The 84,328-nt window shown below is 71.7% G+C and carries 80 protein-coding genes; 24 read left to right on the top strand and 56 right to left on the bottom strand.

Annotated features, from left to right (window positions below):
- Positions 1-129: 129 nt before the first annotated feature.
- The 3 genes from AB0B14_RS31210 to recO form a co-directional block, all read right to left on the bottom strand.
- Complete coding sequence (locus tag AB0B14_RS31210; RefSeq protein WP_179780512.1) at positions 130-315, bottom strand: hypothetical protein; 186 nt, start codon at positions 313-315, stop codon at positions 130-132.
- A gap of 71 nt (positions 316-386) precedes the next feature.
- Positions 387-1,199, bottom strand: coding sequence for an isoprenyl transferase (locus AB0B14_RS31215; RefSeq protein WP_357077130.1), 813 nt, complete (start codon positions 1,197-1,199; stop codon positions 387-389).
- Positions 1,200-1,203: 4 nt separating this feature from the next.
- Positions 1,204-2,070 (bottom strand): DNA repair protein RecO, encoded by an 867-nt coding sequence (recO, locus tag AB0B14_RS31220; RefSeq protein ID WP_357077126.1) that lies wholly within the window; start codon positions 2,068-2,070, stop codon positions 1,204-1,206.
- A 102-nt stretch (positions 2,071-2,172) separates the two neighbouring features.
- Between recO and AB0B14_RS31225 the strand changes: the two genes are divergently transcribed.
- The gene (locus AB0B14_RS31225; RefSeq protein ID WP_357077123.1) at positions 2,173-2,979 is read left to right on the top strand and encodes a DUF4097 family beta strand repeat-containing protein; all 807 of its coding nucleotides are present in this window, start codon (positions 2,173-2,175) and stop codon (positions 2,977-2,979) included.
- 152 nt (positions 2,980-3,131) lie between these two features.
- Here the strand turns inward: AB0B14_RS31225 and era are convergent, their stop codons facing one another.
- The 7 genes from era to AB0B14_RS31260 form a co-directional block, all read right to left on the bottom strand.
- Positions 3,132-4,028: a GTPase Era gene (era, locus tag AB0B14_RS31230; protein WP_357077225.1), complete on the bottom strand. Its 897-nt coding sequence runs from the start codon at positions 4,026-4,028 to the stop codon at positions 3,132-3,134.
- Between the two features lie 5 nt (positions 4,029-4,033).
- Entirely contained in the window at positions 4,034-4,420 is a 387-nt protein-coding gene (locus AB0B14_RS31235; RefSeq protein WP_357525683.1) for a cytidine deaminase, read from the bottom strand.
- On the bottom strand, positions 4,413-5,837 hold the full coding sequence (locus tag AB0B14_RS31240; protein ID WP_357077222.1) for a hemolysin family protein: 1,425 nt from the start codon (positions 5,835-5,837) through the stop codon (positions 4,413-4,415). The genes AB0B14_RS31235 and AB0B14_RS31240 overlap by 8 nt, the downstream gene beginning before the upstream one ends.
- Positions 5,813-6,286 (bottom strand): rRNA maturation RNase YbeY, encoded by a 474-nt coding sequence (ybeY, locus tag AB0B14_RS31245; RefSeq protein ID WP_357077118.1) that lies wholly within the window; start codon positions 6,284-6,286, stop codon positions 5,813-5,815. The genes AB0B14_RS31240 and ybeY overlap by 25 nt, the downstream gene beginning before the upstream one ends.
- Positions 6,287-6,301: 15 nt before the next feature.
- Positions 6,302-7,360: a PhoH family protein gene (locus tag AB0B14_RS31250; RefSeq protein ID WP_357077115.1), complete on the bottom strand. Its 1,059-nt coding sequence runs from the start codon at positions 7,358-7,360 to the stop codon at positions 6,302-6,304.
- A 131-nt stretch (positions 7,361-7,491) separates the two neighbouring features.
- Positions 7,492-8,877 (bottom strand): serine hydrolase domain-containing protein, encoded by a 1,386-nt coding sequence (locus tag AB0B14_RS31255; RefSeq protein WP_357525685.1) that lies wholly within the window; start codon positions 8,875-8,877, stop codon positions 7,492-7,494.
- Positions 8,874-9,233, bottom strand: a complete 360-nt coding sequence (locus AB0B14_RS31260; protein ID WP_238678505.1) for a histidine triad nucleotide-binding protein — start codon at positions 9,231-9,233, stop codon at positions 8,874-8,876. Before AB0B14_RS31260 ends, AB0B14_RS31255 begins: the two co-directional genes overlap by 4 nt.
- A gap of 46 nt (positions 9,234-9,279) precedes the next feature.
- On the opposite strand from AB0B14_RS31260, the gene AB0B14_RS31265 reads away from it, so the two are divergent.
- Together AB0B14_RS31265 and ppk2 are read left to right on the top strand one after the other, a co-directional pair.
- Entirely contained in the window at positions 9,280-10,041 is a 762-nt protein-coding gene (locus tag AB0B14_RS31265) for an SDR family oxidoreductase (RefSeq protein ID WP_357525687.1), read from the top strand.
- A gap of 73 nt (positions 10,042-10,114) precedes the next feature.
- Positions 10,115-11,026: a polyphosphate kinase 2 gene (gene ppk2 / locus AB0B14_RS31270; protein ID WP_357525689.1), complete on the top strand. Its 912-nt coding sequence runs from the start codon at positions 10,115-10,117 to the stop codon at positions 11,024-11,026.
- A 16-nt stretch (positions 11,027-11,042) separates the two neighbouring features.
- Here ppk2 and AB0B14_RS31275 read toward each other — a convergent pair whose 3' ends face one another.
- From AB0B14_RS31275 to hrcA, 3 genes are all read right to left on the bottom strand, one after another.
- The gene (locus AB0B14_RS31275; RefSeq protein ID WP_357077102.1) at positions 11,043-11,777 is read right to left on the bottom strand and encodes a 16S rRNA (uracil(1498)-N(3))-methyltransferase; all 735 of its coding nucleotides are present in this window, start codon (positions 11,775-11,777) and stop codon (positions 11,043-11,045) included.
- A 1-nt stretch (position 11,778) separates the two neighbouring features.
- Complete coding sequence (gene dnaJ, locus AB0B14_RS31280; RefSeq protein ID WP_357077219.1) at positions 11,779-12,927, bottom strand: molecular chaperone DnaJ; 1,149 nt, start codon at positions 12,925-12,927, stop codon at positions 11,779-11,781.
- A gap of 75 nt (positions 12,928-13,002) precedes the next feature.
- Positions 13,003-14,025 (bottom strand): heat-inducible transcriptional repressor HrcA, encoded by a 1,023-nt coding sequence (gene hrcA, locus AB0B14_RS31285; RefSeq protein ID WP_357077100.1) that lies wholly within the window; start codon positions 14,023-14,025, stop codon positions 13,003-13,005.
- 110 nt (positions 14,026-14,135) lie between these two features.
- On the opposite strand from hrcA, the gene AB0B14_RS31290 reads away from it, so the two are divergent.
- The gene (locus AB0B14_RS31290) at positions 14,136-14,816 is read left to right on the top strand and encodes a DUF4870 domain-containing protein (RefSeq protein ID WP_357077216.1); all 681 of its coding nucleotides are present in this window, start codon (positions 14,136-14,138) and stop codon (positions 14,814-14,816) included.
- Between the two features lie 87 nt (positions 14,817-14,903).
- On the opposite strand, the gene hemW is transcribed toward AB0B14_RS31290, so the two are convergent.
- Positions 14,904-16,127 (bottom strand): radical SAM family heme chaperone HemW, encoded by a 1,224-nt coding sequence (gene hemW / locus AB0B14_RS31295; RefSeq protein WP_357077213.1) that lies wholly within the window; start codon positions 16,125-16,127, stop codon positions 14,904-14,906.
- A 19-nt stretch (positions 16,128-16,146) separates the two neighbouring features.
- On the opposite strand from hemW, the gene AB0B14_RS31300 reads away from it, so the two are divergent.
- Positions 16,147-16,956 (top strand): enoyl-CoA hydratase-related protein, encoded by an 810-nt coding sequence (locus AB0B14_RS31300; protein WP_357077097.1) that lies wholly within the window; start codon positions 16,147-16,149, stop codon positions 16,954-16,956.
- A 60-nt stretch (positions 16,957-17,016) separates the two neighbouring features.
- On the opposite strand, the gene AB0B14_RS31305 is transcribed toward AB0B14_RS31300, so the two are convergent.
- Positions 17,017-17,781 (bottom strand): SDR family NAD(P)-dependent oxidoreductase, encoded by a 765-nt coding sequence (locus AB0B14_RS31305; RefSeq protein ID WP_357077094.1) that lies wholly within the window; start codon positions 17,779-17,781, stop codon positions 17,017-17,019.
- Positions 17,782-18,159: 378 nt separating this feature from the next.
- Between AB0B14_RS31305 and AB0B14_RS31310 the strand changes: the two genes are divergently transcribed.
- The 3 genes from AB0B14_RS31310 to AB0B14_RS31320 all read left to right on the top strand — a co-directional run bounded on the left by AB0B14_RS31310 (position 18,160) and on the right by AB0B14_RS31320 (position 21,506).
- A complete protein-coding gene (locus AB0B14_RS31310) occupies positions 18,160-19,020 on the top strand; it encodes a hypothetical protein (protein WP_357077091.1) in 861 nt (286 codons plus the stop codon).
- 221 nt (positions 19,021-19,241) lie between these two features.
- Positions 19,242-20,144 carry a phytanoyl-CoA dioxygenase family protein gene (locus tag AB0B14_RS31315; RefSeq protein WP_357077088.1) on the top strand — a complete coding sequence of 301 codons (903 nt, stop codon included), beginning with the start codon at positions 19,242-19,244 and terminating at the stop codon, positions 20,142-20,144.
- Between the two features lie 159 nt (positions 20,145-20,303).
- Positions 20,304-21,506 carry a low temperature requirement protein A gene (locus AB0B14_RS31320; RefSeq protein ID WP_357525691.1) on the top strand — a complete coding sequence of 401 codons (1,203 nt, stop codon included), beginning with the start codon at positions 20,304-20,306 and terminating at the stop codon, positions 21,504-21,506.
- Positions 21,507-21,512: 6 nt separating this feature from the next.
- Here AB0B14_RS31320 and AB0B14_RS31325 read toward each other — a convergent pair whose 3' ends face one another.
- The 9 genes from AB0B14_RS31325 to AB0B14_RS31365 form a co-directional block, all read right to left on the bottom strand.
- Positions 21,513-22,706 (bottom strand): low temperature requirement protein A, encoded by a 1,194-nt coding sequence (locus AB0B14_RS31325; RefSeq protein ID WP_357525693.1) that lies wholly within the window; start codon positions 22,704-22,706, stop codon positions 21,513-21,515.
- A 215-nt stretch (positions 22,707-22,921) separates the two neighbouring features.
- On the bottom strand, positions 22,922-23,563 hold the full coding sequence (locus tag AB0B14_RS31330) for an MOSC domain-containing protein (protein ID WP_357077079.1): 642 nt from the start codon (positions 23,561-23,563) through the stop codon (positions 22,922-22,924).
- A gap of 15 nt (positions 23,564-23,578) precedes the next feature.
- On the bottom strand, positions 23,579-24,409 hold the full coding sequence (locus AB0B14_RS31335) for a carbohydrate ABC transporter permease (protein WP_357077076.1): 831 nt from the start codon (positions 24,407-24,409) through the stop codon (positions 23,579-23,581).
- Entirely contained in the window at positions 24,406-25,392 is a 987-nt protein-coding gene (locus AB0B14_RS31340) for a sugar ABC transporter permease (RefSeq protein WP_357525695.1), read from the bottom strand. The genes AB0B14_RS31335 and AB0B14_RS31340 overlap by 4 nt, the downstream gene beginning before the upstream one ends.
- On the bottom strand, positions 25,389-26,675 hold the full coding sequence (locus tag AB0B14_RS31345) for a sugar ABC transporter substrate-binding protein (protein WP_357077070.1): 1,287 nt from the start codon (positions 26,673-26,675) through the stop codon (positions 25,389-25,391). Before AB0B14_RS31345 ends, AB0B14_RS31340 begins: the two co-directional genes overlap by 4 nt.
- A gap of 248 nt (positions 26,676-26,923) precedes the next feature.
- Entirely contained in the window at positions 26,924-27,208 is a 285-nt protein-coding gene (locus tag AB0B14_RS31350) for a GlsB/YeaQ/YmgE family stress response membrane protein (RefSeq protein ID WP_357077067.1), read from the bottom strand.
- A 407-nt stretch (positions 27,209-27,615) separates the two neighbouring features.
- Positions 27,616-27,900, bottom strand: a complete 285-nt coding sequence (locus AB0B14_RS31355; protein WP_357077064.1) for a GlsB/YeaQ/YmgE family stress response membrane protein — start codon at positions 27,898-27,900, stop codon at positions 27,616-27,618.
- 456 nt (positions 27,901-28,356) lie between these two features.
- Positions 28,357-30,234, bottom strand: a complete 1,878-nt coding sequence (gene lepA / locus AB0B14_RS31360) for a translation elongation factor 4 (RefSeq protein WP_357077061.1) — start codon at positions 30,232-30,234, stop codon at positions 28,357-28,359.
- 116 nt (positions 30,235-30,350) lie between these two features.
- Complete coding sequence (locus tag AB0B14_RS31365; protein ID WP_357525697.1) at positions 30,351-30,887, bottom strand: DUF4240 domain-containing protein; 537 nt, start codon at positions 30,885-30,887, stop codon at positions 30,351-30,353.
- 61 nt (positions 30,888-30,948) lie between these two features.
- Between AB0B14_RS31365 and AB0B14_RS31370 the strand changes: the two genes are divergently transcribed.
- Both AB0B14_RS31370 and rpsT read left to right on the top strand, forming a co-directional pair.
- Entirely contained in the window at positions 30,949-31,935 is a 987-nt protein-coding gene (locus tag AB0B14_RS31370) for a phosphotransferase (RefSeq protein ID WP_357525699.1), read from the top strand.
- 409 nt (positions 31,936-32,344) lie between these two features.
- A complete protein-coding gene (rpsT, locus tag AB0B14_RS31375; protein WP_357077052.1) occupies positions 32,345-32,611 on the top strand; it encodes a 30S ribosomal protein S20 in 267 nt (88 codons plus the stop codon).
- Between the two features lie 149 nt (positions 32,612-32,760).
- On the opposite strand, the gene AB0B14_RS31380 is transcribed toward rpsT, so the two are convergent.
- From AB0B14_RS31380 to AB0B14_RS31395, 4 genes are all read right to left on the bottom strand, one after another.
- Positions 32,761-33,195, bottom strand: coding sequence for a hypothetical protein (locus AB0B14_RS31380; protein ID WP_357077049.1), 435 nt, complete (start codon positions 33,193-33,195; stop codon positions 32,761-32,763).
- Entirely contained in the window at positions 33,192-34,172 is a 981-nt protein-coding gene (gene holA, locus AB0B14_RS31385; protein ID WP_357525741.1) for a DNA polymerase III subunit delta, read from the bottom strand. The genes AB0B14_RS31380 and holA overlap by 4 nt, the downstream gene beginning before the upstream one ends.
- Positions 34,173-34,440: 268 nt before the next feature.
- Positions 34,441-36,846: a ComEC/Rec2 family competence protein gene (locus AB0B14_RS31390; protein ID WP_357525701.1), complete on the bottom strand. Its 2,406-nt coding sequence runs from the start codon at positions 36,844-36,846 to the stop codon at positions 34,441-34,443.
- On the bottom strand, positions 36,843-37,658 hold the full coding sequence (locus AB0B14_RS31395) for a ComEA family DNA-binding protein (RefSeq protein ID WP_357077044.1): 816 nt from the start codon (positions 37,656-37,658) through the stop codon (positions 36,843-36,845). Before AB0B14_RS31395 ends, AB0B14_RS31390 begins: the two co-directional genes overlap by 4 nt.
- Before the next feature lie 273 nt (positions 37,659-37,931).
- Between AB0B14_RS31395 and AB0B14_RS31400 the strand changes: the two genes are divergently transcribed.
- Positions 37,932-38,594 carry an HAD family hydrolase gene (locus tag AB0B14_RS31400; RefSeq protein WP_357525703.1) on the top strand — a complete coding sequence of 221 codons (663 nt, stop codon included), beginning with the start codon at positions 37,932-37,934 and terminating at the stop codon, positions 38,592-38,594.
- A gap of 169 nt (positions 38,595-38,763) precedes the next feature.
- Here AB0B14_RS31400 and AB0B14_RS31405 read toward each other — a convergent pair whose 3' ends face one another.
- The 6 genes from AB0B14_RS31405 to nadD form a co-directional block, all read right to left on the bottom strand.
- Positions 38,764-39,138 (bottom strand): VOC family protein, encoded by a 375-nt coding sequence (locus AB0B14_RS31405; protein WP_357525705.1) that lies wholly within the window; start codon positions 39,136-39,138, stop codon positions 38,764-38,766.
- 221 nt (positions 39,139-39,359) lie between these two features.
- Entirely contained in the window at positions 39,360-40,136 is a 777-nt protein-coding gene (locus tag AB0B14_RS31410; protein ID WP_357077035.1) for an SDR family oxidoreductase, read from the bottom strand.
- A 3-nt stretch (positions 40,137-40,139) separates the two neighbouring features.
- A complete protein-coding gene (locus AB0B14_RS31415) occupies positions 40,140-40,994 on the bottom strand; it encodes a DegV family protein (RefSeq protein WP_357525707.1) in 855 nt (284 codons plus the stop codon).
- Positions 40,995-41,042: 48 nt separating this feature from the next.
- Positions 41,043-41,702, bottom strand: a complete 660-nt coding sequence (locus tag AB0B14_RS31420; protein WP_357077029.1) for a histidine phosphatase family protein — start codon at positions 41,700-41,702, stop codon at positions 41,043-41,045.
- The gene (gene rsfS, locus AB0B14_RS31425) at positions 41,699-42,109 is read right to left on the bottom strand and encodes a ribosome silencing factor (RefSeq protein ID WP_357077026.1); all 411 of its coding nucleotides are present in this window, start codon (positions 42,107-42,109) and stop codon (positions 41,699-41,701) included. The genes AB0B14_RS31420 and rsfS overlap by 4 nt, the downstream gene beginning before the upstream one ends.
- A 110-nt stretch (positions 42,110-42,219) precedes the next feature.
- Positions 42,220-42,816, bottom strand: coding sequence for a nicotinate-nucleotide adenylyltransferase (gene nadD, locus AB0B14_RS31430; protein WP_357077023.1), 597 nt, complete (start codon positions 42,814-42,816; stop codon positions 42,220-42,222).
- Positions 42,817-43,117: 301 nt separating this feature from the next.
- Between nadD and AB0B14_RS31435 the strand changes: the two genes are divergently transcribed.
- Complete coding sequence (locus tag AB0B14_RS31435; RefSeq protein WP_357077020.1) at positions 43,118-43,813, top strand: PadR family transcriptional regulator; 696 nt, start codon at positions 43,118-43,120, stop codon at positions 43,811-43,813.
- A 152-nt stretch (positions 43,814-43,965) separates the two neighbouring features.
- The gene (locus AB0B14_RS31440; RefSeq protein ID WP_357525709.1) at positions 43,966-45,180 is read left to right on the top strand and encodes an FAD-dependent monooxygenase; all 1,215 of its coding nucleotides are present in this window, start codon (positions 43,966-43,968) and stop codon (positions 45,178-45,180) included.
- 99 nt (positions 45,181-45,279) lie between these two features.
- Here AB0B14_RS31440 and pepN read toward each other — a convergent pair whose 3' ends face one another.
- A complete protein-coding gene (gene pepN / locus AB0B14_RS31445) occupies positions 45,280-47,796 on the bottom strand; it encodes an aminopeptidase N (RefSeq protein WP_357077013.1) in 2,517 nt (838 codons plus the stop codon).
- Between the two features lie 69 nt (positions 47,797-47,865).
- On the opposite strand from pepN, the gene AB0B14_RS31450 reads away from it, so the two are divergent.
- Positions 47,866-48,084, top strand: a complete 219-nt coding sequence (locus AB0B14_RS31450) for a DUF397 domain-containing protein (RefSeq protein WP_030491749.1) — start codon at positions 47,866-47,868, stop codon at positions 48,082-48,084.
- Positions 48,085-48,216: 132 nt separating this feature from the next.
- Here the strand turns inward: AB0B14_RS31450 and AB0B14_RS31455 are convergent, their stop codons facing one another.
- On the bottom strand, positions 48,217-48,606 hold the full coding sequence (locus AB0B14_RS31455) for a hypothetical protein (protein WP_357077009.1): 390 nt from the start codon (positions 48,604-48,606) through the stop codon (positions 48,217-48,219).
- A gap of 147 nt (positions 48,607-48,753) precedes the next feature.
- Here AB0B14_RS31455 and AB0B14_RS31460 point away from each other — a divergent pair, with 147 nt between their 5' ends.
- A complete protein-coding gene (locus tag AB0B14_RS31460) occupies positions 48,754-50,001 on the top strand; it encodes a cytochrome P450 (protein ID WP_357525711.1) in 1,248 nt (415 codons plus the stop codon).
- A gap of 99 nt (positions 50,002-50,100) precedes the next feature.
- Complete coding sequence (locus AB0B14_RS31465) at positions 50,101-51,177, top strand: glycosyltransferase family 2 protein (protein ID WP_357077003.1); 1,077 nt, start codon at positions 50,101-50,103, stop codon at positions 51,175-51,177.
- 104 nt (positions 51,178-51,281) lie between these two features.
- Here the strand turns inward: AB0B14_RS31465 and AB0B14_RS31470 are convergent, their stop codons facing one another.
- The 3 genes from AB0B14_RS31470 to AB0B14_RS31480 are packed head-to-tail and all read right to left on the bottom strand — an operon-like array spanning position 51,282 to position 53,249.
- A complete protein-coding gene (locus tag AB0B14_RS31470) occupies positions 51,282-51,932 on the bottom strand; it encodes a DUF3618 domain-containing protein (protein ID WP_357077000.1) in 651 nt (216 codons plus the stop codon).
- On the bottom strand, positions 51,929-52,396 hold the full coding sequence (locus AB0B14_RS31475; protein WP_357076997.1) for a phage holin family protein: 468 nt from the start codon (positions 52,394-52,396) through the stop codon (positions 51,929-51,931). The genes AB0B14_RS31470 and AB0B14_RS31475 overlap by 4 nt, the downstream gene beginning before the upstream one ends.
- A gap of 31 nt (positions 52,397-52,427) precedes the next feature.
- Positions 52,428-53,249: a hypothetical protein gene (locus AB0B14_RS31480; protein ID WP_357076994.1), complete on the bottom strand. Its 822-nt coding sequence runs from the start codon at positions 53,247-53,249 to the stop codon at positions 52,428-52,430.
- 229 nt (positions 53,250-53,478) lie between these two features.
- Here AB0B14_RS31480 and AB0B14_RS31485 point away from each other — a divergent pair, with 229 nt between their 5' ends.
- Together AB0B14_RS31485 and AB0B14_RS31490 are read left to right on the top strand one after the other, a co-directional pair.
- Complete coding sequence (locus tag AB0B14_RS31485; protein ID WP_357076992.1) at positions 53,479-53,970, top strand: DUF4383 domain-containing protein; 492 nt, start codon at positions 53,479-53,481, stop codon at positions 53,968-53,970.
- A 63-nt stretch (positions 53,971-54,033) separates the two neighbouring features.
- Positions 54,034-54,696: a DUF6766 family protein gene (locus AB0B14_RS31490; RefSeq protein WP_357525713.1), complete on the top strand. Its 663-nt coding sequence runs from the start codon at positions 54,034-54,036 to the stop codon at positions 54,694-54,696.
- Positions 54,697-54,700: 4 nt separating this feature from the next.
- Here AB0B14_RS31490 and AB0B14_RS31495 read toward each other — a convergent pair whose 3' ends face one another.
- From AB0B14_RS31495 to AB0B14_RS31545, 11 genes are all read right to left on the bottom strand, one after another.
- A complete protein-coding gene (locus tag AB0B14_RS31495) occupies positions 54,701-55,150 on the bottom strand; it encodes a GNAT family N-acetyltransferase (protein ID WP_357076986.1) in 450 nt (149 codons plus the stop codon).
- Positions 55,151-55,220: 70 nt separating this feature from the next.
- A complete protein-coding gene (gene obgE, locus AB0B14_RS31500; protein ID WP_357525715.1) occupies positions 55,221-56,699 on the bottom strand; it encodes a GTPase ObgE in 1,479 nt (492 codons plus the stop codon).
- A gap of 97 nt (positions 56,700-56,796) precedes the next feature.
- Positions 56,797-57,051 (bottom strand): 50S ribosomal protein L27, encoded by a 255-nt coding sequence (gene rpmA / locus AB0B14_RS31505; protein WP_074313740.1) that lies wholly within the window; start codon positions 57,049-57,051, stop codon positions 56,797-56,799.
- 11 nt (positions 57,052-57,062) lie between these two features.
- On the bottom strand, positions 57,063-57,377 hold the full coding sequence (gene rplU / locus AB0B14_RS31510) for a 50S ribosomal protein L21 (RefSeq protein ID WP_007464063.1): 315 nt from the start codon (positions 57,375-57,377) through the stop codon (positions 57,063-57,065).
- Positions 57,378-57,588: 211 nt separating this feature from the next.
- The gene (locus AB0B14_RS31515; RefSeq protein WP_357076980.1) at positions 57,589-58,071 is read right to left on the bottom strand and encodes a hypothetical protein; all 483 of its coding nucleotides are present in this window, start codon (positions 58,069-58,071) and stop codon (positions 57,589-57,591) included.
- 117 nt (positions 58,072-58,188) lie between these two features.
- Positions 58,189-61,257: an Rne/Rng family ribonuclease gene (locus AB0B14_RS31520; RefSeq protein ID WP_357525717.1), complete on the bottom strand. Its 3,069-nt coding sequence runs from the start codon at positions 61,255-61,257 to the stop codon at positions 58,189-58,191.
- 131 nt (positions 61,258-61,388) lie between these two features.
- Positions 61,389-62,201: a TIGR03936 family radical SAM-associated protein gene (locus AB0B14_RS31525; RefSeq protein WP_357076974.1), complete on the bottom strand. Its 813-nt coding sequence runs from the start codon at positions 62,199-62,201 to the stop codon at positions 61,389-61,391.
- A 148-nt stretch (positions 62,202-62,349) separates the two neighbouring features.
- Complete coding sequence (gene mycP, locus AB0B14_RS31530) at positions 62,350-63,777, bottom strand: type VII secretion-associated serine protease mycosin (protein WP_357525719.1); 1,428 nt, start codon at positions 63,775-63,777, stop codon at positions 62,350-62,352.
- Positions 63,778-63,787: 10 nt separating this feature from the next.
- Entirely contained in the window at positions 63,788-65,239 is a 1,452-nt protein-coding gene (locus AB0B14_RS31535) for a hypothetical protein (RefSeq protein ID WP_357525721.1), read from the bottom strand.
- Between the two features lie 10 nt (positions 65,240-65,249).
- The gene (locus tag AB0B14_RS31540; protein WP_357525723.1) at positions 65,250-65,690 is read right to left on the bottom strand and encodes a hypothetical protein; all 441 of its coding nucleotides are present in this window, start codon (positions 65,688-65,690) and stop codon (positions 65,250-65,252) included.
- Between the two features lie 256 nt (positions 65,691-65,946).
- A complete protein-coding gene (locus tag AB0B14_RS31545) occupies positions 65,947-68,043 on the bottom strand; it encodes a TIGR03960 family B12-binding radical SAM protein (RefSeq protein ID WP_357525725.1) in 2,097 nt (698 codons plus the stop codon).
- A 78-nt stretch (positions 68,044-68,121) separates the two neighbouring features.
- On the opposite strand from AB0B14_RS31545, the gene AB0B14_RS31550 reads away from it, so the two are divergent.
- Positions 68,122-69,504 carry a hypothetical protein gene (locus AB0B14_RS31550; protein WP_357525727.1) on the top strand — a complete coding sequence of 461 codons (1,383 nt, stop codon included), beginning with the start codon at positions 68,122-68,124 and terminating at the stop codon, positions 69,502-69,504.
- Positions 69,505-69,578: 74 nt separating this feature from the next.
- Here the strand turns inward: AB0B14_RS31550 and AB0B14_RS31555 are convergent, their stop codons facing one another.
- Positions 69,579-70,265: a lysophospholipid acyltransferase family protein gene (locus AB0B14_RS31555; protein WP_357076956.1), complete on the bottom strand. Its 687-nt coding sequence runs from the start codon at positions 70,263-70,265 to the stop codon at positions 69,579-69,581.
- A gap of 96 nt (positions 70,266-70,361) precedes the next feature.
- Complete coding sequence (ileS, locus tag AB0B14_RS31560; RefSeq protein ID WP_357525729.1) at positions 70,362-73,508, bottom strand: isoleucine--tRNA ligase; 3,147 nt, start codon at positions 73,506-73,508, stop codon at positions 70,362-70,364.
- Between the two features lie 310 nt (positions 73,509-73,818).
- On the opposite strand from ileS, the gene AB0B14_RS31565 reads away from it, so the two are divergent.
- The 3 genes from AB0B14_RS31565 (at position 73,819) to sigJ (ending at position 76,553) form a co-directional block, all read left to right on the top strand.
- Complete coding sequence (locus AB0B14_RS31565) at positions 73,819-74,841, top strand: ArsR family transcriptional regulator (RefSeq protein ID WP_357525731.1); 1,023 nt, start codon at positions 73,819-73,821, stop codon at positions 74,839-74,841.
- Positions 74,842-75,234: 393 nt separating this feature from the next.
- Positions 75,235-75,678, top strand: coding sequence for a carboxymuconolactone decarboxylase family protein (locus AB0B14_RS31570; RefSeq protein ID WP_357076947.1), 444 nt, complete (start codon positions 75,235-75,237; stop codon positions 75,676-75,678).
- Positions 75,675-76,553: an RNA polymerase sigma factor SigJ gene (sigJ, locus tag AB0B14_RS31575; RefSeq protein ID WP_357525733.1), complete on the top strand. Its 879-nt coding sequence runs from the start codon at positions 75,675-75,677 to the stop codon at positions 76,551-76,553. Before AB0B14_RS31570 ends, sigJ begins: the two co-directional genes overlap by 4 nt.
- Before the next feature lie 31 nt (positions 76,554-76,584).
- On the opposite strand, the gene ndk is transcribed toward sigJ, so the two are convergent.
- A complete protein-coding gene (gene ndk / locus AB0B14_RS31580; protein ID WP_357076941.1) occupies positions 76,585-77,010 on the bottom strand; it encodes a nucleoside-diphosphate kinase in 426 nt (141 codons plus the stop codon).
- 141 nt (positions 77,011-77,151) lie between these two features.
- Between ndk and AB0B14_RS31585 the strand changes: the two genes are divergently transcribed.
- Positions 77,152-78,654 carry a VOC family protein gene (locus AB0B14_RS31585; RefSeq protein WP_357076938.1) on the top strand — a complete coding sequence of 501 codons (1,503 nt, stop codon included), beginning with the start codon at positions 77,152-77,154 and terminating at the stop codon, positions 78,652-78,654.
- Between the two features lie 37 nt (positions 78,655-78,691).
- Here the strand turns inward: AB0B14_RS31585 and AB0B14_RS31590 are convergent, their stop codons facing one another.
- From AB0B14_RS31590 to AB0B14_RS31600, 3 genes are read right to left on the bottom strand one after another with little or no spacing between them, the layout of a single operon-like run.
- On the bottom strand, positions 78,692-79,117 hold the full coding sequence (locus AB0B14_RS31590) for a DUF4233 domain-containing protein (protein ID WP_357076935.1): 426 nt from the start codon (positions 79,115-79,117) through the stop codon (positions 78,692-78,694).
- On the bottom strand, positions 79,114-80,448 hold the full coding sequence (locus AB0B14_RS31595) for a folylpolyglutamate synthase/dihydrofolate synthase family protein (protein ID WP_357525735.1): 1,335 nt from the start codon (positions 80,446-80,448) through the stop codon (positions 79,114-79,116). Before AB0B14_RS31595 ends, AB0B14_RS31590 begins: the two co-directional genes overlap by 4 nt.
- A complete protein-coding gene (locus AB0B14_RS31600; protein WP_357525737.1) occupies positions 80,445-83,063 on the bottom strand; it encodes a valine--tRNA ligase in 2,619 nt (872 codons plus the stop codon). The genes AB0B14_RS31595 and AB0B14_RS31600 overlap by 4 nt, the downstream gene beginning before the upstream one ends.
- A 69-nt stretch (positions 83,064-83,132) precedes the next feature.
- On the opposite strand from AB0B14_RS31600, the gene AB0B14_RS31605 reads away from it, so the two are divergent.
- Positions 83,133-83,819, top strand: a complete 687-nt coding sequence (locus tag AB0B14_RS31605) for a hypothetical protein (protein WP_357525739.1) — start codon at positions 83,133-83,135, stop codon at positions 83,817-83,819.
- The last annotated feature ends 509 nt before the right edge of the window (positions 83,820-84,328 follow it).

An 84,328-nucleotide genomic window follows, 5' to 3' on the forward strand; every position in this document is an offset into this window, starting at 1 on the left:
CCCGCGGGGGGGGGGGGGGGGGGGGGGGGGGGGGGGGGGGGGGGGGGGGGGGGGGGGCGGCAGCCCGAAGCACGCGGCGCCGCCCGCACCGGGTGGGTGCGGGCGGCGCCGGGGACGGGCGGGGGCTGGTTAGAAGAAGCGGCGACGCTTGGCCTTCTGGGGACGCATCAGGTCCGCGCCCTTGGTCAGCAACCGGGTCACTCCGGAGGGACCACGGCGGGCCTCCAGGGTGTGGCTGAGCCGGCGGGCACCGGCAGCCGCCAGGGGCACCGCAACCGCCATCACCGCCCACTGGGCAATGCGCTTCTGGATCATGTGGGTTCACCTCCGTCAGTGGCTTCTGACATGGGTGATACCCAGAGTGACGGGAGAGTAAGCGCGTCGGCTCAGATCACCGGGGCGACCGGGTTGGGCAGTGCCCCGCCGAAGCGTCGGTCCCGTTGCGCGTACAACTCGCACGCATACCAGAGGTGGCGGCGGTCGAAGTCGGGCCAGAGCGTGTCCAGGAAGACCAGTTCGGCGTACGCGGACTGCCAGAGCATGAAGTTGGAGATCCGTTCCTCCCCGGAGGGACGCAGGAACAGGTCCACCTCCGGGATCTCCGGGTGGTAGAGGTATTTCGCCACGGTCTTCTCGGTGACCTTGGCCGGGTCCAGTCGGCCGGCCGCCACGTCGCGGGCGATCGCGGCGGCCGCGTCGCCGATCTCGGCCTGCCCGCCGTAGTTGACGCAGAACTGCAGGGTCAACGTCGAGTTGTCCTGGGACATCTCCTCGGCGGTCTGCAACTCGGAGATGACGCTCTTCCACAACCGGCCGGACCGACCCGACCAGACCACCCGTACGCCGAGGTCGACCAACTGGTCACGGCGCCGACGGATCACGTCCCGGTTGAACCCCATCAGGAACCGGACCTCGTCGGGCGAGCGCCGCCAGTTCTCGGTGGAGAACGCGTACGCCGTCAGGTACGGGATGCCCATCTCGATCGCGCCCTCGATGGTGTCGAAGAGGCTGTGCTCTCCCGCCTCGTGACCCTTGGTGCGCGCCAACCCACGATCCTTGGCCCAGCGACCGTTGCCGTCCATCACCACCGCCACGTGCTTCGGCACCGCCTCGGTGGGCAGTGCCGGCGGCCGGGCGCCGGACGGGTGCGGTGTCGGCGGCGTCGGCTCGCGCCGGCCCGCCTTCTTCGATCGGATCACTCGGTCACTCCCTGTTCGTGCCGTCCGCCCCGGCCTCAACGTCGCCACGTGGCCGGAGCACCACGACCCCGGTGCCGTCCGGCGGCGAGGTCGTGCCGGCCGCCGAGGGACCCCGGTCGACCAGCGGCAGCGAGCGTAGCGCGCGCTCCAGGTGCCACTGCAGGTGAGCCGCGACCAGCCCGCTGCACTCCCGGCGTACGCCGGTGTCGGTGGCGTCGGCCAGCACCCAGTCGCCGGTGGTCAGTGCGGACATCAGGTCGATGGTGGCCGGCGCGGGGTGGGCCGCGCCGGGTGGTCGACAGTCCGGGCAGACCGCGCCACCCGCCGGTACGGAGAACGCCCGGTGTCGCCCGGGGGTGCCGCATACCGCACAGGCGATCAGCGCCGGCGCCCAGCCGGCGAGGGCCATCCCCCGCAGCAGGTACGCGTCGAGCACCAGGGTGGTGGCGTGCTCGCCCCGGGACAGCGCCTTCAGCGCGCCGACGGTGAGCTGGAACAGCCGCAGCGACGGCTCCCGCTCGACCGGGGTCAACCGCTCGGCGGTCTCGGCGATCGCACTGGCCGCCGTGTAGCGGGGATAGTCCCCGAGGAACCGCTTGCCGTACAGGTCGATGCCCTCGACCTGGCTGACGCTGTGCAGCGAGCTGCCGTGGTTGCCCTTCGGGTCGCCGGCGAGCTGGAGGTCGACGTGGCCGAACGGCTCCAGCCGGGCGCCGAACTTGCTGGTGGTGCGGCGAATCCCCCGGGCCACCGCGCGCAGCCGGCCGTGTCGACGGGTGAGCAGGGTGATGATCCGGTCGGACTCGCCGAGCTTTTGCACACGCAGCACCACCGCGTCGTCGCGGTAGAGCTGTCGGCGATACCCGGCCATCGGGCCATTCTCCCTCGGGGTGTGAAATCAGGGTTGGTTCGGGGTGGATGCGCGGACGAACCCCGATGCGCCCGACTCGTCACCGGCCGTAGCGTGCGGGTCATGGCAATGCACCCCACCACCGGCGCCGTCCGTCGGCGCGCCACCGCACCCGTCGCTCTGGGCCTGGCAACGACCCTCATCCTGCTCGCCGGGTGCGACAACCTGGCCATGCGTCGGCTCGACTACGACGACACCGAGTCGGCGAAGATCACCACCATCCGGGTCCTGCCGGGTGCGGGCGACGTGATCGTCCGGGGCAACGGCACGGCGGGCGAGGCGCGGATCAAGCGAGTGGTGCGCTACCAGGGTGGCGAACCCCATGCCCGGTACGAGATCAAGGGCAGCGAGTTGGTGCTGGACACCGACTGCGGGGACCGGTGCAGCATTTCCTACGAGGTGGCCCTGCCGGAGGGTGTGGCTCTCCAGGGCGAGTCCGGCTCCGGCGACGTCGAGCTGAGCCGGGTCGGCACGGTGGATCTGCGGCTGGGCTCCGGCGACGTACGGATCGTCGGCGCGTCCGGCGCGGTCGGGGTCGAGACGGGTTCCGGTGACATCGAGGTGAGCGAGGCCAGCGGGGCGGTCCGGCTGCGCGCCGGCTCCGGGGACATCACCGCGCGCCGGTTGGGTGGCGCGGTCGACGCGGAGGCCGGGTCCGGCAATGTCAACGTCGAGCTGGACAAGCCCGCCGCCGCCCGCGCCCATGCCTCCAGCGGTGATGTCACGCTGCTGGTGCCGGCGGGCAGCTACCGGGTCCGGTCCAACACCGGCTCCGGCGACGCGCGGGTCACCGTCGCCGACGACCCGGCCGCGTCACTGGTGCTCGACGGCTCGGCCGGCAGCGGCAACGTGACCATCAGCCAGCGCTGACGGCGCCGCCCGCCACCGGGCCGACCCGGCCGCAAGGCGGCACGGTGGCGCGCCGCTCGGCCGCAAGACGGCACTGCCGCGCCGCTCGGCCGCAAGGCGGGCGGGCGGCGCCGCTCGGAGGCGGGCCCGGTTGGCCGCCTCGGCGAGAACGCTCAGAAGCCCAGCTTGCGCAGCTGCCTCGGGTCGCGCTGCCAGTCCTTCGCGACCCGCACGTGCAGGTCGAGATAGACCCGGCTGCCGAGCAGCTCCTCGATCTGCCGGCGGGCGTTGGTGCCGACCTCCTTGAGCCGGCTCGCCTTGTGGCCGAGCACGATCGCCTTCTGGCTGGGCCGTTCCACGTACAGGTCGGCGTAGATCTTCATGACCTGACCCTCGGGGATCATCTCCTCCACCACCACGGCGATGGAGTGCGGCAGCTCGTCCCGGACCCCCTCCAGGGCGGCCTCCCGGATCAGCTCCGCGACCAGCACCTGCTCGGGGTCGTCGGTGAGCATGTCGTCCGGGTAGAGCTGCGGCGACGGCGGCAGGTATTTGGTCATCACGTCGACGAGCGTGTCCACCTGGTGCCCGGAGACGGCGCTCACCGGCACGATCTCGGTGAACTCTCCCATCTGGCTCACCGCGAGCAACTGCTCCGCCAGGCGGCGCTTGTCGACCAGGTCGGTCTTGGTGACCACCGCCAACACGGTGGCCTTCAGCTCGGCCAGCTCGCCGGTGATGAACCGGTCGCCGCGCCCCACCGGCTCGTCGGCCGGGATGCAGAGGCCGATCACGTCGACCTCCGTCCAGGTGGACCGGACCAGGTCGTTGAGACGTTCGCCGAGCAGCGTACGGGGGCGGTGCAGGCCCGGCGTGTCGACCAGGACCAGCTGCGACTCCGGACGGTGCAGCACGGCCCGGATGACGTGCCTGGTGGTCTGCGGCTTGTTCGAGGTAATCGCGATCTTGGTGCCGACGATGGCGTTGGTCAGCGTCGACTTGCCGGCGTTGGGCCGGCCGACGAAGCAACCGAACCCGGCCCGGTACGGCTGTGCCTGCGGGTCCGGCACGGAGCTCACTGCGCCACCGTGCCGAGGACCGTGCCGTCCGGCGCGGCCACGTGGATCGGCGCGTCCACCGTGAGGTCACGCACGGCCGCGTGCCCGGCGCCGTCAAGTGTCGACGCCTCGGTCACCACCACCGCGGCCTCCAGCCGGCTCGCCCCGGCGGCCACGGCCGACGCGACCGCCAACTGCAACGCGGTGAGGGTCAGCGACGGCAATGCGACGCTGGCCGCCGCGTACGTCCGGCCGTCCTGATCCCGGACCGCGGCGCCCTCCACGGCGGCGACCCGGCCGCGGGCTCCCCGGGCCAGGACGACCAGCTTGGCGTCCTCGGCACTCAGGGGCGTCGGCGCGCTGGGGGCGGGCCGAGTGGCAGGCACGGGGGGTGTGTCAGGCATCGGCGGATTGCCTCTCGTCGTCTCGGTAGTTGGTCGTGTCGTTCCCGGAGCCGGCCTGCTCGCCACGCCCCGCGGTGTCCTGCTCATGGCCCGACTCCACCCGGCTGACCAGGACGGTGTCGATCCGGTTGCGCCGACCGGTGGTGCCCTCGGCGAGCAGCCGGAGACCGGCGACCTCGACCTCCGCGCCGGGGATCGGCACCCGCCCCAGAGACTGGGCCAGCAGGCCACCGACCGTCTCCACCTCGTCGGTGGGCAGATCGGTGTCGAACATCTCGCCCAGACTCTCCACCGGCAGGCGGGCGGTCACCCGTACCGAGGAGTCCGTCAGACGTTCGACGGGCGGGCGTTCGACATCGTACTCGTCGGTGATCTCACCGACGATCTCCTCCAGGATGTCCTCGATGGTGACCAGACCGCCGGTGCCGCCGTACTCGTCGACCACGATGACCAGGTGGTTGCGGGCCGCCTGCATCTCCGACAGCAGGTCGTCGACCGGCTTGGACTCCGGCACGAAGGTCGCCGGGCGCATCAGCTCGGCCACCGGCAACTGCTCGGCCGCCGGGTCTCCACCACGGGAGCGCCGGATCAGATCCTTGAGGTAGAGCACACCGAGCACGTCGTCGACGCTCTCGCCGATCACCGGGATGCGGGAGAACCCGGAACGCAGGAAGAGCACAAGCGCCTGCGCGAGCGTCTTGCCCTCCTCGATCCACACCATCTCGGTACGCGGCACCATCACCTCACGGGCGATGGTGTCACCGAGCGCGAAGACCGAGTGGATCATCTGACGTTCGCCGTGCTCGACGACGCCGCGCTGCTCGGCCAGGTCGACCAGCTCACGCAACTCGACCTGGCTGGCGAACGGCCCCTCCCGGAAGCCGCGGCCCGGCGTGACCGCGTTGCCGATCAGGATCAGCAGCGAGGCGAGCGGGTTGAGCGCCCGGCCCAGCCAGCGGACCAGCGGCGCCACCGCGCGACCCACGGCGTACGCGTGCTGCCGGCCGATGGTGCGCGGGGCGACGCCGACCACCACGAAGCTGACCACGGTCATCGCGCCGGCGGTGACCAGCGCGGCCCGCCAGCCGGCGCCGAAGCTGTCCACCGCGACAAGCGCCACCAGGGTGGTGGCGGTCAGCTCGGCGAGCAGCCGCAACAGCAGAAGCAGGTTGAGGTGCCGGACGACGTCGCCGGCCACGGCCTGCAGGGTGCGGGCGCCCCGCACACCGTCGCGCGCCAGCTCGCCGGCGCGCGCCGGCGAGATCGCGGCGAGCGCCGCCTCGGTCATCGCGATCAGGCCGGCCAACACCACCAGGCCGGCCGCGAAGACGATCAGCTGCAGGTCGGGAAGGCCGGCGGTGGCGCCGGCCGCCAGTAACGGAGGAGTGGACATCACTGGGTGCGGGTCGACCGCCAGCTCGACAGCAGGCGGGCCTGGAGGGCGAACATCTCCCGCTCCTCCTCCGGCTCGGCGTGGTCATAGCCGAGCAGGTGCAGCACCCCGTGCACGGTGAGCAGGTGCAGCTCGTCGGCCGAGGCGTGCCCAGCGGTCGCCGCCTGCTTGGCCGCGACCTCCGGGCAGAGCACGATGTCGCCGAGCAGGGCGGGCTCGCCGCCGGCGGGGGCGGACTCCCCCGGGCCGTGGTCGACGCTGCCCTCGTCCATGGGGAACGCGAGCACGTCGGTCGGACCGTCGCCACCCATCCAGCGGTGGTTCAGCTCGGTCATGTAGTCGATGTCGACAAGCAGCACGGACAACTCGGCGAGGGGGTTGACCCCCATCTCGTCGAGAGCGTGCCGGGCGACGGCGAGCACGGCATCGGTGTCGACCTCGACACCGGACTCGTTGGCGATCTCGATGGACAACTGCTTTCCTCTGCTTTAGCGGCGGCGGCCGGCCCGGCCGCCCTGGGCGGGCCGCCCGGGCACGGCGTGGACGCCCTGCGCCTGCTGGTTCTCCCGCTCGGCGTCCCAGCGGGCGTACGCGTCGACGATCTCCCCCACCAGCCGGTGGCGGACCACGTCGGAGCTGGACAACTGGGAGAAGTGCACGTCCTCGACGTTTTCCAGGATCTCCCGGACGACCCGCAGACCGCTGCTCGTCCCGCCGGGAAGGTCCACCTGGGTGATGTCACCGGTCACGACGATCTTGGAATTGAAGCCTAGTCGGGTGAGGAACATCTTCATCTGCTCGGGCGTCGTGTTCTGCGCCTCGTCCAGGATGATGAACGCGTCGGAGAGCGTCCGGCCCCGCATGTAGGCCAGCGGGGCGACCTCGATCGTCCCCTGGGCCATCAGCTTGGGGATCGTCTCCGGGTCGAGCATCTCGTGCAGCGCGTCGTAGAGCGGGCGCAGGTAGGGGTCGATCTTCTCGTTGAGCGTGCCGGGCAGGAAACCCAGTCGCTCGCCCGCCTCGACCGCCGGCCGGGTGAGGATGATCCGGTTGACCTGCTTGGCCTGCAACGCCTGGACGGCCTTCGCCATCGCCAGGTAGGTCTTGCCGGTGCCGGCCGGGCCGATACCGAAGACGATGGTGTGGGTGTCGATCGCGTCGACGTACCGCTTCTGCCCGAGCGTCTTGGGACGGATGGTGCGCCCGCGACGGGAGAGGATGTTGAGCGTCAGAACCTCGGCGGGCCGCTCGGCGCTGCCCTGCTCGAGCATGCCGACGGTACGCCGGACGGCGTCAGTGGTCAGGGTCTCGCCTTTCTCGATGAGTTCGAGCAGCTCGCTGAAGACCCGCTCGGCGAGGGCGTTGTCCGCGGGGTCACCGGTGATGGTGATCTCGTTGCCGCGGACGTGCACGTCGCTGCTGACCGAGCGTTCGACGAGCCGGAGGATCTCGTCACCTGCGCCGAGCAGATTGACCATGATCTTCGAGTCGGGCACGGTGATCTTGGTCTGCACCCGGGGCGGGCCGGGAGGTGGGGTGCCGGTCATAGGTTGGGCCGAAGGGCCCTGCGCACCTGCTCTCGATCTCGGCGCCGGCCCTGCTGGCACGGCGTGCGGACGTTACACCCATCGTATCCGTTCAACCCGGGCCGCACCGCGCCCATTTCCGCTGGCCGCGATCAACGCCCGGCCCGGAAGTCGTACCTGTCGAAGGTCTCCTGGTGACGGGTGAACCGGTACGTCGCCCAGTGCATCCGGACCACCGCGCCGGCCTCGTCGCGGGTCAGCCGCAGCAGCTCACCGACCTCCCGGCCGGAGACCGTGCGGAACACGTCCGGCTGGTCCGGCAGCGGGGTGAAGATCGCCGGCGGACGTCCGGCCGGATCGGCGGCCCCGCGCGCCCGCAGGGCGCCGTCGTGCCAGGAGAAGACGTACTCGAAGCCCTCGCCCCACCAGCGGCCGAGCGCTCCCCGCAGGTCCGCCGGAGCTGGCGCGCCGGGCCGCCAGGGCTCAATCTCGGCCGGGTCGTGCTCGACCGCCGCGGCGAGCAGCCGGTGCGGCAGGTCGAACAGCTCGGCCGCCGTGCCGGACGAGCCGAGCACCGCGGCACCCATCGCGCCGGCCGTGCCGTCGCCGCCCCGCCGGCCGTACACCCCGGCGAGGAAACCGGGCATCGCCCCGTCGTGCCCCACGTGCACCACCCGTTCCCCCTGCGGGACAAGGATCAGGCCGAGCCCGAAGCCCGCGCCCCAGAGCGTCTCGTCGGTGGTGGTCAGCGGCCAGCGCATCTCGTCGAGCGTGGTGGCGGCGAGGACGGCGCCGGCCGGGTCCAGTGCGGCCGGGTCGGCGAGGAACGCCGCCCAGCGGGCCATGTCGGTCGCGGTGCTCCAGAGCTGGGCGGCCGGGCCGACCGCGCCGAAGTCGGTGGGCGGTTCCGGGTGCGCCTCGTCGGAGTACGCGTCGACCAGGAACCCGGTGGCCGCCGTCGGCCGCGGGGTCACGGTGGTGTCGGTCAGCCCCAGCGGGGTCAGGATCCGGTCGGTGAGCGACCGCGCCCAGCTCGCGCCGCGCAGCCGGGCGACAAGTTGACCGAGCACGGCCAGCCCGAGGTTGGAGTAGTGGAACCGCCGGGCCGTTGGTAGCACCCGCTCGGCCCGGTCCAGCTCGGCCACCAGGTGGTCGGCGTCCGGCGCGCGCAGGCTGTCCCAGACGTCACCGAACGGCTCGCGTTGCAGGCCGGCGGTGTGCGACAACAACCGGCGGACGGTCAGCTCGCCGTGTGCCGGAAGGTCCAGGTGCCGGCCCACCGGGTCGTCCAGGTCCAGCAGCCCGTCGTCGCGGCACTGGAGGACCAGCACCGCGGTGAAGGTCTTGGTGACCGAGCCGATGCGGAACTGGGTGCCCGACCCCAACGGGGTGTCGGTGCCGGTCGCGCCGACGGTGCAGCTCCACAGCGGCCGGTCGGCCCGGTGCAGCGCCGCCGACACCGCCGGCACCCGGGCGTCGGCCTGCACCCTGCGGACCAGCCGACCCAGTCGCTCGTGCACGTCGGGGACGGCCGTCACGCCAGGTTCCGGGCGAGCATCGGGCCGAGCGGTGCGCCACCGAGCAGGTGCGCGTGCACGTGGAACACCTCCTGCCCGCCGTACGCGCCGGTGTTGAACATCAGCCGGAAACCGTCGCCGAGCAGGCCCTCGTCTTCGGCCACCGCGGCGGACGTCGCCAGCACGTCCGCGGCCAGCGCCGGGTCACCCTGGGCGAGGGTGGCGACGTCGGCGTAGTGCTCCTTCGGAATGACCAGGACGTGCACCGGCGCCTTCGGGTCGATGTCACGGAAGGCGAGCGTGGTCTCGGTCTCGCGGACCACGGTGGCCGGGATCTCCCCGGCGACGATGCGGCAGAACAGGCAGTCGGATCCCATCGGGGCAGTGTAGAGAGACAAGCGGCGGCCGGGCAGGATGGCCGCCATGACGGATCGAGCGGTACTCGTGACCGGGGCCTCGCGCGGGATCGGCCGCGCGGTGGCGACAGCCTTCGCGGCCGGCGGCGACCGGGTGGCGATCCACCACCGCGACTCCGCCGACGCGGCCGAGGAACTGCGCGCGCTGCTGCCCGGTGCCGGGCACGTGGTGGTCCGCGCCGATCTCACCGACCCGGACGCGGTCCGGGCCATGGTCGACCGGGCCGCCGAGCTGCTCGGCGGGCTGGACGTGCTGGTCAACAACGCCGGCACGTACGGCGACCGGGACGACCCGCACCCGATCTTCGGCGCCTCCTACGAGCAGTGGCAGCAGCGCTGGCGGCAGGTGCTGGAGACCAACCTGACCGGCGCCGGCAACGTCACCTGGTGCGCCGCCCAGCACATGCGCGAGCGTGGCGGTCGGATCGTCAACGTCTCGTCCCGGGGCGCGTTCCGCGGCGAGCCGGACCAGCCGGCGTACGGCGCCAGCAAGGCGGGACTGAACGCGCTGGGCCAGTCCCTGGCGGTGGCGCTCGCGCCGTACGGCATCACGGTCGCCACGGTCGCGCCGGGTTTCGTGGCGACCGACATGACCACCGAGCACCTGCGCGGCGAGAGCGGCGCGGCCATCCGGGCGCAGAGCCCGTTCGACCGGGTGGCCCAGCCGGAGGAGATCGCCGCCGCCGTGCACTGGCTGGCCTCGCCGCAGGCCGAGTGGGCCTCCGGCACCATCGTCGACCTCAACGGCGCCTCCTACCTGCGCAGCTGACGGCGGAACAGCCGCCCACATCACCCGGCCAGGGGGGGTGGGTTGCGGCACGAGGAGGGTAAGTCTCACCGACATGGCCGACTCCGCACTGCTGGACCTGACCGCCGACTACCGGGTGGCCGATGGCCACGACGACGATCCCGTCCTGCTCCGGCCGGACGGCACCCCCGTGGAGACCTGGCGGGAGGACTACCCGTACGACGAACGGATGGACCGCGACGAGTACGACCGGGACAAGCGGCTACTCCAGATCGAGTTGCTGAAACTCCAGGACTGGATCAAGGAGTCGGGCGAGCGGCTGGTGATCCTCTTCGAGGGTCGGGACGCGGCCGGCAAGGGCGGCACCATCAAACGCTTCATGGAGCACCTCAACCCGCGTGGCGCGTCGGTGGTGGCGCTGGCCAAGCCGGACGAGCGGGAAGCCGGCCAGTGGTACTTCCAGCGGTGGCTGGCCCACCTGCCGGCGGCCGGTGAGATCGTGCTGTTCGACCGGTCGTGGTACAACCGGGCCGGCGTCGAGCGGGTGATGGGCTTCTGCTCCCGCAAGGAGTACCTGGAGTTCCTGCGGCAGGCCCCGGAGCTGGAACGGATGCTGGTGCGCTCCGGCATCCGGCTGGTCAAGTTCTGGTTCTCGGTGTCGCAGAACGAGCAGCGCACCCGCTTCGCGATCCGCCAGGTGGACCCGGTTCGCCAGTGGAAGCTGTCCCCGATGGACATCGCCTCACTGGACCGCTGGGACGAGTACACGGAGGCGAAGGAGGCGAAGTTCTTCTGGACCGACACGGCCGACGCGCCGTGGACCGTCGTGAAGAGCAACGACAAGAAGCGGGCCCGCATCGAGGCGATGCGGCACGTGCTGCACCGCTTCGACTACGCCGGCAAGGATCCGGAGGTGGTCGGCACACCGGATCCGCAGATCATCGGCCCGGCCGGGCTGGACCTGACGCCGGAGGAGGAGGTCGTGCCGGTCTTTCCCCGCCCCTGAGCGAGCCGCCGGTCAATCACCAGCGGCCGAGGCGGGTCGCCAGGACGCTGAGCGCCGCCACCCCGGCCGTCGAGGTGCGCAGCACTGACGGCCCGAGCCGCACCGGTTGGCCGCCGGCGTCGCGGAACGCGGTCAGCTCCGCCGGGGCGATGCCGCCCTCCGGGCCGACCACCAGGACGATCTCACCGGCGGCGGGCAGTTCGGCGGTGGTCAGCCGCTCCTCGGCCTCCTCGTGCAGCACGAACCCGGCGGCGGCGCCGGCGATGCGGCGGGCGACGGTGGCGGTGGACTCGTCCGGCGCGCCGGCCACCACCGGCAGCCACGGGCGGCGGGCCTGCTTGGCGGCCTCCCGAGCGGTGGCCACCCACTTCTCCCGGGCGCGTACGCCCCGGTCGCCGCGCCACTGGGTCACCGAGCGCGACGCCGCCCAGGGCACGATCTCGTCCACCCCGACCTCGGTCATCGCCTGCACGGCCAGCTCGCCCCGGTCGCCCTTGGCGATGCCCTGCACGGTGACGATCCGGGGTACCGGCGCGTCCGCGTACCCCCGAGAGGTGATGGTGACCTCCAGGCTGCCCCGGCCGACGGCGGTGACCACGGCGGCGGCCGTGCCACCCCGGCCGTCGGCGAGCAGCAACTCCTCGCCGACGCGCAGCCGTTGCACGGTGGCGGCGTGGTGCCCCTCCGGGCCGTCCAGGGTCAGCGCGTCGCCGATGGGCAGCGTCTCGACCAGGAACAGCGGCGCGGACACCTCAGGCGTGCCCGTTGAACGCGTCGCGCATCCGGGAGAAGAAGCCGCCCTGCTTGGATAACTCGGCGACCTCCTCGCCACGGGTCTTGGCGAAGTCGCGCAGCATCTTCTCCTGGTCGGGGTCGAGCTTGGTCGGCGTGCGCACGTCCAGGTGCACGTAGAGGTCACCTCGGCCGGTGCCGCGCAGGTGCGGCACGCCCCGGGCGCGCAGTCGCAGCGTGCTGGCCGGCTGGGTGCCGGCCTTGACGTCGACCGTCTCCTCGCTGTCCAGGGTCTTGATGGTCAGCCGGGTGCCGAGCGCCGCCGCCGTCATCGGGACCGTGACGCGGCAGTGCAGGTCGTCGCCCTTGCGGGAGTACACGTCGTGTGGCCGCTCGTGGATCTCCACGTAGAGGTCACCGGCGGTGCCGCCACCCGGACCGACCTCGCCCTGCTGGGCCAGCCGGATCCGCATGCCGTCCTCGACGCCGGCCGGGATCTTGACGGTCAGCGAACGGCGGGTGCGCACCCGGCCGTCACCGGCGCAGGTGGGGCAGGGGTGCGGGATGGTGGTGCCGTAACCCTGGCAGACGGTGCACGGCCGGGCCGAGACCACCTGGCCGAGGAAGGTGCGCTGCACCGACTGCACCTCACCGCGGCCACCGCACGCCTCGCAGGTCGCCAGGTGCGTGCCGGCGGCCGTGCCGGCACCGGAGCAGGTGGTGCAGAGCACCGCGGTGTCGACGGTGATCGGCGCCTCGACGCCGAACGCCGTCTCGTGCAGGTCCAGTTCGAGTCGCAGGATCGCGTCGGCACCCGGGCGGGTCCGTGGTCGCGGGCCCCGGGCACCACCGGCCGCGCCACCGAAGAACGCGTCCATGATGTCCTGGAAACCGACGAACGGGCCGCCGGCACCACCCGGACCGCCCGGACCGCCGGCACCACCACCACCCGGGGCGAGCGGGTCGCCACCCAGGTCGACGATCTGCCGCTTCCGGTCGTCCGAGAGGACCTCGTACGCGGCGTTGATGTCCTTGAACTTCTCCTGAGCCTCCGGGTCCGGATTGACGTCCGGGTGGAACTGGCGCGCCAGCTTGCGGTAGGCGCGCTTGATCTCGTCATCGGAGGCTTCCCGGCTCACACCGAGAATGCCGTAGTAGTCCCTGGCCACTGCGTTCCGTGTCCTCATGTTCGTCTCGCGTTGTGCCGGTCGGCGGCCGCAGCCGGCCGCATCGGCCCTGACCAATCAGTTCTGGGCCAGCAACTCGCCCACGTAGCGTGCCACGGCGCGGACCGTGGCGATGTTGCCGGGGTAGTCCATCCGCGTCGGCCCCAGCACCCCCAGGCCACCCAGGATGGTGGTGCCCGGGCCGTAGCCGGTGCTGACCACGGAGGCGGCCCGCAGGTTGTCGAACTCGTTCTCGTCGCCGATCAGCACACGGGTCGTGCTCGGCTCGGTCTCGCCGATGAGCTTGAGCAGCACGACCTCCTCCTCCAACGCCTCGAGGATCGGGCGCAGGGAACCCTGGAAGTCGAGCAGACCGCCCCGGGTGAGGTTGGCGGTGCCGGCCAGCGCGATGCGTTCCTCGTGCCGCTCGACGAGCGTCTCCAGCAGGACGGTGGCGAGTGTGGTCATGGTCGGACGCAGCCCGGCCGGCGCCTCCTCGACAAGCGCCTGCACCAACGGTGGCGTGTCGGACAGCCGCGCGCCGGCGAGCTTTTCGTTGACCAGCCGGCGCAGGTCCATGACGTCGTCGGCCGGCACCGGCCCGGGCAGCTCCACCAGCCGCTGCTCGACCCGCCCGGTGTCCGCGATCATGACGAGCATCAGCCGGGTGGTGGAGATCGGCACCAACTCCAGGTGCCGAACCGAGGAGCGGGCCAGGCTCGGGTACTGCACGACGGCCACCTGCCGGGTCAGCTGGGCGAGCAGTCGCACCGTGCGGTGCACCACGTCGTCGAGGTCGACCGCGCCGACCAGGAAACGCTCGATGGCCCGCCGCTCGGCCGGGCTGAGTGGCTTGACCCGGGACAACCGGTCGACGAAGAGCCGGTAGCCGCGGTCGGTGGGCACCCGGCCGGCACTCGTGTGCGGCTGCCGGATGTAGCCCTCCTCCTCCAGCACGGCCATGTCGTTGCGGACCGTGGCCGGGGACACCCCGAGCTGGTGCCGCTCGACAAGCGCCTTGCTGCCGACCGGCTCCTGGGTGGAGACGTAGTCCTCGACGATCGCGCGGAGCACGGCGAGTTTCCGGTCGTCGAGACCCATCCTCCGCACCTCCTGTCGCACGTCGGCCGCCGGCGCCGTGGGGCCGGTCGAGCCGCCCTGGCACTCGACTGTAACGAGTGCCAGTCTACTTCGGCGTACCCACCGGCGCGATGATCAACGGTGGCCCCTCTGGTGCTGCGTTGCCACGGGCACCTACCGTGACACCCATGACTGAACCTCCTCGCCCTCCCGGCGCGGGTGACCCCGGCAACTATCCGCCGGAGCCGAGTTCGTACCCCTCGGCCGAGCCACCCACCGCACCACTGTCCGGGGCGTCTGGCCCGGGCGACTATCCCCCGGCCGGTGGCTATCCGCCACCCACCGGTGACCAACCGCCGTCAGGTGGCTACCCTCCGGCGGGTGGCTATCCGCCGCCCGGAGGCTATCCGCCCGGCGGCTACCCCGCTGGCGGATATCCGACCGGCGGCGGCCCCAGCGGCGGCTACGCCAACAACGAGGACAAGACCTGGGCGCTCGTCGCGCACTTCGGCGGCGCGGCCGGCATGATCATCAGCGGGGGTGTGCTCGGCTGGATCGGCCCGCTGGTGGCGCTGCTGGCCCGCGGCAACCAGTCTCCGACGGCCCGGGCGCACGCCGTGGCGGCGCTCAACTTCCAGCTCATCTGGTCGATCGTCGGCCTGGTCGGCTGGGTGCTGTCCTGCATCGTGATCGGCTTCCTCGGCGTCGGGGCGGCCATCATCCTCGGTGCCGTGTTCGGCATCATCGCCGGCGTCAAGGCCAACGAGGGTCAGCTCTACCGCTACCCGCTCTCGGCCAACATCATCAAGTGACCCGGGCCGGCCGCTCCCCCGGCCGGTCCGGTGCACTGCCGCCGCACCCCGGTGCACCGCTGCTCGGCCCGGGGCGGCGGGCCCGCTTCAGGGCAGCAGGTCACGCACGACCGCGTCGGCGAGCAACCGCCCACGCAGGGTGAGCACCGCCCGGCCGGCCGCGTACTCGTCGGCGGCCAGCAGGCCCTCGGCCAGGGCCCGCTCGGCGCCGGCCCGGCCGGCCGCGTCGAGCACCGCCAGCGGCAGGCCGCTGGCGAGCCGCAGCCGCAGCATCACGTCCTCCATGTGCGTCTCGTCGGCCGTGAGCACCTCCCGGGCCAGGCCGGGAGACTCGCCCGCGGCCAACCGCCTGGCGTACGCCGAGGGGTGTTTGACGTTCCACCAGCGCACCCCGCCGACGTGGCTGTGCGCCCCCGGCCCCAGGCCCCACCAGTCCGCGCCGGTCCAGTACAGCAGGTTGTGCCGGCACCGGGCGTCGTCGCTGCGGGCCCAGTTGGAGACCTCGTACCAGGACAGCCCGGCCGCGTCGAGGGCGGCCTCCGCGGCCAGGTAGCGGTCCGCGGCCACGTCGTCACTGGGGTACGCCAGCTCGCCGCGCCGCATCCGGGCGGCGAGTCGGGTGCCGTCCTCGACGATCAGGGCGTACGCGCTGACGTGGTCCACCCCGGCGGCCACGACCTGCTCCAGCGAGGCGGCGAAGTCCTCGGGCCGCTCCCCCGGGGTGCCGTAGATCAGGTCCAGGTTGACGTGCTCGAATCCGGCGTCGCGCGCCTCCAGGGCGGCGGCGGTGGCCCGGCCGGCGCTGTGTTTGCGGTCCAGGATCGCCAGCACCCCCGGGGAGGCGGACTGCATGCCCAGCGAGATCCGGGTGTAGCCGGCGGCCCGCAGCAGCTTCAACGACTCCGGGGTGACCGACTCGGGGTTGGCCTCGGTGGTCACCTCGGCGTCGGCGGCCAGCCCCCAGGTGCGGTCGATGCCGTCGAGGATGCGGGCCAGGTCGTCGGCGGGGAGCAGGGTGGGTGTGCCACCGCCGACGAAGACGGTGTCGACCCGGGGCGGCGGGGTGTCACCGAGCACCCGGGCGGCGAGCGTCAGCTCGGCCAGCACGGTGTCGGCGTACCCCTCGCGGCTGGCACCGCCGCCCAGCTCGGCCGCCGTGTAGGTGTTGAAGTCGCAGTAGCCGCAGCGGCTGGCACAGAACGGCACGTGCACGTACACGCCGAAGCCGCGCGCGCCGACCGCAGCGGTGGCGGTGGCGGGCAGCGATCCGTCGACGGGGACGGTCTCACCATCTGGAAGGAGGCCGGGCATGGCCACTAGTGTGCCCGGCATGACCTCTCCCGACGTCCTCGTGCGGGTCGCCACGGCCCGTGGGGTGACCACCCTCACCCTGGACAGCCCGCACAACCGCAACGCGCTCTCCACCGGCCTGATGAACCAGCTGCTGGCCGGGCTGGCGGACGCGGTCGCCGACGAGGCGGTTCGGGTGATCGTGCTCGACCACACCGGCCCGGTCTTCTGCTCGGGGGCGGATCTGAAGGAGACGGCCGCGGCGTACACCAGCGGGACCGTGCCGGCCGGCATGCTGGGTGACGTGCTCGCGGCGCTCTGGGCGTGCCCGAAGCCGGTGCTGGCCAGGGTGGGCGGGCCGGCGCGGGCCGGCGGGCTGGGCCTGATCGCCGCCGCCGACCTGGCGGTCTGCGCCGACGAGGCGACGTTCGCGTTCACCGAGGTACGGATCGGGGTGATCCCGGCGGTGATCTCGGCGACCGTGCTGCCCCGGCTGCACCCGCGCGCCGCCGCCGAGCTGTACCTGACCGGCGACACCTTCGACGGCCGACGGGCCGCCGAGATCGGCCTGGTCACGGCCTCGGTCCCGGCGGACGGGCTGGACGACGCGGTGCGGCGCTACTGCGACTCGCTGGTGCGCGGCGCGCCCGGTGCGTTGGCCGGCGCGAAGGAGCTGCTGCGCCGGCCGGGCACCGCCGAACTGCGTGCCGACCTGGCCCGGCTGTCCGCCCTGTCGACCGGGTACTTCCTGTCCGACGAGGGACGCGAGGGGGTCACGGCCTTCCGAGAAAAAAGACTAGCTCGATGGGTGGCCGCTGTGGACGGGGGTGCCGGCCATCATGCCGGGTAGGACCGGGGGTGCCGGGGACGCCGCCTGCGTGCGGTGGCGGCCCCGGGCCATCCGGTCGGGTCACCAGGCGGTCGCGCCGCCGTCGACCGGGTAGTTCGCCCCGGTGATGTACGACGCCCGGTCGGAGGCGAGGAACACCACCAGTTCGGCGACCTCCTCGGGTTGGGCGAACCGCTTGAGCAGCGTCTTGCCGGTGATCGCGTCCCGAGCCGCCTGGTTGTCACCCAGGTCGCGCTCGCTTGCGGGGCTGATGATCGGCCCCGGGCTGACCGCCACCGCGCGGATCCCGTGCGGCGCGCCTTCGAGCGCGAGCTGACGCGTCAGGCCAATGACGCCGGCGTTGGCGGCGGTGTGACCCACCATCGGGGGCACGTGACCGGCGATCAGGCCGGCCATGGAGGCGGCGTTGATGATGACGCCACCGCCGCGCTGGACCAGGTGCGGCCAGGCGAACTTCGACACGAAGTACGGAATGTCCAGTTCACCGGTGATGGTGTACCGCCAGTCCTCGACGGAGAAGTCCGGCATCGGGCCGAAGCGGAGCGCGGCCGCGTTGTTGTAGACCACGTCGAGACCGCCGTAGGCCGCGGCGGCGTCCTCGACGAACGTGCGCACCTGGTCCGGATCGGTGAGGTCGACAGGCGCGATGCCGGTCATCTCACCGCCGGCGGCGCGGACGAGTTCGACGGTCTCGTCGTTGCCGGCGACCTGGATGTCGGCCCCGACGACCTTCGCGCCTTCGCGGGCGAAGATCTGCGCGGCGACGCGTCCCAGACCGCCGCCGGTGCCGGTGATGAGCACAACCTTGCCGTCGAGCGTTCCCATGGAACTCCTCCTTGCTCCGTGACCCAACTCGGTCGGCTTTCGCGTACCGGGCGGGTCAGCGATTGACATGTCAACCGTAGTAACTCCTTGACCGGTCAACCACTTCCCCGCCCGGCCGAGGCGGTGACACGCACGACAGGCCGGCGGACGCCGATCACCTGGGCAACGACAACCGGCACCAGACCTCTCGGATTGTCGTTGAGTCAGGGTGTGCGCGAGAGCCATACGGGCAGGTGAGAGCGGGGCCGGAGCGGGAATGCCTCGATCGGAACGCGCCGGCGGAGCCGACCCCGAACCGGGACGGAGCCGCCGAGCCGGCCTGGACGGCCCGTTGGGCGCGACGGGGACGTACGCTTGGCAGACTTGTCGATCTAAGGGGTGTGGGTGCGAACTCGGGCAGCCGTTGCGGGTGGAGTGGTCCTCATCCTCGTCGCCGTGATCGCGATCTGGCTCGTCGTCCGGCAGGTCGGGGGCGGTCTGCGGCTGCCGTTGGCGGCACGCAAGTGCACCGTGCAGGCCGACGGCCGGGTGGCCCTGGACGCCGACCAGATGGCCAACGCGGCCACCATCGCGGCGATCGGCGCAAAGCGCGGCATGCCCGAGCGGGCCGTGGTGGTCGCGCTGGCCACCGCGTACCAGGAGTCCGGGCTGCGCAACCTCGCCGACGGCGACCGCGACTCGGTCGGCCTGTTCCAACAGCGGCCGAGTCAGGGCTGGGGCACCTCGGCGCAGATCCGCGACCCGCGTTACGCGGCCAACCGGTTCTACGCGGCACTCAAGAAGGTGCGCGGCTGGGAGAAGATGCGCGTCACCGACGCCGCCCAGCGGGTGCAGCGCTCGGCCTTCCCCGAGGCCTACCAGAAATGGGCCGACGACTCCGAGGTGCTCAGCCGGGCACTGATGGGCGACGCCACCGGCGCGGTCGCCTGCACGGTGGGGCGTACCCCGGTGATGCACGGGGCGGCGGCGGCCGCGCAGCTCACCCGCAACCTCGTGCTGGACTGGGGCCTCAAGGGTGTCGACCCGAACGACCCGACCGGGCTGACGGTGACCGCGGGTGATCCGCGCGACGGCTGGCGGTACGCGCACTGGCTGGTCTCGCACGCACAGGACCACGGGGTGAAGCGCGTCCGCTTCGGCGAGTTGGAGTGGACCGCCCGGGACGGCACCTGGGGTCGGGTGACCGGCCAGCAGAACTCCGGCGGACAGGTCGTGGCCGAGGTGTTCGACGAGGGGTGATCGGGCCGGATCTCTTAACCGGCAGTGACCGCACAATCGGACAAAAACCCGCAAGACCCCCTATTGATCACGAAGATCTCACCGTACGCAGCCTTCCCGCTGCGCGGGGTTCCCTCCCGGGCCACTCGCGCAACACGCCCTCCCCGATGCATTGGCCAGCGCGTTACGATCGGCGGCCTGTGCCAGAAAAGGTTTCACCTCATGGGGAGGGGTACGACGCGGTGTTCGATTACGGCGACCGGACCGGCTACGAACCGATCAGCGACACTGACCGCAAGGAGTTCCACGAGCAGGGCTTCCTCCTGCTGCGAAACGTCCTGACGGAGGACCACCGGGCGGCGCTGGAGGCGGCGGTCGACCGCGTCTACGCGGAGGAGCAGGCCAAGGGCACCACCAAGAAGGACGGCACCCTGCACCTGCTGGGCTTCCTGGAGCGCGACGAGCTCTTCGGTGAGCTGCTCACCCACCCGATCGCCTTCCCGTACATGTGGGGGCTGGCCGGCTGGAACATCTACACCCACCACAACCACCTGGACGTCACCCCGCCGGCCGCCGAGCCGGAGAAGCCGTACTGGGGTTGGCACCAGGACGGGTACCGGCAGAACTCCGACCCGGAGACGATGGACCCGAACCTGCCCCGCCCGATGTTCTCGCTGAAGGTCGCGTACGTGCTGTCCGACCTCTCCGAGACCGGCCGCGGCGCCACCAAGGTCATCCCGGGCAGCCACCTGAAGAACTCGCTGCCCCGGCCGGCGGACCTCACCGTGCAGAACCCGGACCCGGAGGGCACGGTGGAGATCACCGCCAACCCGGGCGACGCCTTCATCTTCGACCGGCGGCAGTGGCACTCGCGCTCGACGAACCTGTCGACGATCACCCGCAAGATGCTCTTCGTCGGCTACACCTACCGGTGGATCCGTCCGCTGGACGAGCTGCACCCCGACGTGAACGGCGAGTGGTACCGCAACCGCACCCCGGTGCAGCGCCAGCTGATCGGCGAGGGCACCCACACCGCCAACTACTGGGGCATCAACTGGGACGGGTACGTCGACGACGAGATCCCGCTGCGCAGGGAGCTCAAGGAGCGCGGCCTGCTCGACCGAAACATCCCCTGGCTCCGCTGAACACCCGCGCGACCACCGGCCCCCCGCCAACGCTGGCGGGGGGCCGCCGCGTATCCACTTCCGGGCAACCCGGCGCCGCACTCTCGGTAGCCTGACGGGTACGCAGGGTCGGGGGCGGCTCTCGCCCGGGGTGCGGGGTGGCACAGGAGGGCAGCCGCAGTGACGTCCGCTCCGCTCCCCCGGATCCTCCGCCGCCGCGGCGAACCGGAATATCCGACCTTCCTGGAACTCTTCTTCGACCTGGTCTACATCTTCATGCTGTCCCGGCTCGCCACCAGCCTGGCCGAGAACCTCACCGTTCGGGGCGCGGCGCAGACCGCGGTCCTCCTGCTCGCCGCCTGGTGGGTCTGGGTGCTCACGGCGTGGCTCACCGACCTGTTCGACCCCCGGCTGCCGATCATCCAGGCGACAGTCCTGCTGGTCATGCTCGGCACCCTGCTGATGGCGATCGCGACACCGCACGCCTTCGGCCGGTACGGGTGGCTGTTCGTCGCCGCGTACTTCGGCATCCACCTGGTCCGTGACGCAGTCCTGATCCCCGGCACCCGGGTGAACCGGCCCATCCAGGCGCGGAGCATCCGGGTCTTCTTCTGGTTCGGCGTCACGGTGACGCCCTGGGTGGCCGGGGTGTTCGTGGACGAGACGGCCCGCCTGGTGCTCTGGTCGCTCGCCGTGGCGGTCGACCTCGGTTCGGCGCGGATCGGCTGGCCGACGCCGAGGCTGGGGCGTACCGAGCTGGCCAGCCAGATCTTCACCGGGTTGCACCTCTCCGAGCGGCACCGGGCGATCTTCATCGTCGCGCTCGGCGAGTTGATCCTGAGCACCGGAAGGGGGCTGGCCGGCAGCGGGTTCACCGCCGGTGAGGTGACCACCTGCGCGGTCGCGTTCGTCAGCGCGGTCCTGCTGTTCCAGCTCTACTTCCAGCGGATCCGGCGGATCCTGGCCCCACCGGGCGTCGCGACGGTGGAGCGGGTCCGCTCCGGCACCTCCACCTCGTACACCCATCTGGTGATGGTCGCCGGGGTGGTGGTCGTCTCGACAGGCACCTCGCTGGTCATCACCCGGCCGTTCGGTCGCACGTCGGTGGAGCTGATGGTGGCCATCCTCGGCGGACCGGTCCTGTTCCTGCTCGGCAGCGTGCTGTTCGATGCCGTGGTGACCGCCCGGATCCTCTGGTCCCGGGTGCTGGCGATCGCCGTGCTGGCGATCGTGCTGCTGGGCGCCCTGGCGGCGCCCGCCATGATCCCGCTGCCGCCGCTGACCGTCCTGGTGGTGGCGAACCTGGTCCTGCTGCTCACCCTGGTCGGGGAGGGGCTGGCGGCACGTCGCGAACCGGTCGAGGCCACCGCGCCGGCACGATGAGGGGTCTCAGCGCAGCATCGGCGGTGCCGGCGTACGGGCGTGTCGCCGGGTGCTGACCAGGTTCGCCACGGCGATCAGGGCCAGCACGGTCGTGGCGAGCAGCGCGACCACGACCGGCGGCAGCAGGGGCGTGGCCGGCGCCAGACCCGCCAGCAGCACCACACCGGCCAGTCGGGACCGCGAGATCCGCCCGAACACGGTGAAGTCGAGTACGCCCCGGCCGAGCAGGAACAACGCGGGGCCGCCGAGGATGACCGCGGCCCACGACTGTGGAGTCTCGCCCAGCGGGCGGCCCACCACGAGGTGACTGGTGACCGCCGCACCGGAGATTCCCGCCACCATGATCAGATGGGTGACCGCGGCGGACTGGGTGAGCAGCGCCGGGTTGGTCGACCGGGCGATCGCGTCGGTCAGCAGCTCACCGGCACGGTAGATGTAGATCCGCCACATCAACACCACGGTGCCGAACACCACGAGCAGCGCCCAGGCGCGCTCCAACGTGTACTCGCCCATGCTGAAGGTCGTTCCGGTCACGAAGATCGACACACCGAGCGCGATGATGACGAACTGCCGGTAGCGCTCGGCCACCCGCGCGTCGACCAGCCGCCAGTCCCGCGGTTGTGAGCGACCGATGCGGGGCAGCGGCCAACCGAGAGCGCCCGCGGCGTACTCGACAACGATCACGAACGCCCAGATCGGCAACTGGGCCGAACCGCCGACGAGCGCCCCGGCGATCCAGCCGACACCGGCGATGGACTTCCAGGTCTGGATCCGGACGGTCGAACGCGGCACGGTCCGGCCCGAGACGACAACGACGTAGTAGGCGGTGGTGCTGAGGGGAATGACCAGGTAGGTGATCGCGAAGAGCAGTGCGTGATCGCCGTACGCGTCGGCCGCGGCCGCGGCCAACAGCAGGCTGGCCGCCGCCACCCCGATGAGATGCACCTGCCCGGACGGGCGGGTCAGGTCGATGGTGTCGGCCGTCCACACGGTCAACGCCCAGATCATCGTGAACGCGAGCAGGAGCACCAGCGTCTCGGCGATGCCGGTCCAGGTCAGGTCCTCGGCCAGCATGGTCGCCAGAGTGGTCAGGGCGAAGACGTACACGAGGTCGAAGAAGAGCTCCAGGAACGCCGGACGCCGCAGGCTCGGGTCGGTTGGTGCCGCCGCGGCGGCACCGCCGTCCGTTGCCATCGACATCGCGCACCACCCGGCCCCCCGCCGCACACCCCCGATGGGGACGATACGGGCAACCGCAGGCGGTCGGCCCCGTCATCCGGGTCTTCGGGACCGAAACCGGTGGCCTGCCCGCCGTCCGCCGCGGCCCGGATCGGGGCGCGGAGGCATCGCGGCCCGGACCAGGGCGTGGGGCCGTCGCGGCCCGGACCGGAGCGTGGGGGCCGTGCGGCCCGTGGTCAGCGCCGGGAGGCGAGGCGGCGCTGGACGTTGTCCCGGAGCTTCTCCGGCAGGTCCGTCGCGTCGAGCAGCCGGGGCAGCAACTCCGGCTCCAGGGTGATCGCCCGGAACACCTCGCCGATGGTCACCCCGTGCGCGGGCCGCTCCACCACCTCGATCGGGTCGCCGGCGCCCACCTCACCCTCGCGCAGCACCCGCAGGTACGCCCCCGGCGTGGCGCGGACGGTGAAGCGCCGGATCAGGTCGGGCACCCCCCAGAAACCGGCGAACGTTGTGCACGGGGTGCGTGGCACCGTCACCTGGAGCACCGCCGTGCCGACGGCCCACTGCTCGCCGACGACCGCGCCTGTCACATCGACCGCGTAGGTGGTCAGATTCTCACCGAAGCCGCCCGGACGGATGGACCGGCCGATCTCGGCCGCCCACCACGCGGCGTCCTCCTCGGCGTACGCGTAGACGGCCTTCTCCGGCCCGCCGTGGTGAGCCCGCTCGCCGATGAAGTCACCGGCCACGCCCTCGGTGAGCAGCGTCACCGGGCCATCCACCGGCCGCTTGTCGATGCCGCTGCGGCCGCTCGCGTCACCGGCCCACTCCGCCTCGGTCACCACGCCGATGTTCACCGCTGCCACCCTGCCCGTCATGACGGTCAGCCTAGGTCAGCCCTTGACGGCTCCGGCCACCAGACCGGAGACCATCCGGCGCTGCACCAGCAGGAAGAAGATGATGACCGGCAGGGTGAACAGGGTGGACGCGGCCATCACCGGCCCCCAGTTGGTGTCGTCCCGGCCGAAGAAGAACGTCATCGCCACCGGCAGCGTGTAGCTGCCCTGGTCGTTGATGAACGTCAACGCGAAGATCAGCTCGTTCCACGCCGTGATGAAGGAGAAGATGCTGGTGGCCACCAGGCCGGGCGCGACAAGCGGAAAGAGGACCCGGCGGAAGATCTGGGCCCGGCTGGCGCCGTCGATGGCCGCCGCCTCCTCCAACTCCTTGGGCACCGCGGCGACGAAGCCGCGCAGCATCCAGACCGCGAACGGCAGCGAGAAACCGAGGTACGTGAGGATCAGGCTGGGCAGGGTGTTGTAGAGCCCCAACCGTTGGATCATCAGGAACAGCGGGATGACCAGCGCCTCCAGCGGGATCATCTGCACCACCAGCAGCATGATCAGGAAGCTGGTCCGCAGCTTGAAGCGGAACCGCGCCACCGCGGTCGCGGCGAGCAACGCGACCAGGCCGCTGAGCACCACCGTGGAGACGGCGACCAGCGCGCTGTTGAGGAAGAAGTCGAGGAAGCTCACGCCGGGGATCAGGTTGCCGGTCAGGATCTCCCGGTAGTGCGCCAGCGTCGGGTGGGTCGGCACCGGCTGCGGGGTGGCCGAGAAGATCTCGTTGCTCGGCTTCAGCGAGGTGGAGATCATCCAGTAGACCGGGAACGCCGCGAAGAGCGCGACCAGCAGCCCGGCGGCGTTGAGGGCGACCTTCTTCACGACTCGTCCTCCTGCCTGAGCACCATCCGTACGTAGAAGCCGGTGACCACCAGCAGGATCAGCGTGAGGATCACCGCGATGGCCGCGCCGAGTCCGTACTTCGGCGGCGGGGAGAAGGCTTCGGCGTACGAGTAGATGGCGAGCATGAACGTCGGCCGGTCCTGGGTGCCGCCGGCCAGCACGAACTGCTGGGTGAAAACCTTGAAGTCCCAGATGGTGGAGAGCACGATCAGGATCCCGAAGACCGGGCGCAGCAGCGGGAAGGTGATCTTCCAGAAGACCCGCCAGGGGCTGGCGCCGTCCACCCGGGCCGCCTCGTGCAGCTCGCTCGGCACGCTCTTGAGACCGGCCAGCACGCTCACCGCGATGAACGGGAACGAGTGCCAGACCACCACCAGGGTGAGGATGGCGAAGAAGAGCAGCGGCGAGTTGAACCAGCCATAGCCGGTCCAGTCGCTCCGACCGAACAGGCTGTTGGAGAGCCCGTCGGGCAGCGCGTTGAACAACCACGTGACGAGGCCGCTCGTGTCGTCGAAGATCCACTTCCAGACGATGGTGCCGGTCAGCGCCGGCGTGGCCCAGGCGAGCATCACGCAACTGGCCACGAAGGTCGCCATCTTGCGGCCGAGCCGGTTGAGCAGCAGCCCGACAAGCGTGCCGAGGACCATCGTGAGCAGCACGTTGGCCGCGGCGAACAGGACCGTGTTGCGCAGCACGGTCAGGAAGAACGGATCGGAGAGGATGTCGGCGTAGTTGCCGAGCCCCACCCACGGCCACTCCCGATCGCCGCGCAGCTGCCGCACGGAGTTCAGCCGGTAGAAGGACATCACCACCACCTGGCCGAGCGGCCAGAGCAGCAGCACCCCGATGATCAGTAGTGCGGGCAGGAGCAGCAGGTAGGGCAGGCGGTCCACCCGGCGACGCCGCCGCGCGGGGGTCTCCCGCGCGGCGGCCGCCTCTGGCGCCTCGGTCAGCGTGGTCACTTGGCGTTGAGAATGCTTTCCATCTCACCGGCCGCGTCGGCGGTAGCCTTCTCGACCGTCTTCTGACCCTTCATGACCGAGCTGTTCATCGCCTGGGTCACCGTCTTGGTCCGGCTGACCTCCACCCACTTCGGGGTGAGCGGCGTGAGCTTGGTGTTCTGCATGGTGGTGGCGAACGCCGCCATCACCTTGTCGTTGGCGTACGTGTCACCGGCGACGAGGTCCTGGTAGACCGGGAAGAAGCCGAGGCTGCTCGCGAAGCTCTGCGCGTTCTTCTTGTTCAGCAGCACGGTCAGGTAGTCCCAGGCCAGGTCCTGCCGCTCGCTGTCCTTCCAGATCGCCACGTCCGAACCACCGGCGAAACCGGGTGCCGCCTTGCCGTCCGGGCCGGGGATCGGGAACGTACCCCAGACCTTCTCGATCTCGGGGTTGTCCTTCTTGATGGCACCCTGCTGCCAGCTGCCGGCGAACGCCATCGCGGCCTTGCCGGTGGCGAACTGGGTGCGCGCGTCGATCTCGTTCCAGCCCGCCGCCGCCGGCGGGGCGACCTTGTGCACGGTCACCAGGTCGGTCCAGAACTTGACGGCCCGCTGCGCCTCCGGCGTGGTGTAGCCGGACTTCCAGGTGCCGCCCTGGTTGCTGGCGATCTCGCCGCCGGCACCCCACAGGAAGGAGTAGAACGGCAGCTCCGAGTTGCCCGGCAGGGCGATGCCGTAGGTGCCCTTCTTCTTCGCCTGCACCGCCTTGGCCACGGTGACCAGGTCGTCCCAGGTCTTCGGGGGCTGCACGCCGGCCTCGGCGAACCAGTCGGTGCGGTAGTAGATCGCGCGCACGCCCGCGTACCAGGGCACGCCGTACTGCTTGCCGTCGAGCTGCGCGTTGCGCACCAGGTCCGGCAGCAGATCCTTGCCGTCGGCCCAGCCGCCCATCCGACCACTCACGTCGGCGAGCGCCTCCTGGGCGGCCCAGCCCTGAGTCTCGGTGTTACCCAGCTCGGTGATGTCCGGGCCCTCTCCCCCGGCGAGCGCGGCCTGGAACTTCTTGGGCGCCTCGAGCCAGGGAATGTACTGCACCACCACGTCGGTGTCGGGGTGCTTCTGGCGGAACTCGGTCTCGACGGAGTCGAGGAAGGCGTTCTGCGCGTCGCCGCCCTCGCCCATCATCCAGACCGTGAGCTTGCTGTCGTCGGCCGCGTCCTCACCGGAACCCCCGCAGCCGGTCAGCACCATCGCGGCCGAGGCCACCATGGCGGTGACCGGGGCCAACCGCTTCCACCTGTTCACGCCACTTCTCCCCTCGCGCCGCCTGGAACTAACCTTCTCCGCCGCACCCTAGTACGGAGAATTCTTTTACGACAGTGGGCGGGACCGGCCAAAGCGTCGCGACCGTATCGCAGAGGCCCGACGAACGGCGCTCCACCATGGGGCCAAAGTCGGGCACATGCCACGAAAGAGCGCCCGACTCAAGGCCGGGCGCTCTTTCCATCGTGCTGTCCTGCGGTAGTGCTGCCTCGCCAGGTGATGCCAGGTCGTTATCGGGTGACGCGGCGCCGGCCACCAACGCCGGCCACCAACGCGACCGCGATCGCGGCAACCACCACCTGCACCAGCAACTCGGTCCAGTCGATGCCGCTCGTCTCGGTCGCGATGCCGACGGCCCGCGCCAGCACCGTACCGAGCAGGGCCGCGCCGATACCGATCAGCAGGTGCAGCCAGATCGGCATGTTCTGCCGGCCCGGAACAACCAGGCGGCCGAGCGCGCCGACGATGAGACCAACAACGATCGCAGTGATGATGCCCCAGACGGTGAGCTCCACGGCCACCCTCCTTACAAAGAATGTCTGTCACACGAGGTGTGTGCTTCCTGTCGTGACCGCTAAGTGCCCGCCCCACAGAAAATCCAAACCGACTCCAGCCACCAAACGATCACGACTTGGCCGACAAGAACACGTTCCACCGACCGCCCCTCCCCCGCCACCTACCGAGCCGGCCATCCCGCCACCCCGGCCCCCAGTCCAGGCGACCAAACCAGCCCAGGCCACAGCACCAGCCCAAGTCCAGATCAAGCCGTGCCGGGCTAGGCCAGGCTGCGCCAGACCGCGCCGCGCCGCGCGCCACCCCGCCGGGAAGAAGGCCCCACCGGGAAGAACGCCGATGGGCGCCCGACCTGTCGGCCGGGCGCCCATCGGCGATGTGGTGGTGGTACGGGAATTGGTGCTTGGTGTTACCGGGTCACTCGGCGGCGGCCACCAACGCCGGCCACCAGAGCGACCGCGACCGCGGCAACTACGACCTGCACCAGCAGCTCGCCCCAGTCGATACCGCTCGTCTCGGTCGCGATACCGACGGCCCGCGCCAGCACCGTACCGAGCAGGGCCGCGCCGACACCGATCAGCAGGTGCAGCCAGATCGGCATGTTCTGCCGGCCCGGAACAACCAGGCGGCCGAGCGCGCCGACGATGAGACCAACAACGATCGCAGTGATGATGCCCCAGACGGTGAACTCCACGGTCGCCCTCCTTCAAAGAATGTTCGACACACGATGTGTGCTTCCTGTCGTGACCGCTAAGTGCCCGCCCCGCCGAAAGCCCAAACCGACTCACCGCGAAGAAGAACGCCATTCGTCGATGCCTCGCGGGTGCGTCGGTTGTCGCGGAAGCACGTCCACACAGGTAGGAGCCCTTCTCGTCGGCCCGTCCACCTCACGGCAGCGCCAGAAAAATTTCCGGAGCGGGCGGTCGCGCCGCCGACCCAGGGCACCCCGACCGGCGACGCCTGCACCCGTGGTACGGGCGGCCGGCCCCGAGCCTCCGGCCCCAACCTCGACCGGAACACCCCTGCCAAGCAGTCAAGATCCGTGCAACTACGGGGAAACTGCTGCCTCAAACGAGCTCGAGACAGCAGTTTCGCCGTAACTGTGCGGATCGTGGCCCACGACGACCCCGGGCGGGGGCGGGCGGGGCTGTTACTTCTTTCCGGCGGCCTTGCCGTCGCCGGAGTCGGAGGAGAGGGCGGCGATGAAGGCCTCCTGCGGCACCTCGACGCGGCCGACCATCTTCATCCGCTTCTTGCCTTCCTTCTGCTTCTCCAGCAGCTTGCGCTTACGGCTGATGTCACCGCCGTAGCACTTGGCGAGCACGTCCTTGCGGATCGCCCGGATGGTCTCCCGGGCGATGACCCGGCTGCCGATGGCCGCCTGGATGGGCACCTCGAACTGCTGACGCGGGATCAGGGTACGGAGCTTGGCGGCGATGGTGACGCCGTAGTTGTACGCCTTGTCCTTGTGCACGATGGCGCTGAACGCGTCCACCGGCTCGCCGTGCAGCAGGATGTCCACCTTCACCAGGTCGGACGCCTGCTCGCCGGAGGGCTCGTAGTCGAGCGAGGCGTAACCCTTGGTGCGGCTCTTCAACTGGTCGAAGAAGTCGTAGATGATCTCCGCGAGGGGCAGCGTGTAGCGCAGCTCCACCCGGTCGGCGGAGAGGTAGTCCATGCCGAGCAGGGTGCCGCGTCGGCCCTGACAGAGTTCCATGACCGCGCCCACGTAGTCGTTGGGCGTCAGTACGGTGGCCCGGACCACCGGCTCGTACACCTCGGCGATCTTGCCGGTGGGGTATTCGCTGGGGTTGGTGACGACGATCTCCGCGCCGTCGTCCGTGATCGCCCGGTAGACGACGTTGGGTGCGGTGGAGATCAGGTCGAGGTTGTACTCGCGTTCCAGCCGCTCCCGGATGATCTCCAGGTGGAGCAGGCCGAGGAAGCCGCAGCGGAAGCCGAACCCGAGCGCACCGGAGGTCTCCGGCTCGTAGTCGAGGGCGGCGTCGTTGAGCTTGAGCTTGTCCAACGCCTCGCGCAGGTTGGGGTAGTCGGAACCGTCGATCGGATAGAGGCCGGAGTAGACCATCGGCTTCGGGTCCTTGTAGCCACCCAGTGCCTCGGCCGCCGGCCGACTGTTGATGGTGACCGTGTCACCGACGCGGGACTGCCGGACATCCTTCACGCCGGTGATCAGGTAGCCGACCTCGCCGACGCCGAGTGCCTCGGCCTTGACCATCTCGGGTGAGATGACGCCGATCTCCAGCAGCTCGTGCACCGCCCCGGTGGACATCATCTTGATCCGGTCGCGGGCGCTGATCCGGCCGTCGATGACCCGGACGTACGTGACGACGCCGCGGTAGACGTCGTACACCGAATCGAAGATCATCGCTCGGGCGGGCGCCGCGGCGTCGCCGACGGGTGGGATGAACTGCCGGACGATCTCGTCGAGCAGATACGGGACGCCCTCGCCGGTCTTGCCGGAGACGCGGATGCAGTCGGCGGGGTCGCCGCCGATCAGGTGGGCCAGCTCCTCGGCGTACTTCTCCGGCTGGGCGGCCGGCAGGTCGATCTTGTTGAGCACCGGGATGATGCGCAGGTCGTTCTCGAGAGCCAGGTAGAGGTTGGCCAGGGTCTGCGCCTCGATGCCCTGCGCGGCGTCGACGAGCAACACGGCGCCCTCGCAGGCGGCCAGCGACCGGGACACCTCGTAGGTGAAGTCGACGTGCCCCGGGGTGTCGATCATGTTGAGCACCGCGTGCTCACCGGCCCGCTCGCCGTCCCGGATGGTCCACGGCATGCGGACGGCCTGGCTTTTGATGGTGATGCCGCGCTCGCGCTCGATGTCCATCCGGTCCAGGTACTGGGCGCGCATCTGCCGGGGGTCGACCACACCGGTGAGCTGCAGCATCCGGTCGGCCAGGGTCGACTTCCCGTGGTCGATGTGGGCGATGATGCCGAAGTTCCGGATGCGACCGGGGTCGGTGGAACCGGGAGCATTCGCGCCGGGATCGAGCTTCGGTGGCACAGCGGTCCGTTCTGGTCGGCTGACGTGAACAGGCCGGCGCGCCGCCGACCCCCTCTATGTTCCCACGCCGCCGGGGTAGGTCCGCTGCGCGGGCGATGGATCGACCCGAGAACCTCTCACTCCAGCGGCGGCTCGACGAAGAGCGCGGCCAGCCGGGGCAGCCGACGACGGGCCTCCTCCTCGTCGTCGAAGTCCCAGAAGTCGTTGAGATCCGGAGTCCGCACCGGGTCGCGGTCCGCCGGCAGTTCGGTCGCGGTGGCCTTGCGGTACGCGTCCCAGGGCACCGACAGCATCCGCTCGGCGGAGAACTCCTCACCGCTGAGCGAGGCCGCCCGCACCTGGGGCAACTCGGCCAGCGAGTCCGGTTCGGTGACCGCCCGGGCGAAGACCGCCCGCCCCTGGGTCATCAGCCACCCCCGGAAGTGCTCGAAGCCGTCGGCCGAGGCACCGCCGTTGATCAGGTACGCCGCACCCCACAGATCCGCCTTGTGCGAGGCGGCCAACACCCGCGTCTGGTGCCGCGCGTACCCGATGATGTCCTCCGGATCGCGCGCGGCGAGCAGCGCGACGGCCCGGGCGGCGACCGGCCCGGGCTCTCCCCCGCCACCGGCCCGAGCCTCGTCGATCAACTGCCAGAAGTCCTCGGTCCTCATGGCTTGGCAGTCTGGCAGTGTCCCCGTGCGTCGCGCACGTACCCCGGGGCAGCATGGTGGGGTGTCCCCTCCCCCGCTGCCGCCGGTGCCCTACCACGCGAGCGCGCTGCGCCCGTCGTGGCCGACGCTGCCGGCGGCGCTGCGGGCCGCGGTCGCGGACCGGCTGGGCGCACCGGTGGTCACCGCCCGGGTGGCGGGCGCGGGCTTCACCCGCGGCTTCGCCGCAGTGCTCGACACCGCCGACGGTGGCCGGGCCTTCGTCAAGGCGGCACCCGCCGCCGAGCAACCGCATCTGGTCGACTGGTACGCCCGAGAGGCCGCCATCCTGGACCGGCTGCCGGTGGGCCTGCCGGCGCCCCGCCCCCGGTGGACCCTGTCGGCGGCCGGCTGGTTCGTGCTCTGCACCGACGCCGTCGACGGCCACACCCCGCACCTGCCCTGGGTGCCCGCCGAGTTGGACGCGACCCTCACCGGGTACGCCGAGGTCGCCGTCGCCCTGGCCGACCCGCCGGCCGAGTTGACCGCGCTCGGCCTGCCGCACCTGGCCGACCTGGCCCGCTCGGACATCCTCTGGTGGGAGGAGGTCGCCGCCGGTCGCGAGCCGACCCCAGCGCTGCCGCCCCCGGTCCGTGGCCGGCTGCCCGAGCTGGTGGCGTTGGAGTCCCTCCTCCCCCGGTACGCCGACGGGGCGACCGGCCTGATCCACGGTGACCTGCGGGTCGACAACGTGCTGATCGACGCGCACGGCCGAGCCTGGTTCTGCGACTGGACCTGGGCCTGCTCCGGGCCGGCCTGGTTCGACCTGGCCGGCCTGCTGCTCACCGCGTACGCCAGCGGGCAGGACGCGGACCGGCTCTTCGCCACGCACCCGGCGACGGCGGGTGCACCCCCGGACGCGCTGGACGCGACCCTGGCCGCGCTGGCCGGCTACTACCTCACCGGCGCCGCGGCGGCACCGCCGACGGCCTCGCCGCACCTGCCCGCCCACCAGCGGTGGAGCGGTGAGCAGCTGCTCGACTGGTTGGCTCGCCGTCAGGGCTGGCGGTGACGCGCTCCCGACCCGGCGGCTTCGGCAGTGCGGCGCCCCCGGCGGCCCGGCGGCCCGGCAGCGCAGCGGCCCGGCGGCGCAGCGGCCCGGCGGCCCGGCGGCGCAGCGGCCCGGCGGCCCGGCGGCCCGGCGGCGCAGCGGCCCGGCGGCGCAGCGGCCCGTGATCGACTCGGGTTCCTTGAAGTCGGGCTATCAGCCGCAGGCGATTACCGCGGTTTGCAGGAAACCGAGTGGATCAAGCGTCGAGTGTCCGGGTGAGCCCACGAACCGGGCGAACGCCGTTTCGGGCCGAGCCGTTTTGGCTCGTCCCGGGCAACCTGGTAACCTGGCTCTTCGCGCAGCGATGACGCATGTTTCGTCATCTTGCGCAGAAGCTGACCAACCCGAGCTATCAAGACGAGGCTGTCGCGTGGCGAACATCAAGTCCCAGATCAAGCGCAACCGGCAGAACGAGAAGGCCCGGCTGCGCAACAAGTCGGTCAAGTCGTCGCTGAAGACCGCCGTCCGGAAGTTCCACGAGGCTGCCGAGGCCGGTGACGTCGAGAAGGCCACCGCGCTCATGCTGGACGCCTCTCGCAAGCTGGACAAGGCCGTCAGCAAGGGCGTGATCCACTCCAACCAGGCCGCGAACCGCAAGTCCGCGATCGCGAAGCGCGTGGGTGCGCTCTCCGCCTGACGACTTCACCGTCAGACTGATTCGGAAAGCCCCGGGCCTCGGTCCGGGGCTTCCGTGTGCCCAGGCCAGTGCTCACCTCATGGCGAGGCACCGGCCTGAGATCTTGGAAGGAAAGTGCCCCTGGAGGGGCCGCTCCGCTCCAAGATCTACTATGCCTGAGCTGGTGGGCGCTTCGGCGCATCGGTGCGCGGGGGGGACGCGTCCACCGCCATGACGACCCCGGTCACGCTGTGCGAGGCCCACTCCACTCGGGCTCGACCGACGACCGGCTCCATCTGCCGGCGAAAACGATCCCGTTCCTGCTCGGGCACGAGCGCGGCGGAACGGACCACGATCGCGGCCACCATGTCGTTGAGCTTGACCATCGCCGCCACCACGGCGGGCAGCACCAGCACCGCCCACCAGGTGACCAGCTCGGCGAGGGCGAGCAGCACGGCCAGCGCGATGGTGCCCTCGAAGAAGAGGAAGCACAGCACGCCGCCGGGGTTGACGAACCGGAGGCCGAGGAGTCGGGCGTAGAGCGGCCGATACCGCTCCTCGTCGACGGCGACAGTGGCCCACGCCGGGCGATTCGCCCCCGTCATCTGGTGCCGCCCTGCCGGGCCGCCGCGACCGAGAAGACCGCGCGCTCCAGGGCGTACGCCCGGTCGTCGGAGCCACCCTTGACTGCGGCGTTGCACTCGGCGGCGACCTGCATGGCCCGGACCAGGCCCTCCGGTGTCCAGCCGCGCCCCTGCCGCTGCGCCCGCTCGACCTTCCAGGGGGGCATGCCGAGACTGCTGGCGAGCTGGTACGCGTTGCCCCGCCCGGCCGACGCCACCCGGGCCACCGTGCGCACCCCGTCGGCCAGGGCGTCGGCGATGGGCACCGGGTCGACCCCGACGTGCAGGGCCCAGCGCAGCGCCTCCAGTGCCGCCGGCACGTCACCGACCATGGTGGCGTCCGCCACCGTGAAGCCGGTCACCTCGACCCGGCCCCGGTAGTAGCGGCTCACCGTGTCGGCGCTGATCCGCCCGTCGGTGTCGGCGATCAGTTGGGAACAGGCGGCGGCCAGCTCGCGCAGGTCGTTGCCGACCGCCGCGATGAGCGCTTCGGCCGCGTCGTCGGTGCACTTTCCGCCGGCCCGGCGGATCTCGTCACGGACGAAGGCCACCCGCTCGCGGTGCCCCTTGAGCTTGGCTGCCGGGACGACAGTCGCGCCGGCCGCCCGCAGCCCGTCGGCGAACGCCTTGCCCTTGGCGGCGCCCAGGTGCAGCACCAGCAGTTGGACCTCCGGGTCGGGGTTCTTCGCGTACGCCAACAGCGCGGCGACCAGGTCCTTGCGGGCGTCCTGACCGGAGCGCAGGATCAGCAGTCGCCGCCCGCCGAACAGCGAGGGGCTGAGCATCTCGGCGATCTCGCCGACGGCGAGCGCACCGGCCTGGTATTCGCGGACGTCCGCTTCGGGGTCGACACCGCGAACCTTCGCGACAGCTTCGGTGACCGCGCGCGTGGCGAGTAACTCCTCGTCACCGAGGACGAGCAGAATGGGAGCGAGGTTGGCGGCGGTCACGCCGCCCATATTCGCACGGCCCACGCCGGGATCGTGCCTGCTCATTCGCCGCTTGGTCGGCGCAGCCCGCACTCAGCGCAAATCCAGACATCTATCTCAATTGACCGCTTAATCCACAATTCATGTCACTGGGTTGGTTCCGGTACGGGCTGACCAGCACCTGGCCGACCGCCGCCCCAGAGCCCCGTGCCTGACCCACCCGAGGGCAGTCTCCGTCGGACGCGGAGTCCCGCCGATGATGGGCGGACCACTCGCACCGGGCCCCTCCCGACGAGGCTCAGGATTGCCGGCCCGGTGGGACTCCCCGCCGCACCACGGCCAGGCCACCGTCAGCCCGGATCGCCGCCAGGTCGCCGTCGGTGTCGGTGCGCAGCACCCGGGCGCCACCCCTGCTCAGCCGGGCCAGTATCCCCGGGTTCGGGTGCCCGTAGGTGTTACCCGTGCCCACCGGCACGAACGCGACCGCCGGCCGCACCGCGTCGAGAAAGCCCGGGTCCTGATACGCCGAACCGTGGTGGGCGACCTTCAACACGTCCGCCCGTAACTGGCCGGGTGTCGCCCGCGTCAGCAGCGCGTGCTGCTCCTCGGTCTCCGCGTCGCCGGGCAGCAGGATCCGCACCCCGCCCACCGTGGCGCGCACCACCAGCGAGTTGTTGTTCGGGTCGGACCTGGTGCCGGCCAGCGGGTACGGCGGGCCGAGCACCAGCAGGTCGACGCCTCCGATCGGGTGACGGGCACCGGCCACGGTGGTGCGCAGCGCGGCCCGCCCGGCGGCCGCCGCCCGGACCAGGTCCCGGCCGCTCTCCGGATCCGTCGACGACGGCACCAGCACGGCGCCCACCCGCCGCCCCCGGAACACCCCGGCCACCCCACCCACGTGGTCGGCGTGGAAGTGGCTGATCACCAGCAGCGGCACCTCCCGTACGCCGAGTCGACGCAGGCAACCGTCCACCGCACTCGGCTCCGGCCCGGCGTCGACCACCACCGCCCGGCCGGGGGCGACCGGCAACACCACGGCGTCGCCCTGGCCCACCGCGCAGACCACCACGACCCAACCCGCTGGCGGCCAGCCAGCGAACACCAGCCGCACCGGAAGCGCGCCGAGCACCGAGGCGACACCGACGACGGCCACCAGTCGGCGTACGAGGGGGCGGCGCACCGCGATCAGCAGTGCGACGGTCAACACGGTCAGCAGCAGCGCCCCCGGGAGCCCGCCGGGCCACGGCAGGGTGCCGCCCGGGAGTCGGGCGCCCTGTCGGGCGATGACCACCAGCCACCAGGCCGGCCAACTCGCCAGCCACGCGAGGATCTCGGCCCCGGACGGCCAGAGCGGCGACACCATGGCCGCCGACACGCCCAGCACTGTCGCCGGTGCGATGGCCGGCACCGCGAGCAGGTTGGCCGGCACCGCCACCAGGCTGACCGTGCCGGAGATCCCGGCGACGACCGGTCCACAGGCCAGTTGCGCGGCGGCCGGCACGGCCAACGCCTCCGCCAGGCCGGGCGGCACGCCGCGCCGCCGCAGCCGATCCCGCCAACGCGGCGCGAGCAGCAAGAGGCCACCGGTGGCCAGCACGGAGAGCGCGAAACCGGGATCCCCGGCCAACTCCGGGTCGACGAGCACCAGCACGGTGACGGCGGCGGCCAACGCGGGCAGCGCGGCGCGGGGACGACCGGCGGCAAGCGCGGCGAGCCCGATGGCCCCCATCGTCGCGGCCCGTACGACGCTCGGTGACGGGCGGACCAGGATGACGAAGCCCACCAGCGCCACCGCGCAGAGCCCGACGGCGAGCCACGGACCGGCCCGCGCCCAACGCGCCAGCAACAACACCGCGCCGACCACAATGGCGACATTGCTCCCGGAAACGGCATTGAGATGTGTCATCCCGGTGGCCCGGAAATCCTCCTCGACGGCGGGTGGCAGTCGGCTGGTGTCGCCCACGACGAGCCCCGGCAGCAGCCCGCCCGGCTCGTCGGGCAGCGGCGCGCAGGCCCGTTGCAGACCGGCACGCAGGGTGCCGGCGGCGCGCTGCGCCCAGGACGACACACCGTGCCGCTGCGGCGGACCGTTGGTGCTGAGCACGGCCGCGGTGAGATCACCACCGCGCGCGACGCCGAGCCGACCATCGGCGGTGAGGCGTTGCCCGGGCAGCAGTCCCTGCCAGGCCGGGTCGGTGGCCAGGACGAGCAGCCGCACCGACGCGTGGATGCGTCGACCGTCCGGGCCGGTGAGGCGGACCAGTTCGCTCGGTACCAGCAGCATCCCCGGTCGCCCGGCGGAACGGATCGGGCGCGGATCGTCCCGGACCACCACCTCCGCGGTGACCAGTGCGCGCTGCTCGGCCAGGGCACGGATCGGCGGGGCGTCCCGGATGGCGAGCTGGGCCGCGGTGACCGCCCCCGCACAGACCACACCGAGGCCGACCGCGACGGCGATCCAGCCGTGGCGGCGCGCGACGGCCCGCGGACGACCGAAGCGGCCGAGCAGGTGCAGGGCGGTGCACACGGTCAGGATGGCCACCACCCCGGCCACCAGCAGGAGCGAGCGGACGCCGAGATGTAGGCCGGCGAGCGCGGTGAGCCACGCGGCCACGGCCAGCCCGGCGAGTCGCAGGTCCGGCGGTGATGCCCGATCTTGGGCGGCGGTCAGCTGGCCGTGCGGCGTCGGGTCACCGCTGTTCACACCGTCACCAGATCCTTGAGCTGCTCATACCGTGCGTCGCCGATCCCGTCGACCTGGCGCAGGTCGCCGACGGCCTTGAACCCGCCGTGCTGGTCCCGGTGGTCGAGGATGCGCTGGGCGAGCACCGGCCCGACCCCGGGCAGCGCGTCGAGCTGCGCCAGGGTGGCGGTGTTGAGGTTCAGCGGACCGGCAGCCGGAGCCGCCCCGCCCGCCGCCGGACCGGCCGGCGCCGGCGGCGGCGTCACGCCGACCACGATCAGCTCGCCGTCGGTGACCTTGCGAGCGGGATTGAGCAGCGCCACGTCGACCCCGGGCAGCGGGCCGCCGGCCGCCTGCACCGCGTCGGCGAGCCGGGACCCGGCCGGCACCCGCACCAACCCGGGCTTGCGGACCTTGCCCGCGACCGCCACCACCAGCTCACCGGAGCCGGAAGCGCTGAGGTCGCCCGCCGGCGTGGCCGCTACGGCCTCGCTGCCCAGTGGTGCGGCCGGCTCGGCGTGCGGCCGGGACCGCCAGGCCCACCCGGCGGCGGCCAGCACCACCACCACCGCGACGACCGCCAGCGCCCGCACACCGCGTCGCCCTGGGTCGAACGCGCCAGGCCCGGACAGCCGTGGGGCCAGCGAGCCTTCCACGGCAAGGGGTACGCCCGCGTCCGGCTCGGCCATCGGCGCCCCGGCCCGGGGTGGCAGCACCCCAGCCAGAGGTACGCCCGCGAGCGTTGCCCGTGCCGGGGGTGACGACACGTCCAGCGGCGCATCCGTCAGCCGGCGCAGGCGCTGGCGTACCTCGGTCTCCTCGTCGTGTGACACAGGGCGACGCTATGGCGACGGCGGAGGCGGTGGGGTGTGGCGACATCGCCCTGTGGATAACCGACGCCACTGTGGACAACGCCCTGATCAAGCGCGGATCTGCTAGCGGTTCTGGTCTGCTTGGCACGTCCGCTGCGCACGTCGCTGCGACGGCCCACGGCCCGCCGGCTGGTGGGCCGGGTCACCGGGACCGTGATCACCGGATTCGGCTCGCCGTCAGCAGCCACTGAGCTCGCCGAACCCACCGGCCGCGGTGACGACTACGCTGCGAGCGTGATCAAGGGACTGCTGCTGGACTTCTACGGCACAGTGGTCGAAGACGACGACGCGATCATGCAGGCGATAGCTGACCAGGTAGCCGCCGGCGCCTCACCATCCGTCGCTGGAGGCGAGGTCATGGATGCGTGGGCGTGGGAGTACGAGGCGGTCGCCGCCGGCCCACAGTTCCGGACGCTACGACACTGCGCGATGCACAGCCTGGCCAGGGTGATGGCCGCGGTGGGCTGCGCCGGTGACCCGGTCAGGCTGTGCGCGGCGCAGTTCGAGTACTGGCAGTCGCCGCCGCTACGTCCAGGTACCCGGGAGTTCCTCTCCCGGGTCACGGTGCCCATCTGCGTCGTGTCGGACGTCGACCGCGCCGACCTGGACGCGGCGATGGCACACCATGGCCTGGCCTTCACCGCCGTGGTGACAAGCGAGGAAGTCCGCGCCTACAAACCGGACCGGGACATGTTCACCCGAGCGCTCGCCGCGCTGGACCTGCGTGCGGACGACGTGCTGCACGTGGGCGACTCGACAAGCGCCGACGTGTACGGGGCGCACGCCGCCGGCATCCAGGCGGTGTGGATCAACCACCGCGGGCACACCCGGCCGGACGACACACCCGTCGCATACGAGATGACGGACCTGACCCAACTTATCGAAATCCTCCAATAGTCACGCTCAGCACGCTCCAGATCCGCCGCTGCCGCCTCGACGACATCGATGAGCAACGGGCAACAGCGGGGAGGCCGACGAAGCGTTCTGGCGGAACCCGGGTGGGGCCGGCCCCGGCGGACAGAGCAACCGGAGCCGACACCCGCCCCGACGAGCGACGCGGCCGCCCCTACAGGTACGGCCGGGTGATGATCTCGATGGCGTGGCCGGCCGGGTCGAAGAAGTAGAAGCCCCGTCCACCGTGCTCGGTGTTGGTCTCCCCCTCCCGCTTCAGCTGCGGGTCGGCCCAGTAGGTGATGCCGCGCCCCTCGACGAACGCCAGACACCGCGCGAACAGCTCGTCGTCGACCAGAAACGCGTAGTGCTGCATCTGGAGCTCCACCGGCGGCTCGGCGAACTGGAGCAGCACTCCCCCGTCCAGCACGATGTTGACGAACGGCCCCCACGACGGCGCCTCCGGCAGCTCGAACAGCTCCCGGTAGAACGCGGCCGACGCGTTCTTGTCCTTGCTGGCGATGATGGTGTGGTTGAACGTGACTGTCATGCGTACCGTCTTCTTCCCGGTCGATCCGTTGACCCGACCGGAGGCCCACAGCGTTCACCCAGCCACACCGATGACGACGCCCCGAGGGCACCGACGCCCCGGACCCCGCACGAGAGACGCGCACATCGCATCGATCTCGGCGTGGTGGCTGAAGTAGCCAGAACCTCCGGGGGGTAGGCCCATCTGGGGCGCGCACGGAGGCTAACACGGACGATCGGTCGTCAGTGGGCCTCCGGGTCGAGGCCGAGCACGGCTCGTCCCCCGTCCACCGGCAGGATCACCCCGTTGACGAAGCTCGCCGCCGGTGACAGCAGGTACGCGACGGCCTCGGCCACCTCGTCGACCCGCCCGATCCGGCCCACCGGGTGCAGCCTGTTCAGCTCGGCGTCGATCCACTGGGCCTGGGTGGGCTCCTGCGCGGCCAGGAACTCGGTGTGCCGCTCGGTGGCGATCGAGCCGAGCGCGACCGCGTTGGCGCGGATGCCGTACTTCCCGTACTCGACGGCAAGTGCCCGGGTCAGACCCTCCACGGCGGCCTTCGCCGTCGCGTACGGCAGGGCACCCGACACGGGCCGGCGGGCCTGGTGCGACGAGACGTTCACGATCGCGCCGCCGGCGGCGCGGGCCAGGAAGCGGCGGACGGCCACCGCGGCGCCCACCACGGCCGGGCGCAGGTTCAGCCCGATCAGGTCCAGCACCGTGTCGGCCGACGCCGAGTGCAGCGCGGCGTCGCGGAACACCGCCGCGTTGTTCACCCAGCCGGTCAGGGGCGCCGCGCGTTCGGCCAGCTCGGCGGCGTGCTCGGCCACCCGCTCGTCGGCGGCGTCACCGAACACCGCGACGAGTCGGTCGGCGGCGGGATGCCCGGCCAGCCAGTCGGCGGCGTCGGCGTCGCGCTCCAAAACGACGACTGTGGCACCGGTCGCCACCAGGCGTTCCACCACGGCCCGGCCGACACCGCGACCGCCGCCGGTCACCACACACGACGACGTGGACACCGCTCACTCCTCCGGCCGACGGTGGACGACCACGCAGGCCAGGCCCGGCCCGGCGTGCGCGGCGACGACCGCGCCCGCTTCGGAGACGTACGTGTGGTGCAGCCGGTCACCGAACCGTTCGGTCAGCGCGGTGCGCAGCGCCTCGGCCCGTTGCGGCGCGGCCAGGTGGTGCACCCCGAGGTCCACGTCGTCGTCGCCGGCCGCCTCGACGGCCAGGTCCACGAGGCGGGCCACTCCCCGGCTGGCGGTACGGACCTTCTCGCGCAGCACGATCGCCCCGTCCGGCATGTGCATGATCGGCTTGACGGACAGGGCGGTGCCGAACAGCGCCTCGGCCGCGTTGATCCGGCCACCCCGGCGGAGGAACTCCAACGTGTCGACGTAGAACCAGACGGTGGTGCGGGCGATGGCGGCGAGCGCCGCGTCGCGTACCCCGGCAAGGTCGGCGCCGGCCTCGGCGGCGGTGGCGGCGGCGATGGCCGGAAAGCCCAGCCCCATGCCCGCCGAGCGGCTGTCCACCACCTCGACGCGGCCGTCCAGGTCGGCGGCGGCCAGCCGGGCCGCCTCCACCGTGCCCGACAACGCGGCGGAGAGGTGCACCGAGACGATCCCGTCGGCGCCGGTGTCGAGCAACTGACGGTACGTCCGCGCGAACTGCTCGGGTGCCGGCCGGGAGGTGGTCGCCGAGACCCGGCGGGCGCTCAGTGCCAGGGTCGCGTCGGCCGGCTGGGTCTCCACCCCCTCCAGCCCTTCCGCGCCGTTGAGCACGACGGTCAACGGGACGACGGTCAGCCGGTGCGCCTGCACCAGCTCGGGCGGAAGGTAGGCGGTGGAGTCGATGACAACCGCGACGGGCATGCCCGGCACGCTAGCCGATCGAGGCCTCGAACGCCGAGGCGCGAGCGCTCAGATCGCTTCGACGGCGACCGGGGCGGTGACCAGGCCGACGTTGTGCGCCCGCAACTGCCAGCCACTGACGTCCTGTGGGCGCCCGACGGTCGGCGCGCGGTCGTCGTGCCGCAGCTCGCTCCAGTGGCAGTTGGCCAGCGAACCGATGGTGCGCAGCACTGTGGTGTCCCAGCCGAGCAGACGACCGATGCCCTGCCGGGAGCCGCCACCGTGAGTGGCGATCACCACGGTGCCGCCGGGAGCCGCTTCCGCTGCCTCCCGCAGGGCGGCAGCGACCCGCTCGCCGAGATCGTGCAAGGGTTCGAGATCGGCGCCCGGGTCGGGGTCGCCGGCCCGCCACCGCGCGTACTCCTCCGGGAAACGCTCGGCGACCTCGGTGAGGTGCAGGCCCTGCCACTGGCCGAAGTGCCGCTCGCGCAGCCGGGCGTCGGTGCGAACCGGAAGCCCGGTCAGCGCGGCGAGCGCCGCGGCGGTCTCCGCGGCGCGGCTCAGGTCGCTGGCCACGATCGCGTCGGGCCGCAGCGCCGCGAGCAGCGGGGCGGCGGCGCGGGCCTGGTCGCGACCCAGCTCGTTGAGGGGTACGTCGGTCTGCCCCTGGACGCGGTTGGCGGCGTTCCAGTCGGTGTTGCCGTGCCGCCAGACGATCAGTCGGGTCATTCGGCGGCGGCGGACGACCCGCTGGCGTCGGCCTCGACCAGGTCGCGGTCGACGAACGGGATGGTGGGGCAGTCCTTCCAGAGGCGGTCGAGCCCGTAGAACTCGCGCTCCTCGGTGTGCTGGACGTGCACCACGATGTCGACGTAGTCGAGCAGCACCCAGCGGCCACCACGCTCGCCCTCACGCCGCACCGGCTTGGCCTTGTCCGGCAGCTCCAGCAGGCTCTCCTCGATCGCGTCCACGATGGCCAGCACCTGGCGCTCGTTGGGGGCGGCGGCGAGCACGAACGCGTCGGTGATGGCGAGCTGGTCGCCGACGTCGATGATCGTGATGTCCTGCGCCTTCTTGTCGGCGGCGGCCTGGGCGGCCGCGATTGCCAGCTCGTGAGCGCGTTCGGAAACTGTCACCGTTCTCCTTCGATCAAGCGTGCGATCCTCCAAGCGTCTCATACCCGGCGACGCCCCGACCGTGCAGTTCTGGTCGGTTAAATACACAAACCAGCCGGAATCCGGCGCGGTCAGCCGTGATAGAGGCTTCGCTTGGCGATGTACTGCACCACACCGTCGGGCACCAAATACCAGACGGGCTCGCCCCGGGCGACCCGGGCGCGGCAGTCCGTCGACGAGATGGACATCGCGGGCACCTGGATCAGGCTGACAGTGTCCGCCGGGAGGTGCTTGTCGGTCAGCGGGAAACCGGGCCGCGTCACCCCGATGAAGTGGGCCAGTTCGAAGATCTCGTCCAGATCCTTCCAGGACAGGATGCGCTGCAGGGCGTCCGCGCCGGTGATGAAGAACAACTGCACCTTGGGGCCGTACTCCGCCTGGAGGTCGCGCAGGGTGTCGACGGTGTAGGTCGGCCCACGGCGGTCGATGTCGACCCGACTGACCTGGAAGCGCGGGTTGGAGGCGGTGGCGATGACAGTCATCAGGTAACGGTCCTCGGCCGGGCTGACCGGTTCGTCGGCCTTCTGCCACGGCTGCCCGGTCGGAACGAAGACCACCTCGTCCAGGCCGAACCGGTCCGCCACCTCACTGGCCGCGACGAGGTGACCGTGGTGGATCGGGTCGAAGGTGCCACCCATGATCCCGATCCGCCGGATATCTTCCTCCACCCGATGATCGTAGGCCGACCGTCGGGACCGACCACCCCGGCCCGGCTAAGCGCCCAGGCGAGCACCCCACCCCGACCCCGGCGGGACACCGCGACATGCCGGAACGGCGCACGCTGGCAGCGATGGTCAACTCGCCTTTCGGGAAATCGGTGCGTCAAACCGGTCAGGACACCGCGACTTCAAGGAAACCGAGTCGATCAAGGCGCGCGCGGGATCGCGGAGCGCGCGGGATCGCGACGGGTTACTCGTGTGCATATACTTGCGGACGAGTAATTGGAAGCGAGCGAGTCTGGAGGGCATCGTGCCGAAGCGGCGCAAGGTCGGCAATCTGCTCGCGTTGGCCGTGCTGTCCGCGCTTGTCCAACGGCCGATGCACCCGTACGAGATCGCCACCGCACTGCGGGCCTGGGGCAAGGACCAGGACATGGAGTTCAAGTGGGGCTCCTTCTACACGGTGATCCGCAACCTGGAGAAGCACCGCCTGATCGACGCGGTGGAGAGCGTCCGCGAGGGCCGGCGCCCGGAACGCACCGTCTACCGGATCACCGACGCGGGGCGCGCCGAGCTGGTCGACTGGGCCCGCGAGCTGGTCTCCACCCCGATGCCGGAGCATCCCCGCTTCCGCGCCGGGTTGTCCGTCCTCGCCGCGCTGCATCCTGACGAGGCCACCGACCTGCTTCGTCAGCGGCTCGACCTGCTCGAAGACGCGCTCCGGCGGGACCGCGAGACGCTCGACGCCCACCTGCGGGAGATCCCGCGGCTGTTCCTGGTCGAGTCGGAGTACGACCTTGCCCTGCGGGAGGCGGAGGCGGCCTGGCTGCGTGCCCTGCTCGCCGAGCTGACCTCGGGCAGCTATCCGGGGCTGGACACCTGGCGGGCCTTCCACGAGACCGGCGAGATGCCCGCGGAGCTGACCGGGTTGGCCGAGAGAACCACCACCCCGAGAGCCAACACCGAACCCACCCATCCGACAGCCAGCAACCGGGAAGCCGGCTGAAGACGGCTCCGGCGGGGTGCGCCAACACCCCGCCGGAGCCCTTACCCCGAACCGATGCCTGGGAAGGCGCCCGGCCCGAAGCGGCAACCAGAGGATAACCGGGCTCCCTCCCAGGTCGGTCGCACGCGACCACACACCCCAGGGAGAAGAGCATGACCACGGTACGAACCGCGATCGTCATCGGCGGCGGTATCGCCGGACCGGTGACCGCACTCGCACTGCGCCGCGCCGGCATCACGGCGACCGTCCACGAGGCGTACCCGGCGACCGCCAGCGGAGTTGGCGGCATCGGCGGCACCCTCGCGCTCGCGCCCAACGGCGTGGCGGCCCTGCGTACGATCGGCGCGGACGAGGCGGTGACGGCGACCGCCACCCCGATCACGCGCACCGTCATGGCGGTCGGCCGACGCCGCATCGACCTGCCCACGCTGACCGGGGTGCCCCCGCTGCACGTGGTGCACCGCGCCGAGCTGCACCGGGCGCTGCACGATCAGGCGGTCGCCGAGGGGGTCGGCTTCGCGTACGGCAAGCGGCTCATCGACGCCGAGCAGACGAAGAGCGGCGTGACCGCCCACTTCGAGGATGGCAGCACCGCCACCGCCGACGTCCTGATCGGTGCCGACGGCATCCGGTCGACGGTTCGTGGCCTCATCGATCCGGCCGCGCCCGGTCCCCGGTTCACCGGCCTGCTCGGCTTCGAGGCGGTGGCCCGGCACGACGTGGACGCGGAGCCGGGCACGATGACGTTCGCGTTCGGGCGCCGCGGCTACTACCTCTACTGGCCGGAGCCGGGCGGTGGCACCCGGTGGGGGGCCAACCTGCCGTACCAGCGGCCGGTGAGTCTGGTCGAGGCCCGCACGGTGCCGTCGGCGCAGTGGTTGGCCACGCTACGCGGCACCTACGGCGACGACGACCCGGGCCGGGAGCTGGTGGCGACAAGCACCGCCGACGAACTCCAGGTGGTGGGAGCGTTGCAGATCATGCCACCGGTGCCGCACTGGCACCGGGGTCGGATGGTGCTGGTCGGCGACGCGGCCCACGCACCGTCGAACAGCTCCGGGCAGGGCGCGTCGCTGGCCATCGAGAGCGCGGTCCAGCTCGCCCGCTGCCTGCGTGACCTACCGGACGTGGCGTCGGCGTTCGCCGCGTTCGAGCGGCTGCGCCGCGCCCGAGTGGAGAAGGTCGCCGCCCGCGCGGCGCGGATCAACCACACGAAGGCGCCGGGGCCGGTGGGCCGGACGCTGCTGCCTCTGCTGATGCCCCTGCTGGTGCGCACCGCGATGGACCCGGAGAAGACGATCGCCCACGAGCAGCGGTACGTCATCGACTGGGACGCGCCGGTCACGGCGGAGTTCGCGGCGCGCTGAGCTACGGGTGCGGGGTGGCAGTTGCTGATCGACTCGGGGTCCGGGAAATCGGGGTGTCAACCCGTCCCGGACCCCGCGATATTCGTCAGGTCGAGGGGACTACGCCGCGGCGGCGGCCACCGCTGTCCGGGCGACAAGCGCGCGGCGCAGGTCGTCGTCGGCGTCGGTGACCACCCGGCGCAGGCCGGGGGTCAGGTCGTCGCGGGCCAGCAGCGCCGCGGCCGCCTCCCGGGTCGGCTGCGCCACGGCGTAGCGGGGAAACGCCAGCTTCGCGACCCGATCGGCCGTCCACGGGGTACGCCGGCGGGCGGCGGCCGGCATGTCCGTGAAGTACCGCTCGACGTACGCGGCGGTCAGCTCGGCCTGCTCGGGTTGCCAGAACCCCTCGGCCGTCGCTTCCAACAGGCGGTTGGACAGCTCGGTGTCCCGCACGATGATCTCCCAGGCCGCCTGCTTCGCGGCCGGGTCGGGCAGGGCGGCCCGGCAGCGGGCGGCCCGTTCGGCACCCGTGGAGCTGTTGTCGGCTGCCGCCTCGACGGCGATTTCCGCCTCGCCGGCGGCACCCAGCACCACCAACCGGCGCAGCACCGCCCAGCGCAGCTCCGCGTCGACCCGCAGCCCGGCCGGCACGTCCCGGCCGGCGAGCCAACCGACGAGCAGGTCCGCGTCGGTGGTCGCGGTGATCCACCCCCGCGCGGCGGCCAACTGCAACGACTCCCCCGCCGGCGCGCCGTCGAGCAACCGCTGGCACGCCTCGGCGACCCGGGCCAGCGCCGCGGACCGGGTCAGCGGGTCGAGGTAACGGTCCACCAACGACCGGCTGAGGGTGAGCACGTCCTCCGCGATGATCACCTCGGTCTCGGTGGGCAGCGCGGCGGCCATCAGATCGACCACGCCGCTGACCGGCCGCTCCCCGTCTGTCGCGGCGTCCAGTGCCTCGCCCCAGAGGATCGCCCGGGTGAGCGGGTCGGCCAAGCCGGGCAGCATCCGCGCGACGGCCTCCGCCGACGCCGGGTCGAGGCGCACCTTGGCGAAGGTCAGGTCACCGTCGTTGAGCAGCAACAACTGGGCAGCCGGAGTGCCCGCCAGGGCCCCCAACACGGTCCGGCCGCCGTCGGCCGCGGGGTCGATGTCGACGTCGTCGCGGCGCACGGTGCCGTCCACCGAGTAGCGGCCCACGCCGATCCGGTGCGGGCGCAGCACCGGGTGGGACTCCGGCGCGGTCTGCACCACGGCCACGTCGGAGTAGCGGCCGTCGGTGTCGACGGTGACCTCGGCGCGCAGCGTGTTGACCTGCGGCTGGCGCAACCACACCTCGGCCCAGCCGGACAGGTCCCGGCCACTGGCGGTGGAGAGGCTGACCAGCAGGTCGGCGAGCGTGGCGTTGCCGAAGCGGTGCTCGGCGAAGTGCGCGTTCAGGCCGGCGAGGAACGCCTCGTCGCCGAGCCACGCGACAAGCTGCCGTAGCACGCTGGCGCCCTTGGCGTACGAGATGCCGTCGAAGTTGAGCAGGCCCTCGTCGGCGTCGGCGACCTCCTCCGGGGCGACCGGGTGGGTGGAGGGGCGCTGGTCGGCCGCGTACCCCCAGGCCTTGCGGCGCATCGCGAAGGTCGTCCAGGCCTGGCCGAAGCGGGTCGCCTCGGCGGTGACCCGGGTGCCGAGGTATTCCGCGAAGGACTCGTTCAACCACAGGTCGTCCCACCAGCGCATGGTGACCAGGTCACCGAACCACATGTGCGCCATCTCGTGGGCGATGGTGGTGGCCCGCTGCTCGCGCTCGGTGTCGGTGACCGCCGAGCGGAACACGTAGTCGTCGCGGAAGGTGACGATGCCCGGGTTTTCCATGGCGCCGGCGTTGAACTCCGGCACGAACGCCTGGTCGTACTTGCCGAACGGGTAGCGCTCGGTGAAGAGTTGGTGGAACCGGTCCAGGCACTGCCGGGTGATGGTGAAGATCTCCTCGGCGTCGGCATCCAGGTGCTCGGCGAGCGACCGGCGGCAGTAGATGCCCAGTGGCACGCCGTCGTGCTCGGCCCGCCGCACGTGGTACGGCCCGGCGATCAGCGAGAAGAAGTATGTGGCCAGCGGCGCGCTCGGGGCGAACTCCCAGCGACCCGGTGCCGGAGTGGCAGCCACCTCGGCGTTGCTGGAGACCGTCCACTCTGGTGGGGCGGTCACCGAGAGGACGACGGGAGCCTTGAGGTCGGGCTGGTCGAACGCGGCGAAGATGCGTTGCACGTTGTCGAGGAAGCTCACCGCGTAGAGGTATGTCTCGCCGTCGGCCGGGTCGACGAAGCGGTGCATCCCCTCCCCCGCGTTGGAATACGCCATCTCCGCCTCGACGACGAGGGTGTTCTCCTCGGCCAGGTCGGCGAGCGGCAGCCGGTTGTCGGCCAACAGGGCGGGGTCGAGGTCGCGGTCGTTGAGGCGTACCGCCAGCAGTTTCGCCGGCTTGACCTCGGCGAAGGTCGCGGTGTCGGTGGCCGCCCGGAAGCGGATCGCGACGCGGGAGCGGAACAGCTCCGCGCCGCCGGTCAGGTCGAGGTCCACCTGATAGGACTCGACAGTAATCGCCGCGCCACGCGCGGTCGCCTCTACACGGGTCAGGCTCGGCATCCGCTTATCCTGCCCGATGGGGATCGACACTCGGTCACCACACGACCCTCGGCACTGGAGGAAAGAACCATGGCGCAGCACCCCAAGGGCGACTTCGACCTCTCTCGGGCGGTCTGGCAGCGGGCCGAAGGGGACACCTCTGACAGCGCCGTCGAGGTCGCTTTCGTCGACGACCTGATCGGCATGCGCAACTCGGCCGAGCCCGAGGGGCCGGTGTTGGTCTTCACCCAGGCGGAGTGGGACGCGTTCGTCGCCGGCGCCCAGGACGGCGAATTCGATCTGGACTGATCGCCGGCGCGGTGTCGCCGTGCCGGTGTCGGTGATCCGGGCACCGGCACGGCGACACCTGTTGTGGTCGGGTGTGCCGCCCGCCGTCGCCGCCCACGCCGATGACGGTCGGTGCGCCGCGGCGAGCAGCGGTCACCCATCGCCGTCACCCCAGCCGAGACCGCCGGGACCCGGGGCGTGGTGGAAGCCCGGATGATCGGCCACGTCGACGCAGCGCTCGCCGTCCGGGCCGACCGCCCCGCAGAACAGCCGCACGGCCCGCTGCCAGGCATCGGCCGGCGACAGGGCCGCTGCCCCGAGCGCCACCTCCGGGCGGAGCAGGGTCAATGCCTCCGCGTATGCCACGGCCAGCTCGCGGGCGTCGGCCGCGTCCGGTGCGGTGAAGCCCAGGTGCACGGTGAAGAACCGGTGTGGTCGGGCCGGCCGTCGGGGCGGCCCGATCAGTGACCGCTCGTCGCGGCCCGTGCCCGGTGCCCCGGCCGCTCGCCCCTGCCGCCAGTGCGGCGATCTGTTGTCGCGCATCCGCCCTCCCCGTGGTTGCCCCACCAGCAGCAAACCAGGTTCCGCCGCTCCTGGGAGGGGCCAGCCGGCGCGGGGATTCAGCGGCGGCGACGGGGGTAGACGCAGCCGGCCGGGGTGACCGGCCGCACCCGCGTGTGAGGAGACCTGATGGCGACCATGCCGGCCGACCGCAGCCCGGACAGCACCCTGGCGTTGCTCCGCGCCGGCTACCGGTTCATCGGTGCACGCTGCGAGCGGTACGGCAGCGACGTCTTCCAGACCCGGATCCTGCTCGCACCGACGATCTGCCTGCGCGGCCGGCCGGCGGCGGTGTTGTTCTACGACAACGAGCGCTTCCAACGGTCGACCGCGATGCCGCTACGGGTGCAGCGGACCCTCACCGGTCGACGTGGCGTGCAGGGGCTGGACGGGGCGGAGCACGCCGACCGCAAGGCCATGTTCATGTCGATCATGACGCCGACCGCCATCCGGCAGCTCGGTCGGCTCTTCGACGACGAGTGGCAGGCGCGGATCCCCGCCTGGGAGGCCGGCGGGCCGCTGCCGCTCTACGACGAGCTGGGCCGCCTGTTGACCCGGGTGGTCTGCGCCTGGGCCGGGGTGCCGCTGCCCACGGCACAGGTCGAGCGGCGCGCCGTCGAGCTGCACGCCATGATCGAGGCTCCGGCGGTGGTCGGCCTCCGACACTGGCGGGGGCGACTCGCCCGTGGCCGTACCGAACGCCGGCTCGCCGACCTGATCGAACGGACCCGGGTCGGTCTCTTCCCGGCGCCGCCCGGCAGTGCCCTGGCGGTGATCGCCGAGCACCGGGACCGACAGGGCCGGCTCCTCCCCCGCCGGGTCGCGGCGGTGGAGCTGCTCAACGTGCTGCGGCCGGTGGTGGCCGTGGACCAGTACATCGCGTTCGCGGCGCTCGCCCTGCACGACCATCCGGGCTGGCGGGAACGGGTGCGCGGCGACGACGGGGCCACCGAGAACTTCGTCCAGGAAGTACGCCGCTACTACCCGTTCTTCCCGATCGCGGCGGCCCGGGTCCGGCGTTCCTTCGACTGGCAGGGCCACCACTTTCCCCGGGGGCGACGGGTGCTGCTCGACCTGTACGGCACCAACCACCACCCGGCCCTCTGGCCGGAACCGGAGTTGTTCCGCCCGGAGCGGTTCGCCGGCCGACACGTGGACCCGTTCGAGTTGATCCCGCAGGGCGGCGGTGAGCACTGGGCGGGGCACCGTTGCGCGGGCGAGTGGATCACCATCGACCTGATGAAACGGGCGGTGGCCAACCTGACCGGCACCATGCGCTACGACGTACCCATCCAGGACCTGGCCCTGGACCTGCACCGGATGCCGGCGTTGCCGCCCCTCGGTCTGACCCTCACCAACGTCCGGCGCACCGCCTGACCTGCGCCCGCGTCTCCGACCATCGGTTTGACCAGCGCGGATGTGGGCAGGTGCGGCTCAGCCGTCGGTGCGCAGCGGTCCTGCGAAGGAGGCACAGCGATGTCCCTGTTCAGCCCAGCTGGTGACGCCCGGCGCGCCGCAGGCCGGGCGGGCGTCGACCGCGCCGGCACGTCGCCGGTCCACCTGCCGATGACGTACGTGCTGCCGCTGCGCTGGCACGCCGACAGCGGTCTGGCCGAGTTGACCGGTTACCTGCGGTGGCTGGCCGAACGGGTCGAGGTGATCGTGGTCGACGGCTCCGCACCGGACCTGTTCGCGCGGCACGCCGACGCCTGGCGGGGGCTGGTCCGGCAGCTCCCGCCCGACCCCGGCGAGCGTGGGCTCAACGGCAAGGTGATCGGCGTACGCACCGGCGTCCGCGCGGCGGGCCACGAGCACGTGGTGATCGCCGACGACGACGTCCGGTACGACGAGGCCGGCCTGACCGCAGTGCACCGGCTGCTGGGCCGGGTCGATCTGGTACGACCGCAGAACTACTTCGACCCGCTGCCCTGGCACGCCTGGTGGGACACCGGCCGGACGCTGCTCAACCGGGCACTCGGGGACGACTACCCGGGCACCCTCGCGGTGCGGCGCGGCACCTTCCTCGCCATGGGCGGGTACGACCCGGACGTGCTCTTCGAGAACCTGGAGCTGATCCGTACCGTGCGCGGGTACGGCGGCGTCGAGGCCAGGCCAGCCTGGTTGTACGTCCGCCGGCTACCACCGGACGCGGCGCACTTCCGTGGCCAACGGGTCCGCCAGGCGTACGACGACCTGGCCCAGCCGGCTCGCCTGCTGACCGCGCTCGCGGTCCTGCCGGGGCTGGCGGCGGCGGTCGCGTCGCGTCGGCTCCGGCTGCTGCTCGGCGCGGCGGCCGGGGTGGTCGCCCTGGCCGAGGCGGGTCGTCGTCGCGCCGGCGGTGACCGGGTGTTCCCGCCGACCACGGCCCTGGCGGCCCCACTCTGGCTGCTGGAGCGCGGGGTGTGCGGCTGGCTGGCGGTGGCCCAGCGGTTCCTGCGCGGCGGCGTCCGCTACGGCGACACCCACATCCGCCGAGCCGCCAACCCCGCCCCACACCACCCCCTGACCCGCGCGATCTTGCACTTTCGGTCACGACAAGACAGCCCTCAATAGAACGAACCCCCGACCGAAACTGCACGATCGGCGGGGGTGGGGGCGACAGCTCGCGGGCACCGGGATGGTGGCCGCGAGCTGTCGCCGGGGTGCGGCGGGTGGGGTCAGGGGCTGACCTGGTGTCGGGCCTGCTGGGCCTGGTCCTTGACGTCGGACGCGGCCGACCTGGTGTCGTCCCTGACCGCGTGCACGGCGTCCTGAGCGGTGGACCGCACCGACTGGGCGGCCTGCTGGGCGGGCTCGCGCAGCTCCTCCTTGAGCTCGTTGGCCATCTCCCCCAGCTTCTCCTTCACCGCGCCACTGTGCTCGCCGACCCGCTCCTTGAGCTGCGTCGCGGCCTGCTGCTCCCGGCGGGAGGCCGGGATCAGCGACGACGCCAGCCAGCCGACGCCGAACGCGATCAGACCGGCGGCGAGTGGGTTGCCCTGGGACTTCTGCCGGATCACCCGCGGCGCGCTGTGTGCGGCGTCGCTGACGGAGGTCGCCGCCGAGTGCGCGGCGTCGCTGACGCTGGAGGCCGCCGACGAGGCGCGGTCACCCACCGAGTGGGCGGCCTGGCCGGTGCCGTGGCCGAGGTCAGACGCGGTTCCCATGACCTTGTCCCTCACATTCTGCAGAGCGGAACGGGCCCGCTGCTTGCGGTCGTCAACGATGCGGCTCGGGCTGACCTTGTACGCCAGCGCGTCCACATCGGAGCTGAGACTGTTACGGGTGGCTTCGATCTCCCGGCGGATCTGATCGGGATCGGTGCTCATCGGGTGACTCCCTCCGGATGCGGCTTGAGCGCGTCGGGGATCCGCTGCACGCTGTCGTTCGTCTGCTTGAGCCCGCGTACGTGCTGGGCGTTCTTCTTGGCCATGGAGTAGAGGACGGCGGCGACCGCGGCCCAGATGACGGCCACGATCAGCGCGGCCAGACCGGAGTCCATGACGTTGTCCAGGAACTGCCACACGGCGATGGACACGAAGAGCGCCACCATGTAGCCGCCGAAGCCGGCACCGCCGAAGAGCCCGGCGGCCTTGCCGGCCTTCTTGCCCTCCTGACGGATCTCGGCCTTGGCCAGCTCGACCTCCTGGCGCATCAGCGTCGACAGGTCACTTGTCACCTGACGCATCAGCTCACCGATGGAGCTGCCCTTCACCTCCGCCGCCGTGTGCGGGGCACCCGCGTCGGGGTGGTAACCGGAGCCCAGGCCGGGCCCCTGCGTCGGCATGCTCATGCCGTCGCCTCCCTTCGGACGAGTCGGCGGCTCACGGGCGGGTGCTGCCGCTGGACGGCACGCCCGGCAGCGGGTCGGTCTGCTGCACCGGCGGCAGCGGCTGCCCGGTGCCGGAGTGCTCCGGGTAGCCGCCCCCGTTGGGGTCGGCGTGGCTGCCGGGCGTCGGGTCCGCGTAGCCACCGGACGTCGGCGCGGTGTGCGTGCCGGGGGTCGGGTCGAGGTAGCCGCCCGGCGGAACGGCGTCCGGCACCGCGCGGGGTGCCGGCGGCTGCGTCGGGATCACCGCGGTCTGCTCCGGGTCGTACGCCCCGGCACCCCGGTAGGTCGAGGTGCCGTTGCCGGAGTCGTCGCCGGCAGCGGAGATGCCCCGGGTGAGCCGGCCGGCCAACACGCCGAGAACGGCCGCGCCGACCAGGAAGGTGCCCGGGTTGCGCCGCGCGTAGTCGCGTACCTCGGTGAGCAGGTCGCCCGGTTCGCGCTGCTCGAGCCAGCCGGCGACGCCGTGCACCCGGTCGGCGGCCTGGCGGGCCAGCTCGGTCACCGGACCGGCCTGGCCACCCTGCTCGGCCATCGAGCGCATCTCGTCGGCCAGCGACCGCAGCCCACCGGCCGCCCGGCGCTGCTGCTCACCGGTCTGGCTGGCGAGCTGGGTGCGGGCCTCGCCGTACAGGTTGCGCGCCTGCCGGGCGGCCTCACGGCCGACCTCGGTGCCCTGCTCCTTGGCGGTCTGGGCGACCGCGCCGCCGGCCTGCGCGGCCTCGGTGCCGACCTGGCGGGCCTGGTCACGGACGCCGCCGCCGTTCGTCGACTCCGGCCCGTACGTGGAAGACGTGGGTGAAAGATCGTAAGACATGATTTCCCTTCCGCTCAGAAAGTCGTCGCGGTTGTGCTGGGGGATGCGGTGGTGTTGCTCCAGCCGCTCACCGAATCCCTACCCTGCGTTTCGGCTTCCATACCTCTTCGTGCATTTCTCTGCGGGAGCGACCGGATCGACTTCAAAATGGAGGATCGTCGGGCTGCGTCACGTCGCCGCTGCGGACAGTGCGGTTCGCGAGGCTGGCAGATCCACGAAGGGGGCAGCGATGGCACGAGGCGTGCGAGGTGGCCGACCGGCGGCCCCCCGACCCCGGGTGCGGGTGGCCGCGCTGGTCGTGGCCGGGGTCTTCCTGCTGATCGGCATCCTCGGCTTCGTACCCGGCGTCACCACCGACTACGGGGAGCTGAGATTCGCCGGGCACCACTCGGACGCGCGGCTGCTCGGGCTGTTCCAGGTGTCGATCCTGCACAACGCGGTGCACCTGCTGTTCGGATTGGCCGGCCTGGTGCTGGCCCGCAGCGTCGGCGGGGCCCGCGTGTTCCTGGCCGGCGGCGGCGCGATCTACCTCGGCCTCTGGCTGTACGGCCTGGGCATCGAGGCCGTCGACGCCGAGAGCGGGGCGAACATCCTGCCGGTCAACGACGCCGACAACTGGCTGCACCTCGCACTCGGCTTCGGCATGCTCGCGCTCGGGCTGCTGCTGTCCAACCAGGCGGGCACCGGCGGGCGCCTGGACAACCCGGCCGACCGGCACTGACCTGGAGATTTGTGGTTTCGCGGTCGCGCGCACCGGGGTAACTCGATCGGCGAAGGAGGTGCGATGATGCCTCGTTGGCTACGTGACAACGCACTGGCCGTCGCCATGCTGGGAGCGTTCCTGGTCTTCCTGGTATTGCAGAGCGTCTTCGGCTGGCAGACCCACAACGAGGAGCTGACCGAGTTCGGGGCCGCGCCGCTGAGCTGGCCGGCGTACCTGGCCAGTGGGCACTTCGTCGAGTCGGTCTTCGAGAACTGGGAGTCGGAGTTCCTCCAGATGGGCGGGTACGTGCTGCTCACCGCGCACCTGGTGCAGCGGGGCTCGGCCGAGTCGAAGCCGGTGGACCAGACCGACCGGCCGGAGGACGACGAGCGGCGGGCGACCCCGCAGTCACCCTGGCCGGTGCGCGTCGGCGGCCTGCCCCTGGCGATCTACCGCAACAGCCTCTCCCTCGCGCTGCTGCTGATCTTCGCCGGTTCGTTCGTCGGTCACCTGTTCGGCGGCACCGCGGCATACAACCAGGAGCAGGCGCTGCAGAGCGGAGCGCCACCGATCGGCGTGTGGGAGTTCCTCGGCACCAGCGACTTCTGGTTCCAGTCCATGCAGAACTGGCAGAGCGAGTTCCTCGCCGTCGGAGCGCTGATCCTGCTGAGCATCGTCCTGCGCCAGCACGCCTCGCCCGAGTCGAAGCCGGTGACCGTCACGCACGCCACCACCGGCGCCTGAGCGGTCAGGCCGCGACCGGCAGTCGCTTGGCGAAACAGATGCTGTACGGGTTGCCCACGTACTCGCCGTATACCGGGATCTGGTGGTAGCCACAGGACGTGTACAGCGCGATCGCCGCCGGCAGGTAGGTGCCCGTCTCCAGGCAGACCACCGAGTGCCCCTGCCGGAACGCGCACTCCTCCAGCGCGGCCAGCAGTTGCCGGGCGATGCCCCGCCCCCGGTACGCGGGCCGGACGTACATCCGCTTGACCTCGCCGGTCTCGGCATCGATCGGCTGGAGCCCGCCACAGGCGACCGCCCGACCGTTCACCACCGCCGCCAGGTAGCGGACGTCGTCGTGCGGGACGAAGACCTGCCCGTCCAACCCGCCATCGGCCGCGAGCAGCTCCCGCTGCTGGGCGATGACCAGGGCGGCGATCTCCGGATCGGTGGCGGGCCGAGACTCGATCAACATCACCCCACGCTAGGACTGGCGGATTTCGCGGAGGTTTCCGGAAATCAACCCGATCACGGAGCGCAACGGACTACTCGGCGTCGTCCTCGTCGCCGTCATCGTCGTCGTCGAGGTCGTCGGACGAGTCCGCACCCACCTCGTCCGCCGACCGCACCCGGCGGGCCTTGCGGGCAGCGAGCCGGTCCGCCGCGGAGAGCCGGTTCGACTTCTCCTCCAGGCGGACGTCGGTGCCCCGGTTGCCGGGCACGAAATCGACGCCGGCGTAGAGCGTCGGTTGCCAGTCGAACTCGCGCTCACCGATCCGGACCAGGTCACCGGGCTCCGCACCGGCCTTGGCCAGCTTGTCCTCCACGCCGAGCCGGGCCAGCCGGTCGGCGAGGTAGCCGACCGCCTCGTCGTTGTCGAAGTTGGTCTGCTTGACCCAGCGCTCCGGCCGGACACCACGAACGGTGAACGAGCCGTCCGCCTCGGCCGTGATGGTGAAGCCGTCGTCGTCCACCGCGATCGGACGGATCACGATCCGCGTCGGCTCCGCCGGCGGCGCGGCCTTGCGTTCCGCCTCGACCAGCTCGGCCATCGCGTAGGTGAGCTCCTTGAGCCCCTCGCGGGTGGCCGCGGAGACCTCGAACACCCGGTAGCCGCGCTCCTCCAGGTCGGGGCGCACGATCTCGGCGAGGTCCCGCCCGTCCGGTACGTCGACCTTGTTCACGGCCACCAGCCGGGGGCGGTCGGCCAGCCCGCCGTACTGGCTCAGCTCGGCCTCGATGGCGTCGATGTCGGCCACCGGGTCGCGGCCGGGCTCCAGGGTCGCCGAGTCGATGACGTGCACCAGCACCGCGCAGCGCTCGATGTGCCGCAGGAACTCCAGGCCCAGCCCCTTGCCGTTGGCCGCGCCGGGGATCAGACCCGGCACGTCGGCGACGGTGAAGGTGTGGTTGTCCATCCGGACCACGCCCAGGTTGGGCACGAGGGTGGTGAACGGGTAGTCGGCGATCTTCGGCTTCGCGGCGGAGATCACCGAGATCAGCGACGACTTGCCGGCCGACGGGAAGCCCACCAGGCCCACGTCGGCGACGCTCTTCAGCTCCAGCACGATGTCCAACTGGTCACCGGGCTCACCCAGCTCGGCGAAGCCCGGCGCCTTGCGCTTGGCGTTGGCCAGCGACGCGTTGCCCCGCCCGCCGCGCCCGCCCCGGGCCACCTCGAAGGTGGTGCCGGCGCCGACCATGTCCGCCAGCACGGTGCCGTCGGTGGTCTGCACCACGGTGCCGTTGGGCACCTTCAGCATGAGGGTGCGGCCGTTGGCCCCGTCCCGGTTCGACCCGGCGCCGCCCTTGCCGTTGTCGGCCTTGACGTGCGGGTGGAAGTGGAAGTCGAGCAGGGTGGTGACCTGCGGGTCGACCACCAGGGACACGCTGCCGCCGTGCCCGCCGTTACCGCCGTCCGGCCCGCCGAAGGGCTTGAACTTCTCGCGGTGGATCGAGACACAGCCGTGCCCGCCATCGCCGGCCTGCAGATGCAGAACGACCCGGTCAACGAACGTTGCCACGGCGTCAATCCTTCCAGCGAGGTCCGACCCCGCACTGCGTGAAAAAGGCTAAGCGGGCCGGGACCCGGAGGTCCGCGGCCCGCTTGAGCGAAGAGAACTACTGCTGCGGAACGATGCTGACGGTCTTACGACCGCGCTTGGTGCCGAAGAGGACCGCACCGGCGGACAGCGCGAACAGCGTGTCGTCGCCGCCACGGCCGACCAGGTCACCGGGGTGGAACTTGGTGCCACGCTGCCGGATGAGGATCTCACCGGCGCTGACGACCTGACCACCGAAGCGCTTCACGCCAAGTCGCTGGGCCGCGGAGTCACGACCGTTACGCGAGCTGGACGCACCCTTTTTGTGAGCCATTGGAGGACGACCTACTTCCCGCTGGAGATGCCGGTCACCTTGACCTGGGTCAACGGCTGGCGGTGACCCTGGCGCTTGTGGTAGCCGGTCTTGTTCTTGAACTTGTGGATCCGGATCTTCGGGCCCTTGGTGTGCGCGGCGATTTCGCCGGACACCGCGACCTCGGCAAGCTTCGCCGCGTCGGTCACCAGGTCGTCACCGTCGACGAGGAGCACCGCGGTGAGCTTCACCGCGTCACCGGGGGCACCGGTGAGCTTCTCGACCTCGATCACGTCGCCCTCGGCGACCTTGTACTGCTTGCCGCCGGTCTTGACGATCGCGTACATCGGAGGCGGACTCCCTGTCGTTGAGGCTGCTGGCGGTCGTCCCCGCGGCGGCTCGCCGGGTAGCAGTGCACGGCGGCGCGGGCACACGGGAACTCGGCACACCAAAGGTGGGCCGCAGGCAAGAGTACGCCATCGCCGACCCGGACCCCAAACCGGCCCACCGTAGGGCCTGTTTCATCAGGACTGGCCGGCCTGATGAAACAGGCCCTGGTCAGCGTGCGCAGAGCTGATCGAGGCGCTGCTGGAGCCTGTCAAGCTCGGTCTCGTCGATCGACTCGACGTCGGCACCGAGCGCGGCGACCTCGGTGCCGAGGTCGGTGAGCAGAGTCTTGAGCTGCGGATCGGTGGCCCGCTCCGACTGCTTGCGCAGCTCGGTCCGCCAGCCGGCAAGCGCCGCCTCGGCCCGTCCGCGAGCGGCCTCGGCCGTGCCGTTGTCCCCGGCCCCGATCGCCGCGACCATCTGGCCCAGCTCCGCCACGTACGTCCGGACGGCGGTGGTGCTGGCCTGCTGGGCGGCGGCGCAGACCTCCGTGGCGCCCCCCGCCGCGCCACCACTGGCCGGTAGGGCGGACGGGTCACCGGCGCTTTCGGTGGCCACACCGGTCGGCCCGACGCCCACGGGCCGGTCGGTGTCACACCCCGCCGCGCCCAAGAGCACGGTGACCAGTGCGGTGACGGCAAGCAGACGACGCATCTTCTTCTCCTGACCCGGGACGGCCGATTCTGGGCCGGGGTGGCAGCGCCGGCAAGGTCCCTCCCCCGTCACTTTGCCGGGGAAGGGACCTCGTCAAACACGTGGCCGGTCAGGCGGTCAGGGGCGGGTCCGCCGGCGGGCGCCACCCCGGCGGGAACGGCGGCGGCCGGCACCACCCTCGGCGGTGTCCTCGTCGCCCTCACCGTCGGCGAGCGCGTCCGGGTCGTCCGCCGCGGCGAGCCGAGCCGACTCCCCCTGCTGGCTGTCGGAGATCGCCGGTGCGGCGGCGGTGTCCGACTCGTAGCGCGACAGGTCGTAGCCCATCGTGTCCTGGTAGTCGGCGTCCGGTTCGGCGCTGGTCTCGATGTCGGTGTCGGTGTCGACGACCTCGACCGCGACCCGCTCGACCGGGGCGTTCTTGCGTGCCCGGCGCCGGGACGAGGCGGTGCCCTGCTCGGCGGCCGGGGCGGCGGCCACCGACGAGGCGACGGCCTTGACCTTCTCCCCGGCACCGGCGGGACGGGCCTTCTCCGGCACCGGCTCGGTGTGCATGATCACACCCCGACCCTTGCAGCACTCGCAGGTCTCGCTGAACGCCTCCAGCAGACCCGCGCCGATCCGCTTACGGGTCATCTGCACCAGACCGAGCGAGGTGATCTCGGTGACCTGGTGCTTGGTGCGGTCACGGCCCAGGCACTCGGTGAGTCGGCGCAGCACCAGCTCGCGGTTCGACTCAAGCACCATGTCGATGAAGTCGATCACCACGATGCCGCCGATGTCCCGCAACCGGAGCTGACGGACGATCTCCTCCGCCGCCTCCAGGTTGTTGCGGGTGACGGTCTCCTCCAGGTTGCCCCCGGAGCCGGTGTACTTGCCGGTGTTGACGTCCACCACCGTCATCGCCTCGGTACGGTCGATCACCAGCGAGCCGCCGGAGGGCAGGAAGACCTTGCGGTCCAGGCCCTTGATGATCTGCTCGTCGATCCGGTACTCGGCGAAGACGTCGCTCGTGCCGACGTGCCGACGCACCCGGTCGACCAGATCCGGGGAGACGTGCGACAGGTACGACTCGACGATGTCGTACGACTGCTCGCCCTCGATCACCAGCTCGCGGAAGTCCTCGTTGAACAGGTCCCGAACCACCCGGATGACCAGGTCCGGCTCTCCGTAGAGCAGCGCCGGGGCGCCACCCTCGGCGGCCTTGGCCTGAATGTCCTCCCACTGCGCCTGGAGCCGCTTGACGTCACGGGCCAGCTCGTCCTCGGTGGCACCCTCGGCGGCCGTCCGGACGATCACGCCCGCGCCGTCCGGGACCAGCTTCTTGAGGACGTCCCGCAGCCGCTTGCGCTCGTTGTCCGGCAGCTTGCGGCTGATCCCGGACGCGTTGCCGTTGGGCACGTAGACCAGGTGCCGGCCGGAGAGCGCGATGTGGCTGGTCAGCCGCGCGCCCTTGTGCCCGATCGGGTCCTTGGTGACCTGGACCAGCACCGAGTCGCCGGAGCGCAGCGCCTGCTCGATCGAGCGGGCCCGCCCCTCCAGACCGGAGGTGTCCCAGTTGACCTCGCCGGCGTACAGCACCGCGTTGCGGCCCCGGCCGACGTCGACGAACGCCGCCTCCATGCTGGGCAGCACGTTCTGCACCTTGCCCAGGTACACGTTGCCGGCCATCGTGCCGGAGGAGTTGCGGGTGACGTAGTGCTCGACCAGCACCCCGTCCTCCAGGACGGCGATCTGGGTGCGGTCACCGCGTTGGCGAACCGCCATCACCCGGTCGACCGCCTCCCGGCGCGCCAGGAACTCCGACTCGCTGAGGATCGGCGGCCGCGTACGCCGCTGCTCCCGACCGTCGCGGCGGCGCTGACGCTTGGCCTCCAACCGGGTCGAACCGGACACGCCCTGCACCTCGTCGACGGTCCGACGCGGCTCGCGGATCTTGACCACGGTCGGTACGCCGTCGTCGGCGGCACCCTCCGTGTCGCCCGCGCCCCGGCGGCGACGACGCCGGCGGCGACGGGTCAGGCCGTCACCGCCCTCGGACTCCTCGTCCTCGTCTCCCTCGGCCTCGACCTCGGCGGTCTCCTCCTCGTCGGCCTGCGCGGCCTCCTCGGAATCCTCGTCCTCGGCGTCGTCGGCCCCGCCCTTGCCCCGACCCCGACCCCGGCGACCACGCCGGCGGCGACGGCGCGCGGCGGCGCTGTCCTCGTCGTCCTCATCCGCCTCGGCGGCCTCATCGGCCTCCTCGGTCGGCTCCTCCTCGGCCTCGATCGCCTCGACCGGCTCCACCGGCTCGGCCTCGCGGCGACCACGCCGACGGCGGCGGGACGGCTCCGCGGCCTCCTCCACCGTCGGCTCCTCGGCGACGGGAGCGGGCTCGACCGGCCGGGTCACCGGCACGGCGTCCGGCTGGGGTGCCATGAACAGCACGGTGGGCGCGGAGAGGGCGGCCCGCCGACGCCGCGTACGCGGCTGCTCCGGCTCGACCTCGGCCGGCTCGTTCGGCTCAGCTGTCACACCGGAAACGGCGACACCTGGTGACACCTCCCCGGAGCTGGTCCAGGGCGACCCGGGGGCGGTCGCGGTCGGGGTGTCGTTCAGCTCGGCCTCGGCCTCGCGCAGATCGGACTCCGCCGGCTCCTCGGCGACGACCGGCTCCTCGGCAACCGGCTCCTCGACGACGACCGGCTCCTCGACGACCGGCTCCTCGATCGCGGGCGGCTCCTCGACGGCGGCCGGGGTGGCCTTCTTGCGCCGGGTACGGGTCACCTTCACCGGTGGCACCACGTCGGCCGAGGCCGACTCCGCGGAGGCGGCCACGAGCGGCTCCTCGGCGGTCGTCTCGACCGGGGTGGCCTTGCGGCGGCGCCGGGGGGTTTTGGGGGCGACGTCCTGGTCGCCGGAGATCGGGGCGAAGACCTCCGCCTGCGGCGACTCGGCACTGCCGGTCTCGCCGGTGGACGCCTCAGCCGGCGCGTCGGTCTGCTCCGGCTGGCTCAGCGGGGCGGCGCGCCGGCGGGTCGACCGGGTGCGTCGTGCCGGCGCGGCGGGCTCGGCGCTCTCCGCGCCACCCGGGTCCACCGACGCCGAACCGACAGCGGTGGCGCCGTCGGCCGTGGTGCTCTGGTCGGCGGTTTCCCCGGCCGGCTGTGAACCGGTCCGTTCGCCGCCCTCGGGCTCGTTCTCGAGCATGGACGTTCTCCAGTTCTGGCTGCCCCGGGCGCGGGTGAGCGCTGCCACGCAGGGTCGCCGCAAAAGTGTTTCCGCCGGGCGCGCGTGGTGCGCGACCGCCGAAGTCTGCCTGCCAGAGCACGGACCGTCGGTCAGTGCCCAACGATGGCTGCCCCGTCGCGGTCCGCATCCAACGGATCCACGATCGCTCCCTGCGCGGTCAACGTGCCCTGAGCCAGCCGGGTCACCCTCGGCGAAACCGGCGGCTCCAGGTCGGCCACCACGCGGAGGCCGGAAAGGACGTCATCGGGCCGTACGGACGGGGTGACCTGCCGCACGACCAGTTCGAGTATCGCACACGGTACGGCCGGCGCCCCGGAAGGCGTCGGCGTTGGCACTATGACATCGACTGATATCACTGCGGCGCGGGCGTCGAAGGTGCGCCGGCCCTGCTTGGTCATCCGCTCGACCAGCACCTCGTCCGCCGCGAGGAAGGCGTCCACCGCGCCGCGGAGCACAGCGGTCTCCACCTCGGGCAACTCGATGTGCCAGTGCGACGCCTCGATCCGGTCCGGCAGGTTGCCGCTCTCGGCGATCACGGCGTCCAACACGTCCAGCCCCGGCGAGAGCGCGGCGTCCAACGCGGCCCGCAGTTGCTCCGGGTCGACCGCCGCCTGGAGGGCGATCTCCAGGTACTCCGCCTCGCTCGCCACCCCGGTGGGCGCGGCACTGGCGTAGGAGATCTTCGGGTGCGGGTGGAAACCCTGGGAGAAGGCGACCGGCACGGCGGCCCGGCGCAGCGCGCGCTCGAACGCCCGGGCGAAGTCCCGGTGCGAGGTGAACCGCAGCGGTCCGCGCTTGGCGTACCGGATGCGGACGCGCTGGACGACCGGTGCCTGGCCGCCCTCGGGTTGAGGCTTTCTGGCGATCGTGGGCTCCTCGGGTGGACCTGCGTGTCCAACCATCCTGGCGCAGGGCCCGTGCCGGTCCGCAGCCGGGGCGGTGGTCCCGCCCCGGCGAACCGGCCCAAACCGCTCGACACCGCGACGTTCACCTGCCGGAACGCCGATGGCCGGCCGGGCGACCCGAAGGTCATCCGGCCGGCCACCATGATCAGGACCGGTTGCCGCTCCCCGCTGGGGGCGGCGGCGGTGGTGCCCCTCCCGGCGGGCCGTAACCCGGCGGCGCGTGGCCGGACGGTGGCGGGTATCCGCCGCTGGGCGGGGCGTACCCCGGGGGTGGCGGGTAACCGGACGGCGGTGCGTAACCAGCCCCGGGTGGGGGGTAACCGGCGCCCGGTGGCCCGTATCCGCCGGGAGGCTCCTGGTCGAGCAGGTGGTCCGGGACGTTGGCCGCCAGGGCCGCCTCACGGCGGTACCGGCGTCGGTTCCAGATCAGGAACACCGTCAGCCCCAACAGCAGCACCACCACCACGGCAACACCGATGACGACCACCATGACCTGCTGGTCCGTGGGGCCACCGCGGTCGCCGTGCTGGGTGACGTCAAACTCCTCGGCCGCGTCGGCGGTCCGGGTCAGCGCCGGGTCGGCGGTCGCGGCGGTCGGGGCGAGCAGCGGGTTCGCGGTGACCGGCGGCACGTTCGCGCTCAGTGCGGCCACCGGGTCGATCAGACCGAAGCCGTACTGCGGGTCACGGCCGGCGGGACCGGAGTCCCGGGCGGTACGGATGATCCGGTTGATCACGTTGGCGGCGTCGAGGTTCGGGTACTTCGACCGGACCAACGCGGCCAGACCGGAGACGATCGCCGTGGAGTCGGAGGTGCCGTCACCCCAGCCGTAGCCCTTGTCCCGGCCGGCGTTGTAGATGTCATCACCGGGTGCGGCGACCACCGCCTCCGGACCCTGGACCGAGCCGGACCAGAACCTGCCGCCCCGGGTCGTCCCGGTCACGGCGATCACGCCGGGGACGTTGGCGGGAGTATCGACCTTGACGCTGCCCTTGGCGGTGTTGCCGGCGGCCACCACCACGACGACGTCGCGCTCCAGGGCGTACCGGAGGGCGCTCTCCTCCTCGGGGGTGACGGCCGACGGCTTGCCCAGCGAAATGTTGATCACCTTGGCGCCACCGTCGACGGCCATCCGGATGCCGAGGCTGACCGCCGCCTCGTCGTAACCCACATCGCCGGACACGTCCAGCTTGATGGGCATGATCTTGGCACCGGGGGCGACGCCCTCGACGCCGTCGGAGGTGGCGTTCGTCGACGCGATGATGCCGGCCATGTGCGTGCCGTGCCCCTGCGCGTCGGTCCGGCCGTCTCCGCTGCCGCCGTCACTGCGGCCACCGGGGAGCACCTGGCCCCTCAGCTCCGGATGGTTGGCGTCCACGCCGCTGTCGATCACGGCCACGACCACGCCCCGCCCGGTGGACAGCCCGTGCGCCTGCTCGATCCGCAGCTCGTCCACATACCACTGCTCGGCCCGCCGGGGCGCGGCGACCGCCGGTTGGGCGGCCCCCACCACCAGGAGCCCCGCCAGCAGGCAGGCCGCGGCCGGCCGGAGCGCTGCGACGTTCACCCTCATCCGTCCGTCCTCATCGCAGGATGCCCGGGGACGAGCCGTCACCGGGGCCCCACGGATCGTCGTCCTCAGTCAACCACGACGAGTGCTCGGAGCCCGTACCACCGCCATGCCCGGCGCCACCCGCGCCGCCCATCATGCCGCCGCCCATCATGCCGGCACCGCCGATCCCGGCGCCGCCACGCGCGCCGCCCGCCATGCCGGGGCCACCCGCACCGGCGGCGGCGCGCAGCGCGTTCGCCGCGCTCGTCATCGGCGGCACCTTGCCGTTGCCGCCACCCACCATGCCGGGGATGCTGCCCACGCCGATCCCGCCGGCCGCGCCCAGGCCACCACCGCCGGCCCCGATCCCGCCGGCGCCCACGCCACCGCCGAAACCACCGCCGGCCCCACCGAGCCCGGCGCTGCCGAGACCGGTGCCGCCGTAACCGCCACCCACGCCGCCAATGCTGCTGGGCGCGGCACCGGCCAGGCCGGTGCTGTAGCCGTCGTCGACACCCGGATAACCCGATCCGGGGGACCCAGGGGTGAACGAGCCGGACTCACCACCGGTGGATCCGGCACCGGACGGCGAGAACGGGCCGGCCACCGACGTCGGCCCACCGCTGAAGTCGGCGCTGCCGCCCGGCGGCCGGCTGCCGATGTCCGGGACGCCGCCGATGCCACCACCACCCCCGCCACCGCCGCCGCCGATGTCAGGTCGACCCTTCGGCGGTACGCGATCGTCGGGCCGGTAGTCGTCCGAGACGGGCGAGGGCTCGGTGACCACCAGCTTGGGACGCTCGGTGTAGACGGCCTGGGGCAGCGGGGACATCGCGGTGTTGGCCGCCTGCTGGTTGTCCCGGTACCAGTTGTCGAGATGGTCCTTGGTGTCCCACCAACCACCCCGCTTCTGGTCACCCGCCTGACCGTCGACCTTCATGGTCGCCTCCAGGTCGTCGGCCTTGTCGCGGAACGCGCCGTCGGCGTACGACCCGGGGTTGCTCTGGTAGTCCTTGCGCAGCGCGGCGAGGAAACCCGACGCGCTCTCGCCGTCGCGGGCGTCGTCGAGCTCGGTGCCGTTGGGCAGGCTCCACTCGTTGATGCCGAAGTCGTCGCCCAGTGGGACCGGGATCGAGGCGACCGCCCTGCGGATGTCCGTCTCGATCCGCGCCAACGCACCGCTGACGTTCGTCGCATCGGTGATCAGATCCTCGACCTGCTTACCGATCTCGCCCAGGTGCTCGCGGTAGGCGTCACCGCCGCTGCCCTTCCAACCGGCGAGCATCCCGGGCAGACCACCGACGTGCGGGCGCTCCTGACCCGTGGCGATGGGGCCGACGAACGATCGACCGACGAGCGCGTCCCGCAGCTGCGTCAGGCCGGAGGAGAGGTTTCCCCACCCCTGCCCGACCGATCCGACCGTCTCCGGGTCCGCGGAGAGCGTCACCTCGCGGACGCACCGCTCCCAGGTTCCTCCAGCCATGACGTCCCCCTCAGGCCGTGTACGGGTAGGTGGGCGCGCCGCCGGCAGCGGGCGGCGGAGCCGCCGACTCGAGCAGCCGCTCGATCTCCTTGCCGTTGGCGCCGTTGCGCGCCTCGGTGTCACCGAATGCCTTGGCGATGTCCTCGGTGCCCTGCTTGAGTGAGGCGAGCCGCTGGGACAGCGTCTTGAGGTGCAGCTCCATGTTGGCCGTGGACTTGGTCAGCGCCTGCCACTGCATGCGGGCGTCCTCGTAGGCGCCGAAGGGGGTGCCGTTCGGGACGGTCTGGGCGTTGTTGCTGTCGCCCTTCATCCGCTCCTTGACGCGTTCCATCTCGTAGATGATGGTGTCGTCGACGTACTGCTTCAGCCGCTCGACGTACGCCGCCGCGGCGTTCAGGTCCTCGACGCTGACGTGTAGATCGCCGGTGTTCGGCGGCGGGATGGTCCCCATGAGCTTCCTCCCCCGTTACCGACCCGCCGGGTCGGTCCATGTCAGACGCAGCGTATCGACAGTGGCCCAGTCGGGGCAGCCCCGGTCGCCACCACGTCGCACCGGCTTTCGTCGATTGCGGGGCGGGACGGGACGGGCTGGTGGTGTGCTGTGGAGGTCGACAGGTGCCGACGGGCCCGCGCGAACGCGGGCCCGTCGGGTGGAGTGTGGACAGTGCTGGGTCACCGCCGCGGGGGTGTCGCCCCGCGGCGAGCGGTCAGGCCGGGTGGTCGCCGGCCGAGACCTGCACACCGTCGCCGGCCGGGACGTGCACACCGCCGCCGGCCGGGACCCGCATGCCGTTGCCGCCCAGCGGGGTGAGTGGCAGCAGCTTCTTGCCCGTCGGGCCGATCTGGATCTCGGTGTCCATCGACGGGCAGACGCCGCAGTCGAAGCAGGGCGTCCACCGACAGTCGTCCTGCTCGAACTCGCTGAACGAGTCCTGCCAGTCCTGCCAGAGCCAGTCCTTGTCCAGGCCCGAGTCGAGGTGGTCCCAGGGCAGGACCTCCAGCTCCTCGCGCTGCCGGGTGGTGTACCAGTCGAGGTCCACCCCGAACGCGGGCAGCGTCTCGGCCGCCGCGTCCACCCAGCGCTGGTAGGAGAAGTGCTCGCTCCACCCGTCGAACCGGCCGCCGTTCTCCCAGACCTTGCGGATCACCGAGCCGACCCGGCGGTCACCACGGGAGAGCAGCCCTTCGATCAGCGACGGCTCGCCGTCGTGGTAGCGGTAGCCGATGGCCCGACCCAACGAGCGGTCGGAGTTGATGGCCTGCTTGAGGATCTTGAGCCGGTGGTCGATGACCTCCGGACGGTCCATCGCGGCCCACTGGAACGGGGTGTGCGGCTTCGGCACGAACCCGCCGATGGAGACCGTGCAGCGGATGTCCTTGGAACCGGTCGCGGCCCGACCGGCCCGGATCACCTCGTGGGCCATCTCCGCGATCTCGAGAACGTCCTCGTCGGTCTCGGTGGGCAGGCCGCACATGAAGTAGAGCTTCACCTGCCGCCAGCCGTTGGTGTACGCGGTGACGACCGTACGGATCAGGTCTTCCTTCGTCACCATCTTGTTGATGACCTTGCGGATCCGCTCCGACCCGCCCTCCGGGGCGAAGGTCAGGCCGGTCCGCCGCCCGTTGCGGGACAGCTCCTGCGCGAGGTCGATGTTGAAGGCGTCCACCCGGGTCGACGGCAGCGACAGCGAGACGTTCGTGCCCGCGTACTGCTCGGCGAGGCCCGAGCACATGTCGCCGATCTCGGAGTGGTCCGCCGAGGAGAGCGACAGCAGGCCGACCTCGTTGAAGCCGGAGAACTCCAGGCCCTCGCGGACCATCTGAGCGACGGTGGTGATCGACCGCTCCCGCACCGGCCGGGTGATCATCCCAGCCTGGCAGAACCGGCAGCCCCGGGTGCAGCCCCGGAAGATCTCCACCGCGTACCGCTCGTGCACCGTCTCGGCCAGCGGGACGAGGGGCTTCTTCGGGTACGGCCAGGCGTCCAGGTCCATCGTCGTGCGCTTGTGCACCCGGAACGGCACGTCCGCCCGGTTTGGCACGACTCGCTGGATCCGCCCGTCCGGGAGGTAGTCGACGTCGTAGAAGCGCGGCACGTAGACACTCTCGGTGCGCGCCAGCCGCAGCAGCAGCTCGTCGCGGCCCCCCGGGGAGCCCTCGGCCTTCCACTCCCGGACGATCCCGGTGATCTCCAGGACCGCTTCCTCGCCGTCGCCGAGCACCGCGGCGTCGATGAAGTCGGCGATCGGCTCCGGGTTGAACGCGGCGTGTCCGCCGGCCAGGATCACCGGGTCGGCGTCGGTGCGGTCGGCGGCCAGCATCGGGATGCCGGCCAGGTCGATCGCGGTGAGCATGTTGGTGTAACCCAGCTCGGTGGAGAAGGAGATGCCGAACACGTCGAAGTCGCGGACCGCGCGGTGCGCGTCGACGGTGAACTGCGGCACGCCGTGCGTGCGCATCAGCGTCTCCAGGTCCGGCCAGACCGCGTACGTCCGCTCGGCGAGGGTGTCGGGCAGCTCGTTGAGCACCTCGTAGAGGATCTGCACGCCCTGGTTGGGCAGGCCCACCTCGTACGCGTCGGGATACATCAGCGCCCAGCGCACGGTCGCGGCGGCCCAGTCCTTGGTCACCGCACCCAGCTCGCCCCCGACGTACTGGATGGGCTTGGAAACCTGGGGCAGCAGCGGCTCGAGCTGGGACCAGACGGACGGCTCCAGGTCACGGCTCGGCGTCAGGGACGCCGAGCTGGAGTCGTCGCGAGAGTTGGTCGCGGCCGCACGCGGCGTCGTGGACGGGGCACTCATGATGCCCAAGGGTACGCGCCCGCCTGGCGGTGGCGACGCGGTACTAACCTCGGACCGGCGTGAGAGGAGATTGCCGCGATGCCCGAGCCCCAGCCGGGAGCACGGCCGGCCGACGGGAACACCCCCGGCTCGGCGCCGGACCGGGATCCGGCGTCGGCCGACAAGCCGGCCTCCCCACCCGTACCGCCGGACCAGCCGGCACCCCCCGACCAGCCGGCACAGTCGAATGAGCCGGCACAGCCGACGCAGCCGGCACCGCCCGACCAGCCCGCACCGCCCGACCAGCCCGCACCGCCGGACCAGCCCGCACCACCGGACCAGCCGGACCAGCCGGCACCGTCCGACCAGCCCCAGTCTCCGGATCAGCCGGCGGCCTCGGGCCGGGCTGAGCCCGGCACCACCGCGGAGACCCCCGCGCCCAGGTGGAGCGGTTCGGCGCCGGTGCCGCCCCCGCTGCCGCGCCGACGGGTGTGGGGCGAGTCTGCCGAGCCGACCCCACCGCCGCCTGCGCCGGTGGGGCCGCCGGAGCACCAGACGCCTGTCGACCCGTGGGCCGGCGTGGACACCGGCGGCTGGGACCTGCCCTCCGCCGAGCTGCCGCCGTTTCCCCACCTTCCCCCGACGATGCCGCATCCGACGCCGCCGGCGACCCGGCAGTGGCCCAGCCAACCCACTCGCTCGGTCGGGTCGCACCCGGTGTCTCCGGCGGCCGCCCCGAGGCCACCACAGGCCACCGGGCCCAGGATGCCGACCCGGCCGATGTCGCCGCCGTCCGCGCCGCCGCTTGCCCCGGCGCCCCGGGTGCCGAAGCAGCGCCGGGGCAAGCGGTCCGCCACACCACCCGTGGCGCCACCGGCGGGGCCGCCGCCGGGCTGGCAGGCCCCCAAGGGGTACGTGCCGGTGCCGGTCCGCAAACGTCGCCGCTGGCCCTGGTTCCTGCTGCTCACCCTGGCCTGTTGCTGCGGCTGCCCCGCCTACTACGGGTTCCCGATCTCGGCCCAGTACCCGGTGCAGGCCGCCCTGCCCGCCCAGGTGGACGATCTGAGCCTGCGTCAGGACAACCGCAGCGCCGAGGCCGCCCGGCAGTTGGAGACCGAGGTACGCAACGAGCACCTGCTGGCCGAGGACACCTTCGCCGGCGTCTACTCCACCTCGGGGGGTAAGCAGGTGACGGTCTTCGGCGGCACGGGCTTTCGGCCGAGCCCGGAGTCGGACGCGGAGGCCGAGATCAGCCGGCTCACCGACCGTTACACCCTGGACACCCCGGAGAGCGTGGACACCGGTGTGCGGGGCCGGCACGAGCGCTGCGCGGTCGGCCAGTCCGATGGCGGTGACGTCGTGGTCTGCACCTCGGTCGACCACGGCAGCATCGCCACCGGGGTGTTCACCCGGCTCTCCCTGGCCGACAGTGCCGCCCTGCTGGCCACCCTGCGCGCCCAGATCATCCAGCCCAAGGGCTGACGGCGACCCAGCCAGCATCGATCAAGAAGGCTCCCGCCCCACGAGGGCGGTGGACTTCTTGATCGACAAGAGGGTCAGGCCTGGGTCGGGTCCGGGTGGGCGCGCGGCGGGGCGTAACGGGGGACGTACTCCTGGCCGGTGAGCTTCTGGATCTCGCTCATCACCTCGTCGGTCATCTGCCGCAACGAGGTGCGGTCGGTCGGCCGTCCGGCCAGGTTGATCGGCTTGCCGAACCGAATGATGATCTCGGCGGCGCCGGGCCGGGGCACCCGGGCGCCGATCGGCTGCGCCTTGTCCGTGCCGATCATGCCGACCGGGATGACCGGCACGCCGGTCGTGGTCGCCAGCCGAACCGTGCCGGTCCGCCCCCGGTAGAGCCTGCCGTCCGGCGAGCGGGTGCCCTCCGGGTAGACCACCACCAGATCACCGTTCTTGAGCACCGGGATCGCCGCGTCGAACGCGGACAGCGCGGCCCGGCCGCCGCCCCGCTCCACCGGAATGGCACCCAGGCCGGTGAGGACGAACTTGGAGATCGCACCCTTCACACCGGTGCCCGTGAAATACTCCGACTTCGCCCAGAACGCCAGGTGCCGGGGCACGACAGTGCCGAGGAACAGCTCGTCGGCCACCGACAGGTGGTTGCCGGCGAAGATCGCGCCGCCGGTGGCCGGCACGTTTTCCAGCCCCTCCACGGTCGGGCGGAACGCCAACCGCAGCGTGGGCCCCACGGCGAGCTTGCCGATGGTGTAGAGCAGGGGCACTGGTCCTCCGGCAGGTCAGGTGCGAACAGGCGGTGTCACGGTAGCGGACGCCCGTACCCCTCCCGGACGGAGGTGTACGGGCGTCCGCAGCCGCAGCTACACCCGGCGGACGGAGACCGTCACCCGGTCGCCCTCGCCGACCTCGCCGGCGAAACCGTCGACGCCCTCGGCGAAGTCCACCGAGTCGGCAAGCACCTCCCGGGACACGAAGTCGAGGTACCCGGCCACCGCCGCGCGTACCTCGTCGGACGCCGACACCGACACCACGATCCGGTCCGAGACGTCCAGGTCGGCGTCCCGGCGGGCCTGCTGCACGACCCGCACCACGTCCCGGGCCAGCCCCTCGGCGGCCAACTCGGGGGTGACCTCGGTGTCCAGCACCACCACGCCCTCACCGCCGGGCAGGGGCGCGGAGTTCTCGGCGTCGGCGGCGACCAGGCGCAACTCGTACTCGCCCTCCGCGAGGGTGACGCCGGCGGCCACCGGGGCGCCGTCGACAAGCTCCCAGTCCCCCGCCTTGACCGCCTTGATCACCTGCTGCACCTGCTTGCCGACCCGCGGGCCGAGCGCCCGGGGCACCACCGTCAACACCTGCTCGCAGTACGCGGACAGCTCCGCGCTGAACTCCACCGCCTTCACGTTGACCTCGTCGGTGACCAGGTCGGCGAACGGCCGCAACTGCTCTGCCGCCGGTGAGGCCACGGTCAGCTTGGACAGCGGCAGCCGCACCCGCAGACCCTTGGCCTTGCGCAGCGACAGCGCCGCCGAGGCGACCGCCCGGGTGGCGTCCATCGCCGCGACCAGGTCGTGGTCGGCCGGGAACTCGGTCGCCTCCGGCCAGTCGGTCAGGTGCACCGAGCGCTCCCCGGTCAGCCCACGCCAGATCTCCTCCGCGGTCAGCGGCGCGAGCGGCGCCACCACCCGGCAGAGCGTCTCCAGCACGGTCCAGAGCGTGTCGAAGGCGTTGACGTCACCGGACCAGAACCGGTCCCGGGAGCGGCGCACGTACCAGTTGGTCAGCGCGTCCAGGTAGGACCGGACGGTGGCGCAGGCGCCGGAGATGTCGTACGCGTCCATCTGCGCGCCGACCGTCGACACCAACTCGTTCGTCTTCGCCAGCACGTACCTGTCGAGCAGGTGCGTCGAGTCGGTGCGCCGCCGTGCGGAGTGCCCGTCCGCGTTGGCGTAGAGGGTGAAGAAGTACCAGACGTTCCACAGCGGCAGCAGCACCTGCCGGACGGCGTCGCGGATGCCCGCCTCGGTGACCGCCATGTCGCCGCCGCGCAACACCGGCGAGGACATCAGCATCCAGCGCATCGCGTCCGAGCCGTACGCGTCGAAGACGTGGTAGACGTCCGGGTAGTTGCGCAGGCTTTTGGACATCTTGCGCCCGTCCGAGCCGAGCAGGATGCCGTGGCTCAGGCAGTTGCGGAACGCCGGCCGGTCGAACAGCGCGGTGGCCAGCACGTGCATCGTGTAGAACCAGCCGCGGGTCTGCCCGATGTACTCGACGATGAAGTCACCCGGGTAGTGGTGCTCGAACCAGTCGGCGTTCTCGAACGGGTAGTGCACCTGGGCGAACGGCATCGACCCGGACTCGAACCAGCAGTCCAGCACCTCCGGCACCCGGCGCATCATCGACTGACCGGTCGGGTCGTCCGGGTTGGGGCGGACCAGGTCGTCCACCGCCGGCCGGTGCAGGTCGGTCAGGCGTACGCCGAAGTCCCGCTCGATGTCGGCCAGCGAGCCGTACACGTCCAGGCGCGGGTAGTTCGGGTCGTCGGACTTCCACGCCGGGATCGGCGAACCCCAGAACCGGTTCCGGCTGATCGACCAGTCCCGGGCGTTGGCCAGCCACTTGCCGAACGAGCCGTCCTTGATGTGCCCGGGCGTCCAGTTGATCTCCTGGTTCAGCTCGACCATCCGGTCCCGGAACTGCGTCACCGCGACGAACCACGACGACACCGCCTTGTAGACGAGCGGGGTGTCGCACCGCCAGCAGTGCGGGTACGAGTGGGTGTAGGTGTCCTGCCGGAGCACCACCCCCCGGTCCTTCAGCTCCCGGATCACCGGCTTGTTGACGTCGAAGACCTGCTCACCCTGGTACGGCGGGACCAGCGCGGTGAACCGGGTGTGGTCGTCGACGGTGACGATGGTGGGGATCCCGGCCGCGTTGCAGACGTTCTGGTCGTCCTCACCGAAGGCCGGGGCCAGGTGCACGATCCCGGTGCCGTCCTCGGTGGTGACGAACTCCGCGCCGAGCACCTGGTAGGCGTTCTCCCCGGCCTGCTCGACGAGGAAGTCGAACAGCGGCGTGTAGCGGCGACCGACCAGGTCCCGGCCGTACACCGTGCCGAGGAGCTCGAAGCCGTCCAGCTCCTTGGCGTACGCGGCCAGCCGCGCCGCGCCGACCACGAACCGCTCCCCGTCGCGTTCCAGCACCGCGTACTCGATGTCCGGGCCGACGGCGAGCGCCAGGTTGGACGGCAGGGTCCACGGCGTGGTGGTCCAGACGCCCAGCCTGACCGGCCCGCGCACCAGCTCGGGGGCGGACTCGTCGGCGGTCAGCCCGAACCACACAGTCAGGGTCGGGTCGTGCCGGTCCCGGTAGACGTCGTCCATCCGGGTCTCGGTGTTCGACAGCGGCGTCTCGCAGCGCCAGCAGTACGCCAGCACCCGGAAGCCCTCGTAGATCAGACCCTTGTCGTGCAGGGTCTTGAAGGCCCACATGACGCTTTCCATGTAGTCCAGGTCGAGGGTCTTGTAGTCGTTGGTGAAGTCGACCCAGCGGGCCTGCCGGTTGATGTAGCGCTCCCAGTCCTGGGTGAACTCCAGCACCGAGGTGCGGCAGGCCTCGTTGAACCGGGCCACGCCCAGGTCGATGATCTCCGCCTTGCTGGTGATGCCGAGCTGCTTCTCGGCCACCACCTCGGCGGGCAGGCCGTGGCAGTCCCAGCCGAAGCGCCGCTCGACGTGCCGCCCGCGCATGGTCTGGTAGCGCGGCACCACGTCCTTGACGTACCCGGTGAACAGGTGACCGTAGTGCGGCAGACCGTTGGCGAACGGCGGACCGTCGTAGAAGACGTACTCGTTCTTACCGTCCGTGCCGGCGGGACGGGCCTCGACGCTGGCCTCGAAGGTCTTGTCGGCCGTCCAGTGCTCCAGCACCCGGCGCTCGACCGCGGGCAGGTCCGGGCTCGCCGGGACACCGGCGGCGATCGGGTCGTGCAACGGATAGGCCATCGGGGGTCGCTCTCCTCATGCAGCTCACGCAACGTGGGTCTGCGAGGACGAACCTTCCGGGGTACGCGTCGACGACGCCCCCCGGGTGGCCCGCGGTACCACCCCGCTTGGCGGTCAGGATCGACCGCCCGCTCATTGTCGGCTGTGACGGGCCGCACCCGTCCGGTTCTACTGGGCCGGTCACCCGGCCGTTCTTCCGGAGGCTCACCGGTGATGGCCGGGTCATCGCCTTACGGTGCCCAACGATACTCGACCCGCCCACCGCGCCGCCGCCGAGTGAGCGCCTACGCCGGCACCCTAGGCTGGCCGGGTGATCCGGATCGAGTTGGACGAGCCCACACTGGCCCGCACCCGGATCGCCATCAGCCCGCTCTGGGAGGTGCTGACCAGCCTGTTCGTGCTGCAGCGCCATCCGGAAGCGGCACCCTGGCCGTACACCGCCTGGGCGCGGCACGCACGGCGGGTGCTCGCCGAGGTGCCGGCGACCGCGCCGGCCAAGCTGCTGACCATCGGCCTACCCGCACCGGACTTCCTCAGCCCGATCCCCACGTCGGCCGCGCCCACCCTGGCCGAACAGCTCGCCGAGCTGCGCGCGACGCCGGCCGAGGTGATCGCCGAGCAGATCCCCCGCTACCACCACCCCGACGACCTGCCCGGCTGGTTGAGCCCGTTCGTCACGGACCGGCAGGCCGCCCTGGACCGGCTCGCCGACGGGATTGAGGCGTACTGGGAGGCGGCCATCGCGCCCTGGTGGTCGGCGATGCGGGCGGCGCTGGACGAGGAGGTGCTGCACCGGGCGCGGGCGCTCGCCGCGGACGGCCCGGACGCGCTGCTGGCCGACCTGCACCAGCGGGTGCGCTGGGAAAAGCCGGTGCTGACGCTGGTGAAGCCGTCGGAGCAGCAGATCACGGCGGTGAACCAGCGGCTGCTGCTCCTTCCGCTGGTCTTCTCGCAGGGAGCACTCATCTGCGCCACCGACCATCCGGAGATCATCGCCGTCTCCTACCAGGCGCGCGGGGCGGTGGTGCTCGCCGAGGGTGGGCCCACCTCGGCGCCCGGGACGACACCACCGGTCACGGACCGGCTGGCGGTGCTGGTCGGCCGAGGTCGCGCCCAGGTGCTGCGGGCACTGACCCGGCCGGCGACCACCGCCGGCCTCGCGGCCACCCTGGGGCTCGCCCCGAGCACCGTCTCGGAGCAGCTCTCCGCGCTGCTCACCGCCGGTGTGGTGCACCGCCGCCGGGTGGGCCGGCGGGTGCTGTACGGCCTGGAACCGGCCGGCGTGGCACTGGTGCAGCTCATCGGCGACGAGCCGGCGAGCGCCTCGGCGTGAGCATTCGGCTCGATCCGAATCCGTTTCCCAGCCGTCCCGATCACTCCTAGCCTGCCGGTCGCGGTCGGGGTAAGCCGCACGTACCGCATCCGCGGGCGACCCCGGCGTCGGAAGGTTCGGACAGTCCGCGGCGTCAACCTGACGGTTGGCAACGGGGAGCCGTTCGGCCTGCTCGGGCCACCCGACGCCGCCCCGTCGATCATGAGGTTGGCGGGCGAGTGGATCACCGGTCCGCCCGTCAACCTCACGATCAGCGCGAGCGGGTCAGGGGGCGGGGCCCGGTTGCGGGCTCGCCGACCAGCCGGACGGCGTGACCGGAGTCACCGCCGCGGTTGTCACGACACGCCTCGGCCCCACCGTCGTGACGGTGTCGGATCGAACAGGGAGTTGGTCATGCAACGAATGAGGCTCTTCGAGGTCGCACCGCAGGGATACCAGGCCGTGTCGGGGCTGGAGAAGTACGTCCAGGCGAACGTCGACCACACCGTGCTGGAACTGGTCAAGCTGCGGGCGTCGATCCTGAACGGCTGCGCGTTCTGCGTGGACATGCACACCCGCGACGCCCTCGCCGCCGGCGAGTCGAGCCGGCGGCTGTTCGCGGTGTCCGCCTGGCGGGAGGCGCTGTCGTTCTTCGACGAGCGGGAGCGGACCGCGCTGGCGCTCACCGACGCGGTGACCCGCCTCGGCGAGCACGGAGTGTCGGACGAGGTGTGGGACGCCGCCGCGAAGGTCTGGCCGGAGAAGGAACTGGCCGATCTGGTCCTCGCGATTGCCACAATCAACGTGTGGAATCGGATCGCCGTGACGACGCACACGGAGCCCCCGGCCCAGGTGTGACGACCGAGGCGGCAGACGCGGCCGGTGCGCTCCAGGCGCACCGGCCGATGCTGCTCGGGCTCGCGTACCGCCTGCTCGGCAGCCGGCACGACGCGGAGGACGTGCTCCAGGAGGCGTACCTGCGCTGGCTCGGCGTGGACCGGTCGGCGGTGGCGGAACCGCGCCGGTACCTGTCCCGGGTGGTCACCCGCCTGGCCCTGGACCGGTTGCGGGCCCGACAGGCGGCCCGCGAGACGTACGTCGGCACCTGGCTGCCCGAGCCGGTGCCGACCGCGCCCTCGCCGTTCGGACCGTTGGACCGCGCGGAGCTGCGCGACTCGCTCTCCATCGCGTTGCTGCACGTCCTGGAGCGGCTGACCCCGCCGGAGCGGGCGGTGTACGTCCTGCGTACCGCCTTCGACCTGCCGTACACCGAGATCGCCGAAATCCTGGACCGGTCCGTCGAGGACTGTCGGCAACTACACCACCGGGCGAGCACCCGGGTCCATCAGGAGCAGCGTCGCTTCACCGCCAGTCGGGCCGAACGGGAACGGTTGCTGGACGCGTTCCTCGCCGCCGCCCGCGACGGTGACCTGGCGACGCTCACCGGCCTGGTCGCGGCGGACGCCACGGCCTGGAACGACGGCGGTGGTCGGGTCCGTGCCGCCCGCAACCCGGTCAGCGGCGCGGACCGGATCGCCCGGTTCTACGCCGGGATCTACGGCCCCGGCCGCCGCCCCATCACCGTGCGGACGGTCGAACTGAACGGGGAACCCGCCAGGGTGGTCACCCGTGCGGACGGCAGTCGGTACACGCTGACCATCGCCGCGGCCGACGGCCGGATCACCGGGATCTACCTGGTCGGAAACCCGACGAAACTGCCGCCGGTCGACTGAGCCCCGACGCCGTCGGCCGGCCCCGGCCGGGTCAGCCCAGTTCGGGGAACCAGAGCGCGATCTCGCGCTTGGCGCTGTCGGTCGAGTCGGAGGCGTGCACCAGGTTTTCCCGGTTGGACAGCGACAGGTCGCCCCGGATGGTGCCGGCGGCGGCCTTGCGCCCGTCGGTGGCGCCGACCAGCCCTCGCACCACGTCGATGACCTGGTCTCCGGAGAGCACCAGCGCGACCAGCGGACCGCTGGTCATGAAGTCCTTCAGCGGCGGGTAGAACGCCTTCTCGACGTGCTCGGCGTAGTGCTGGTCGGCGAGCGCGGCGTCCATCGTCCGGTGCACCATCGCGTCGATCCGCAGCCCCTTGCGCTCGAAGCGGGAGAGAACCTCGCCGACCAGGCCACGGCGGACCGCGTCGGGCTTGATCAGAACGAGGCTGCGCTCATCCGGGCTGTTGCTGGACACGCTGGGTTCCTCCTGTGCACGCTGAACGCGGGGAATCGGTACGGTCAGCGTAGCGACCCGGTCCCGGCGCCGGCGCGGCGGCCGGTCTTTCCCCCGGCGGCCGATCCGGCCTAGCCTGACCCTGACCCCGGGAGGTCCACTGTGGCGAATGGCGGAAACCGGCCCATCGCGCCGGTACGCAAGCTGATCGGCACGGTGCTGGGCACCGTGGCCACCTTCGTCGTCCTCTTCGGGCTGGGCATGACCAGTTGGGCCATCGTGGCTCTCGGGGTCGCCCTGCTGGTGCTGGCGATCGCGCTGGCGACCGTACGCGGTGGCGGGCGCACCTGGGTGGTCGGCGTCGGGCACGTGCACAGCGCCTCCGAACCACCCACCCAGTACGCGTTCGGCCGCTGCGAACTGCAACTGGTGCTCGACGCGCCCGGTCTGCCACCCCGATCCAAGAAGATCATCGAGCCGAGGGTGCCGGTCTCCAAGTGGCCGTCGCTGGGCCAGGCCCTGCCGATCCGGGTCGCGTTGGACGACCAGCGGCACGTCAAGGTCCTCTGGGACGAGGTGCCGACCCACGCCGAGACCGCCGCCGCCGTCGCCGACCTTCCGCCGGAGTTCGCCGACGTCGACGCCGTGGACGAGGTGCTGATCCAGCAGGATGCCCCGCCGTGGGCCGACCGTGCGCCGGACGACGACTTCCGGGACGACTTCGGCGACCCGCTCGGTGACCGGTTCCACGACCCGCTCGGCTCCGATCCCGCACGCCCCGATCCGCTGCGCCCCGACCCGCTGCGCGACGACCCGGGCGTCCGTCCCGAGGACCGCGAGCCCGTGGTGATGCACCAGAGCCCGGGCGGCCGCGTGGTGTTGGAGGGCGTCCTCGTCGACCAGCAGGCCGGTGGCGGGCTGCCCCGGCGGGCCACCCCGGCACCGCGCCCGCCCGCCGAGGAGCAGTTCGACGAGCCCGCCGCCGACCGGTTCGACCCACCGGCGGCCGACCGGGGCAACGTGCCGGCCGCCGACCGGAGCAACGTGCCGACCGCCGACCGGTTCGACCCGCCGGAGACCGACCGGAGCGACCTGCCGGCCGCCGACCGGATCGCCGACCCGCCGCCCGCGCAGCGGTCCGGTCCGGGCACGACCGACCCGCTGGACCCACTCGATCTTCCGCTGGACGATCCCTCCACGGCCGGGGCGGCACGCGCGACAGTCACCGACGCGGAACTGGACGAGGCGATCTTCGGGTTCGCCGGGGACACGGCCGCGGACCCGGCCGCGCCGATCAGCGGTGTGGGCCTCACCCTGCTGGTGACCGACCTGTCCCGGTCACTCGACTTCTACCGCGACGTGCTCGGCTTCACCGAGGTCGACCAGGGCGCCGGCAACGCCGTGCTCGCCTCCGGCACGACCCGGCTCGTGCTGCGCGAGGTGACCGGGGCGGCGCCCATCAGCCGTCGGCTGGTGCACGTCAACCTCGAGGTCAACGACATCGAAGCGGCGTACGAACGGCTCCGCGGGTCGGGCGTCCGATTCACGTACGCGCCCCGGGTGGTCAACCGGGGCTCGAAGCTGGAGGTGTGGGCGGCGGCCTTCCGCGACCCGGACGGCCACGGCATCGCGCTGACCCAGTGGCGCGAACGCGCCGAGGCCTGACCCGGCCGGTGTCCCGGGGGCCGCCGCCCGGTCCGCGTCAGCCGAGGATGACCCGACGGACGTGCAGCGCGTACGCCCACACCAGGGCGAAGATGATGCCCAGGGCGAGCAGTGACCAGTGCAGCAGGCCGCCCAGCATCAGCAGACCCTGCAGCACCGTGCCGGCGTGCCACGCCCACGGGCGGCGCATCATGCCGGCGACCACGACAGCGGCCACCGCCAGCGCCACCACGGCACCGATGGCGGCACCACTCAGGTCACCGCCGACCACCCGGATCGGCTGGATCGCCAGCAGCAGCACCAGCGCCTCCAGGCCGAGCGTGCCAGCGCCCAGGCCGCGGACCGCCCGCTCCGGGTTGCGCAACCCGGAGCGTCGGGGCTGCCCGGCCGTGGGGTCCTCCCCCGCCGGCCGCTCGACCGGCGGGCCGGTCGGGGTATGCGGCTCCCGCTCTGGGCTGGTCATCGCTTCAGCAGCCGGCGTGCGTCGGCGACCGTCACCACTGACCCCGTGACCAGCACGCCGACCCCACTGAGCTCACCGGGAACGTCCTCCTCGGCCAGCGCGACGGCCAGCTCGATCGCGTCCGGCATATCCTCGGCCGACTCCACCCGCTCCTCGCCGAAGATCTCGGCGGCCAGCTCGGCAAGCTCCTCCGTCGGCATCGCCCGTGGCGAGCTGTTGCGGGTGACCACCACCTGGTCGACCACCGGCTCCAGCAGCTCAAGCAGGCCTTCGGCGTCCTTGTCCGCGAGTACGCCGATCACGGCCACCAGCTTGCTGAACGCGAACTCCTCCTGGAGTGCGGTGACGGTGGCCTTCATGCCGTGCGGGTTGTGCGCCCCGTCCAGCAGGATGGTCGGGGCGTTACGGACCCGCTCCAACCGACCCGGCGAGCTGGCCGAGGCGAAGCCCTCCCGGACCGCCTCGATGTCCAGCTGGCGTCGCGCCCCGGCACCCAGGAACGCCTCCACGGCGGCGAGCGCCACCGCCGCGTTCTGCGCCTGGTGGGCACCGTGCAGGGGAATGAACACGTCGTCGTAGACGCCGCCCAGGCCCTGCAGGCTCAGCACCTGGCCGCCGACCGCGACAGCCCGACCCAGTACGCCGAACTCGGCGCCCTCCCGGGCGATGGTGGCGCCGACCTCGGCGCAGCGGTCGAGGAGGGGACCCGCGGCCTCCTCCTCCTGGGCGGCGGCGATCACCGTGGCGCCCGGATGGATGATGCCGGCCTTGGCCAGCGCGATGTCCTGAAGCGTGTCACCCAGCCACTCGGTGTGGTCCAGCCCGATCGGGGTGATCACACAGACCCCGGCCTGGATGACGTTCGTGGCGTCCTCGGCACCGCCGAGGCCCACCTCGACCACCGCGATGTCGACAGGCGCGTCGGCGAACGTGGCGAACGCCAACGCCGTCGTCATGTCGAAGTACGTCAGGTGCTCGTCCGACCGCGCGTCCACCAGCTCGGCCAGCGGTTTGATCTCCCGGTAGACCGCCGCGAACCGCTCCTCGCTGACCGGCTCCCCGTCCAGGCTGATCCGCTCCCGGACGGTCTCCAGGTGCGGGCTGGTGTAGCGGCCGGTGTGCAGCCCGTGCGCCCGCAGCAGCGAGTCGATCATCCGGGCGGTGGAGGTCTTGCCGTTGGTGCCGGTCAGGTGGATCGCGGGATACGCCCGCTGCGGGCTGCCGAGCAGGTCGAGCAGCGACTCGATCCGGTCCAGCTCGAAGACCATGCGGGTGAAGCCACGGGCGTTCAGCTCGGCCTCGACGGCGGCGAATTCGGTACGGTCGGTCACGAGGACAGTGTCTCCAGAGCAGCGTCGATCCGGACCAGGTCGGCCTCGGCGGTGGCGAGCCGGTCGCGGATCTTCGCGACGACCGGCTCGGGGGCCTTGCCGATGAAGGCAGGGTTGTCGAGCTTCGCCCGGGCCTGCGCGACCTCCTTCTCGGCGGCGGCGCGGTCCTTCATCAGCCGGGCCCGCTCGGCGGCCACGTCGATCGACCCCCGGGTGTCCAACGCGACACCGACCGCACCGGGCATGGCCAGCGTGGCGCTGGCCTGGAAATCGTCACCGGCCGGATCGAGCCGGACCAGGGAGCGGATCAGCGGCTCGTGGGCGTCGATGCCCGCCCCGGCGAGCCCGTCCAACCGGGCGGCCACCCGCTGGGTGGGGCGCAGCCCCTGATCGGAACGGAACCGCCGGATCTCGGTGACCACGCGCTGCACACCGGCCAGCTCGGCCTCGGCGGCGTCGTCGACGCGCGACCGGTCGGCCACCGGCCACGCGGCGGTCTGCACCGTCTCGCCGCCGGTCAGCGCGAGCCACAGCTCCTCGGTGACGAACGGGATGACCGGGTGCAGCAGCCGCAGCAGCTGGTCCAGCACATGCCCGAGCACCCGACGGCTGGCCTCGGCCCGCGCACCGCCCTCGGCGAGCACCGGCTTGCTCAGCTCCACGTACCAGTCGCACACGTCGTCCCAGGCGAAGTGGTAGAGCAGGTCACACACCTTGGCGAACTCGTACGCCTCGAACTGCTCGTCGACCTCGGCGGTGACGTGCGCCAGCCGGGACAGGATCCACCGGTCGACGGTGGAGAGCTGCTCGGCGGGCGGCAGGTCACCCGTGGTGTGCGCACCGTTCATCAGGGCGAAGCGGGTGGCGTTCCAGAGCTTGTTGCAGAAGTTGCGCGAGCCCTGGCACCACTCCTCGCTGACCGGCACGTCCTGCCCGGGGTTGGCGCCACGGGCCAGGGTGAACCGGGTGGCGTCGGCACCGAACCGGTCGATCCAGTCCAACGGGTCGACCACGTTGCCGAACGACTTGGACATCTTCTTGCCGTGCTCGTCCCGGACCATGCCGTGCAGGGCCACCACGTCGAACGGCTGCTTGCCGTCCATCGCGTACAGGCCGAACATCATCATCCGGGCGACCCAGAAGAACAGGATGTCGTAGCCGGTGACCAGGACACTCGTCGGATAGAACTTGGCCAGGTCCGGGGTCTGCTCCGGCCAGCCGAGGGTGGAGAACGGCCAGAGCGCGCTGGAGAACCAGGTGTCCAGCACATCCTCGTCCTGCCGCCAACCGTCGCCGGTCGGCGGCTGCTCGTCCGGGCCGACGCAGACGATCTCGCCCTGCGGGCCGTACCAGACCGGGATCCGGTGCCCCCACCACAGCTGGCGGGAGATGCACCAGTCGTGCATGTTGTCGACCCAGGCGAAGTAGCGCTTGGCCAGCTCGGCCGGCTCGATGCGGACCCGACCGTCACGTACCGCGTCACCGGCGGCCTGGGCCAGCGGGGCGGTGTTGACGAACCACTGCAACGACAACCGCGGCTCGACTGTCGTCTTGCACCGCGAGCAGTGCCCGACCGCGTGCACGTACGGCCGCTTCTCCGCGACGATCCGGCCCTGCTCGCGCAGCGCGGCCACGATCGCGGGCCGCGCCTCGAACCGGTCCAGCCCCTCGAACGGGCCGGGCACGGTGATCACCCCACGCTCGTCCATCACGGTGAGCGCGGGCAGGTCGTGCCGCTGGCCGATCTCGAAGTCGTTGGGGTCGTGCGCCGGGGTCACCTTGACCATGCCGGTGCCGAACGACGGGTCGACGTGCGCGTCGGCGACGATCGGGATGCGGCGGCCGGTCAGCGGCAGCTCGACCTCGGTGCCGATCAGGTGCTGGTACCGCTCGTCGTCCGGGTGCACCGCCACGGCGGTGTCGCCCAGCATCGTCTCGGCCCGGGTGGTGGCCACCACGACCTCGTCGCTGTAGCGGATCGAGATCAGCTCACCGTCGTCGTCGGTGTGCTCGACCTCGATGTCGGAGAGCGCGGTCAGACAGCGCGGGCACCAGTTGATGATCCGGTTGGCCCGGTAGATGAGGCCCTCGTCGAAGAGCTTCTTGAAGATCGTCTGGACGGCACGGGTCAGCCCCTCGTCCATCGTGAAGCGCTCACGGTCCCAGTCGACGGAGTCACCGAGGCGCCGCATCTGCCCCAGGATCGCCCCACCGGACTCGGCCTTCCACTGCCAGACCCGCTCGACGAACTTCTCCCGGCCGAGGTCGTGGCGGGACAGCCCCTCGGCGGCGAGCTGACGCTCCACCAGGTTCTGGGTGGCGATGCCGGCATGGTCCATGCCGGGCAGCCACAGCGCCTCGAACCCCTGCATCCGCTTACGCCGGGTCAACGCGTCCATCAGGGTGTGCTCGAACGCGTGGCCCATGTGCAGCGAGCCGGTCACGTTCGGCGGTGGGATGACGATGGTGAAGGGGGGCTTGTCGCTGTCGGCGGAGGCCCGGAAGTGGCCGGCGGCTACCCACTGCTCGTACCGTCGCTGCTCTACCTCACCGGGCTGGTACTGGCCGGCAAGGGTCGGGGCGTCGGGGCGTTGGGCATCCAGTCTCTCGGTCACCTGACAAGTCTACGGAGGGCTTCCGCGGACCTGACGTGCGCCACCTGTGGTTCGCGTACGGTGTCGGCTATGTCCGACGCACATCTCACCGAGCGGTCGCTCGACGGCGGTCGCGAGCCGGTCGAGCTGACCGAAGAGCCGATCCAGCTCAGCACCCGGGATTCCGGCGGCGACCCCGACGAGCGCAGCGGCGGCTGGTCGAGACGGCGCAAGATCGGTTGGACGGTCGCGCTGGTGGTCGGCCTCGCGGGTGCCGGTGTGCTGGGCGCCGCAGGCTGGCGGGTGGCACAGCAGAAGGACACCGAGCTCACCTCACCCCCGCAGGTGGCCGGCCTGACCCGGGATGACAGCGAACGGGCGAAGAGCACCGCCGACTACCTGCGCAGCGGCCTGGCGGCGGACATCGAGTTGGACCGGAGCTTCGGCACGGTCTACCGCGACCCGGCCGACGACAAGCGCTCGGTGCTCATCTTCGGCGGCACCACACTGCTCTGGCAGCCGGAACGCGATCTGGAAAGCCTGTTCCGCCTCATGTCCGACGAGACCGGTGCGGTGAACGGGCTGCGCGAGGTGCCCGCGGGCGACCTGGGCGGCGTGATGAGGTGCGGCAGCACCAGCGGCGAGGGCGGCGACTTCGCGGTGTGCGGATGGGCCGACCACGGCAGCGTTGTGATGGCGATGTTCCCCGGGCGGTCGGTCACCGACGCCGGCAGCCTGCTCCGCGACCTCCGCAAGGACATGCAGACCCGCGACTGACCCCACACGGCTCGCCCGTCCCCAGGTCGAGCCCAGTCCAAGGTCGAACCCGGTCCAGCCCTCGGCCCATCGCCTCGGGCCCGCCGACACCGAGCCTTTCCGCGCTCGCGGATGCCCCGCCCACCCGCGATCGACCCGAGTTCACTGATATCGGGCTGTCCCGCGCTCGTGGATACCGCCGATCGACTCGGGTTCACTGTTGTCGGGGTGTCCCGCGCTCGTGGATACCGCGATTTCAAGAAAGTCGAGTCGATCAAGTGGTCGGGATCGGGCCGTGACCGGGAAACGCGCCGTGGTCGGGGATCGGGCCGTAACCGGGGATCGTGCCGTGGTCCTGGGCCCTGGCAGGGCCGTCCGGGGCGCACCCGGGTAGAACGGCTCGGGACCCCGGAGGGCTCCGGCAGGGGTGCATCGGGGTGTGGATATGCAGATAGGGCCACCCCGTATCGGGGTGGCCCTATCTGAAAGATTGTCCGGCGGCGTCCTACTCTCCCACACCCTCACGAGTG

It is taken from the genome of Micromonospora sp. NPDC049171 (assembly GCF_040648275.1).
In the GTDB taxonomy this organism is placed as follows: Bacteria; Actinomycetota; Actinomycetes; order Mycobacteriales; family Micromonosporaceae; genus Micromonospora.

Coding starts and splice junctions, on each gene's coding strand:
- AB0B14_RS31470 (WP_357077000.1), bottom strand. CDS start 51,932: ATGAGCACCGATCCCGATCAGATCCGCCGGGAGATCGAAGCCACCCGT.
- AB0B14_RS31365 (WP_357525697.1), bottom strand. CDS start 30,887: ATGAGGACCGAGGACTTCTGGCAGTTGATCGACGAGGCTCGGGCCGGT.
- AB0B14_RS31380 (WP_357077049.1), bottom strand. CDS start 33,195: ATGACGGGGGCGAATCGCCCGGCGTGGGCCACTGTCGCCGTCGACGAG.
- AB0B14_RS31540 (WP_357525723.1), bottom strand. CDS start 65,690: ATGGGGACCATCCCGCCGCCGAACACCGGCGATCTACACGTCAGCGTC.
- AB0B14_RS31525 (WP_357076974.1), bottom strand. CDS start 62,201: ATGGTTGGACACGCAGGTCCACCCGAGGAGCCCACGATCGCCAGAAAG.
- rpmA (WP_074313740.1), bottom strand. CDS start 57,051: ATGGCTCACAAAAAGGGTGCGTCCAGCTCGCGTAACGGTCGTGACTCC.
- hemW (WP_357077213.1), bottom strand. CDS start 16,127: ATGCCCGGCCTCCTTCCAGATGGTGAGACCGTCCCCGTCGACGGATCG.
- AB0B14_RS31235 (WP_357525683.1), bottom strand. CDS start 4,420: ATGCCTGACACACCCCCCGTGCCTGCCACTCGGCCCGCCCCCAGCGCG.
- AB0B14_RS31210 (WP_179780512.1), bottom strand. CDS start 315: ATGATCCAGAAGCGCATTGCCCAGTGGGCGGTGATGGCGGTTGCGGTG.
- AB0B14_RS31465 (WP_357077003.1), top strand. CDS start 50,101: ATGTCCCTGTTCAGCCCAGCTGGTGACGCCCGGCGCGCCGCAGGCCGG.
- AB0B14_RS31325 (WP_357525693.1), bottom strand. CDS start 22,706: ATGTCGATGGCAACGGACGGCGGTGCCGCCGCGGCGGCACCAACCGAC.
- AB0B14_RS31300 (WP_357077097.1), top strand. CDS start 16,147: ATGACCTCTCCCGACGTCCTCGTGCGGGTCGCCACGGCCCGTGGGGTG.
- AB0B14_RS31330 (WP_357077079.1), bottom strand. CDS start 23,563: ATGACGGGCAGGGTGGCAGCGGTGAACATCGGCGTGGTGACCGAGGCG.
- AB0B14_RS31570 (WP_357076947.1), top strand. CDS start 75,235: ATGCAACGAATGAGGCTCTTCGAGGTCGCACCGCAGGGATACCAGGCC.
- AB0B14_RS31535 (WP_357525721.1), bottom strand. CDS start 65,239: ATGGCTGGAGGAACCTGGGAGCGGTGCGTCCGCGAGGTGACGCTCTCC.
- pepN (WP_357077013.1), bottom strand. CDS start 47,796: ATGCCGAGCCTGACCCGTGTAGAGGCGACCGCGCGTGGCGCGGCGATT.
- AB0B14_RS31485 (WP_357076992.1), top strand. CDS start 53,479: ATGGCACGAGGCGTGCGAGGTGGCCGACCGGCGGCCCCCCGACCCCGG.
- AB0B14_RS31520 (WP_357525717.1), bottom strand. CDS start 61,257: ATGCTCGAGAACGAGCCCGAGGGCGGCGAACGGACCGGTTCACAGCCG.
- ppk2 (WP_357525689.1), top strand. CDS start 10,115: ATGGCCGACTCCGCACTGCTGGACCTGACCGCCGACTACCGGGTGGCC.
- AB0B14_RS31450 (WP_030491749.1), top strand. CDS start 47,866: ATGGCGCAGCACCCCAAGGGCGACTTCGACCTCTCTCGGGCGGTCTGG.
- AB0B14_RS31475 (WP_357076997.1), bottom strand. CDS start 52,396: ATGAGCATGCCGACGCAGGGGCCCGGCCTGGGCTCCGGTTACCACCCC.
- AB0B14_RS31290 (WP_357077216.1), top strand. CDS start 14,136: ATGATCAACGGTGGCCCCTCTGGTGCTGCGTTGCCACGGGCACCTACC.
- AB0B14_RS31440 (WP_357525709.1), top strand. CDS start 43,966: ATGACCACGGTACGAACCGCGATCGTCATCGGCGGCGGTATCGCCGGA.
- AB0B14_RS31250 (WP_357077115.1), bottom strand. CDS start 7,360: ATGACCGGCACCCCACCTCCCGGCCCGCCCCGGGTGCAGACCAAGATC.
- AB0B14_RS31490 (WP_357525713.1), top strand. CDS start 54,034: ATGATGCCTCGTTGGCTACGTGACAACGCACTGGCCGTCGCCATGCTG.
- AB0B14_RS31225 (WP_357077123.1), top strand. CDS start 2,173: ATGGCAATGCACCCCACCACCGGCGCCGTCCGTCGGCGCGCCACCGCA.
- holA (WP_357525741.1), bottom strand. CDS start 34,172: ATGGGCGGCGTGACCGCCGCCAACCTCGCTCCCATTCTGCTCGTCCTC.
- AB0B14_RS31460 (WP_357525711.1), top strand. CDS start 48,754: ATGGCGACCATGCCGGCCGACCGCAGCCCGGACAGCACCCTGGCGTTG.
- AB0B14_RS31550 (WP_357525727.1), top strand. CDS start 68,122: ATGCCCGAGCCCCAGCCGGGAGCACGGCCGGCCGACGGGAACACCCCC.
- AB0B14_RS31590 (WP_357076935.1), bottom strand. CDS start 79,117: ATGACCAGCCCAGAGCGGGAGCCGCATACCCCGACCGGCCCGCCGGTC.
- AB0B14_RS31420 (WP_357077029.1), bottom strand. CDS start 41,702: ATGACCCGACTGATCGTCTGGCGGCACGGCAACACCGACTGGAACGCC.
- mycP (WP_357525719.1), bottom strand. CDS start 63,777: ATGAGGGTGAACGTCGCAGCGCTCCGGCCGGCCGCGGCCTGCCTGCTG.
- AB0B14_RS31515 (WP_357076980.1), bottom strand. CDS start 58,071: ATGCGTCGTCTGCTTGCCGTCACCGCACTGGTCACCGTGCTCTTGGGC.
- ileS (WP_357525729.1), bottom strand. CDS start 73,508: ATGGCCTATCCGTTGCACGACCCGATCGCCGCCGGTGTCCCGGCGAGC.
- AB0B14_RS31260 (WP_238678505.1), bottom strand. CDS start 9,233: ATGGGATCCGACTGCCTGTTCTGCCGCATCGTCGCCGGGGAGATCCCG.
- AB0B14_RS31265 (WP_357525687.1), top strand. CDS start 9,280: ATGACGGATCGAGCGGTACTCGTGACCGGGGCCTCGCGCGGGATCGGC.
- AB0B14_RS31545 (WP_357525725.1), bottom strand. CDS start 68,043: ATGAGTGCCCCGTCCACGACGCCGCGTGCGGCCGCGACCAACTCTCGC.
- AB0B14_RS31495 (WP_357076986.1), bottom strand. CDS start 55,150: ATGTTGATCGAGTCTCGGCCCGCCACCGATCCGGAGATCGCCGCCCTG.
- recO (WP_357077126.1), bottom strand. CDS start 2,070: ATGGCCGGGTATCGCCGACAGCTCTACCGCGACGACGCGGTGGTGCTG.
- AB0B14_RS31455 (WP_357077009.1), bottom strand. CDS start 48,606: ATGCGCGACAACAGATCGCCGCACTGGCGGCAGGGGCGAGCGGCCGGG.
- AB0B14_RS31305 (WP_357077094.1), bottom strand. CDS start 17,781: ATGGGAACGCTCGACGGCAAGGTTGTGCTCATCACCGGCACCGGCGGC.
- AB0B14_RS31605 (WP_357525739.1), top strand. CDS start 83,133: ATGTCCGACGCACATCTCACCGAGCGGTCGCTCGACGGCGGTCGCGAG.
- rplU (WP_007464063.1), bottom strand. CDS start 57,377: ATGTACGCGATCGTCAAGACCGGCGGCAAGCAGTACAAGGTCGCCGAG.
- AB0B14_RS31405 (WP_357525705.1), bottom strand. CDS start 39,138: ATGACAGTCACGTTCAACCACACCATCATCGCCAGCAAGGACAAGAAC.
- AB0B14_RS31415 (WP_357525707.1), bottom strand. CDS start 40,994: ATGCCCGTCGCGGTTGTCATCGACTCCACCGCCTACCTTCCGCCCGAG.
- hrcA (WP_357077100.1), bottom strand. CDS start 14,025: ATGGGTCTCGACGACCGGAAACTCGCCGTGCTCCGCGCGATCGTCGAG.
- AB0B14_RS31480 (WP_357076994.1), bottom strand. CDS start 53,249: ATGTCTTACGATCTTTCACCCACGTCTTCCACGTACGGGCCGGAGTCG.